106 protein-coding genes and 1 tRNA gene (2 of these 107 cut by a window edge) are annotated in these 115343 nt (G+C 63.8%); 69 read left to right on the top strand and 38 right to left on the bottom strand.

The window, feature by feature from the left end; all coding sequences use genetic code 11:
• A protein-coding gene (ctaD, locus tag H2O75_RS04350) for an aa3-type cytochrome oxidase subunit I (RefSeq protein WP_182174140.1) crosses the window boundary here: on the top strand, nucleotides 1-1379 show its 3' portion. 337 nt of this gene lie to the left of the window's left edge; only the last 1379 of its 1716 coding nucleotides appear in the window; its start codon lies off the left edge, out of view; it ends in the stop codon at nucleotides 1377-1379.
• Between the two features lie 8 nt (nucleotides 1380-1387).
• Nucleotides 1388-1816, top strand: a complete 429-nt coding sequence (ctaF, locus tag H2O75_RS04355) for an aa3-type cytochrome oxidase subunit IV (RefSeq protein WP_182174143.1) — start codon at nucleotides 1388-1390, stop codon at nucleotides 1814-1816.
• Nucleotides 1817-1856: 40 nt separating this feature from the next.
• On the opposite strand, the gene H2O75_RS04360 is transcribed toward ctaF, so the two are convergent.
• The 8 genes from H2O75_RS04360 to ctaE all read right to left on the bottom strand — a co-directional run bounded on the left by H2O75_RS04360 (nucleotide 1857) and on the right by ctaE (nucleotide 8465).
• Nucleotides 1857-2213 carry a hypothetical protein gene (locus H2O75_RS04360; protein ID WP_182174146.1) on the bottom strand — a complete coding sequence of 119 codons (357 nt, stop codon included), beginning with the start codon at nucleotides 2211-2213 and terminating at the stop codon, nucleotides 1857-1859.
• Between the two features lie 6 nt (nucleotides 2214-2219).
• Nucleotides 2220-2465 carry a hypothetical protein gene (locus H2O75_RS04365; protein WP_182174149.1) on the bottom strand — a complete coding sequence of 82 codons (246 nt, stop codon included), beginning with the start codon at nucleotides 2463-2465 and terminating at the stop codon, nucleotides 2220-2222.
• A 129-nt stretch (nucleotides 2466-2594) separates the two neighbouring features.
• Nucleotides 2595-3308 carry a flagellar basal body-associated FliL family protein gene (locus H2O75_RS04370; RefSeq protein WP_182174152.1) on the bottom strand — a complete coding sequence of 238 codons (714 nt, stop codon included), beginning with the start codon at nucleotides 3306-3308 and terminating at the stop codon, nucleotides 2595-2597.
• A gap of 244 nt (nucleotides 3309-3552) precedes the next feature.
• Nucleotides 3553-4167, bottom strand: a complete 615-nt coding sequence (locus H2O75_RS04375) for a superoxide dismutase (RefSeq protein ID WP_182174155.1) — start codon at nucleotides 4165-4167, stop codon at nucleotides 3553-3555.
• Nucleotides 4168-4266: 99 nt separating this feature from the next.
• The gene (qcrB, locus tag H2O75_RS04380) at nucleotides 4267-5964 is read right to left on the bottom strand and encodes a cytochrome bc1 complex cytochrome b subunit (RefSeq protein ID WP_182174158.1); all 1698 of its coding nucleotides are present in this window, start codon (nucleotides 5962-5964) and stop codon (nucleotides 4267-4269) included.
• Nucleotides 5961-6989, bottom strand: a complete 1029-nt coding sequence (gene qcrA / locus H2O75_RS04385; protein ID WP_204736292.1) for a cytochrome bc1 complex Rieske iron-sulfur subunit — start codon at nucleotides 6987-6989, stop codon at nucleotides 5961-5963. Before qcrA ends, qcrB begins: the two co-directional genes overlap by 4 nt.
• Entirely contained in the window at nucleotides 6986-7768 is a 783-nt protein-coding gene (gene qcrC / locus H2O75_RS04390; RefSeq protein ID WP_259365308.1) for a cytochrome bc1 complex diheme cytochrome c subunit, read from the bottom strand. The genes qcrA and qcrC overlap by 4 nt, the downstream gene beginning before the upstream one ends.
• 52 nt (nucleotides 7769-7820) lie before the next feature.
• Nucleotides 7821-8465, bottom strand: coding sequence for an aa3-type cytochrome oxidase subunit III (gene ctaE / locus H2O75_RS04395; RefSeq protein WP_182174164.1), 645 nt, complete (start codon nucleotides 8463-8465; stop codon nucleotides 7821-7823).
• 255 nt (nucleotides 8466-8720) lie between these two features.
• Between ctaE and H2O75_RS04400 the strand changes: the two genes are divergently transcribed.
• Entirely contained in the window at nucleotides 8721-9149 is a 429-nt protein-coding gene (locus H2O75_RS04400; RefSeq protein ID WP_182174167.1) for a hypothetical protein, read from the top strand.
• Entirely contained in the window at nucleotides 9146-10198 is a 1053-nt protein-coding gene (trpD, locus tag H2O75_RS04405; RefSeq protein ID WP_182174170.1) for an anthranilate phosphoribosyltransferase, read from the top strand. Before H2O75_RS04400 ends, trpD begins: the two co-directional genes overlap by 4 nt.
• A 56-nt stretch (nucleotides 10199-10254) precedes the next feature.
• Here trpD and H2O75_RS04410 read toward each other — a convergent pair whose 3' ends face one another.
• The 3 genes from H2O75_RS04410 to H2O75_RS04420 are packed head-to-tail and all read right to left on the bottom strand — an operon-like array spanning nucleotide 10255 to nucleotide 12735.
• Nucleotides 10255-10533, bottom strand: a complete 279-nt coding sequence (locus H2O75_RS04410; protein ID WP_182174173.1) for an Lrp/AsnC family transcriptional regulator — start codon at nucleotides 10531-10533, stop codon at nucleotides 10255-10257.
• 55 nt (nucleotides 10534-10588) lie between these two features.
• Complete coding sequence (locus H2O75_RS04415) at nucleotides 10589-12313, bottom strand: DEDD exonuclease domain-containing protein (protein WP_182174176.1); 1725 nt, start codon at nucleotides 12311-12313, stop codon at nucleotides 10589-10591.
• Nucleotides 12313-12735, bottom strand: a complete 423-nt coding sequence (locus tag H2O75_RS04420; RefSeq protein ID WP_182174179.1) for a hypothetical protein — start codon at nucleotides 12733-12735, stop codon at nucleotides 12313-12315. Before H2O75_RS04420 ends, H2O75_RS04415 begins: the two co-directional genes overlap by 1 nt.
• Nucleotides 12736-12794: 59 nt before the next feature.
• On the opposite strand from H2O75_RS04420, the gene H2O75_RS04425 reads away from it, so the two are divergent.
• Nucleotides 12795-14006, top strand: coding sequence for a pyrophosphate--fructose-6-phosphate 1-phosphotransferase (locus tag H2O75_RS04425; RefSeq protein ID WP_182174182.1), 1212 nt, complete (start codon nucleotides 12795-12797; stop codon nucleotides 14004-14006).
• Between the two features lie 92 nt (nucleotides 14007-14098).
• Entirely contained in the window at nucleotides 14099-15433 is a 1335-nt protein-coding gene (locus H2O75_RS04430; RefSeq protein WP_182174185.1) for a class II 3-deoxy-7-phosphoheptulonate synthase, read from the top strand.
• 100 nt (nucleotides 15434-15533) lie between these two features.
• On the opposite strand, the gene pknB is transcribed toward H2O75_RS04430, so the two are convergent.
• A complete protein-coding gene (pknB, locus tag H2O75_RS04435; protein WP_182174187.1) occupies nucleotides 15534-17477 on the bottom strand; it encodes a Stk1 family PASTA domain-containing Ser/Thr kinase in 1944 nt (647 codons plus the stop codon).
• A 65-nt stretch (nucleotides 17478-17542) separates the two neighbouring features.
• Complete coding sequence (locus tag H2O75_RS04440; protein ID WP_220462787.1) at nucleotides 17543-18961, bottom strand: LysM peptidoglycan-binding domain-containing protein; 1419 nt, start codon at nucleotides 18959-18961, stop codon at nucleotides 17543-17545.
• A 150-nt stretch (nucleotides 18962-19111) separates the two neighbouring features.
• On the opposite strand from H2O75_RS04440, the gene H2O75_RS04445 reads away from it, so the two are divergent.
• Nucleotides 19112-19462 (top strand): Rv2175c family DNA-binding protein, encoded by a 351-nt coding sequence (locus H2O75_RS04445; RefSeq protein WP_182174190.1) that lies wholly within the window; start codon nucleotides 19112-19114, stop codon nucleotides 19460-19462.
• A gap of 22 nt (nucleotides 19463-19484) precedes the next feature.
• Here the strand turns inward: H2O75_RS04445 and H2O75_RS04450 are convergent, their stop codons facing one another.
• Nucleotides 19485-20558, bottom strand: coding sequence for a polyprenyl synthetase family protein (locus tag H2O75_RS04450; protein ID WP_182174192.1), 1074 nt, complete (start codon nucleotides 20556-20558; stop codon nucleotides 19485-19487).
• 107 nt (nucleotides 20559-20665) lie between these two features.
• Here H2O75_RS04450 and H2O75_RS04455 point away from each other — a divergent pair, with 107 nt between their 5' ends.
• The 5 genes from H2O75_RS04455 (at nucleotide 20666) to H2O75_RS04475 (ending at nucleotide 27538) form a co-directional block, all read left to right on the top strand.
• Nucleotides 20666-21625 carry a hypothetical protein gene (locus H2O75_RS04455; RefSeq protein ID WP_182174195.1) on the top strand — a complete coding sequence of 320 codons (960 nt, stop codon included), beginning with the start codon at nucleotides 20666-20668 and terminating at the stop codon, nucleotides 21623-21625.
• A 7-nt stretch (nucleotides 21626-21632) separates the two neighbouring features.
• Entirely contained in the window at nucleotides 21633-22727 is a 1095-nt protein-coding gene (gcvT, locus tag H2O75_RS04460) for a glycine cleavage system aminomethyltransferase GcvT (protein WP_182174198.1), read from the top strand.
• A 13-nt stretch (nucleotides 22728-22740) separates the two neighbouring features.
• The gene (gene gcvH, locus H2O75_RS04465) at nucleotides 22741-23115 is read left to right on the top strand and encodes a glycine cleavage system protein GcvH (protein ID WP_182174201.1); all 375 of its coding nucleotides are present in this window, start codon (nucleotides 22741-22743) and stop codon (nucleotides 23113-23115) included.
• Nucleotides 23112-25991 (top strand): aminomethyl-transferring glycine dehydrogenase, encoded by a 2880-nt coding sequence (gene gcvP, locus H2O75_RS04470; protein WP_182174204.1) that lies wholly within the window; start codon nucleotides 23112-23114, stop codon nucleotides 25989-25991. Before gcvH ends, gcvP begins: the two co-directional genes overlap by 4 nt.
• 140 nt (nucleotides 25992-26131) lie before the next feature.
• Nucleotides 26132-27538, top strand: coding sequence for an RNA polymerase sigma factor (locus H2O75_RS04475; protein WP_182174207.1), 1407 nt, complete (start codon nucleotides 26132-26134; stop codon nucleotides 27536-27538).
• A 14-nt stretch (nucleotides 27539-27552) separates the two neighbouring features.
• On the opposite strand, the gene H2O75_RS04480 is transcribed toward H2O75_RS04475, so the two are convergent.
• Nucleotides 27553-28173 (bottom strand): 3'-5' exonuclease, encoded by a 621-nt coding sequence (locus tag H2O75_RS04480; protein ID WP_259365309.1) that lies wholly within the window; start codon nucleotides 28171-28173, stop codon nucleotides 27553-27555.
• A 153-nt stretch (nucleotides 28174-28326) separates the two neighbouring features.
• Here H2O75_RS04480 and H2O75_RS04485 point away from each other — a divergent pair, with 153 nt between their 5' ends.
• From H2O75_RS04485 to H2O75_RS04500, 4 genes are all read left to right on the top strand, one after another.
• Nucleotides 28327-28536, top strand: a complete 210-nt coding sequence (locus H2O75_RS04485) for a DUF7455 domain-containing protein (RefSeq protein ID WP_259365310.1) — start codon at nucleotides 28327-28329, stop codon at nucleotides 28534-28536.
• Between the two features lie 73 nt (nucleotides 28537-28609).
• The gene (locus H2O75_RS04490) at nucleotides 28610-30742 is read left to right on the top strand and encodes a DNA gyrase/topoisomerase IV subunit B (protein ID WP_182174213.1); all 2133 of its coding nucleotides are present in this window, start codon (nucleotides 28610-28612) and stop codon (nucleotides 30740-30742) included.
• 22 nt (nucleotides 30743-30764) lie between these two features.
• Nucleotides 30765-31814, top strand: a complete 1050-nt coding sequence (locus tag H2O75_RS04495; RefSeq protein WP_182174216.1) for a GNAT family N-acetyltransferase — start codon at nucleotides 30765-30767, stop codon at nucleotides 31812-31814.
• Nucleotides 31814-32728, top strand: a complete 915-nt coding sequence (locus H2O75_RS04500; protein ID WP_182174219.1) for a GNAT family N-acetyltransferase — start codon at nucleotides 31814-31816, stop codon at nucleotides 32726-32728. The genes H2O75_RS04495 and H2O75_RS04500 overlap by 1 nt, the downstream gene beginning before the upstream one ends.
• 56 nt (nucleotides 32729-32784) lie before the next feature.
• Here the strand turns inward: H2O75_RS04500 and H2O75_RS04505 are convergent, their stop codons facing one another.
• A complete protein-coding gene (locus tag H2O75_RS04505; protein WP_182174222.1) occupies nucleotides 32785-35193 on the bottom strand; it encodes a DNA gyrase/topoisomerase IV subunit A in 2409 nt (802 codons plus the stop codon).
• 88 nt (nucleotides 35194-35281) lie between these two features.
• Between H2O75_RS04505 and H2O75_RS04510 the strand changes: the two genes are divergently transcribed.
• A complete protein-coding gene (locus H2O75_RS04510) occupies nucleotides 35282-36394 on the top strand; it encodes an alkaline phosphatase family protein (RefSeq protein ID WP_182174225.1) in 1113 nt (370 codons plus the stop codon).
• Nucleotides 36391-37047, top strand: coding sequence for a thymidine kinase (locus H2O75_RS04515; RefSeq protein ID WP_182174229.1), 657 nt, complete (start codon nucleotides 36391-36393; stop codon nucleotides 37045-37047). Before H2O75_RS04510 ends, H2O75_RS04515 begins: the two co-directional genes overlap by 4 nt.
• A gap of 7 nt (nucleotides 37048-37054) precedes the next feature.
• Here H2O75_RS04515 and sepH read toward each other — a convergent pair whose 3' ends face one another.
• The gene (gene sepH, locus H2O75_RS04520; RefSeq protein ID WP_310650324.1) at nucleotides 37055-38107 is read right to left on the bottom strand and encodes a septation protein SepH; all 1053 of its coding nucleotides are present in this window, start codon (nucleotides 38105-38107) and stop codon (nucleotides 37055-37057) included.
• Nucleotides 38108-38283: 176 nt separating this feature from the next.
• Here sepH and H2O75_RS04525 point away from each other — a divergent pair, with 176 nt between their 5' ends.
• The gene (locus H2O75_RS04525; protein ID WP_182174236.1) at nucleotides 38284-38583 is read left to right on the top strand and encodes a DUF4193 domain-containing protein; all 300 of its coding nucleotides are present in this window, start codon (nucleotides 38284-38286) and stop codon (nucleotides 38581-38583) included.
• Here the strand turns inward: H2O75_RS04525 and H2O75_RS04530 are convergent.
• Nucleotides 38558-39019: a DUF3093 domain-containing protein gene (locus tag H2O75_RS04530; protein ID WP_240161748.1), complete on the bottom strand. Its 462-nt coding sequence runs from the start codon at nucleotides 39017-39019 to the stop codon at nucleotides 38558-38560. The genes H2O75_RS04525 and H2O75_RS04530 overlap by 26 nt on opposite strands.
• Nucleotides 39020-39110: 91 nt before the next feature.
• On the opposite strand from H2O75_RS04530, the gene H2O75_RS04535 reads away from it, so the two are divergent.
• Genes H2O75_RS04535 through H2O75_RS04545 form a run of 3 tightly spaced genes read left to right on the top strand, consistent with a single transcriptional unit; the run spans nucleotide 39111 to nucleotide 40725 of the window.
• Nucleotides 39111-39788 carry a DUF3710 domain-containing protein gene (locus H2O75_RS04535; protein ID WP_182174242.1) on the top strand — a complete coding sequence of 226 codons (678 nt, stop codon included), beginning with the start codon at nucleotides 39111-39113 and terminating at the stop codon, nucleotides 39786-39788.
• Complete coding sequence (locus tag H2O75_RS04540; RefSeq protein ID WP_182174245.1) at nucleotides 39785-40036, top strand: single stranded DNA-binding domain-containing protein; 252 nt, start codon at nucleotides 39785-39787, stop codon at nucleotides 40034-40036. The genes H2O75_RS04535 and H2O75_RS04540 overlap by 4 nt, the downstream gene beginning before the upstream one ends.
• On the top strand, nucleotides 40033-40725 hold the full coding sequence (locus H2O75_RS04545; RefSeq protein ID WP_182174248.1) for a DUF3159 domain-containing protein: 693 nt from the start codon (nucleotides 40033-40035) through the stop codon (nucleotides 40723-40725). The genes H2O75_RS04540 and H2O75_RS04545 overlap by 4 nt, the downstream gene beginning before the upstream one ends.
• A gap of 53 nt (nucleotides 40726-40778) precedes the next feature.
• Here H2O75_RS04545 and H2O75_RS04550 read toward each other — a convergent pair whose 3' ends face one another.
• Together H2O75_RS04550 and H2O75_RS04555 are read right to left on the bottom strand one after the other, a co-directional pair.
• Nucleotides 40779-41459, bottom strand: a complete 681-nt coding sequence (locus tag H2O75_RS04550; RefSeq protein WP_182174251.1) for a potassium channel family protein — start codon at nucleotides 41457-41459, stop codon at nucleotides 40779-40781.
• A complete protein-coding gene (locus H2O75_RS04555; RefSeq protein WP_182174254.1) occupies nucleotides 41456-42124 on the bottom strand; it encodes a potassium channel family protein in 669 nt (222 codons plus the stop codon). The genes H2O75_RS04550 and H2O75_RS04555 overlap by 4 nt, the downstream gene beginning before the upstream one ends.
• A gap of 49 nt (nucleotides 42125-42173) precedes the next feature.
• Here H2O75_RS04555 and H2O75_RS04560 point away from each other — a divergent pair, with 49 nt between their 5' ends.
• The 5 genes from H2O75_RS04560 to H2O75_RS04580 all read left to right on the top strand — a co-directional run bounded on the left by H2O75_RS04560 (nucleotide 42174) and on the right by H2O75_RS04580 (nucleotide 50646).
• The gene (locus tag H2O75_RS04560; RefSeq protein ID WP_182174257.1) at nucleotides 42174-43970 is read left to right on the top strand and encodes an APC family permease; all 1797 of its coding nucleotides are present in this window, start codon (nucleotides 42174-42176) and stop codon (nucleotides 43968-43970) included.
• On the top strand, nucleotides 43967-45130 hold the full coding sequence (locus H2O75_RS04565; RefSeq protein WP_182174260.1) for a class I SAM-dependent RNA methyltransferase: 1164 nt from the start codon (nucleotides 43967-43969) through the stop codon (nucleotides 45128-45130). Before H2O75_RS04560 ends, H2O75_RS04565 begins: the two co-directional genes overlap by 4 nt.
• 133 nt (nucleotides 45131-45263) lie before the next feature.
• Nucleotides 45264-48068 carry an aconitate hydratase AcnA gene (gene acnA / locus H2O75_RS04570; RefSeq protein ID WP_182174263.1) on the top strand — a complete coding sequence of 935 codons (2805 nt, stop codon included), beginning with the start codon at nucleotides 45264-45266 and terminating at the stop codon, nucleotides 48066-48068.
• 75 nt (nucleotides 48069-48143) lie between these two features.
• Complete coding sequence (locus H2O75_RS04575; protein WP_182174266.1) at nucleotides 48144-48953, top strand: TIM barrel protein; 810 nt, start codon at nucleotides 48144-48146, stop codon at nucleotides 48951-48953.
• 79 nt (nucleotides 48954-49032) lie between these two features.
• A complete protein-coding gene (locus H2O75_RS04580) occupies nucleotides 49033-50646 on the top strand; it encodes an ABC-F family ATP-binding cassette domain-containing protein (protein ID WP_310650325.1) in 1614 nt (537 codons plus the stop codon).
• Here H2O75_RS04580 and H2O75_RS04585 read toward each other — a convergent pair.
• Both H2O75_RS04585 and H2O75_RS04590 read right to left on the bottom strand, forming a co-directional pair.
• Nucleotides 50619-51524 carry an SURF1 family protein gene (locus H2O75_RS04585; RefSeq protein WP_182174269.1) on the bottom strand — a complete coding sequence of 302 codons (906 nt, stop codon included), beginning with the start codon at nucleotides 51522-51524 and terminating at the stop codon, nucleotides 50619-50621. The genes H2O75_RS04580 and H2O75_RS04585 overlap by 28 nt on opposite strands.
• Complete coding sequence (locus H2O75_RS04590; protein ID WP_182174272.1) at nucleotides 51524-51838, bottom strand: DUF3099 domain-containing protein; 315 nt, start codon at nucleotides 51836-51838, stop codon at nucleotides 51524-51526. The genes H2O75_RS04585 and H2O75_RS04590 overlap by 1 nt, the downstream gene beginning before the upstream one ends.
• Before the next feature lie 59 nt (nucleotides 51839-51897).
• On the opposite strand from H2O75_RS04590, the gene H2O75_RS04595 reads away from it, so the two are divergent.
• Nucleotides 51898-52350: a SixA phosphatase family protein gene (locus H2O75_RS04595; RefSeq protein ID WP_182174275.1), complete on the top strand. Its 453-nt coding sequence runs from the start codon at nucleotides 51898-51900 to the stop codon at nucleotides 52348-52350.
• 12 nt (nucleotides 52351-52362) lie between these two features.
• Here H2O75_RS04595 and serB read toward each other — a convergent pair whose 3' ends face one another.
• Nucleotides 52363-53259 carry a phosphoserine phosphatase SerB gene (serB, locus tag H2O75_RS04600; protein WP_182174278.1) on the bottom strand — a complete coding sequence of 299 codons (897 nt, stop codon included), beginning with the start codon at nucleotides 53257-53259 and terminating at the stop codon, nucleotides 52363-52365.
• Nucleotides 53259-54503, bottom strand: a complete 1245-nt coding sequence (glgC, locus tag H2O75_RS04605; RefSeq protein WP_182174281.1) for a glucose-1-phosphate adenylyltransferase — start codon at nucleotides 54501-54503, stop codon at nucleotides 53259-53261. Before glgC ends, serB begins: the two co-directional genes overlap by 1 nt.
• Nucleotides 54504-54612: 109 nt before the next feature.
• Between glgC and glgA the strand changes: the two genes are divergently transcribed.
• The 7 genes from glgA (at nucleotide 54613) to H2O75_RS04640 (ending at nucleotide 64031) form a co-directional block, all read left to right on the top strand.
• A complete protein-coding gene (gene glgA, locus H2O75_RS04610) occupies nucleotides 54613-55848 on the top strand; it encodes a glycogen synthase (protein ID WP_182174284.1) in 1236 nt (411 codons plus the stop codon).
• Nucleotides 55849-55850: 2 nt separating this feature from the next.
• Nucleotides 55851-56657: an ABC transporter ATP-binding protein gene (locus H2O75_RS04615; protein ID WP_182174287.1), complete on the top strand. Its 807-nt coding sequence runs from the start codon at nucleotides 55851-55853 to the stop codon at nucleotides 56655-56657.
• Nucleotides 56658-56698: 41 nt separating this feature from the next.
• Complete coding sequence (locus H2O75_RS04620) at nucleotides 56699-57121, top strand: NfeD family protein (protein ID WP_182174290.1); 423 nt, start codon at nucleotides 56699-56701, stop codon at nucleotides 57119-57121.
• Nucleotides 57122-57127: 6 nt separating this feature from the next.
• Complete coding sequence (locus H2O75_RS04625) at nucleotides 57128-58261, top strand: SPFH domain-containing protein (RefSeq protein WP_182174292.1); 1134 nt, start codon at nucleotides 57128-57130, stop codon at nucleotides 58259-58261.
• A 56-nt stretch (nucleotides 58262-58317) separates the two neighbouring features.
• A complete protein-coding gene (locus H2O75_RS04630; protein WP_182174295.1) occupies nucleotides 58318-59151 on the top strand; it encodes a TrmH family RNA methyltransferase in 834 nt (277 codons plus the stop codon).
• A gap of 65 nt (nucleotides 59152-59216) precedes the next feature.
• A complete protein-coding gene (locus H2O75_RS04635) occupies nucleotides 59217-59492 on the top strand; it encodes a helix-turn-helix domain-containing protein (RefSeq protein WP_182174298.1) in 276 nt (91 codons plus the stop codon).
• Nucleotides 59493-59753: 261 nt separating this feature from the next.
• Nucleotides 59754-64031: a DUF11 domain-containing protein gene (locus H2O75_RS04640; RefSeq protein WP_182174301.1), complete on the top strand. Its 4278-nt coding sequence runs from the start codon at nucleotides 59754-59756 to the stop codon at nucleotides 64029-64031.
• A 21-nt stretch (nucleotides 64032-64052) separates the two neighbouring features.
• Here H2O75_RS04640 and H2O75_RS04645 read toward each other — a convergent pair whose 3' ends face one another.
• Nucleotides 64053-64520: a tRNA (cytidine(34)-2'-O)-methyltransferase gene (locus H2O75_RS04645; protein WP_182174304.1), complete on the bottom strand. Its 468-nt coding sequence runs from the start codon at nucleotides 64518-64520 to the stop codon at nucleotides 64053-64055.
• A 13-nt stretch (nucleotides 64521-64533) separates the two neighbouring features.
• Nucleotides 64534-65064, bottom strand: coding sequence for a YbhB/YbcL family Raf kinase inhibitor-like protein (locus H2O75_RS04650; RefSeq protein ID WP_182174307.1), 531 nt, complete (start codon nucleotides 65062-65064; stop codon nucleotides 64534-64536).
• A gap of 106 nt (nucleotides 65065-65170) precedes the next feature.
• Between H2O75_RS04650 and imuA' the strand changes: the two genes are divergently transcribed.
• The 6 genes from imuA' (at nucleotide 65171) to H2O75_RS04680 (ending at nucleotide 73213) form a co-directional block, all read left to right on the top strand.
• Complete coding sequence (imuA', locus tag H2O75_RS04655; protein ID WP_182174310.1) at nucleotides 65171-65806, top strand: DnaE2-dependent mutagenesis accessory factor ImuA'; 636 nt, start codon at nucleotides 65171-65173, stop codon at nucleotides 65804-65806.
• Entirely contained in the window at nucleotides 65800-67416 is a 1617-nt protein-coding gene (locus tag H2O75_RS04660) for a DNA polymerase Y family protein (protein ID WP_182174313.1), read from the top strand. Before imuA' ends, H2O75_RS04660 begins: the two co-directional genes overlap by 7 nt.
• On the top strand, nucleotides 67416-70640 hold the full coding sequence (locus H2O75_RS04665; protein WP_182174316.1) for an error-prone DNA polymerase: 3225 nt from the start codon (nucleotides 67416-67418) through the stop codon (nucleotides 70638-70640). The genes H2O75_RS04660 and H2O75_RS04665 overlap by 1 nt, the downstream gene beginning before the upstream one ends.
• Before the next feature lie 76 nt (nucleotides 70641-70716).
• Nucleotides 70717-71172 carry a hypothetical protein gene (locus H2O75_RS04670; protein WP_182174319.1) on the top strand — a complete coding sequence of 152 codons (456 nt, stop codon included), beginning with the start codon at nucleotides 70717-70719 and terminating at the stop codon, nucleotides 71170-71172.
• Nucleotides 71169-71903: a hypothetical protein gene (locus H2O75_RS04675; RefSeq protein ID WP_182174322.1), complete on the top strand. Its 735-nt coding sequence runs from the start codon at nucleotides 71169-71171 to the stop codon at nucleotides 71901-71903. The genes H2O75_RS04670 and H2O75_RS04675 overlap by 4 nt, the downstream gene beginning before the upstream one ends.
• Nucleotides 71904-71932: 29 nt before the next feature.
• Entirely contained in the window at nucleotides 71933-73213 is a 1281-nt protein-coding gene (locus H2O75_RS04680; protein WP_220462828.1) for a UTP--glucose-1-phosphate uridylyltransferase, read from the top strand.
• 2 nt (nucleotides 73214-73215) lie between these two features.
• On the opposite strand, the gene H2O75_RS04685 is transcribed toward H2O75_RS04680, so the two are convergent.
• Nucleotides 73216-74256: a GNAT family N-acetyltransferase gene (locus H2O75_RS04685; protein ID WP_182174328.1), complete on the bottom strand. Its 1041-nt coding sequence runs from the start codon at nucleotides 74254-74256 to the stop codon at nucleotides 73216-73218.
• A 182-nt stretch (nucleotides 74257-74438) separates the two neighbouring features.
• Here H2O75_RS04685 and H2O75_RS04690 point away from each other — a divergent pair.
• Nucleotides 74439-74523, top strand: a tRNA-Leu gene (locus tag H2O75_RS04690).
• Between the two features lie 76 nt (nucleotides 74524-74599).
• Nucleotides 74600-75361, top strand: coding sequence for a sulfite exporter TauE/SafE family protein (locus H2O75_RS04695; RefSeq protein ID WP_182174331.1), 762 nt, complete (start codon nucleotides 74600-74602; stop codon nucleotides 75359-75361).
• 353 nt (nucleotides 75362-75714) lie between these two features.
• Here H2O75_RS04695 and H2O75_RS04700 read toward each other — a convergent pair whose 3' ends face one another.
• The gene (locus tag H2O75_RS04700; protein ID WP_182174334.1) at nucleotides 75715-79257 is read right to left on the bottom strand and encodes a S8 family serine peptidase; all 3543 of its coding nucleotides are present in this window, start codon (nucleotides 79255-79257) and stop codon (nucleotides 75715-75717) included.
• 235 nt (nucleotides 79258-79492) lie between these two features.
• On the opposite strand from H2O75_RS04700, the gene H2O75_RS04705 reads away from it, so the two are divergent.
• The 7 genes from H2O75_RS04705 (at nucleotide 79493) to H2O75_RS04735 (ending at nucleotide 86288) form a co-directional block, all read left to right on the top strand.
• Nucleotides 79493-80812: a M20/M25/M40 family metallo-hydrolase gene (locus H2O75_RS04705; RefSeq protein WP_182174337.1), complete on the top strand. Its 1320-nt coding sequence runs from the start codon at nucleotides 79493-79495 to the stop codon at nucleotides 80810-80812.
• A 201-nt stretch (nucleotides 80813-81013) separates the two neighbouring features.
• The gene (locus H2O75_RS04710; protein ID WP_220462788.1) at nucleotides 81014-81793 is read left to right on the top strand and encodes a class I fructose-bisphosphate aldolase; all 780 of its coding nucleotides are present in this window, start codon (nucleotides 81014-81016) and stop codon (nucleotides 81791-81793) included.
• Nucleotides 81786-82346, top strand: a complete 561-nt coding sequence (locus H2O75_RS04715) for a glycerol-3-phosphate responsive antiterminator (protein ID WP_182174343.1) — start codon at nucleotides 81786-81788, stop codon at nucleotides 82344-82346. The genes H2O75_RS04710 and H2O75_RS04715 overlap by 8 nt, the downstream gene beginning before the upstream one ends.
• 32 nt (nucleotides 82347-82378) lie before the next feature.
• Nucleotides 82379-83923 (top strand): FGGY-family carbohydrate kinase, encoded by a 1545-nt coding sequence (locus H2O75_RS04720; protein ID WP_182174346.1) that lies wholly within the window; start codon nucleotides 82379-82381, stop codon nucleotides 83921-83923.
• A complete protein-coding gene (locus tag H2O75_RS04725) occupies nucleotides 83901-84890 on the top strand; it encodes a 2-hydroxyacid dehydrogenase (RefSeq protein WP_182174350.1) in 990 nt (329 codons plus the stop codon). Before H2O75_RS04720 ends, H2O75_RS04725 begins: the two co-directional genes overlap by 23 nt.
• 19 nt (nucleotides 84891-84909) lie before the next feature.
• Nucleotides 84910-85659, top strand: coding sequence for an SDR family NAD(P)-dependent oxidoreductase (locus tag H2O75_RS04730; RefSeq protein ID WP_182174353.1), 750 nt, complete (start codon nucleotides 84910-84912; stop codon nucleotides 85657-85659).
• A 341-nt stretch (nucleotides 85660-86000) separates the two neighbouring features.
• Complete coding sequence (locus H2O75_RS04735; protein WP_182174356.1) at nucleotides 86001-86288, top strand: DNA primase; 288 nt, start codon at nucleotides 86001-86003, stop codon at nucleotides 86286-86288.
• Between the two features lie 71 nt (nucleotides 86289-86359).
• On the opposite strand, the gene H2O75_RS04740 is transcribed toward H2O75_RS04735, so the two are convergent.
• On the bottom strand, nucleotides 86360-87910 hold the full coding sequence (locus tag H2O75_RS04740) for an SLC13 family permease (protein ID WP_259365312.1): 1551 nt from the start codon (nucleotides 87908-87910) through the stop codon (nucleotides 86360-86362).
• Nucleotides 87911-88169: 259 nt separating this feature from the next.
• Entirely contained in the window at nucleotides 88170-89114 is a 945-nt protein-coding gene (locus H2O75_RS04745; RefSeq protein WP_259365313.1) for an aldo/keto reductase, read from the bottom strand.
• Between the two features lie 47 nt (nucleotides 89115-89161).
• Here H2O75_RS04745 and H2O75_RS04750 point away from each other — a divergent pair, with 47 nt between their 5' ends.
• Genes H2O75_RS04750 through H2O75_RS04760 form a run of 3 tightly spaced genes read left to right on the top strand, consistent with a single transcriptional unit; the run spans nucleotide 89162 to nucleotide 91703 of the window.
• Nucleotides 89162-90004 (top strand): undecaprenyl-diphosphate phosphatase, encoded by an 843-nt coding sequence (locus H2O75_RS04750; protein ID WP_182174362.1) that lies wholly within the window; start codon nucleotides 89162-89164, stop codon nucleotides 90002-90004.
• A gap of 17 nt (nucleotides 90005-90021) precedes the next feature.
• On the top strand, nucleotides 90022-91239 hold the full coding sequence (locus H2O75_RS04755; protein WP_182174365.1) for a cysteine--1-D-myo-inosityl 2-amino-2-deoxy-alpha-D-glucopyranoside ligase: 1218 nt from the start codon (nucleotides 90022-90024) through the stop codon (nucleotides 91237-91239).
• On the top strand, nucleotides 91239-91703 hold the full coding sequence (locus H2O75_RS04760; RefSeq protein WP_182174368.1) for a MauE/DoxX family redox-associated membrane protein: 465 nt from the start codon (nucleotides 91239-91241) through the stop codon (nucleotides 91701-91703). The genes H2O75_RS04755 and H2O75_RS04760 overlap by 1 nt, the downstream gene beginning before the upstream one ends.
• Here the strand turns inward: H2O75_RS04760 and H2O75_RS04765 are convergent.
• Entirely contained in the window at nucleotides 91684-92508 is an 825-nt protein-coding gene (locus H2O75_RS04765; RefSeq protein WP_182174371.1) for a RecB family exonuclease, read from the bottom strand. The genes H2O75_RS04760 and H2O75_RS04765 overlap by 20 nt on opposite strands.
• 53 nt (nucleotides 92509-92561) lie before the next feature.
• On the opposite strand from H2O75_RS04765, the gene H2O75_RS04770 reads away from it, so the two are divergent.
• The 6 genes from H2O75_RS04770 to H2O75_RS04795 all read left to right on the top strand — a co-directional run bounded on the left by H2O75_RS04770 (nucleotide 92562) and on the right by H2O75_RS04795 (nucleotide 99133).
• Nucleotides 92562-93590: a tRNA (adenine-N1)-methyltransferase gene (locus tag H2O75_RS04770; protein ID WP_259365314.1), complete on the top strand. Its 1029-nt coding sequence runs from the start codon at nucleotides 92562-92564 to the stop codon at nucleotides 93588-93590.
• Between the two features lie 81 nt (nucleotides 93591-93671).
• Nucleotides 93672-95258, top strand: a complete 1587-nt coding sequence (arc, locus tag H2O75_RS04775; RefSeq protein ID WP_182174374.1) for a proteasome ATPase — start codon at nucleotides 93672-93674, stop codon at nucleotides 95256-95258.
• Nucleotides 95255-96814 (top strand): depupylase/deamidase Dop, encoded by a 1560-nt coding sequence (gene dop / locus H2O75_RS04780; RefSeq protein WP_182174377.1) that lies wholly within the window; start codon nucleotides 95255-95257, stop codon nucleotides 96812-96814. The genes arc and dop overlap by 4 nt, the downstream gene beginning before the upstream one ends.
• A 2-nt stretch (nucleotides 96815-96816) precedes the next feature.
• Entirely contained in the window at nucleotides 96817-96990 is a 174-nt protein-coding gene (locus tag H2O75_RS04785; protein ID WP_182174380.1) for a ubiquitin-like protein Pup, read from the top strand.
• Nucleotides 96991-97004: 14 nt separating this feature from the next.
• Entirely contained in the window at nucleotides 97005-98369 is a 1365-nt protein-coding gene (gene pafA / locus H2O75_RS04790; RefSeq protein WP_220462789.1) for a Pup--protein ligase, read from the top strand.
• Nucleotides 98366-99133 carry an FKBP-type peptidyl-prolyl cis-trans isomerase gene (locus H2O75_RS04795; RefSeq protein ID WP_182174383.1) on the top strand — a complete coding sequence of 256 codons (768 nt, stop codon included), beginning with the start codon at nucleotides 98366-98368 and terminating at the stop codon, nucleotides 99131-99133. The genes pafA and H2O75_RS04795 overlap by 4 nt, the downstream gene beginning before the upstream one ends.
• Nucleotides 99134-99247: 114 nt before the next feature.
• On the opposite strand, the gene H2O75_RS04800 is transcribed toward H2O75_RS04795, so the two are convergent.
• From H2O75_RS04800 to H2O75_RS04810, 3 genes are read right to left on the bottom strand one after another with little or no spacing between them, the layout of a single operon-like run.
• Nucleotides 99248-100174, bottom strand: a complete 927-nt coding sequence (locus H2O75_RS04800) for a COX15/CtaA family protein (RefSeq protein ID WP_182174386.1) — start codon at nucleotides 100172-100174, stop codon at nucleotides 99248-99250.
• A gap of 6 nt (nucleotides 100175-100180) precedes the next feature.
• Nucleotides 100181-100900 carry an ABC transporter permease gene (locus tag H2O75_RS04805; protein WP_182174388.1) on the bottom strand — a complete coding sequence of 240 codons (720 nt, stop codon included), beginning with the start codon at nucleotides 100898-100900 and terminating at the stop codon, nucleotides 100181-100183.
• Nucleotides 100897-101805 (bottom strand): ABC transporter ATP-binding protein, encoded by a 909-nt coding sequence (locus H2O75_RS04810; protein ID WP_182174390.1) that lies wholly within the window; start codon nucleotides 101803-101805, stop codon nucleotides 100897-100899. Before H2O75_RS04810 ends, H2O75_RS04805 begins: the two co-directional genes overlap by 4 nt.
• A 182-nt stretch (nucleotides 101806-101987) precedes the next feature.
• On the opposite strand from H2O75_RS04810, the gene H2O75_RS04815 reads away from it, so the two are divergent.
• From H2O75_RS04815 to dxs, 9 genes are all read left to right on the top strand, one after another.
• Nucleotides 101988-102704 (top strand): helix-turn-helix transcriptional regulator, encoded by a 717-nt coding sequence (locus tag H2O75_RS04815; RefSeq protein WP_182174392.1) that lies wholly within the window; start codon nucleotides 101988-101990, stop codon nucleotides 102702-102704.
• Nucleotides 102701-104146, top strand: coding sequence for a Fe-S cluster assembly protein SufB (gene sufB, locus H2O75_RS04820; RefSeq protein WP_182174394.1), 1446 nt, complete (start codon nucleotides 102701-102703; stop codon nucleotides 104144-104146). Before H2O75_RS04815 ends, sufB begins: the two co-directional genes overlap by 4 nt.
• Before the next feature lies 1 nt (nucleotide 104147).
• The gene (gene sufD, locus H2O75_RS04825) at nucleotides 104148-105323 is read left to right on the top strand and encodes a Fe-S cluster assembly protein SufD (RefSeq protein WP_182174396.1); all 1176 of its coding nucleotides are present in this window, start codon (nucleotides 104148-104150) and stop codon (nucleotides 105321-105323) included.
• On the top strand, nucleotides 105320-105643 hold the full coding sequence (locus tag H2O75_RS04830; protein WP_182174398.1) for a non-heme iron oxygenase ferredoxin subunit: 324 nt from the start codon (nucleotides 105320-105322) through the stop codon (nucleotides 105641-105643). The genes sufD and H2O75_RS04830 overlap by 4 nt, the downstream gene beginning before the upstream one ends.
• A 29-nt stretch (nucleotides 105644-105672) precedes the next feature.
• Nucleotides 105673-106419 (top strand): Fe-S cluster assembly ATPase SufC, encoded by a 747-nt coding sequence (gene sufC / locus H2O75_RS04835; protein WP_182174401.1) that lies wholly within the window; start codon nucleotides 105673-105675, stop codon nucleotides 106417-106419.
• On the top strand, nucleotides 106416-107681 hold the full coding sequence (locus tag H2O75_RS04840) for a SufS family cysteine desulfurase (protein ID WP_182174404.1): 1266 nt from the start codon (nucleotides 106416-106418) through the stop codon (nucleotides 107679-107681). Before sufC ends, H2O75_RS04840 begins: the two co-directional genes overlap by 4 nt.
• On the top strand, nucleotides 107678-108139 hold the full coding sequence (gene sufU / locus H2O75_RS04845) for a Fe-S cluster assembly sulfur transfer protein SufU (RefSeq protein WP_182174407.1): 462 nt from the start codon (nucleotides 107678-107680) through the stop codon (nucleotides 108137-108139). Before H2O75_RS04840 ends, sufU begins: the two co-directional genes overlap by 4 nt.
• Nucleotides 108064-108447 carry a metal-sulfur cluster assembly factor gene (locus H2O75_RS04850; RefSeq protein WP_374971578.1) on the top strand — a complete coding sequence of 128 codons (384 nt, stop codon included), beginning with the start codon at nucleotides 108064-108066 and terminating at the stop codon, nucleotides 108445-108447. Before sufU ends, H2O75_RS04850 begins: the two co-directional genes overlap by 76 nt.
• Nucleotides 108448-108558: 111 nt before the next feature.
• Complete coding sequence (dxs, locus tag H2O75_RS04855) at nucleotides 108559-110460, top strand: 1-deoxy-D-xylulose-5-phosphate synthase (protein ID WP_182174411.1); 1902 nt, start codon at nucleotides 108559-108561, stop codon at nucleotides 110458-110460.
• 71 nt (nucleotides 110461-110531) lie between these two features.
• On the opposite strand, the gene H2O75_RS04860 is transcribed toward dxs, so the two are convergent.
• Entirely contained in the window at nucleotides 110532-111713 is a 1182-nt protein-coding gene (locus H2O75_RS04860; RefSeq protein WP_259365315.1) for an HRDC domain-containing protein, read from the bottom strand.
• Nucleotides 111710-112279, bottom strand: a complete 570-nt coding sequence (locus tag H2O75_RS04865; protein WP_182174415.1) for a DUF3000 domain-containing protein — start codon at nucleotides 112277-112279, stop codon at nucleotides 111710-111712. The genes H2O75_RS04860 and H2O75_RS04865 overlap by 4 nt, the downstream gene beginning before the upstream one ends.
• A gap of 86 nt (nucleotides 112280-112365) precedes the next feature.
• On the opposite strand from H2O75_RS04865, the gene H2O75_RS04870 reads away from it, so the two are divergent.
• Nucleotides 112366-113406, top strand: a complete 1041-nt coding sequence (locus tag H2O75_RS04870) for a lipid II:glycine glycyltransferase FemX (RefSeq protein ID WP_182174417.1) — start codon at nucleotides 112366-112368, stop codon at nucleotides 113404-113406.
• A 64-nt stretch (nucleotides 113407-113470) separates the two neighbouring features.
• On the opposite strand, the gene pyrG is transcribed toward H2O75_RS04870, so the two are convergent.
• Nucleotides 113471-115120, bottom strand: a complete 1650-nt coding sequence (pyrG, locus tag H2O75_RS04875; protein WP_182174419.1) for a CTP synthase — start codon at nucleotides 115118-115120, stop codon at nucleotides 113471-113473.
• 174 nt (nucleotides 115121-115294) lie between these two features.
• On the bottom strand, nucleotides 115295-115343 hold the 3' end of the coding sequence (treZ, locus tag H2O75_RS04880) for a malto-oligosyltrehalose trehalohydrolase (RefSeq protein ID WP_259365316.1). It continues 1664 nt past the right edge of the window; the window shows 49 of its 1713 coding nt (coding positions 1665-1713); its start codon lies beyond the right edge, outside the window; the stop codon is at nucleotides 115295-115297.

Genomic DNA, 115343 nt, shown 5'->3' on the forward strand with positions numbered 1-115343 from the left:
TCGGTGCCCCCGACGTTGCTTTCCCCAGGCTCAACATGTTCAGCTTCTGGCTGTTCTCCTTCGGCGGCCTCCTGACAATCGCTGGCTTCCTCACGCCGAAGGGCGCTGCGTCGTTCGGATGGACGGCATACGTGCCGCTGTCGACGAACGCGTTCTCACCGGGCCTCGGCGGCGACCTGTGGATCATGGGTCTGGCCATGACGGGCTTCGGCACCATCTTCGGCGCTGTCAACTTCATCGCCACGATTATCACGATGAGGGCGCCGGGCATGACGATGTTCCGGATGCCGCTGTTCACCTGGAACGTGCTCATCACCTCCCTGCTCGTCCTCATGGCCTTCCCGGTTCTCGCCGCGGCGCTGTTCGGGCTCGCATTCGATCGCGTGCTGGGCGGTCAGATCTACAATCCAGAGGCCGGGGGAGCGATGCTGTGGCAGCACCTGTTCTGGTTCTTCGGACACCCCGAGGTCTACGTGATCGCCCTGCCCTTCTTCGGCATCGTCTCCGAGATCATCCCGGTCTTCTCGCGCAAGCCGATCTTCGGGTACAAGGGCCTCGTCTATGCCACCATCGCCATCGCCGCTCTGTCCGTCACCGTGTGGGCTCACCACATGTTCACGACCGGCGGCGTCATGCTCGACTTCTTCTCACTCCTCACGATGGCGATCGCAGTGCCGACAGGCGTGAAGTTCTTCAACTGGATCGGCACGATGTGGCGAGGGAAGCTGAGCTTCGAAACCCCGATGCTCTGGGTGATCGGCTTCCTCCTCACGTTCGTCCTGGGCGGCGTCACGGGTGTCATCCTGTCGTCACCGGCCATGGACTTCCACGTCCACGACACGTACTTCGTTGTCGCGCACTTCCACTACGTCGTCTTCGGCACGGTTGTGTTCGCCATGTACGCGGGCTTCTACTTCTGGTGGCCCAAGTTCACCGGCCGTATGCTCAACGAACGGATCGGCAAGATTCACTTCTGGTTGACCTTCGTCGGATTCCACGTCACCTTCATGATCCAGCACTGGCTTGGCGTCCAGGGTATGCAGCGTCGTATCCCGGATTACATGCCGGAGGACGGTTTCCAGACGTACAACCAGATCTCGACGGTCGGCGCCTCTATTCTCGCCATCTCCACGCTCTTCTTCCTGTGGAACGTGCTGAAGACCCACACGGGTCCGAAGCCGGCGCAGCTTCCCGATGATCCGTGGGGCTTCGGCGGATCTCTCGAATGGGCTACCGCCTCGCCGATCCCGCCGCACAACTTCACCGAGCTGCCCCGCATCCGGTCCGTACGCCCCGCCTTCGACCTGCATCACCCAGAAGTCGCGGCCATGGATCGCGTCGATCCGACCGCCGAAACCGACCTCGAGATCAAGAACTAAGGAGAGTCATGGCCAAGAAAGAAAGAGAGCAGAAGGCTCTCGTCATTGAGACGGTGTTCTTTGCGACTCCCGGCACGTTCTTCGTCCTCGTGTCGATCGCTTACGCGTTCGTGACGGATGCCGAGCCTATCGGCACGATGGCTCTTGTCGGACTCGCCTTCATGTTCTTCTTCGTCACCGGATATCTCTGGCTCACCTCCCGCCGAGTCGACTTCAGAGCCTCGGACAACGAAGAGGGAGAGATCGCGGAAAGCGCCGGCGAAGTCGGCGAGTTCAACCCGCATTCCTGGTGGCCCCTCGTTGCCGGCATCGCAGCCACAGTCGTGGCCGGCGGTTTCGCAGTCGGATGGTGGCTTTTCGGAATCGGGATCGTCATCGGCATCATCGCCGTGGTCGGCTACGCCTTCGAGAACAACAGAGGCGTCTACGCCCACTGACGTCAGACGAGAATGCCCCGGCCGAACGGCCGGGGCATTCTCATATGCTGTCTCTGCACACCTTCGCTCGCTCAACGAGCTTGCCTAGGTCGTTCTTGTGCAGGGTCGAAAAATCACCGCGAGCGATGATGGTGCGGGCCTTGTCGGTCACCGACGAGTAGGTGCCGTCGGCTAAGCACGTGACATAGAGAGCCGTGGCCTCGTCGGAGAGGACCGGGGCGGTAAGACGCGAGTCCAGTTGCAGTCGCGCGCTCAGACCATCTCGATACTCCGAACGGCTCACCTCGTCGGAGGTGACACCCGACAGGAAGAAGCCGACCATTGCCGTGGTGACGGCAAGGGAGACCGCGGCAGTCGCAATGACGCCGCGGTCCCCCCTGAGTCGCTGGTTTGTCACGAACTCTCAGTGCTCGTCGGGCTGACGGTGCGCGCGCTTGTCGATGTACGGCTTCTGGTCGTACTCGCCGCCCTCTGGAGCCTCGTCAGATTCGCCCCGCTGGTCGATGTACGGCTTCTGGTCGTACTCGCCGCCATGGCCGTTGTGGTCTGACGGGGGAGCGGGCTCGTAGTCCGGATCGTCCGCGTGCGGTGAGAGGGGGTTGTACGGGGCGTAGTCCTTAGCGCCGTCCTTTTTCTCGTCGTGTGACATGCTGTACTCCTTGTGTCAGCTGGTTAATCTGTACTCTACGAATCTAGCTCACATGTGCCCCTCGTCACTAGTCGACACGTGAGGTGCCAACGGCCGGGACAGAGGGGAAACCCCTGAGGCGGGCTGGAGCTAGAGTGTTCCCACTTCGGTGCCGCATTGGATGGCGATGTCCTCAAGCTCCGAGACAGAGTAGCTGTCGTATACGTCGACCCCGCCGGAGATCGTCTCGATCACCTCTGGGGTGAGACGCTGGAGAGACTCGTCCGTGACACAGCTCAGGTACGCATCCCACTGCTCGGCTGTGATGCCCTGCTCGATGGCGGTGTCCTCGGTCAGGCCGGTGGCCTCGAGGATCTCTTCTAGGCCCTGTCGGAAGGCTGCGGGGTCCGCATTGGGATCACCATACTGGACGTCCTCAGAAGGTTCCTCAGAGGGCTCCTCCGACGCCTCATCAGTAGGCGTCTCTGATTCCGTCGTGGCAGGATCGGATGATGGTGGCTCGGTGGTCTCCGGCTCCGATGTGATGTCGTCCCGGTAGTCCGTGTTGTTGTCGTTCTCATCATCGCCCTGCGTGAGGAAGAAGATCACGGCACCGATGACCAGCAGGACGACGACTGCGATACCGATGATGATCGGGGGCTTCATGCCGCCGGACTTCTGCGGGGGAGCGGGATATCCGCCAGGGGGCTGCTGACCGTAACGATTCTGGGTGGAATCGGGATAGGGCTGTTGGTTGCCGGGTGGGAAGCCCTGCGGCTGATTGGAGGGTGGGAATCCCTGCGGCTGATTGGCGGGGTGTTGGGAATTGTGGGGATCCCATCCGTTGTTGTTGCCTGTCGTCATCGTCTCCACCTTCGTTCGAGTTGTCGGGTCCAAAGGCCCATGTCGTTCAGTTCAATGTGTGTTACTGAAACCTAACACTGGTGGGACAAACATCTGAAGGCCTCCCGCGGGGTCCTCCTACCCAGAGGCCGAAATCTTGTTGCCATGAACCGCTCCGAGTCCGGTAACAACGGCGGCGAGTCCTAGGTGGAGGGTACAGAAATGGGTGGCCGATATGATCGGCCACCCATTGCGTGTGTGTCAGCTACTTGACGATGACAGCCTTCTTGGCGTCGTCAAGACGTGCGGCAACGTCTTCCCAGTTGACGAGGTTCCAGAATGCCTTGACGTAATCGGCCTTGACGTTGAGGTAGTCGAGGTAGAATGCGTGCTCCCACATGTCCAGCATGAGAATGGGGAGAGTGCCGACGGGAACGTTGTTCGCCTGGTCGTACATCTGGAATGTCGTGAGCTTGCCCGCAACCGAGTCGTAGGCGAGGACGGACCAGCCGGAGCCCTGGATGCCGGTGGCAACCGCGGTGAACTGCTGCACGAACTTCTCGAACGAGCCGAAGGAATCCTTGATCGCTTCGAGGACCTCGCCCTCGGGCTCGCCGCCGCCGTTGGGGGAGAGGTTCTTCCAGAAGATCGAGTGGTTGATGTGACCGCCGAGGTTGAAGGTCAGGTCTCGCTGGAACTGGTTGATCGTGGCGAAATCGCCCGACTCCTGCGCCGCAGCAATGTTCTCAAGCGCCTTGTTCGCACCCGTCACGTAAGCGTTGTGGTGCTTGCTGTGGTGAAGCTCCATGATCTTGCCGGAAATGTGCGGCTCGAGCGCGGAGTAGTCGTAAGAAAGTTCGGGCAGAGTGTACTGTGCCATATCATCCTCCATGTATGCCCAATCACGTGATTGGGACCTTTGTCTATTCAGTCTGGCGCATGAGCGGGCTTGGTTCCACCAAACCCGCTCATGGCGAAATCAGGAATCGATCTGCTGCTGATCCGATGTGTCCAGGTGCGCAACAGAAACGGACTTGCGTCCTGATGCGTGATCGAGCTGATGATGTGACGCGTGAGCGGCAGCGAGCTCGCTCTTCGTCACCGGCTCAACGCGATCTTCGAAGAAGAAGCGAGAGACGGCCGAGCGGCGCTTGAGGCTCTTGTACTCGCGTCGCGGATGACCCTCGGGGGTCGTCTCCGGCCCTGCCTCAATCGGGCGGTGCACGTCGTGCTGGACGAGGGTCCACAGCTCGTAGTCGTCGAGGGGACGGTGGACGGAGTGGAACGCCCCATCCTCGGTCTGGACGACCTTGCCGGTGGCGCGCCCGTGCAGGGCGAGCTCGCGGTCCCGTCGCTGCAGGGAGAGACAGATCCGCTTGACGAGCCAGAACGTCACGAATGGTGCGATGAGGAATGCTATTCGAAGAGCCCACGTGATTCCGTTGAGAGACATCTCGAAGTGGGTGGCGATAATGTCGTTCGAGCCCGCGATCGCGAGGATGACGAACTCGACGACGATAATGCAGCCGATCGCTGTGCGCACGGGCACGTTCCGGGGACGATCGAGTACGTGATGCTCACGCTTGTCGCCCGTCGCATAGGCCTCGATGAACGGGTAGAGCGCGAGAGCCGTGAAGAGGATCCCGGGAATGACGACGCCCGGGATGAGGATCGACATCGAGAACGTGAATCCGAGCAGCTCGAACTCCCAGCCGGGCGTGAGCCTCAGCGCTCCCTCGAGGAACAGCATGTACCAGTCCGGCTGCGCGCCGGCCGACACGGGGGACGGGTCGTAGGCGCCGTAGCTCCACACATTGTTGATCGACAGTGTTGCTCCGAGGAGCGCGATGAAGCCGAACACGATGAAGAAGAACCCACCCGCCTTGGCCGCGTAGACCGGGAAGACGGGGAAGCCGACAACGTTCTCTTCCTTGCGTCCCGGGCCAGGGTACTGGGTGTGCTTGTGGATGACGACCATGAGGAGGTGCAGGCCGACGAGCGCGAGGATAAGACCGGGCACGACAAGGATGTGCATGGTGAACAGCCTCGGAATGATTTCCGTGCCCGGGAACTCGCCGCCGAAGAGGCCGAAGGACACCCAGGTACCGAGAAGCGGGATCGCCTTCGCAACGCCGTCTGCGATGCGGAGGCCGTTGCCGGAGAGCACGTCATCTGGCAGCGAGTAACCCGTGAAGCCAGCCAGGAGACCCAGGATGAGGAGCGTGAAGCCCACCAGCCAGTTGAGTTCGCGAGGCTTCCTGAACGCACCCGTGAAGAACACGCGCAGCATGTGGGCAACGATCGATGCCATGAACAGCAGCGCAGCCCAGTGGTGCATCTGCCGCATGAGAAGGCCGCCCTTGACCTCGAAGGAGATCTTCAGGGTTGAGGCGTATGCCTCGGACATGTGATTGCCCTGCTCTGTCACCGGCAGCGCATCCATCGGATATGTCACCGTGCCCATGGAGGGAACGAAGAACATCGCCAGGAAGATACCGGTGAGGATGAGGGTGATGAACGAGTAGAGAGCGATTTCGCCCAGCAGGAACGACCAGTGGTCGGGGAAGATCTTGCGAGCAAATCCCTTGATCACGCCAGACACGCCGACGCGTTCGTCGATGTAGTTGTAGGGGCCGCCAGCCTGCTTCGGCTGCTGCGAATACTTTGGTGTCGTCACTTCTTACGCTCCCAGTAGCTCGGGCCGACAGGCTCAGGGAAGTCGCCTTCCGCAATGATGTAGCCCTCGTCGTCGACGGTGATCGGTAGCTGCGGCAGGGGGCGCTTGGCCGGGCCGAAGACAACCTTCGCACCATCCGCCACGTCGAACGTGGACTGGTGGCAGGGGCACAGCAGGTGATGCGTCTGCTGCTCGTACAGAGCGACAGGGCAGCCCACGTGGGTGCAGATCTTGGAGAACGCGACGATCCCGTCGAGAGAGTTCTCCGGCTGCTTGAGGTCCTTCTCGTCCAGACGAATGAGGAGGACAACGGCCTTCGCCTTCTCCTCCGCATATCCCTCAGCATGCGAGAGGTCGTTGAGACCCTCGGGGATCACGTGGAAGACGGAGCCGATGGTGACGTCCTCCATCTTGATCGGACGCGACATGTCGTGCGGCCCGTCGGTCATGAGCCGCGTGCCCTTCGCCCACATCGTGTGCTTGAGCTTGCCGATATTCCAGCCGTCCTCCTGGCCAAGGTTGGCGATCAGCGGGACGATGAAGGGGAGTGGGACGAGCGCGAGCGCTCCGCCGAGTGCGGCGGTGATGAAGGGGCGGCGTGCGATGCCGGAGTCGGCAACGCCCTGGCGGAGAATCTCCATCGCCTCTGCCTGATCCTCGGGGGATGTGCGGGACGTGTGACGCTCCTCGACCTGCTCCTCATCGTTCATGAGTGCCTTCGCCCAGTAGATCGCAGCGAAGCCGATACCGCCGAAGCCGATGGCGAGTCCCAGTCCGAGAACGAGGTTTCCGAGCCGAATGTTGGCAAGGGTCGTGTAATCGGGGAGGACGAAATAGAGCACGACAGCCGTGAGAGAGGCAAGCGCGGACAGTGAGAATACTGCAGTCACGATCGCGGAGTCGAGCTTCTGCAGCCCGGGACGCGATTCGTTCTTCCGCGCGACGTGCGGAGGTAGGCCCGGGTTCTCGAACCGTTCCTCAGGAATGTTGCTCAGCGTTGATGCTGGCTGGATGTCCTTGCTCAAGACTTCTTCGCTCCAATCCATACAGCGACGAGGCACAGCCCGCCGATGCCGATGATCCAAATCCAGAGGCCTTCAACGACCGGGCCGATCGAGCCCAGATTGTTGCCGCCCACGGACTCCGCGTTCTGCTGATAGTCGATATAGGCGATGATGTCGCGCTTGCCCTGCGGGGTGATGTTCGCATCGTTGAACACCGGCATCGATTGCGGGCCGGTCACCATGGCCTCATAGATCTCGACAGGGGTCGAGTCCATGAGAGAGGGAGCGACCTTGCCTTCCGAGAGGGCTCCGCCGGCGCCGACGGCGTTGTGGCACATCGAGCAGTTCGTGCGGAACAGCTCCATACCCGACGCGGGATCGCCGAGCGCAGGATCGACCATGTCCGCTGACGGGATGGCGGGGCCGGGTCCGAGGGAGGCGACATAGGCCGCGACATCCTCGATCTGCTCCTCCGAGAACTGGGGCTCTTTCGCCTCGGCCTGGGGGGAGTTGTTCGCCATGGGCATGCGGCCTGTGATCATCTGGAAATGTACGGAAGCGGCACCGACACCTGTGAGTGAGGGTGCGATGTCGGTTCCTGCGGCGTCTGGGCCGTGACAGGAGGCGCAATTCGCCTCGAACAGGGCTTCGCCTTCCTGGACGTTCGCGGACGAGCTGCCAGACGTCGCGGTCGCACTGTCGGTGGCTACGACGGAATAGATTCCTGCCGTGCAGAGAAGAGCCAGCAGCAGGAGGACGAGCGGTGCATACCGGCTTCGTCGTGCTTGTGCGGTGATCACGATACTGTCCTCGCTTTATCGGTGATGGAAGAGATACGGGGTAGAAGAATCATCATTTGAGCACGTAGATAATGAAGAACAGGGCGATCCAGATGACGTCGACGAAATGCCAGTAGTAGGACGTGACGACAGCCGTGGAGGCTTCGCGGTGGCTGAACTTCTTCGTCAGCATCGTGCGGCCGACGATCAGGAGGAATGCGACGAGGCCGCCGGCCACGTGAATCGCGTGGAAGCCTGTCGTGATGTAGAAGACGGAGCCGTAGCTGCCCGAGCTGATCGTGACGCCGTGGGAGACGAGCTCCGCGTACTCGAAGATCTGCAGGCAGATGAAGATGGCGCCCAGGAAGAAGCTCAGCATGTACCACTCGGTCATGCCCCAGCGGCGAACATCGAGGATGCTTCCCTCGCGGCGGGGGATCAGCTTCTCAGCCTTCCACACGCCGAGCTGGCAGGTGATGGAAGAGATCATGAGGATCGTCGTGTTGACGGCTGCGAAAGGCACGTTGAGAACCTCCGCTGCTTCGCTCCACGCGGCCTGTCCAGCGACGGACCGGTGCGTGAAATACATGGCGAAGAGACCAGCGAAGAACATAAGCTCGCTGGACAGCCAAACGATGATACCCACCGAGAGGGTATTGGGACGCGTAATCTGTGGCGCACGATGGGCAGCCGAAGTTGCTGTACTCACATTGGACATTATGTCTTAAAAAACCCTGGAGTTCTGCATTTCGTAGGCTGAAAGTCCTACGTCGGGGTGAAATGTCCCATTAATAGAGGATTGTCGCGCTGTGATCTGGGACCTACGTGTCGCATCGTGGACGTCGCCCCCGCCTGTACGCGCCGCACATCCACCAGGAACACCGCCGCCGTCTGCGGTGGGCGAATCGCCACGTGGGCTGATCTTCAGGATAGGATAACACCCGTATATACCCAGTTCCGGATGGAGGACAGAATGTCGGATCTCGTACGATCCCAAGACGCCGCTGTCGCGCAGGTCAAGGACACCGCGAAGATCATGATCTACAGCGATGACAGGGCTACGCGCGCCGAGGTGCGGACGGCCGTCGGCCGGCGCCCCGGGAAGGGTGCCCCCACGATCGAGTGGTTCGAGGCCGCAACCGAGTTCGGAGTCACCGATCTCCTTGAGCAGGAGAACTTCGACCTTCTGATCTTCGACGGGGAGGCGGCCAAAGTCGGCGGCATGGGACTCGCGAAGCAGGTCAAGGACGAGGTCGAGGGATGCCCGCCCGTTCTGCTCCTCATCGCACGCCCTCAGGACGAGTGGCTGGGCCGCTGGTCGCTGGCCGAAGAGATGACGACCTTCCCCATCAACCCACGAGACATTCAGCAAAAGGTGACGAAGCTTCTCGGGGCGAAATGAGCGGCCGGACCTGGTCTGATCTCACGGCGCGTCTCATCGCGCGCGAAGACCTCGACCGTGCCGACACAGCGTGGGCGATGGACGAGGTGATGTCCGGGGCAACCTCCCCGGTCGTTCTCGCGGGCTTCCTCACCGCTCTTGCGACGAAGGGCGAGACAGTCGACGAGCTGCGCGGTCTCGCAGACGCCATGCTCTCTCACGCCACACCGATTGACATCGAGGGAGACACGGTCGACATCGTCGGCACCGGCGGGGATCGTCTCAAGACGGTGAACATTTCGACAATGTCATCCCTCGTCATCGCGGCGTCCGGAGTCAAGGTGGTCAAGCACGGCAACCGAGCCTCGTCCTCGGCCTCTGGCTCCGCCGACTGCCTTGAAGAGCTGGGCGTGGATCTCAACCTTCCGACGTCACGAGTGCTCGAGAACTTCCACGAGCTCGGTATCACCTTCCTCTTCGCCAATCTCTTCCATCCGTCGATGCGGCACGCGGCTGTCGCGCGACGCGAGCTGGCCGTAGGCACCGCATTCAACGTACTCGGGCCGTTGACGAACCCAGCGCGCCCACGCGCCGGGGCGATCGGCGTGTCCAGCGCCCACCATGCCCCGCTCGTGGCAGGCGTCCTCGCGGAGCGCGGACACAGTGCGCTTGTGTTCCGGGGCGAGAACGGCATGGATGAGCTGAGTGCGGTCACGCTGAACCACGTGTGGGAGGTGCGTCACCGTGCCGTCACGTACTGCGAGATCGATGCTGTAAGCGACCTCGGTTTGGCTCGCGCCACGGTCGATGATCTGCGCGGAGCGGATGCCGTCTACAACGCCCGCGTGGCCCGCGATGTCCTCAATGGTCGCGCCGGCGCTGCACGCGAAGCTGTGCTCCTCAACACGGCGGCCGCCCTCGTGGCAGATGGCAGCCTCACAGGAGTCGACCCGTCATCGGGAACCCTTGTCGAGCGTCTGCGCGCCGGCATCGGCATCGCAGCCGACACGATCGACTCCGGACGTGCGGCAGACCTCCTTGCGCGCTGGGTTGCTCTTTCCCGAGCGTAGAAGAAGGCGATTGCGCTGTGGTGGGTGGGGGCTGGTGATCGGCCCCCACCCACCACTCAGTCGAGGCCGATGTGGAAGGCCGCCTCGAGGTCGTGCTTCGAGTACGCACGGAACGCAATGTAGGTTGTCGTGTCGATCACACCCTCGACCTTGCCCATCTTGTCGGCGATGACATCGGCAAGCTTGTCGTGATCGGAGACGCGGACGATGGCGATGAGGTCCCGATCGCCAGTCGTCGAATAGACCTCGGAGATCCCGTCGATCTGGGTGATCTCTTCCGCCACCTCGGGAATGCGGCTGCTATCGGCGTCGATAAGCACAATTGCTGTCAGCATGAGACGTCCTTTCCTTATATGCCAATCCTACGCTGTGGCCGTTCTCGCGGGATCCTCAGCGCTCGACGTCGATAGAGAAGCGTTGAGGGGATCGGCGGGATACGGCGAAAGGCTCGGGAGGGGACGTGAGGAGGCGCGTGCCCGAGGAGCAGATCCAGTCGTAGAGGATCTCCATCTCCTCGATGGGGGCCGCGCCGCATGCCAGAACCGGCTGATCGACGGCCGGTGACGATGCGGCGAGAGTGTTGGCGGTTGACAAGACGTCGGCAATGGTCGGTGCGACAGCCGATCCGACGAGACGGCCCCAGCGGACGACGATGATCTCCCAGCCGTGGTCGACTGGGCGTGCCGCACGGAGCTCCGCATTGGTCGACAGGAGCGTGAGCTGTTCCTTCCGTCCCGCCGTCGTCACGAGCGCCGCAAGACGATCGCGCTCGTCAGCGGCACGCTCGAATTCTTCACGCTCAGCCATGAGGCGGAGGTTTGCCATCGTGTGCGAGACGGCGTCATCGACGAGGCCGGACAGGACGCGTCCAGCCCGATCGAGAGCCTCCTGCGGTTCCCCGGTGACACAGGGTGCGGAGCATCGTCCCATCTCGAGCAGGGAGCATGCTCGAGCGGATGGTGGCGGCAGGAGGGGGAGCCGTGGCGTGCACGTCCTCACATGAGTGACTCGTTCGAGGAGGTCTTTCGCTTTCTTCGCACTCTTCCACGTCGTGAAAGGTCCCAGTGCGTTCGGCAAGTCGTCCGCGGCGACTGATCGCACGATTGAGAGGCGCGGATGGGGCTCTTTCGTGAGGATGAGCCACGGGCGCTTATCGGGACGCTTCGAGCGCCTGTTGTAGGGCGGGTCAAAGGTCTGGATGTCGCGCAGTTCGAGGACTTGCGCTTCGAGCTTCGTCGCCGTCGACGTGGCATCTACCCGGACCGATAGATCCACCATCTCGCCGATACGAGTACGCTTCTCCGCTGCGGTGAAGTATTGCCGCACACGCTTGTAGACATTGACGGAGGTTCCCACGTAGAGCACCTCGCCGCTCGGCCCGATGAAGCGATAGACCCCGGGCGTTCTCGGCAGACCATCTGCCAGGTGTGCCTTCTTCCGCCTCCGGTAGGGCACAGCATCCGTGATCGTCTTGAGATCCTCGAGGTGACTGACCCCGAGGGGACCGAGGCGCCCGAGGATGAACTGCAGCAGCTCCTCGGTTGCCTTCGCATCGTCAAGTGCGCGGTGTGTCGGAGTGACCTCCGTTCCGATGACTCGGGAGAGGGTTCCGAGCTTATAGTTCGGTGTCTCGTCCTTGGAGATCGTGCGGCGGGCGAGCTGGACCGTGTCGAGCGACATGACTCTCGGGAAGGGAAGATCAAGCGCTGCCGCGGCCGCTTTGAGATGTCCGATGTCGAACCGAGCATTGTGGGCCACGAGCACCGTGTCTGGAGAATTGCCGACGAACTCGAAGAATGCGGGGAGGACACGAGAGATCCTCGGGGCCGCCATCACCATGGCGGTGGTGATGCCTGTAAGGACGGTGATGTAGGGCGGTATCGGCTGGTTGGGGTTGACGAGTGTGGCGAACTCGCCGACGATGGTCCCGCCGACGGACTTCACCGCCCCGATCTCGGTGATCTCTTCAGCTCCCGGTCGCCCGCCTGTCGTCTCGAGGTCGACGACGACAAACGTGACGTCACGCAGGTTCGTCCCCAGATCGTCGAACGACATCTGAACGTCGATCCCGTCCGGTGCTCTCCTCGCGTCCTCCAGGATCAGTCGTCCAGCCACTACACCCGCATCCCATCGTCGTCCTCGTGCCCAGTCGCGAACGATACGATCCACGCGACAGCCGCTCCCGCAGAAGCGATGACGACAACGATAAACAGGGTGGGTGACAGAGTGAGGACGGAAATCTCGGAAAGCACGATGAGGAGCAGGCCGAGCCCCGCGACTGCGAGGAGAACGTTCTCGAGGGTGGTGCGCTGGCTTTTTCCCTGGGCCTCGTACGTGGCGTCCAACACGTCGTCAGCGGACTCGGGGAGCTCGTCGTCGGCTGGTTCCGGCGCCCATGCCCGCGGGCGATAGGCCTCGGATTCGCGCGGTTCGAGGGAGATCGGCCAGTCTTCTCCGCCGCGTGCTTCCGACAGCTCGGCCGCATACTTCTCCCAGTCGGTCTCGTCGCCGTTTTCGTTCTTGCCCAGAGGAACCATGTTTCCGATGGTATGACAGATAGAATGGATTTCGTATTGTCCAGAATGGAAGGTTACTCATGGCCCTCAACCGTGTTGCTCTCTTGACCGCGGGTGGTTTCGCACCCTGTCTGTCATCCGCCGTCGGCGGTCTCATCGAGCGTTACACAGAACTCGACCCCGAAATTGAGATCATCGGATACCAGTACGGCTATCACGGCCTGCTGACCGGTAACAAGATCGTTTTCGATGAGGAGGCCCGCAAGAACGCTGGCCGCCTGCACGATTTCGGCGGTTCACCCATCGGTAACTCCCGTGTGAAGCTGACGAACGTCGATGACCTCGTCAAGCGCGGCCTCGTCAAGGAGGGCGAGAATCCTCTCGAGGTTGCCGCCGAGCGTCTCCGTCAGGACGGCGTCGACGTGCTCCACACGATCGGGGGCGACGATACGAATACGACCGCGGCGGATCTCGCAGCCTACCTCCACGAGCACCAGTACGAGCTGACCGTTGTCGGGCTGCCCAAGACGATCGACAACGACATCATTCCGATCGCGCAGTCTCTCGGCGCGCTGACTGCGGCCGAAGAGTCCGCGGAGTTCGCGATCAACGTGATCGGCGAGCACCGTTCCTCCCCACGGATGCTGATCATCCACGAGGTCATGGGACGCCACTGCGGCTACCTGACGGCACGTGCGGCCGCTGACTACCGCGCGTGGGTCGAGAAGCAGGAATGGGTTCCGTCGGCAGGCCTCATGAAGGAACGCTGGGACATCCACGCCGTCTACCTGCCGGAGATGGATATCAACCTCGAGACAGAGGCTGAGCGTCTTCGCGGCATCATGGACGAATACGGCAACGTCAACATCTTCCTCTCCGAGGGCGCCGGCATCGACGAGATCGTCGAAGAGCTCGAGAACGCCGGCGAGGAGGTGCCGCGCGATCCCTTCGGCCACGTCAAGCTGGACAAGATCAACCCCGGCCAGTGGTTTGCCGACAAGTTCGCCGAGCGTCTCGGTGCCGAGAAGGTCATGGTCCAGAAGTCCGGCTACTACTCCCGTGCGTCCCGTGCCCGGGCAGCCGACATCCGTCTCATCAAGGGCATGGTCGACTACGCGGTCGAGTCCGCTCTTCGCGGAGAGGCCGGCGTCATCGGCCACGACGAAGAGGACGGCAACAAGCTCAAGTCCATCGCCTTCTCCCGGATCGCCGGCGGCAAGGCCTTCAACATGTTCGTCCCGTGGTTCGAGGACGTCATGGACACCATCGGTCAGCCCCTCAAGGCCGACTAGTAGACAGTGTGAGTGACCACGTGGCGGACAGGATCCGCCACGTGGTCTTTGACGATTAGGATCGACCCGTGGACTCGCAACCTGAAAATGATATGTACCGCGCTCTCGAGAAGTGGCGCGAACTGCCGTCGAAGCATCAGCCTGCCTGGCCTGATACCGAAGAGGTGCGTCGAGTCGGGGAGTATCTGCGCTCGATGCCGCCTCTGGTCTTCGCCGGAGAGGCCGACACTCTCAAGACTGAAATCGCGAAGGCTGGACGGGGTGAAGCTTTTATCCTCCAGGGCGGGGACTGTGCGGAGACGTTCGCGGACTCCGTATCCGCCGCTCGCATCCGTGCCAAGATCCAGACGATTCTCCAGATGGCGATCGTCTTGACCTACGGCGCCGCTTTGCCCGTCATCAAGATCGGCCGCATGGCGGGTCAGTATGCGAAGCCGCGCTCGAATCCGCTCGAGGAGCGCGACGGGATCGAGCTGCCGTCGTACATGGGCGACGCTGTGAACGGCCACGACTTCACGCCGGAAGAGCGGATCCCGGATCCGCAGCGCATGATCGAGGCCTATCATCGCTCCGCGACGACGCTCAACCTCATCCGTGCGTTCACGGGCGGCGGATTCGCCGACATGTCCAAGGTCCACGAGTGGAACAAGGGATTCACGGAGAACCCGGCCTACAAGAAGTACGAGAAGATCGCGGCCGATATCGACTGGGCCCTGCGGTTCATGAAGGCGGCAGGAATCGATTCGCCCGCACTGCGCACGGTGGACATGTATTCCTCCCACGAGGCACTCCTCCTCGAATACGAGAATGCGATGACTCGCATCGACCAGCGCACCGCACACCCGTACAACACGTCGGCTCACTTCCTGTGGATTGGGGAGCGTACCCGTGACTGGGACGGTGCACACGTCGATCTGCTGTCTCGCGTGCGCAACCCCATCGGCGTGAAACTCGGACCGACAACCTCGGTCGATGACGCGGTCCGGCTCATGGACAAGCTCAACCCTGAGGGCGAGGAGGGCCGTATCACCTTCATCACTCGCATGGGTGCGACGAAGATCCGGGACATCCTGCCCGCTCTCGTCGAGGGCGTCACGAGGGACGGCCGTCCGGTGACGTGGATGACGGATCCGATGCACGGGAATACCATCACCGCATCAAACGGCTACAAGACCCGTCGGATGGAGGACGTGGTCGATGAGGTGCAGGGATTCTTCGAAGTCCACACGTCGCTGGGAACTGTACCGGGCGGTGTGCACATCGAACTGACAGGCGATTCCGTGACGGAGGTTCTCGGTGGATCGGAGGAACTCTCGGAAGAGATCCTGTCTCAGCGATACGAGACTCTCGTGGATCCTCGCCTGAATCACGGCCAATCGCTCGAGTTGGCGTTCCTCGTCTCGCAGATGCTGCGAGAGAACAGCTGACAACGATTGGGGCTGCCGGGCCGGGTCATCGACCTGTCCAGCAGCCTTTTTCGTGCCTTGACGCCACGACCGCTGTCTGATCCTCACGGTGGCGCGGCAATCACAGCACGGTGAGGACAATGACGGTGCCTTTCGGAGCGAGCTCGCCTGCCGGTACCGACTGGTCTCGAACAGTGCCGAACACCCCGCCGAGGAATGTCTCGATCTCGACGACGAACCCAGCATCGTCGAGCACTCTCGTGGCCTCGTCGCGCTGCCATCCGAAGACGTCGGGGACCTCGATGAGTTCGGGTCCGAGCGAGACGGTGAGCGTGACAGTATCGCCCCGATAGAGGGTTCCGGAGGCCGACTGGCTGACGATGTCCCCCTCTGGGACGGTATCCGAATAGGCGTCATCGCGTTCGACGGTCACACCTGCGTCCCGCAGGAGCTCTTCCGCCTCGGAGAATGCCAATCCCCGAACATCGATGACCTGGACGGGTTCCCTCCCGAGTGAGACCGTCACGACGACGACCGTCGAATGATCGGTCTCCGTATTGGGGGCAACCGACTGGCTGATGACGCTGCCCGGGGGGACGACGTCCGAGTAGGCTTCGGCGATCTCGGGCTCAAGCCGTGCCTCCCGCAATTGATACTCGGCCGTTTCCTGAGGAAGACCGACAACGGCGGGTACGATGACCTGCTCGATGCCCTGGGAGACTGTCAAGACCACGGTCTCGTCTCGGGACAGATCGGCTGGCACCGACGGATCCGTCGAGATGACGCGGCCTTCGGGCACATCGTCGGAATATTCGTAGCGTACATCGGGACTGAGACCCACACTGTCGATGATCGAGACGGCGGCTTCCGCGTCACGGCCCGTCACGTCGGGCAACGCTATCCGCATTCCCGGGCCAGCCGTGAAATACCAGAACGCTCCTGCGGCTGTGGCTGCGACAAGGATGATGGTGATGAGCAACCGCCATACCTTCGATGCCGTTGAGGACGGATTCTTGTTCGAGCCGGAGCGCAGTCTGGCCAGTTCGTGGCCCTTGCTCGACAGGCGCCGCTCCGGCGGGGCCGTGAGGCGCGCGGTCCGATGGGAGGGAGTGAACGCCCGGGTCGTCATACCATCGTCGGGACGCTTCTCGGCCGGATCGAATGCGGTTGGAGTGACAGCAATCCTGCGTTTGGCGACGATAGCGTCGAGATCCTTGAGCACTGTCTGCACCCGATCGCGCGCCTCGATACCGTCTGCGGGGCGATGCTCCGGATCTTTCGCCGTGAGGATTCCGATAAGGGAATCGACAGAGGAGGGGACCCACGGGGCGATCGTCGACAGTCTCGGCATGGGGTCGTTGACGTGCTTATAGGCAACGGCGATCGGCGTATCGGCAGTGAAGGGGACATCCCCGGCGATCAGCTCATACAGCATGATGCCGGCGGCGTAGATATCCGAGCGCGAGGTCGCCTCCTTCTCGAGGACCTCGGGTGCGAGATAGGCGACGGTGCCGAGAACGGTCCCCGCCGATGTTGAGCGTGCTGCCGCGACCGCGCGCGACAGGCCGAAATCCGTCACCTTGGCGGCGGGATTGTCCCCTCCCACCATCATGACGTTTTCCGGTTTGACGTCTCGGTGGATGAGGCCCGCGCGGTGGGCGGTGCCCAGGGCGGAAAGGACTTGGGCGACGATCTCGAGCGCGGTGCCGAGGGGAAGCGAGCCGCGCCGACCGAGTTCGGTGCGCAGATCCGGCCCGGCAATGTATTCCATGACGAGGTACGCGGTCGTCGGGGAGTTCTCCGTCTCGAAGGTTCCCTCGTCATAGACGGATACGACGTTCGGATGAGAGAGCTTCGCGGCGGCAAGGGCTTCACGATGGAAGCGCCGCACGAACTCGTCCTGGTCGGCGAGATGAGGGTGGATGATCTTGACGGCGACGTCGCGGTCGAGACGCTGATCCGTGCCCTTATAGACGGTTGCCATGCCCCCGCGCGCAAGACGCGCACGGATCAAGTATCGGCCGTCGATCAGCGTGCCGAGCATCGGATCAGGAACAGAATTCACGTCCTCAGCTTAGATGACTGTCCCCTGCCCCGCGTGGAAGCGGAGCAGGGGAGAAGAGTCACGACTCAGCGGAACTGAGCCATCGACGCCTTGACTCGCTGGACGTAGGTGACCGTGTCGGAGAACATGCCGTAGCGGCGCACGGATCCAAGGCCCTGATAGTAGGAGGCGATGCCCTCATCGATCGTGCTCGTCGATCGCTGCAGCTGTCTGATGATGACGACGCCGGCGATGATGTTGTCGCGGGGGTTGAGAAGATTGAGATCGCGGCCGATGAGATCGGATGCCCACTCTCCGGAGGTGGGGATGACCTGCATGGTGCCGATAGCATTTGCCGGTGACACGGCCCTCGCGTCGAAGCCGGACTCGCGGAACGCGTGTGCCTGAGCGAGTGCGGGATCGACGCCGTACTGGAGCGCAATCTCGCGCACCATCGCCTGGGTCTCTGCACGCGATGGGACCGAGATCGAGTTGAGGTATGCCTTGTTCTCGTTGGCTGACCGAACCGTCGCATCCGGGTATGTGTAGTGAAGGAAGGTGTTGGGGACGAGATTCTGGCTGCTCGACGTCGAGCCGGATGTCGAACCCGTCGAGGCCGTGCCCGACACCGTCAGCACCTGGCCGGGGTAGATGACCGTCGATGACAGGCCCGAGGCCTGCATGATTGCCGTGACGGATGTGCCGTACTTCGAGGCGATGCCGGACAGCGTGTCCCCGCGCACCACCGTGTGCTTCTTCGAAGCCGAAGTGCTCGTCGAGGGTTTCGCCGTTGATGAGGTGCCTGCTGACGATGTGCCCGTCGAGGGCTTCGCTGCCGACGTGGAGCCGGAGAGCTTCAGTACCTGACCGGGGTAGATGATGTTGGCGTTCTTCAGGCCCGAGGCCGAGACGATCGCCGATACGGTCGTGCCATGCTTGGCCGCGATCCCGGAGAGCGTATCGCCGCTCTTGACCGTGTAGGTCGAGGACGACGTCGCGGTCGACGATGTGGTCGAGCCGGTTGTCGTCGAGGACGGCTTTGCCGCAGCTGAGCCCGAGAGGGTCAGTTTCTGTCCTGGGAAGATGAGGTCGGATGAGAGTCCCGATGCTGACTTGATCGCCGCCACGGAGGTGCCGTGTCTGAGGGCGATGCCGGAAAGGGTGTCGCCCCTCGTGACTGTGTACGTCTGCGCGGACTGCGTCTGCACAGACTGCGGGGCAGTGGTGGCTGACGACGTCGTGGGGATGTTGAGACGCTGGCCGGGGTAGATGACGGCGTTGCTGCCGAGCTTGTTGGCGTCGATGATCGAGTTCATCGACACGCCGAATCTCTTGGCGATCTCCCAGACGGAATCGCCGTGGGTGACCTGATACGTCGCGGCAGGAAGTCGAAGGGCCGGATTATCCGCGGGCAGGTCCGCGGCTGTTGCTGGGATGGGAGCAAAGGCGCCAAGCGCTGCGGTGGCAGCGACGGTAGCACCGAGTGAGCGCCGCGAATACGACATTGATCCTCCGAGTAAACTCCATGTGATCCGTGTGCGTAATGTTTACGTTGCGCACCGTGATACGACTGTGACAGTTGTTTCAGATGTGACACTATCGCGTGCGGCGGCGTGTCGCCAACCGAATCCCATAATTGGTCTTAATATCCTTGTGTGAATTCACCTCTCCCAGACCACCTGTCCATTCCCGAAGCAGCGGAAGCCCTCGGCATTCGACTCCGTGACGTTCGCGCTCTGATCTCCGACCGGAGGCTTCTCGCGACACGTCGAACAGGCCCCCTGACAGTCTCGAGCGACCAGCTCATCGAGGTCGATGGCCGCTACGAGGTTCTCGGCAGCCTCCGAGGAACCCTCATCCTTCTCGAAGATTCAGGGTTCAGCGATAGCGAGGCCGAGGAATGGCTCCACCGCGAGAACCCCGAACTGGGGGAGGCGCCGATCGCCGCACTGCGCTCCGGCAAGCACCGCGCGGTCCGTCGCATCATCGCGAGTCTCGCGTTTTAGCGGGTCCCGGAGGGCCGGAGGCCTAGAACTGGCGGTTCGTCAGTGCCGACATGAGGCTGTCGAGCATGTCCTTCCCCGGGCCCTCCGGCAGCTTCTCCCATGACTGACGGGCACGAGACTCGCGTTCGTCAATGAGGTCCTCGTGCTCGGCCCACGCCCCGCTCTCGATGACGAGATCGGTGATGGTCCGCGCCTGCGCATCCGATACGTCCGTGCCGAGCGACTGGGCGATCATGTGCGCCTCAGGAGTGCCCGCGAGCCGGGCCAGGGCCGTCAGGATGAGAACGGTCCTCTTGCCCTCGCGTAGATCCCCTCCGGTTGGCTTCCCCGTCGCCGCCGGATCGCCGGCGAGGCCCAGAGCGTCGTCCCGCAACTGGAACGCCTCGCCGAGGGGCGCACCGATGCTGGTCAAAAGCGCGAGCAGGTCCTCGTCCGCACCGGCTGACTCGGCTCCGATGAGAAGCGGATCGCGCACCGAGTAGCGGGCCGACTTGTGCCGCAGCACAGCGAAGGCGTCGTCACGTGCGCGGAGCAGAGCCGACCTCGGGTCAGTGCTCTCGAGGAGTGCCATCAGGTCAATGTTCTCGGCGCGGATGTCGAGGAACTGACCGAAGGCGACCTCGGCGCACATGGTGTTGAAGCGGCGGGCCGACGGTGCGGAGCCGTGCATGACCATGTGAGAGCCGGCGAGTGCGAGAAGGAAGTCTCCCGAGCAGATCCCTGCATCGCGCCCGTAGTCGGCAGAGTCGCCGACAAGCGAGGACCGGTCGAAGTCGTGGGCGAATGCGACATGGACGGCGGGCTGCCCGCGTCGTGTCGGAGAGTCGTCCATGATGTCGTCGTGCACGAGCGCCGCACCCTGGAACAGCTCGATGGCGACAGCAACCTCAACATCGTCTCCGGTCGGCTGACTCCCGCGCGCGCACATCGCACCTGCGACCGAGAGCAGGCCTCGGATCCGTTTGCCCCCGGACAGAAGGCTGCGGGTCGGTGCGATGAAAGACTCGACGAGGGTGCGATCGGCGTCGGGGAAGGGCGGAGATTCAAGCGCTTCCAGCGTCTGCGCGGAGATGTGCTGGGCCAGGGACTCATGCATGGCCACAACTCTATCGCCAATGCTCAGCTTTGCCCCTACCGACTCTCGTCCACAGGCAGCGTTCCGCGCGGAAGACGGTGTCCCCTCACGGTGTTTGATCGTGAGCCATGAATACAACACAGCACAGCATCATTCCCCTTTCAGCCCTGGCCCACGCGGCGATGGAGGCGACAAACTATTCACCCGACGGGAAGACCGTCATTCTGTACTCCAACGGGGCCGGAATCGATGACATCACGATCCACGATCTCGCCTGGATCCACATGATCGGAGAACCCCGCCAGGCACGCACCGCGGTCGCACTCATCTTCCCGCCGCACCGCGACACCGAGGTCTGTCATGCTGCGCGCCAGCTCGATTCGCTCGGGGAGGCTCTACGTCGAGCGGGACGATCGTGGGACACCGTCGTCGCCCGGGGCGGGGTCCGGTTCCGGATCTACAGCGACCACGGCTGGTTGGACGAACCGGAGACAGACACGATGAACAACGATGACCTTGATCGTCTCATCGATGCTTTCGCCGGTTCGCCCGGGCGCTCCCGACAGTTCGACATCGCACGGGCGGTGGATGCTGGAGAGGCGTGGATCGAGGCCCTCCAGGGTCGCATGGCAGGTCGGCCGATCGTGTCGCCCCCGTCTGCCTCCCTCCAGGCTGGATCTGTGCGCGATGCCGTGATCGTGTGGGCGGTTGGCGAGACAGGCACGGACCGGCTCATGCCGGGGGAGCGGTTCGTGCCGCCGATTCAGGCGCCGAACCCCGAGCGCATCGACATCGCACTATCACTCCTGGCGGAGCGTATCGGCCAGCCGGACACGGTCCATGCTCTCGCCTGCGCCTCCTATCTCGCCTGGTGGAGCGGATATCGTCGGCTGGCGGCACACCTGTGCTATCGGGCCCGATCGACAGGACAGCGCAGCCGGCTCGCGTCGCTGGTGTGGACTGCCCTCGTGCGAGACATCGTCCCGCAGTGGATGCGCGAAACGGTGCGCCCAGCACAGGAGGATCGGGCGCGGCCCGGGAGGCCGTTCCCCGGTTCCGCCCACATGGGGGACGAAAAGCGGTCATAATGGCGCCATGAGCCTCAACGTGACAGCCCTCCATGACATCCACACCGGCCTCGGCGCGACGATGACCGATTTCGCCGGATGGAGCATGCCGCTGAGATATGCCTCCGACCGAGCCGAACATGCGGCAGTGCGAGAACGGGCGGGAATGTTCGACCTGTCCCACATGGGGCAGATCCGCGTCGAAGGCCCTGACGCCGGCAGGCTCCTCGACTATGCCCTCGTCAGCACACCCTCGACCATGCCGATCGGCAGGGCCAGGTATTCCCTCATGGTCAACGTGAACGGCGGGATCATCGACGACCTCATCGTCTATCGGACCGACGATATCGACTTCCTCATCATCGCGAACGGAGCGAACCGCCTTCGCGTCGGGGACGAACTGACCGCCCGCTCGGAGGGGATGAAGGTCGCGATCCAGGACAAGACGACGGCCCGCGCCCTGATCGCCGTCCAGGGTCCGGCCAGTCTCGACATTGTGTCATCGGTGATCGACGACGCTGACCGAGCGGCTTTCGTCGAGCTCGGTTACTACCGTCATGGGCTCTTCACCCTTCGCGGCATTCCCGTCCATATCGCCCGCACCGGTTACACGGGCGAACGAGGCTACGAGATCATGTCGGATGCGAACGTCGCCGTCGACCTGTGGAGGATCCTGTCCGAGGCGGGGGAGACATCCGGCGTCATCCCCTGTGGTCTCGCGGCGAGAGATTCCCTCCGTCTCGAGGCCGGCATGCCACTCTATGGACATGAACTGACCGAGGACCTGACACCGGCGGAAGCGGGCCAGGGGAGGGTCGTCAAACTCGACCACGACTTCGTGGGTTCCGCTGCCCTGCGTGGCCGCGGGGAGCCGGCGACGGCTCTCTACGGGCTGGCCGGTGAGGGCCGGAGGGCCGCCCGGGCCGGCGCGACAGTAAGCATCGACGGCAACGATGTCGGTACGATCACCTCCGGTATCCTGTCCCCAACCCTCGGTTATCCGATTGCTCTCGCGCTCCTCACCCCGGGGCTCGAGATCGGCCAGGTCGTCACCGCGAACGTACGCGGCAAGGAACAGCCCATGACGATCGTCCAGCTTCCCTTCTACTCCAGCACACACTAGGAAAGGCGCACCCGTGTACCCCAACGACCGTCAATACAGCCCAGACCACGAATGGCTCACCCAGGATGCGCCGGCCCGCGTCGGAATCACGCAGTTCGCAGCGACAGCCCTCGATGAGGCCGTCTATGTCGAACTCCCCGAGGTAGGATCCGAGGTCACGGCGGGAGAGGCCTGCGGCGAAATCGAATCCGTCAAGTCGGTATCGGACCTCGTGGCCCCCGCTTCCGGGACCGTCGTCGCCGTCAACGACGCCGTCATCGACGACCCGAAGCTGGCAACCGATGACCCTCACGGCGATGGCTGGCTCTACGAGCTCGAGGTCAGTGAACCGGACTCGAACCTCATGGACAGTGCCGCCTACGAGGCACTGACCGCGGAGACGCAATGACCAGTTTCGTTCCCCGCCACGTCGGTACGTGGGGTTCAGACCGGGAAGACATGTTAGCGGCCGTCGGTGTCGCCAGCCTCGACGAACTGACCGATGTTGCCCTCCCGGCGGGACTGTCCCGCCACGCCGTCGAGGGACTGCCGCAGGGACGATCAGAGCAGGAGGTGCTCGACCGTCTCTCCGAGCTGGCAAGCCGCAACACTGTCCGCACGTCCATGATCGGTCAGGGCTACTACGACACCGTCACCCCGTCCGTGATCCGACGCAACATCCTCGAGAACCCGTCCTGGTACACCGCCTACACGCCCTACCAACCGGAGATCAGCCAGGGCAGGCTCGAGGCACTGGTCACCTTCCAAACCGTCGTCTCCGATCTCACCGGGATGGATATCGCCAACGCGTCGATGCTCGATGAGGCGACAGCGGTCGCGGAAGCGGTGCTTCTTGCTACCCGGGTCACGAAGAAGCGCTCGACGGTCCTCGTGTCCCCTGACATCTTCGACGCCACTCGTGCCGTCCTCGACACGCGTGCGGACGCGCTGAAGATCACGCTTGAGGATCTGGACGCGGCCACGATCGACTCGGACGTCGCCGCAGTCGTCATCCAATACCCTGGTGCCTCCGGGCATGTGCCCGACCTGTCAGAGCTGACGGAGCTCGTCGATCGCGCTCACGAGGCGGGTGCTCTCGTCATCGTCGCAGCCGATCTCCTCGCTCTGACCCTGCTTGCCAGCCCTGGAAGCTGGGGTGCCGATATCGTTGCGGGAACGACTCAGCGCTTCGGCGTTCCCATGTCCGGGGGTGGCCCCCACGCCGGTTATCTCGCCGTCAAAGATATCCACAAGCGCCAGCTGCCCGGGCGCCTCGTCGGAGTATCGAAAGACCGTGACGGCGCTGTTGCCTACCGTCTCGCCCTGCAGACTCGTGAACAGCACATTCGCCGCGAAAAGGCGACGTCGAACATCTGCACGGCACAGGTCCTCCTTGCCGTCATGGCCGCGGCCTATGCCGTCTACCACGGGCCCGAGGGCCTGACGAGGATAGCTGAGCGGATCCACCGCCATGCTGTCGAACTCGCGACGAGGCTGAGCGCCCACGGCATCAGCCTCAGCTCGACCTCGTTCTTCGACACGGTGGAACTGACCGTGCCGGGTGGGGCGGATCGTGCACTGGCAGGGCTGCTGTCGCGCAACATCACGGCGTGGCGGGTCGACGATAAGCGGGTGCGGCTGTCGTGTGACGAGAGGACGACCGAGTCCATCATCGACGACATCGTCGACGCGCTCGTCGATACGAGTGTGTCGGGTTCCGAGATCGCGCCGGCCCTCCCACCATCGCTGGCGCGCGGCGACGAGTTCCTCACGCACCCGACCTTCCACCGCTATCGCACCGAGACCCTTCTCATGAGGTATCTGAAGTCCCTCGCGGACAAGGACTATGCGCTGGATCGGGGAATGATTCCGCTCGGCTCGTGCACGATGAAGCTCAATTCGGCAATTGAGATGGCGGCAATCACGTGGCCCGGGTTCGCATCGATCCATCCGTTCGCCCCCGCGCAGGACAGGGCCGGATACCGGGAACTCGTTGTCGAGCTCGAGTCGTGGCTGTCCGCAGCGACGGGCTACGACGGAGTGAGCCTGCAGCCGAACGCGGGCTCCCAGGGGGAGCTTGCCGGTCTGCTCGCGATCCGCGGATATCATCTCTCCCGTGGCGACACGGCCCGGCATGTGTGTCTCATACCGGCCTCCGCGCACGGCACGAACGCCGCGTCAGCCGTGCTGGCAGGCTTCACAGTCGTCGTCGTGGCAACAGCGGCCGATGGCTCCATCGATCTCAATGACTTGGATGCGAAGATCGCAGCCCATCGAGATCAGCTCGGCGCGATCATGATCACCTATCCATCCACCCACGGCATCTACGAGGATACCGTCGGCGATGTCTGTGCCCGAGTCCACGAGGCTGGCGGCCAGGTCTACATCGACGGCGCGAATCTCAACGCGCTCGTCGGCGTTGCCAGGCCTGGCGACTTCGGTGGAGATGTCTCGCATCTCAACCTGCACAAGACCTTCGCGATTCCTCACGGGGGCGGCGGTCCCGGAGTGGGACCGGTCGCGGCCAGAGCACATCTCGTGCCCTTCCTGCCCTCCCACCCGCTGAGCGACAACACGGTGACGGGATCCGCTTCACGCCATGCTCCCGGCTTCGGCGCCGTGTCGCAGTCACCGGATGGTTCCGCGGGAATCCTCCCGATCTCCTACGCGTACCTCCTTCTCATGGGTGGGGAGGGCCTCCGTGTCGCGACGCAGTCCGCGATCCTGGCCGCGAACTATGTGGCGGCGCGTCTCGACAAGTATCTGCCCGTGCTCTATCGGGGCCCAGGAGGACTGGTCGGCCACGAGTGCATCATCGACGTGCGTCCGCTGCGGGACGAGACGGGTATCACCGTCGATGACGTGGCGAAGCGGCTCGTCGACTATGGCTTCCACGCTCCCACCATGTCGTTCCCCGTTCCGGGGACGCTCATGATCGAACCGACGGAGTCGGAGGACCGCGGGGAGATCGACCGTCTCTGCGAGGCGCTGATCGGCATCCATGACGAGGCGCGCAGGGTTGCGGAAGGGGACTGGCCCGCGGACGACAATCCGCTTGTCAACGCTCCCCACACCGCCGCACACGCTCTCGTCGGTGAATGGACTCACCCCTATTCGAGAGAGCAGGCCGTCTATCCGTCGATCGGCTCCGATGTCCTGGCGGAGCCGGGCCTGGCAGCCGCCGCGGCGGCGGGCAAGTACTGGCCCCCGGTGCGTCGAATCGATGGACCGTACGGTGACCGGAACCTCGTCTGCTCGTGCCCGCCGATCGAGGATTACGTGTGACGGCATAGGGGTCGACGCAGAAAGTCACTGTTCCCATACCCGGAGTTTTCGGGTATGGGAACAAAACTGCGATGAATGGCGTTGTTCATTGACAGGTCCTCTAATAGTCGAAGACCGTCCTCTACTTTGGAAGGTAATCTGTGTCTGAAGCGACAACGGCAACCACCCCGTCCACCGACGATAAGGAGGATGTCGGCACCTCAGCGCGCCGTACCACCAGGAAGACCGCGAAAAAGCCTGCGACCGCAGCGACGAAGAAGACGGGCGCAGCGGCGAAGGCCGCAAAGCCCGCAGCGAAGCGGACAACCTCCAAGAAGGCGAAGCCGGCAGCGGAAGATATCGCCAAGCCGACGTCTTCCGACGAGATCGATTCCGCCGCAAGCCCCGATATCGAGGATGTCGACATCGTCGTGGAGGACGTTGTCGAGGTCGAACTCGTCGATGATGAGGACGTCGACGACGATATCGAGGTCGCCGATGCTGACGATGAGGACGAGGACGACGCCAAGTCGAAGGACGACGACGCCGCGACGCCTCGTAGCCTCCGTCACGCTGAGGAGCGTCCGGGCCAGTTCGTGGTGAAAGATTCCGACAGTGGGGATGAGCCGGCTCAGCGTATCCATGTTGCGGGTGCCACGGCGGACCCGGTCAAGGACTATCTCAAGCAGATCGGCAAGGTTGCTCTCCTCACGGCTGAGGAAGAGGTTGAGCTCGCTCGCCGCATCGAGACAGGCCTGTACGCGAACTATATCCTCACCGAGGTCCCTGAGAAGATCAAGGACAAGGCCTACGAGCGCAGGCTGAAATGGATGGTCCGCGACGGCCAGCTCGCCAAGAACCATCTCCTCGAGGCGAACCTTCGTCTCGTCGTGTCTCTCGCCAAGCGCTACACGGGTCGCGGCATGCTGTTCCTCGACCTGATCCAGGAGGGGAACCTGGGTCTTGTCCGTGCTGTCGAGAAGTTCGACTACACGAAGGGCTTCAAGTTCTCGACCTACGCGACGTGGTGGATTCGCCAGGCCATCACACGAGCGATGGCGGACCAGGCACGCACCATCCGCATCCCCGTCCATATGGTCGAGGTCATCAACAAGCTCGCCCGCGTCCAGCGTCAGATGCTCCAGGATCTCGGCCATGAGCCGACGACCGAGCAGCTCGCGAAAGAACTCGACATGACCGAGGAGAAGGTTATCGAGGTTCAGAAGTACGGCCGTGAGCCGATCTCCCTGCACACTCCGCTCGGAGAAGACGGAGACTCCGAGTTCGGCGATCTCATCGAAGACTCCGAAGCGGTCGTCCCGACTGACCGCGTCGCCCACATCCTGCTCCAGGAGCAGATCCACCAGGTCCTCGACACCCTCTCGGAGCGCGAGGCAGGCGTGATCACGATGCGCTTCGGCATCAACGATGGTCAGCCGAAGACACTCGACGAGATCGGCAAGAAATATGGCGTGACGCGTGAGCGGATTCGCCAGATCGAATCGAAGACCATGTCGAAGCTTCGCCACCCCTCCCGCTCCCAGGTCTTGCGGGACTACCTCGACTAGCGGGACTACCTCGACTAGAGGGAGGAGAGGTCAGCGACCTCGAGCCAATCCAGTGAACGCGCCGCACCTGCGGCGCGTTTCCATTCGGCAGGCAAGACCACTCGACCATCACGGTCCCTCGCCTCATCCGCGCACCGTCGGCCCGCTGTCTCCGCCTGGAGGTAGTGGGCGAGGAGGGCGGCCGAGCACCTCGCGTCGTCGATCGCGCGATGGGTGGGCGAGATCGTGATCCCGGCGCGGTCGACGCAGGCCGCCAGAGAGTGCCTGCCCGGAGGGAGATAGATCCGCGACTGGTCCATGGTGCACACCGCCGCGGATCGGGGAATGCCGACGGGGTAGAGGGAGCGTTTGAACTCGGCGTTGAGGAACTCCAGGTCGAAGGACACGTTGTGTCCGACAATGATCGTCCCTGCCAGGCGGTCGACGAGCGATGGAAGGGCTTCGGAGAACGTCGGCGCGTCCGCAACCGAGTCGTCGGTGATGCCGTGGATGAACGTCGCGCCGACGGGCCTTCCCGGATTGACGAGAGTCGACCACGTTCCGGTTGTCTCACCATCGGGGGTGAGCGTGAGGATAGCGATCTCGAGGATGCGCTCGGTCCACGGCGTCAGACCTGTCGTCTCAACGTCAATCACCGAATAGTCCACGCGCCCAGTCTCCTCCTGTCGGGTGCCGATCCTCAACTTGTAACCCCCAACCTAGGCCATCGCCCAGGCACAAGTTGGGCCACAAGCGAACTCTCGTGGACATGGGGAAGAAAACGGGTGCACCTGTGGTTGTATGGGAATGTGAGTACTACAGTCATTGATCCAGTCCAGCTGACCGCCAGCGATCGCTGCGACGCATGCGGGGCCAGGGCATACGTCCGGGTCGAGCTCGAGTCAGGCTCCCTGCTTTTCTGCGGGCACCACGCGAACCAGCATCTCGACAAGCTTTCATCGACCGCGAAGCACATTCACGATGAGAGGTCCCTCCTGTCCGAGGAGAGCGCGAGCTAACTCGCTCCACTAGCACGTCCACCGTACGGGCCGATCTTTCGATCGGTCCGTACTTTTTCACATTGGCGGGCCGATGAGCGGGTCGCGGCGAGTTCTCGCCTACTATCGAACGGTGCCTGAATATACAGCTCGACATCTCTCCGTCCTCGAAGGCCTCGAGGCGGTCCGCAAGCGACCCGGCATGTACATCGGGTCGACGGACTCTCGCGGCCTCATGCACTGCCTCTGGGAAATTATCGACAACGCCGTTGACGAGGCGCTCGATGGTCATGCCGACAGGATCGGAGTCACCCTCCTGCCCGACGGCTCTGTCGCCGTGGCCGATAACGGCCGCGGTATTCCCGTCGATGAGGTTCCCGGCGTGGGTCTCTCCGGCGTTGAGGTCGTCTATACGAAACTCCATGCTGGCGGCAAGTTCGGGGGCGGCTCCTACGCCGCCTCGGGCGGACTGCACGGCGTCGGCGCCTCCGTCGTCAACGCGCTCTCTCAGCGCCTCGACGTCGAGGTCGATCGTGATGGTCGTACGCACCGGATGACGTTCCGCCGGGGTGAGCCCGGCCGCTTCGCAGACGGCCGCACCCCGTCCCCAGAGAGCGAGTTCACGCCGTTCGTCACCGACTCCGAACTGGAGATTGCGGGCAAGGTGGCGAAGAAGAAGACGGGCACGAGGGTGCGGTTCTGGCCGGACCCGCAGATCTTCCCATCGACGACGGAGATGTCGATCGAGGCGATCCTCGGCCGCGCCAAGCAGACGGCGTTCCTCGTTCCCGGACTGACGATCGTCATCCGCGACGAGAGGACGTCCGACACGCTCGAGGAGACCTTCCATTACGACGGCGGTGTCGTCGATTTCGTCGATGACCTGGCTCCCGATGCTTCGATCACGCAGACCTTCCATATCGAGGGCTCGGGAACGTTCGTCGAGACAGTCCAGACCCTCGACAAGGACACCGGTCATCTCGTCCCAATCGAGACGGAGCGGACATGCCGCGTCGACGTGGCGCTCTCATGGGGCCAGGGATATGAGACGACGATGAAATCGTTCGTCAACATCATCGCGACACCGGTGGGCGGCACTCACGTGCAGGGCTTCGAAGCGGGCCTGTCCCGGGCGATGCGGAAGCTGATCGAGACGAACGCCCGCCGCCTGAAGATCACGGCGAAGGATCCGAAGATCGAGAAGGAGGACATCATGGCGGGACTGACCGCCGTTGTCACCGTCTCGCTCCCAGAGCCCCAGTTCGAGGGTCAGACGAAGGAGATTCTCGGTACCGGGCCCGTCCGCGGGATCGTCAACAAGGTGATCGGCGACGGTCTGCTCGAGGTTCTCAGTTCGACGAAGCGTTCCCAGCGGGACGAGACGAACCGTCTGCTCGAGAAGATCGTGGCGGAGATGAGGGCACGGGTCGCGGCCCGCATGCACAAGGAGATATCGCGCCGCAAGAATGCTCTCGAAACATCGACGATGCCGGCGAAACTCTCCGACTGCCGGTCGGAGGCCGTGGAGAACACGGAGCTTTTCATCGTCGAGGGCGACTCGGCTCTGGGCACCGCGAAGCTGGCACGGAACTCGGAGTTCCAGGCGCTGCTTCCGATCCGAGGCAAGATTCTCAACGTTCAGAAGGCCTCGCCTGCCGACATCCTCCGCAATCAGGAAGTGGCGGCGATCATCCAGGTGGTCGGTGCGGGCTCGGGACGAACCTTCGACGTCGATGCCGCGCGGTACGGCAAGGTCATCCTCATGACGGATGCTGACGTGGACGGCGCCCACATCCGCACCCTGCTCCTGACGCTCTTCTTCCGGTACATGCGCCCCCTCGTCGAAGCCGGCCGCGTCTATGCGGCCGTCCCCCCACTCCATCGCATCGATGTCATCGGCCGCGGCAAAGCCAAGAATGAAGTCCACTACACGTATTCGGAAGCGGAGCTGTCTGCCCTTCTCAAGAAGCTCGAGAAGCAGGGCAGGCGATACAAGGAGCCCATCCAGCGGTATAAGGGTCTGGGCGAGATGGATGCCGACCAGTTGGCCGAGACGACCATGGATCCGGAGTTCCGCACGCTCAGGCGAGTATCGATGGCCGATGAGGAGGCTATCAGGCAGGCCGAGACCGTCTTCGAACTGCTCATGGGCAACGATGTGGCCCCGCGCAAGGAGTTTATTGTTGAAGGTTCAGAAGAGGTCGACCGGGCTCGAATCGATGTCTGATTCCCCTGGTAGACTGGCGCCCATGGAATCGAACCGCGTCACCGCGCGCGCCGGATCGTTGAATGAGCGGCTACGCGTTCCAGAACAGCTAGATTTCCCGGGCTCCCACCTGGGCATGTCCTGGGCCCTGCTGACCGGGGACGATTTCGCGGACGTCGTCGCACTCGACGAACGGTGCCGCCCGCATGATCGCGGCTCAGAGCTGCGCCGGCCCGAAGTGATCGCCCCGATGCTGGGCCTGGCACCGACGGAGCACCGTTACGAGGTGCTGGGAGGACGCGACTCCCACGGGGAGCTACGTGCCGTGGGGAGTGTTGCGCTGCTTGCGGGCGTCGATTCTGAGCTGGTCACATACCTGGAAGCCTTCATCGATCCGACATGGCGCGGCCGCGGTATCGGCCGAGCCCTTATCGACTGGCAGGACGGTCGGGCCCGCCAGCTGATCTTCGACGATGGTCGCGACCTGCCCGTCTCGATCGAGTCCCGCGTCGTCGCTCATCTCACCGAGCGGCGTCGGCTCCTGGCGGCTGCGGGCTTCAGCCCCAGCCGCACGATCGACTATCTTGTTCGGACCGTGGAGGTCGCAGACACGTCGAAGGGTGTCATCGAGGCGAAGCTCTCCGCAGCCGATGTCGCTCTCATTCCCTACGACCGGGCCCTCAGCGAAGACATTCGGACCGTCTATAACCGTTCCCAGTCCCTAAGCCTGGGCGGGCGACTCATGCCGTCCAAAGATTTTGCCAGGATCGGTGACGAGATCGATCCCACGATCTCCTATGTGGCGGTCACGCGCGGCGAGAAGATCGTCGTCGGCTTTCTCCTCGCCCGGCGCGAGGAACGCGAGAGCGGCCTCGAATCGTGGATCGAGTTCCTGGCGATCGAGCGCGGCTGGCGCAATCAGGGCATTGCTGATGCTCTCATGGACCGCCACCTCACCGACTGCCACGCGCACGGCATCCGAGTGACGGGCACATCGATCGACACGCGTTTCAACGGCGCGTCGGGTTCGTGGCTGTCGCGGTGGGATTTCTTCCCACGATCGTCCGATATTGTCTACGCGATCGAGATGTGATGCGGATAGAGCTCACTCGCGACCGGCTGCCCGAACTGATCTCACTCGTCGAGGTCATCGAACGCCACGACCATGCACCCTTTCGGACGCTTCCATCCGAACTCGAGGACTATTTCGACTCGGGTATGGACACGGAGTCGATGGGACTGGTCGTCGACGGTGTCCTGGCCGGCTATGGGGTGCTCCGTGTACCGCGCGATGGGGGGCCGCTGCGGTGTTCCGGCGGAACGCATCCGGATTTCCGCGGGGCGGGCCTGGGCCGCCAGCTGATCGATTTCTTCAACGACGCATCTCAGCGCCTTGCGCAGGGCCGCCTCGACGCGATGATGGAGATCCATGTCGATGAGGGGCGGGACAGTCTCGTCGACCTGCTTCAGCGCGCGGGATTCACTCCCGGCGGGGGATATGTTCAACTCCGGCGGTCACTCTCAGACTCGCGGGTTGACGTGGAGCTGCCCTCCTTCTTCAAGCTTGTGCCGTGGAGCGACGTCCAGGACACCGAAGTGGGCAGGACATATCGTGACACGCTCAGCGGTTTGAGCGACGCCCTCGACAGCCAGTTCTTCGTTCCCGAATGGTCGTTCCTCATCGTCGACGGTCGGTCTGATCGTGCGAAGCTGGCCGCCTACCTTCTGTCCCACCGGTATGAGCAGGACTGGTCGGCATTCGGCTGGTCCGAAGGCTACACGGAAGAGCTTGTCGTCCTGCCCGACTACCGGGGCCTGCACTTGGCGACGAGCCTGCTCAATGCAGCCGCGGACGCCTACCAAGAAGCCGGAATGGAGTTCGCTGGCCTCGACATCAGTGTCGACAGCGAGGGGCAGTCCTCCATGCTCGATCTGTTCACCCATTTCGGCTATGAGCCGGTGCGCAACACGACGCTCTACACGAAGCGGGTCTACCCCGAAGCCTGAGTACCACCCGAGGACGGGGCAGCGGACCGCTCGATGGCGAGCAGCCCGCTCTCGTATCAGCCGATCCCGCCGACGATGTGCGTGAGGGGCGTCCCCGAGGCATCCCTGCGCTCGTTCGTATCCGGCAGGTCGATGGGCTGCCCGCCCGCTCCGACCGCGCGCGGTTCGAGACCGACCCAGGCGTGGGCAAGCATGTCCTCCCCGCGGAGGAACCGATGGCATCTCACACCGAGCGTAGCCCTGCCCTTGACAGGGAAACGATCGAGGGGGGTCACCTTCGCGGATCCTGTCTCCGTTCCTGGGAGAGCATCGAAGGAGCCCGTGATGGTGACGACCTGTGCTTCCGCCACCAGATCCTCCGCCACCACGCCGAGGGCACGCACGACAGCGTTCTCGGCGAGTTTGATGCCGGCCACGCCCTGCCCGGTGCGGCCCTGCGGGCGCACATGGGATGCGTTGAAACGGAGCAGGTATGCATCCGAGGTGACGATGATGAGCTGATTGTCATCACCTGCATGACCGACACCGACGACCGAGTCCCCATCGGCGAGAGAAACGATCGCCCACGATTCACTCTTCGGATGTGAGGGGATGACGCGCTTGATCTTGCCCTGGGCCGTGACGAGAACGATCGGATCAGCGTCCTCGTCGAGCGAGATCAGGCCGACAGGATCAGTGCCGGGTGGCATGAGCTCCCGCAGCGGCACGCCTCCCGCGAGGGAGGAGGAGCCGAGCGGCAGAGCAGGCGTGTCGACCACGTCTAGCCGGTGGACCTCGCCGGTCGCCGTGACGACGCCGATCTGGGAGCGTGTCGTCGCTGGGACAGTGGAGAGCGTCGCATCGTGCGATTGTCTCGTGCCGCGCGGGGGAAGCTCGGCTGCACGGGCGATGAGACCCGTGACAGAGAGGAGGACGTGGCAGGGATCGTCGGTGACCTCGACGTTCTGGATCGGGGCCTGTTCCTTCCCATCGGACTCGAGGAGGATTGTGCGCCTCGGGGTAGCGAACTGCGCCGAGACGTCGGCAAGCTCAGACGAGACAAGCTCCTGGAGCCGCGTCTCGGACCCCAGAATGTCTTCAAGGTCAGCGATCGTCGAGGCGAGCTCGTCCCGTTCGCTCTCGAGTTCGATCCGGGAGAACTTCGTGAGGCGGCGCAGACGCAGCTCGAGAATGTAGTCAGCCTGGAGCTCGGACAGATCGAAGACCGTCATGAGGCGATCACGCGCCGCCGCGGTGTCGTCCGATGTGCGGATCACGGAGATGACTTCGTCGATGTCGAGGATGGCGATGAGGAGGCCCTCGACCAGGTGCAGACGGTCCTTTGCCTTTGCCAGGCGGAAGGCGCTCCGCCGGCGCGTGACGGCGACGCGATGATCGACGAAGACTCGCAGGAGCGGCAGGAGGCCAAGCGTTTGAGGCTTGCCGTCGACAAGTGCCACGTTGTTGATGCCGAACGAATCCTCCATCGGTGTCAGCTTGAACAGTTGGGCGAGTATCGCGTCTGGGTTGACCGTGTTTTTGACCTCGATGACGAGCCGCAGGCCGTGATGACGGTCGGTCAGGTTCTGGACGGTCGTGATGCCCTGGATCTTCTTCGACTGCACGGCGGTCTTGATCTTCTCGATGACCTTCTCCGCACCGACCTGGTAGGGCAGCTCGGTGACGACGATGGCCTTCTTGCGGGCCGTCACGTTCTCGATTCTCGTCGTCGCCCGTGTCTTGAAGATTCCACGGCCCGTCTCGTAGGCCTCTCTGATCCCTGTCAGTCCGACGATCTTGCCGCCCTCGGGAAGGTCGGGGCCGGGAATGTACCGCATGATGTCATCGAGCGTGGCGTCCGGGTGTGCAAGGAGGTAGCGGGCTCCCGCGATGACTTCGCCAAGGTTGTGGGGCGGCATGTTCGTCGCCATGCCGACAGCGATACCAGCGGCGCCGTTGACGAGCAGGTTCGGGATCGCGGCCGGCAGTACATCCGGCTGCATATACGAATTGTCATAGTTGGGAACCATGTCGACGGTGTCCTCGTCGAGGTCCTTGACCATGGCCAGCGCGGCGGGAGTGAGGCGCACCTCCGTATAGCGGGAGGCCGCGGGGCCGTCGTCGAGGGACCCGAAGTTGCCGTGCCCGTCGACGAGCGGCAGGCGCTGCGTGAACGGCTGCGCGAGACGCACCATCGTCTCGTAGATCGCGAGATCGCCGTGGGGATGGAGCTTGCCCATGACATCGCCGACGACGCGCGATGACTTCACGTGGCCGCGGTCCGGACGCAGACCCATCTGGTCCATCTGGAAGAGAATGCGCCGCTGGACGGGCTTCATTCCATCCCGAGCGTCGGGTAGGGCCCGAGAATAGATGACAGAGTAGGCATATTCGAGGAAGGAGCCCTTCATCTCCTCCGATACGTCGATATCGACAATGTTCTCGACGATGTCGTTCTTCGGAGTGGTGCTCGTAGTTCTTGCCATGTCGCTATTGTCCCACGGACGGCCCGGCTCACGTCGCCTGCGGCACGCGGGATCAACGTGGAGACGATCACCCGCTAAGCTGGAACCCATGACCATCCCACCGAGATTGACGGACGTTCTTGCCGGAGCCGCAGGCGTCCTCGGATATGACCTCGATGGGTTGGACCCCGTCGCATCCCGGGCCAGGCTCGCGCTTCCAGGCGCCTCGAAAGCCATCGTCGTCCTCGTCGACGGCCTCGGATTCCATAACCTTTCCGCCAGGTCCGGCCACGCTCCCTTCCTGCGCCGACGCATGGCAGAACGCCCCGACCCTATCCGCACAGTCTCCCCGTCGACGACCGCGGCGGCAGTGACGGCGCTCGGAACGGGACTTCCGCCGGGCCAGACCGCCATGGCGGGCTACTCGCTCCGCGACCCGGGCACGGGGGAGCCGTTCAACCTCATCTCCTGGAATACGTCGCTTCGGGCCGAGGACTGGCAGCGGCAGCGCACCATCTGTGAACTGCTCGCGATGAGCGGTCGGGATATGGCGGTGGTGCAGCCCGCCAAGTTCCTCGGTTCGGGACTGACGAATGCTGCCTGGCGCGGCGGTATACCCGTTGTGGGGGAGTCCCTCGAGGATCGTGTGGACGGCGCGCTGCGCGCGCTGACACGCTCAGACCTCGTCTACCTGTATTGGGGCGAGCTCGATCACGTCGGCCACAGCAGGGGCTGGCAGTCAGAGTCGTGGACGGCGGAACTCGAGCTTCTCGACGCTCAGCTTGCCGACTTGGCGCGCCGCGCGCCCGCGGATACCCTCCTCGTCATCACAGCCGATCACGGCATGATCGACGTCGAGGAACGGATCGATGTTGCGGCTATCCCCGCCCTCTCCGAGGGCGTCGTGCTCGTCGCGGGGGAGGAGCGGGCCGCACAGGTGTACACGGATGAGCCGGAAGCGCTTGCGGGACGGTGGCGCGACTACCTCGGCGATCGTGCCCTCGTTCTGACGAAGAGCGAATGGATCGCCTCGGGGATGCTTGGCGATGTCACCGAGCAGACAGCCTCCGCGATCGGAGACGTTGTGGCTTTCGCCTCCGGCCGCCTCGGCATCGGAGATTCCCGATTCATGAGCTCCGGTGCTCTCAGCATTAGGGGCCTGCATGGCTCTCTCACGGAGGAAGAGATGGCGGTACCCTGCCTTGTGGAGGTGACGTCATGAGCGAACTCGTGTTCTTCTCGGGGACGATGGACTGCGGCAAGTCGACCCTGGCCCTGCAGCTTGCCTACAACCGGCAGGCGCGCGGCCTCGTGGGACTCATCTTCTCCCGCAATGATCGTGCAGGGGAGGGGCGTCTGTCGTCTCGCCTCGGGCTGGATGTGCCCGCGATCGAGGTTGATGCCGACACCAACATTTGGAAGCTCATCACCTCGCGGCGCATGAGCGGGGACCGGGTAGATTTCGTCGTCTGCGACGAAGTGCAGTTCTATTCGATCGAACAGGTCGAACAGCTGGCGCGAGTCGTCGACGAGATCAATATCGACGTCTTCGGGTTCGGCATCACGACCGATTTCCGCACAGCACTCTTCCCGGGATCGGCGCGGATGATGGAATTGGCCGACAGGGTGGAGCGTCTCCAGGTCGAGGCGCTCTGCTGGTGCGGGGCCAGAGCCACCCACAACGCGAGAACCGTCAACGGCCTCATGGTGACTGAGGGTGAACAGATCGTCGTCGGGGATACCGGGGTGACGGACACGGTCGGCTACGAGGTGCTCTGTCGCAAGCATCACATGAGGTCGATGACTGCCATGTCGGAGCATGCCGTGCAGCTGGCGGAGGATGCTCTGCCTCTCGGGCAGGGAGACGGGGAATAGGCTCCGGCTAGTCTTTCGGCTGCCCGAAGACGATCTCGTCCCATGAAGGCATGGCGGGACGGTTCCCGGACCGGCGGCGCTTGACAGGCTTCGGCACCGGCTGAGCGATCAGCGCATCGTCCGCCTCCCCCTCAGGCGAGTCTGTTTCCGAAACCTTTTCCGGATCTGTTTCGGCGACGGGTGAGGGCGCGGAGGGGGCGCTCTGGGAGGATTCTTCGCTCCGGCGTGCCCTGTCGGGGCGCGGCGGCAATGACAGGACTGTCGCATCGGTCGCTTCGTCGGGCTGGGATGCTGGGGGATGAGCGGCGGGCGGGTAGTCCTCGTCGTCCTCGAATGTCATCGGCTGTTTCGTGCCACGGCGGGCCGACAGGGAATCGAGCATGGATACGATGCGATCCGCATCCGGTTCTTCCGAGGCCGTCGCCTTCTCGTCGCTTGACGGCGCCGCGGCGGCAAGCGGCCGCCACGGGGAATCTTTGACGGGGATCTCTGTCTCCGACAGCCACCGTGCCTCATCGTTCTCGGCAAAGAGCGAATGCGTCTCCTGGTTGATCGTCCAGACCGCAGAGGTGTCGCGGCCTGCCACCGTATAGCTGGCTGTCAGCATCCAGGGCTTGCCGGGTTGGCGGGCTGCCGACCATTCGATGTGCCTCGGGTCGACATCGCGGGAAGCCAGTCGGGACGTGACGAGCTCCTCGACGGTGAGAGAACCGATTTCGTGACCGATCCTGTAGGCGCGTGCCTGACTCGCCGTGTATTCGCGCTCGGCAAGGATCGGGTATTCGTACGGGGAGAGCTGGGAGGCCGGCATGAGCGTCATGTCGGACAGTTCCTCGAGGGAGCGGCCGGCGCGGAAGTGTGCCTGGATATCTTTAGGGGACATCGGTTTCGGATCGTCTGCCGGGCTCACAGCGCGGTCACGGCGCAGGGAAGCGCGCAGCTCATCCGTAATGGGCAGCGAGTAGCGGTTTCCGTCTGAGTCGTTCAGCGTCATGTGGTTTCCATCGGGCTGTATCCCGAGGAACTCAAGCTCGAGCATGGGTGTCCTCCTAGATGACATCTTCTCCAAGCGTGCCAGCTGGTAGCGGTGAAGCGTGCCAACAACCTCGGAGTGTTGACCATTCTATACATCTGGCGTGACGGCTTTGAACCGGGACTTGCGCGAGGGCACCTTTTGTGGCAATAATGTCCCCGCAACCACACAGGTAGCGACCCGACTTTTATGGAAGCGTAGATATGGCGACTGATTACGATGCACCTCGCAAGCGCGATGAAGACATCGAGGAGGATTCCCTCGAACAGCTGAAGACCCGGCGCTCGGACCATCAGTCCGGCTCGGTGGATGTTGACGAGGCCGAAGCCGCCGATTCCTATGAACTCCCGGGTGCTGACCTCTCGAACGTCGAGCTCACAGTCTCCGTCCTGCCGGCCCAGGCTGACGAGTTCACATGCTCAGAATGCTTCCTCGTCCATCACCGCAGCCAGCTCGCCTACGAGAAGGACGGAATGCTTATCTGCTCGGAGTGTGCGTCGTAAGCACGTCGGCCAGGCGGCCGGGATGACGGGTGCAGACCACCCACGTCGATATGGGATCCGTCTCATCGACGTTGTCGATTGCGAGAGCCGTCTTCACCCACGGTGAGTAGCAGACGAAATCCCGGCCGGAGGCTTTGATCCCCATCCTGTCGTGAAGCTCAGCTTCCGACAGGATTTTCGCATCCCCCAGATAGGCCAGGTCGATGTGGGCGCGCCCGCATCGGAGCTCGATCCCTGAGGGTCCGTCACCGGCCGCGACGACGCGGACGGTGGGGGACATGCCCCAGAGGAGGGCGGGAAGGCCGAGGGCGAGAATGATCATCGCGATCAGGGTGGCCTCGAGAGAAAAGGCAATTCCGAGGAGGCTGATCGTCGCACCGAAGATGCCGGCAGAGACGATGACGGATGCTTTGGGGGTGAGCTTCTCTGAATACATAGTCACGCTCTCAGCATCCCATCTCCAGGCTTCTCCAACAAACGCCGCCGCTTGGTAGGGTGGTAGCGATCATTATCGAAAGGCTCGACCATTGGCTTTATTCTCGCGCAAGACGAAACCCGCCGCCTCGGAGCCCGAGGATGTGCAGGAGGTCGTCGAGACTGTTCCCGCACCCGAGGGTCCGTTCGATATCACGAGCGTCGACAGCGTGGACGACATGCATGATTTCGGTGTCCTCTACCTGCCCAAGGAGAGCGGCGTCCGCGTCCAGTTCACCATCAATAAGATCACGCGAGGTGCGATGGGGGCGCTCGTCCAGTTCGCCGGATCCGCACTGACCTTCAACGTCTATGCGGCGCCGAAGACGGCTGCCCTGTGGCCGGATGTTCGCGATGAGCTGGCGGAATCGATCACGTCAGGCGGCGGCACGGCCACGTTCCGGGAGGGACCCTTCGGGCCCGAAGTTGAAGCTGTCATCCCGAAGAAGGATGTCAACGAGCTCCGCCACGTGCGCTACGTCGGCGTCGATGGGCCGCGCTGGTTCCTGCGGGTCACGATCGAAGGGGAAGCTGTCACGAACCAGGCTGCCCGTGATGCTGCCTACGCCTACATGAAGCAGGCGGTGGTGGATCGGGGCTCCGAACCCCACCCCGTCAGAGACCTGCTCGAACTGACCATGCCGGAGGCCGCGAAGACGCGTGTCGAGGAGAAGCTCGGCAAGCCTGCCGAGCGCAAGCCCCGAGGCCCGGAACTGCCGGAGCTCGTGTGACCCGTTCCGGCGAAGTCGAGTTCACCGGCCGTATCGAGGCCATCACGCTTCCCTCCGTGGGTGGGCATCCCACATTCAAAGCCCAGGTGGGGACCGAGGATGGTCCTGTTGAGCTCGTATTCGTCGGCTACCGGACGCTCCCAGGATTTCGGGTGGGGCGCACGTTGACGGCGCGCGGCACGATCGTGTCGGAACCCCGCCCCATGATGTACAACCCCATCTACTGGTTGAAAGCAGAGACAGTATGAGCGAGAACGATCGCCCCGCCGAGAAGAAGGGCCTGGCCGCCGTTGTCGCGGACGATTTCTCTGTCTGGCAGGCGGTCGGGGGACTGCGCGGTCTCACGGAAACAGTCCTGCCATCGATTCTCTTCGTCATCGTCTTCACCGTGACCGGCGAGACCGTGCCCTCGGTCGCGACAGCTGTTGTGGTCGTGGCCGCCTGCCTCATCGTGCGCGTCATCCAGCGCATCGATCTCACTCCTGCGCTTGGTGGGGCCATGGGTGTGGCGATCTCCGCCCTGTGGGCGTGGCGCAGCGGAGAGGCAAGCAACTATTTCGCTATCGGACTGTGGACCAATGGCGCTTATCTCGCCGTTCTGCTGCTCTCCATCATCGTCACCTGGCCGCTGATCGGCGTCGGGGTGGCACTGTTACGCGGAGAGGACCAATCCTGGCGGACCGATCCTCTCCAGGTATCGCGTAAACGCCGCTACTATGCCGCAACGTGGCTGTGGGTGGGGCTGTTCGCGGTTCGCCTCGCTGTCCAGCTCCCGCTCTATCTCGCGGACGACCGCGTCGGAGCTCTCGGCATCGCCCGCATCATCATGGGCCCGTTCCTGTTCGGCCTCGTCGCCTGGCTGACATGGATGCTCTGCCGAGAACCGGCCAACCGCATCGTGCTCGGCGACGCCGAGAACAGCAAGGGCCGAGACTAGCAAACCGGCAAACATGGTCAGCCGGCAGGGGGACCAGCGTCGTCCGTGTTTCCCTAGTCCGAGGTTTCTCCCGCACCCATGAGGGCGCCGATAAGGTCGAGGTCCCGCTCCGCCTCATCCGAGACGATGATGATGACCTGGTCTCCCGTTTCGAGCGTGAGGTCTCGTTCGGCATGAAGGGGGACGCCGTCCCGCACGATGGTCGTCAGGACCGCCCCTGCAGGGAGCACGACCTCTCCGACCGAGAGCCCGACGGCTGGCGCCGATTCGGGCAGGTGCGTCTGGAACATCGACGTGCCGGAGCGATGGAAGCGTGCCATCCGGACAAGGTCTCCCTCCGCGAGCGCCTCCTCGACAAGCGCGGTCATGATCCGCGGCGTGGAGACGGGGACATCGACGCCCCAGTTCTCGTCGAACAGCCATTCGTTGCGAGGGTTGTTGACGCGCGCAATGACGCGGGGCACCCCGTAGACGAGCTTCGACAGCATCGAGACGACGAGGTTGGACTTGTCGTCTCCCGTCGCGGCGACGACGATGTCGCATTCGTCGATGCCGGCCTCGAGGAGGGCCTTCGGATCGCATGCGTCTGCGAGAAGCCAGTCCACGTTGGGGACGGAGGCCACTCTCATCGCGGCCGTCTCCTTGTCCAGGATCGTGACTTCGTGGTCGAGACTCGACAGCTCTCGTGCGATCGAGCGTCCGACCGAGCCGGCGCCCGCAATGACAACCTTCATTCTGTCTCCTCCTGGGGGCCCTCTGCGAGTACCGCCTCGATGAGGCTGAGGTCTTTGGGGCTGGCAATGATCCGTACCTCGTCGCCTCTCTGGAGGACGGTGCTGTCGCGGGGCAGGACGCCCTCGCCGCCCCGGACGAGGAAGGCGACGCGGAGGGGGAGATAGCTCTCCAGCTCCCGCACGGATCGCCCGAGCCACGGCACGCCCACCTGGACGTGATAGACGCAGAGGTCGGCGGTCGAATGCCGGAGCTCGACCTTGGCGGGAAGCGGGATGAGCCGCCGCAGCACCTGGTCTGTCGTCCACGACACGGTCGGTACCGTGGGGACGCCGAAACGTTCATAGATCGCTGCTCGTTGGGGGTCGTAGATGCGGGCGACAACGTTGGACACGCCGAATGTTTCGCGCACGACGCGTGCCGCGATGATGTTCGAGTTGTCTCCCGAGGACACTGCCGCGAAGCCCGCGGCCTCGGTGATGCCCGCCTGTTCGAGCGCTTCTCGGTCGAAGCCGACGCCGGTGACCTGCTGGCCCTCGAACGAATCGGGCAGGCGCATGAAGGCCGCCGGATCCTGGTCGATGATGGCGACTGAATGTCCGCGTTCGCTGAGGTCGGTCGCGAGCGAAGCGCCGACCCTCCCGCATCCCATAATGACGTAGTGCACGGTACGTTACGCTACCGTACCCGGCGCCGTGGCGTAGCCTGAATCCATCATGACCGCTACACGTACACCCGGCGACTACCGCAACCTGCGAGTAGCCGCGACAGCAGGCCTCGCACTGCTCCTCCTCGTCCAGACGCCGCAGTCCATCATCCAGGCGGGCGGCGGCGCGAGCCTGGACAGGGAATACGGTGCCTCCCTGCTCATCGGGGCGACCGTTCTTCTTGCCGTTGCACTCGGCTACAGGCTCCTCACGCGCATGGTGCCCCGCACGGCCGACCACCAGCTTGTCGCGCGATACATCTCCGAGCCGTTCTCGGTCGTCGCCGCCGCCGCGAAACTCATGTCGTATGCCCTCATCGTCGCCATCGCGGCCGGTTTCGCGGTGCGTTCGCTCTCACCGCTTATCGACCTCGGCAGCCTCGACCTGCCGTTTGTCCAATCGATCGCCATTGTCGTCCTTGCCGTGCCGACCCTGCTGGAGTGGCAGCCCGGGCCGCGCACTCTCATCGCCACCATCGCACCCGCCGCCGCCAGCATCGGCGTCATCATCGTCGGCGGTCTCATCATCGAGCTTGCGAGCGGGCTCAAGACTCTTCCCGAGGCGGGAGCGATCGACAGCCCGGTGGGGGTGACGTGGCTCCTCGGGGGCGGCGTACTCGGCGCCTGCCTGCCGGCCGCGGTTCTCGGGCTCATGACGGAACGCTCGTTCGGGGAGGAGACATCCCGCAGGATCGAGCCCCGGTCCCTCCTCACCGTCATGATCCCCACGATCCTGGGGATCGCCGCCCTCCTCTATCTCAGCGATGTCGTCTCGCTCCCGCCGAGCACGAAGGCACCATCGGTGATTGCACTCGCGGAGGTGTTCTTCCCCGACGCGGTCGTCGCGATCATTGCCGTGTCTTTCAGTCTTGCCGGTCTCGGGATCGCTCTCGCGGCCTACTGCCAGCTGATCCTCCTGCTGAGACTTCTCGCGACCGATGGCATCCTGCCGCGCCATGTCGCGGCCGCTGACGCCCACGGCTCCCGCAGGGCTGTTTTCGGCGTGATTGCACTCACGTGCGCTGTCGCCGTCTATCTCATCGCCAGCCCGCTCGGCGGGTCGACGATGGTCGTGACGATCATGTTCGTGGGATTCCTGCTGACGATGGTCGCGCTGCTCGCGCGGGCGAGAAAGCTGCGACGAACGTCGACGGACCTGCGGGAGCGCCAGAATGCCAGCCGTTCGACCCGCACCGCTCTCGTACTGGGCCTTTTCGTGCTGAGCATCCTGGCGATCAGCACATTCGTCCAACCGGTCTTCACGGTTGCCGGACTGACGATCCTTGCCATACCGAGTGTGGCGCTGCTCGCCCTGCGGCGCGGCATGGGGAAGATCGGTGCCACGCTGGCGGCAAGCGACCTATCGGCCGGGAGGTCCCTTCCGACCAGGGTTCATGCGATCGTGCTTGTCGAGAAGCTCGACCGCCCCACGCTGCAGGCAATCTCGTATGTTCGTGCGACCCGGCCGTCGACCATGACGGGCCTCGTCGTCGACGTCGATCCACAGGTGACGGAGGCTCTGACACGGGACTGGATGGCGGCGGAGCTGCCGGTCGAGCTCCGTATCCTCGGCACTCCGCGGGGCGCTGCCCGCCGTCCCGTCATCGAGCACGTGCGCTCCCTGCGCCGCGCGTCGGCACGCGACATCGTCATCATCTATGCCCCCCGGGTGGTCTCGCCGTCGGCGACATGGCAGAGGTTCTTTGTCAGACACTCCACTCCGGCACTACTGTCAGAGCTTAAGCTTGAGCCCGGTGTGATCGTGGCTGAGGTTCCCTACCAGATCGAGGACGTCGAAGAGCAGTGAAAATACAACTAGAGGCAGGCAGCCCGGTTCACGGAGGCTACACGCTGGGGCGGGTCGACGGTCGCGTCATTCTCGTCGACGGTGCGATCCCGGGGGAGACCGTCGAGATCGAGGTCGATGACTCCGAGAAGCTGTGGAAGGGTACTGTGACGCAGGTTGTCACGCCGTCGCCCGATCGTGTCGAGCACGTGTGGGACAGGGCAGGGGGCGCCGAACTCGGCTACATGAAGCGTTCAGCCCAGCTCGAGTGGAAGACCGCCGTCATCGAGGATGCGATCTCGCACCTCGGCGGATCGCTCAAAGCACACCTCAAGGACGCCGGCCTCAACATACGCGTTCGTGAAGTCGGCCCCGGGCTCGGCACGAGGACCCGTCTCGATGTCGACGTCGACGACGAGGGCCGGTTGGCAATGCACGAGAGGGGATCGGACGCCCTCGTACCGATCGACTCCATGCCTCTCGCGGCCCCTGCCATCAACGACATCCTGGCCAACCAGGATGCGTGGGCGGGGACCTGGAAGCCGGGCGATCGTGTCCGTCTCATCGCACCGACAGGGCAGGGCCCCGTCGTCGCCATCGACAAGGACGTCTATCGGGCGCCCGGGGAGAAGACCGGCAGCCGCGTCCTCGAACGCGCCGCTGGCTATTCGTGGGAGGTGACGGCCAGCGGTTTCTGGCAGACCCACGAAAAGGCTCCCGTGACCCTGCTCGATGCGGTGCTCAAGGGCGCCCGTATCCGGCCCGGTGACAGGGTTGCCGAATTCTATGGGGGATCCGGTCTCTTCACGCTCCCGATCTCCGAGAAGGCGCGTGCCATCCGCATGTTCGAGGGCAGTGCGGGCGCTGTGCGCGATGCTCGGCGCAACGCCCCGAAGGCCGAGATCGCACAGGCGGCCATCAACCCCCACCTGCTCGCGACAGGCTCCGAGGGCGCGGATGTCGTCATCGCCGATCCGTCGCGGGCCGGGCTGGGCGTCAAGGGCGCACTGGCGCTCGCGGCCTCGGGCGCCCAGGCGATCGCCCTTGTCTCGTGCGACCCTGCTGCGATGGCACGTGACGTGTCGACGATGGTGGAGAACGGCAGGTCTGTCATGTCCCTCGCGGCTTTCGACCTATTTCCGCACACGATCCATACCGAAATCGTCACGATTCTCAGCTGAGAAAGCACACCCCGCTGCCCTGCCTCAGCCTAGAATGGTGAGGTAGGCAACGAGGTTGATAGACTTGTGCCAGTGAGATATCTTGAAATCGAGATATTTGCGGTCCCTGGCCGCACGAATTGAGGAGTACAACGTGAGCGTTGATAGTTTTGGAGCCCGATCTGCACTCGAGGTTGGGGATAAGACCTACGACATCTACCGTTTGGATGCGGTTCCCGGGCTCGAGAAGCTGCCCTACAGCCTGAAGGTGCTGGCCGAGAATCTGCTGCGCACCGAGGACGGCGCAAACGTCACGGCCGAGCACATCAACGCTCTCGCGACATGGGATGCGAACGCTGAACCGGACAAAGAAATCCAGTTCACTCCCGCACGCGTCGTCATGCAGGACTTCACCGGCGTGCCCTGCGTCGTGGACCTGGCCACCATGCGCGAGGCTGTGGCAGAGCTCGGCGGCAACCCCGAGTCCATCAACCCCCTCAATCCCGCAGAGCTGGTCATCGACCACTCGGTCCAGATCGATGCCTTCGGCTCGAGCCAGGCTCTCGAGATCAACATGGAGCGCGAGTATGAGCGCAACGGGGAACGCTACCAGTTCCTGCGGTGGGGCCAGGGCGCCTTCAAGAACTTCAAGGTGGTCCCCCCGGGCACCGGCATCGTCCACCAGGTCAACATCGAATACCTCGCACGGGTGACGATGGCGGCGCAGGACAACGGCGCCATCGTTGCCTACCCCGACACGTGCGTGGGAACAGACTCCCATACGACGATGGTCAACGGTCTCGGCGTTCTCGGCTGGGGCGTCGGCGGCATCGAGGCTGAGGCCGCCATGCTCGGACAGCCCATCTCCATGCTGATTCCCCGCGTCGTCGGCTTCAAGCTCAAGGGTGAAATCCCGGCAGGCACCACGGCGACAGACGTGGTTCTCACGATCACGGAGAAGCTCCGCAACCACGGCGTCGTCGGCAAGTTCGTCGAGTTCTACGGTGAAGGTGTGGCCGAGGTGCCACTCGCCAACAGGGCCACGATCGGCAACATGTCACCCGAGTTCGGGTGCACCGCAGCGATCTTCCCCGTCGACGACGTCACCCTCGACTACATGCGCCTCACGGGACGCAGCGCAGACCAGGTCGCACTCGTCGAGGCCTACTCCAAGGCACAGGGAATGTGGCACGATCCCCAGGCTGAACCCCTGTTCTCCGAATACCTCGAGCTCGATCTCTCGACCGTCGTCCCCTCCATCGCCGGCCCGAAGCGCCCCCAGGACCGCGTCGCGCTGACCGAATCGAAGGCCTCCTTCGCGGGCACCCTGCCCGACTACATCTCCGGTAAGGGTGTTGAACCCACGGAGCTGGACACCGAGGTCGAGATGACGATGGACGCATCAGACCCGATTGTTCCCACGGGCCACGAGGCCGAAGACGACCAGCGCGCCGTCGCGCCCAAGGCATCCTCGCGCCCGCACCGCACCGTGCCGATTACGATGCCGGACTGGACGAAGACGACGCTCGACCACGGCGATGTCGTCATCGCCTCGATCACCTCGTGCACGAACACGTCCAACCCGTCGGTCATGATGGCGGCGGCCCTGCTCGCGAAGAAGGCCGCCGATCTGGGCTTGACGTCGAAGCCGTGGGTGAAGACGTCGATGGCGCCGGGCTCGAAGGTCGTCACGGACTACTACGAGAAGGCGGGCCTGTGGCCGGCTCTCCAGGCGCTCGGCTTCGACCTGGTCGGCTACGGCTGCACGACCTGTATCGGCAACTCGGGCCCCCTCCCGGAGGACATCTCCCGCGTCGTCAGCGAGGAGGACCTGACCGTCGTCTCGGTCCTCTCGGGCAACCGCAACTTCGAGGGCCGCATCAATCCCGACGTGAAGATGAACTACCTGGCGTCCCCGCCCCTCGTCATCGCCTACGCTCTCGCGGGCACGATGGACTTCGACTTCGAGACTGAGTCCCTCGGCAAGGACCACCTCGGCAACGATGTCTATCTCGCCGACATCTGGCCGTCCCAGCACGAGGTGGAAGCAACGATCGATGCCACGATCGACTCCGACATGTTCACACGCAGCTACGCGTCCGTGTTCGACGGCGACGACCGGTGGAAGGCGCTGTCCACACCCGAGGGCAACACGTTCGAGTGGGAAGAGGACTCCACCTATGTTCGCAAGGCCCCGTTCTTCGACGGCATGACGGCTGAGCCGCAGCCCGTCGAGGACATCACCGGCGCCCGCGTTCTCGCGAAGCTCGGCGACTCGGTCACGACCGACCACATCTCTCCGGCCGGTGCGATCAAGGCAGACTCCCCGGCGGGACGCTACCTGAGCGAGCACGGTATCGACCGCAAGGACTTCAACTCGTACGGTTCGCGTCGCGGCAACCACGAGGTCATGATTCGTGGAACGTTTGCGAACATTCGCCTGCGCAACCAGCTCCTCGACAACGTTGAGGGCGGGTACACGAAGAATCTTCTGACGGGCGAGCAGCAGGCCATCTTCGATGCGTCGGAGGCCTACCAGGAGGCAGGCATTCCCCTCGTCGTCCTCGGCGGCAAGGAATATGGTTCGGGATCGTCGCGCGACTGGGCTGCGAAGGGCACTGCCCTACTCGGCGTGAAAGCTGTCATCACCGAGTCCTTCGAGCGCATCCACCGCTCGAACCTGATCGGGATGGGAGTCCTTCCCCTCGAGTACCCTGCCGGTCAGACGGCCGACACACTTGGCCTCGACGGAACCGAGACGTTCTCCATCTCCGGCATCACCGCTCTCAATGAGGGCACCACGCCGAAGACGGTCGAGGTTGTCGCCACGAAGGAGAACGGCGAGGAGATCACCTTCGACGCGAACGTCCGCATCGACACGCCCGGCGAAGCGGATTACTTCCGCCACGGCGGAATCCTCCAGTACGTGCTCCGTTCGCTGGTAAAGGCCAACGCATAGCCGACATTGACGGTCAGGGGCGGGATCACCCGCCCCTGACCTCTACCCGCCCCAAACCTGTCGAATCGAGAACCCATGGCATCACCATTCACGTTGGCCGTCTGCGCTCACATGCAGTTCGTGGACCTACCCTTCCTTGACCGCATCACGACCATCGGCAGCTACGGCGTGGCGGTCGAGCTGTGGGATTGGACGACGCTCGATCTCGACGCGATCGCGGCGACGGGCGTCCCGGTCGAGTCGATGACGGGGTACATCAGGGGGAACCTCACCGACGACGACGGTATCGAGGAGTTCCTGGCGACAGCCGAGGAGTCGGCTCGAGCATCGACGATTCTCGGCAAACCCAGGCTCAACATCCACGGGACGGGATTGGGGGAGGGCGGCCTACCCGTGCGCCCCGTGGGCACCGTGACGGGCCCCATGTGGGCCCGTGCCGCTCTCACTCTTCATCGTCTCGCGGAAATAGCTGAGAAGTACGACGTCGTGTACGAGATGGAGAACCTCAATCTCGCCGTCGACCATCCCGGTACTCCGTTCGCTGGTCCTGACGATATTCTCGCGCTCATCGAGGCTGTGGACTCGCCCCGGCTCAAGCTCAACCTCGACCTCTATCATGCTCAGATCGATCAGGGGGACCTGACGGAGACGTGCCGACGGGCCCTTCCCCATCTCGGTGAGATCCAGGTGGCTGACGTGCCTGGACGATGCGAGCCGGGTACCGGAGAAATCAACTACCATCACATCGCCCGTGCTCTCGACCAGATGGGATATCGCGGCACGATTGCCCTCGAGGGCTGGGCCCGCACCGATTCCCATACCGCGATCACCACCTTCATCGAGACGTTCTCAAACCTCGAACGGACCGATGGAGTGCTGCGGTAGCGCTTCTGGGGAGGGATCTCACGTCCATGTCCGCTATGTCGTGCGTGTTTGCCCGGCGGGCGACAGATAGACTGTCCCGGTGATTATCGGCCAGAACGTGTCCATGCGCATCGGAACCCGCGAGCTTCTTCGAGATGCGAGCTTCCGCATCGACAAGGGCATGAGGATCGGTCTCGTCGGCCGCAACGGTGCAGGCAAGACCACGCTGACGCGGCTTCTCGCCGGTCAGGGCGTCACCTCCGACGTCATCGAACATTCCGGTCAGATCACGAGGAGCGGCGAGGTGGGTTACCTCCCGCAGGATCCCCGCACCGGTGACCTCACGGTCCTGGCCCGTGACCGCGTGCTCTCCGCCCGCGGCATCGACGACACGCTCCGCCGGATCGCCAAGGCCGAGGTGGAGATGGGGACCGCGACCGGGGTGAAGCAGCAGAAGGCCATGGAACGGTATGTGCGTCTCGATGCCGAGTTCACGGCGGCGGGCGGATGGGCGGCGAGCTCAGAGGCCGCCACGATCATGGATGCTCTGGGATTGCCGTCACGAGTGATCAACCAGCCGCTCTCGACGCTCTCGGGCGGTCAGCGCCGACGCGTCGAGCTTGCCCGCATTCTCTTCTCCCAAGCAGACACGCTCCTTCTCGATGAGCCCACGAACCACCTCGATCACGATTCGATCGTCTGGCTGCGCGACTACCTGCGAACCTATGCGGGTGGTTTCGTCGTCATCTCCCACTCCGTTGATCTGCTTGAGGACACCGTCAACACCGTGTGGAACCTCGACGCGAACCGTGCCGTCCTCGACGTGTACTCGATGGGGTGGAAGCTCTATCTCAAACAGCGCGAGACGGATGAGACGCGCCGGAAGCGTGAGCGCGCCAATGCGGAGAAGAAGGCTTCGACGCTGATCGCGCAGGCGGACAAGATGAAGGCGAAGGCGACGAAGGCCGTCGCGGCCCAGAACATGGCTCGCCGCGCACATCGCATGCTCGAAGGCCTTGAGGATGTTCGTGCGGCGGATCGGGTGGCCAACCTCCGCTTTCCCGAGCCTGCGCCCTGCGGCAAGACTCCGCTCACGGGCCACGACCTGTCGAAAACCTACGGGTCCCTCGAAGTGTTCACGGGGGTCGATCTCGCTATCGACAGGGGATCCAAGGTTGTCATCCTCGGACTCAACGGTGCGGGCAAGACCACGCTGCTGCGGATCATGGCAGGGATCGAACAGGCTGACACGGGCGTCGTCCAGCCAGGCCACGGCCTGAAGATCGGTTACTACGCCCAGGAACACGAGACGATCAACACGAACGAGACCGTCTACCAGAACATGAGGCGGGCAGCGCCAGACCTGGACGACACGCACGTCCGGAACGTCCTCGGTTCCTTCCTGTTCTCGGGCGATGACGCCGACAAGCCTGCAGGCGTCCTCTCCGGCGGCGAGAAGACGCGCCTGGCCCTGGCGACTCTCGTCGTATCCGCCGCGAATGTCCTCCTGCTCGACGAGCCGACGAACAACCTCGATCCGGCGTCGCGCGAGGAGATCCTGCGGGCCCTGCGAACGTACGAGGGCGCGGTCGTCCTTGTCAGCCACGATGAAGGGGCCGTCGAGGCGCTCAATCCGGAACGCGTCCTCCTGCTCCCCGACGGGGACGAAGACCTGTGGTCGGAAGACTACTTGGAGCTGATCGCGCTCGCCTGATCGAGGATGTCGTCCTCGATGTCCTCATCGCTCGGTGTGCGCCTCTCGGGCGCACGCTTGGGTGCGAGGCCGAGGTCGCGCTTCTCCTCGTCCGTCAGATCCAGCTCCCGCAGATCCACCCCGTCGATAATCCACGCATTGTCCTGCGCTTCCCTCCGCGCGAGTATGGGGACGACCGCGAGCGCGGCGAGTGCGAAGAATCGCCACTCCCACGAGTAGGCGAGATGGCTGCCGAGAGTCGTGGACGGCTTGGGGTAGGGCTGGGGTGCGCCTGTCTCGTCACTGTGCTCAGTCATGGTGAAACGACCGTCGAACACGGGCGGCAGTCCCTCGGTCACGTCCTGCGGGATACCTGCGAGAACCTGATCGGGGTTGAGGGTGTAGATGTAGCCCTCGGGCGGGGTGCGGTCGAATGCGTCCTCGGAGGGCCTCATGCGGGCCTCGATCGTCATCCTCCCGGTGGGCGGCGGCTGGACGAAGCCGTCGGTCTGTCCGTCACCCTCGGCCTGCTCCTGATAGACCCAGCCGCGGTCGACGACCACGGTCAGCGGCTCGCCGCCGCGCTCCGTCACGAAGAGAGCGATGACGTGCACGGCGGGGAGTGAGTTCACTGATCTGCCGCGCAGGAGCACCTGGGAATCGGGAACGAATTCACCCGTGAGGGACGTCAGCTGCCATTCGTTCTCATCGCCCGTGATGTCCTCGAGGGGCACGATCTCCCGGTCCCATGTCTGCGTGAGCTGCGTCGCGGCCGCGACCTTCTCCTGATATCGCCCGTACTGCCATTCGCCGAGGAAGAGACAGGCGATCGAGGCGATGAGCATGAGGACGATGAGGCCGATCCATCGGGGTGTGGCCAGGAAAGAATACTGAGCCATTACCGTAGGAACTCTCCGTGTCCGAGTGACGTGGGGCGGTAGATCTCGAGCTGCCCGGATTCTTCGACCACTGTCGGCGCCTCGCCTTTCTCTCGCCCCGCGTTGGCAACGAGGACAGCGACGGCTGGGATGATGACAGCGCCGATTGCGAGGGCGATGCGGATGGGCCATGAGGGGATGATGAGCATGAGGACGAAGCAGATGATGCGGACGATCATGGAGAACATGTAGCGGCGGCTGCGTCCCTCGATGTCCTCCGTGAGGGCACGGCGCACCGACGTCACGGAGACGATATTCGCTGCCTTTTTCCTCATGCGACCAGATTACGCCACCCGCTCGTGAACGCCAGCTCCCGGCACGTAGACTGATCGGCATGAGACTTGTCCTGATGCGCCACGCGCAGGCCGCCGATGGTTCCCCCGATCATTCCCGCAGGCTCTCGCAGCGGGGCCGCGACCAGGCGAAGGAACGGGGCCGTCAACTGGCCCAAGCACAGTTCGATCTCGCCCTCGTCTCGGATGCTGCCCGGACCATGGAGACGTTCCTGACTCTCGGCCTCGACGTTCCCGAGGTCAGGTATGAGGCGGAGCTCTATTTCGGCTCACACCACACCATTGTGGACCTGGTGCGAACCATGCCGGCAGAGCTTTCGACCGTTCTCATCATCGGCCACGAGCCGACCGTGTCCCACGCGGCCTCGATTCTCGCCGCACAATCACAAAGGGTGGTCGAGGTGCGCCCGGGAGTATCGACATCGACCGCGATCGTCATCGACTTCGATCGGTGGGACGGTCCCGGGCAGATCACCGACATCTACCGGTCGTAGCCCGGCGCGCTCTCACCAGCCGACGAGCGTTGCCGCGGCATCCAAGCGCGGGAATGACAGCGTGACATCAGCCTGTTCGCGCACGATCGGCTTCGCCTGGAAAGCAATACCCGCCCCGGCGATGTGGAGCATGCCGAGATCGTTCGCGCCGTCTCCGATGCAGACGGTTCGATCCAGGCTCACGCCGAACTCACGTGCCCACGCCTTCACCTGTGCTGCTTTCGCCTCACGGTCGACGATGGGACCGATGGTGCGGCCCGTGAGGACACCATTGTCGATCTCGAGTTCGTTCGCGATCCAGCGATCGATGCGGGTGCGGCGTGCGAGGGGATCGAGGACTGTCGTGAAGCCTCCCGACACGAGACAGAAACGTGCCCCGTGAGCGTGCGCGATCTCCACGAGCCGCTCCGCCCCGGGCGTCGTCTCGATGTCTGCTGCGACATCGTGGATGACGGTCTCGGGCAGTCCTGCGAGGGTGGACACCCTCTCCCTGAGTGACTCGGCGAAATCCAACTCGCCCCGCATGGCCCGATCCGTGACCGCGGCGACCTCCTCTTCTCGGCCTGCTCGGCGGGCGAGAAGCTCGATCACTTCGGCGGTGATGAACGTCGAGTCGACATCGGTGACGACGAGCTCGGGCCCGTGCTCGGCGAGTGCACCCCATGTGAGTGCGGCATCGATGAGGAGGGCGGTCGCGGGTGACACGAGTTCGTCGCGCCATCCCTCGAAGGATCCGGTCGCGGTGCCCGTGAGCGAAACCGCGAAATAGCCCTCGACCGGATGCTCAACGGTCTCCAGGCTCGACGTCCGCGCGGACAGGTAGGCGTGTGCGTGGCGCAGGTAGGCGGGGGACAGCGGTCGGGGGGACACGAGTCCGAGACGAACCGTGCCCCCCTGGATCGGATTCATCACTTCGTGACGACCGCGTTCTTCGGTACGACGACGATGCCGGACTCGGTCACGTGGAAGCCGCGGGCGCGATCATGGTCGGCGTCGATGCCGAGCTGTGCACCTTCTTCGACGCGCACGTTCTTGTCGAGGATTGCCCGTGACACGGTCGCGTTGCGGCCGATCGTGACGTTGTCGAACAGGATCGAGTTGCGCACGGATGACCACGAGTTGATGCGGACGTGCGGGGACAGGACGGATCCGATGACTTCGCCGCCGGAGATGATGACGCCGGGGGAGATGAGGGAGTCGAGGGCGTGGCCGAGGCGTTCGTGATGTCCGTAGACGAACTTGGCGGGCGGCAGGCCCGTATATCCCGTATAGAGGGGCCACTTGTCGTTGTAGAGGTTGAAGACGGGGGACACGGAGATCAGATCCATGTTCGAGTCATAGAAGGCGTCGATGGAGCCCACATCGCGCCAGTAGTTGCGGTCCTTATCGGTTGCCCCCGGGACTTCGTTGTAGGTGAAGTCGTACAGTCCGGCCTGTCCGGCATCTACGAAGAGCGGCACGATCGATCCGCCCATGTCGTGCGACGAATCATCGTCCTTAGCGTCCTGCTTGATGATCTTGAGCAGAGCGTCCGTGTTGAAGACGTAGTTGCCCATCGAGGCGAGAACCTCGTTCGGCGAATCCTTGAGGCCCACCGCATTGGTGGGCTTCTCGAGGAAGGCCTTCATCTTCACCGGGTTATCCGGATCCGCTTCGATGACGCCGAACTGGTCGGCCAGCTCGAGCGGCTGGCGAATGCCGGCGATCGTCATCGGCAGGCCGGAGTCGATGTGCGACTCGACCATCTGGGAGATATCCATGCGGAAGATGTTGTCCGCTCCGAGAATGACGACGATGTCCGGCTTCTCATCCTCGATCGTGTTGAGCGACTGGTAGACGGCGTCTGCGGAACCCAGATACCAGTTCTTGCCCATGCGCTGCTGTGCAGGCACCGGGGCCACATAGTTGCCGAGCAGGTTCGACATCCGCCAGGTCTTCGTGATGTGGCGGTCGAGAGAGTGGGACTTGTACTGCGTCAACACGACGATCTTGAGATAGCCGGAGTTGACGAGATTCGACAGGGAGAAGTCGATCAGGCGGTAGATGCCGCCAAAGGGGACGGCGGGCTTTGCTCGCTCGGCGGTGAGCGGCATGAGGCGTTTGCCTTCCCCTCCGGCGAGCACAATGGCGAGGACACGGGGATTAGATCTCATAGTGGTGACTATACCCAATAGCGTGATCGCGGACACCGGGACTCGGGAAAAGTTCACGGTCCACAGGTACGATGATGGTAGTCCTAGATGCTTTTGAAAGGTGCCTCCCATGAGGGTTGATCTGCTGACACGTGAATACCCGCCGCACATCTACGGCGGTGCCGGGGTTCATGTCGACGAACTGTCGCGCGTTCTCGCGGCGCATGCGGATGTCCACGTCCATGCGTTTGATGGTCCAAGGTCCGCGGAGGAGAGCGTGGAGAACGTCACCGTCAACGGCTACGACTATCTCGACGGCCTGGACGGCAACGACGCTCTTCGCACGTTCGGGGTCGACCTGCAGATGGTGTCGGGCACCGAAGGCGCCGATATTGTGCACTCCCACACGTGGTATGCGAATCTCGCGGGGCACCTGTCCGGGCTGCTCCATGGCATCCCGCACGTCGTCTCCGCCCACTCTCTCGAACCGCTCCGTCCATGGAAGCGCGAGCAGCTCGGTGGCGGATATGAGCTGTCGTCCTTCGCGGAGAGGACAGCCTATGAAGGTGCCGCTGGTATCGTCGCCGTCTCGGAGGCGATGCGGGACGACATTCTGCGCAGCTACCCGAACGTCGACGAGGCGAAGGTCGAGGTCATCCACAACGGGATCGACCTCGCCGCGTGGAAGCGACCAGCCTCCCTCGACGCAGCTGAGGAGTACTTCCGTTCCTACGGACTCGACCCTGCTCGCCCGACCGTCATCTTCGTCGGCCGCATCACCCGCCAGAAGGGCCTGCCGCACTTCCTGCGCGCAGTGGGTCAGCTTCCGCCCGAGATCCAGGTCATCCTCTGTGCGGGCCGCCCGGATACTCAGGAGATCGCGGACGAGGTCAAGGGCCTCGTGACTGCCCTGCAGGAGGAGCGTGACGGGATCGTATGGATTGATGAGCATCTCTCGCGCGAGAACATGATCAGCCTCCAGGCGATGTCGACGACGTTCGTCACCCCCTCCGTGTACGAGCCCCTCGGCATCGTCAACCTCGAGGCGATGGCGTGCGGTCTGCCCGTCGTCGGCTCGGATACCGGAGGCATCCCCGACTGCATCGTGCATGGCGAGACGGGTCTCCTCGTCCCCATCGATCAGCTGGATGACGGGACGGGGACCCCGAAGGACCCTGAGCGCTTCGAGGCCGACCTTGCGGCGGCCCTGACCGAGATCTGTGCGGACCCGGAGCGGGCGAAGGCGATGGGAGAGGCTGGGCGTACCCGAGTGGAGGAGCATTTCTCCTGGGAGTCCATCGCCGAGAAGACCATGGACTTCTACAGTCGGGTACTCGACCGTTTTGATGGTGGACTAAGGTCATAGACATGGGAGATGTACTCGAACTTCAGCACGTGACAGTGCGGCGTGGGGGCCGCAATATCGTCGACCGGATCGACTGGTCGGTCGACGAGGGCGAGAGGTGGGTGATTCTCGGCTCGAACGGCGCAGGCAAAACCTCTCTCATCCAGCTCGCGGGAGCGCGGCTCTTCCCCACGACGGGCCAGGTCACGATCCTCGGGCACACGATGGGGAGGACGAACGCCGCCGACCTGCATCCCCTTATCGGCCTGACCTCCTCCGCTCTTGACGCGCGGATCCCCTCCGTCGAGAAGGTTCACGACGTGGTCCGCACCGGTGCGTATGGTGTCACCGCGCACTGGCGGGAGGCCTATGACGAGGAGGACGACTCGAGGGCGCGCGGTCTTCTCGATGCTCTCGGCGTCGGATCTCTCGCTGACCGCACGTTCGGGTCGATCTCCTCGGGTGAGCGCAAGCGTGTGGGCGTTGCCCGCGCTCTCATGCCAGATCCGGAGCTTCTTCTTCTCGACGAGCCGGCATCAGGCCTCGACCTCGGCGGACGGGAGGAACTCCTGTCGTCGTTGACGGCTCTCGCCCGTGACATCTATGCTCCCGCCATGGTGCTCGTCACGCATCACGTCGAGGAGATCCCGGAGGGCTTCACGCACGGCCTCGTGCTGCGAGGCGGCGGCGTGCTCGCCTCGGGCCTGCTCGATGACGTTCTGACGGACGAGATCCTCAGCGAGTGCTTCGGCCTTGCCCTCGAGGTGGAGAAGACTGGGGAGCGCTACACGGCAAGGGCGAGCAGGTCCTCGCTCGACCGGAGTGCCTAACCCCATATACTGGATTAGCCCGATCAACGGTAGGAGAAATCATGACCTGGATGGCGTGGCTGATCATTGCGATCGTTCTCGGCATTATCGAAATGCTGACGGTCGAATTCACGTTCCTCATGCTCGCCGGAGGGGCCCTGGCGGCCGCGGCTGTCGGAGGATTGACTGACAATGTCGCCATACAGATTCTCGTGTTCTGTGTCGTGTCGGTCGTCCTGCTGTTCACGGTTCGCCCGTGGGCACGTCGACTCGTCGACTCGTCGACTCCGGAGTCGAAGACGAACGTGAACTCTCTGCCGGGCCAGATCGCGGAGGCTCTCACCGATGTGACGGCCCGTGGCGGCCGCATCAAACTCGATGGCGAAGTGTGGTCCGCGCGCACCTATGACGCCCCGATCCCTGAAGGCTCGATTGTCATCGTGTCAAGAATCGATGGCGCGCACGCCATCGTCGAACTGAGGTAAGGAACCATGACAGATCTCGAACCCGGCCAGCTCATCCTATGGATTCTCCTGCTCGTCGTCATTCTCTTCATCGGTGCGGCGCTCTTCCGCTCCGTCCGTATCGTCTCGCAGGGCGAGGCGCAGATCGTCGAACGCCTCGGCAAATACCATCGCACCCTCAGCCCCGGCATGCACTTCCTCGTGCCCTTCATCGACCAGGTCCGCCAGCGCGTGGACCTGCGCGAGCAGGTTGTGCCATTCCCTCCCCAGCCCGTCATCACGTCCGACAACATCGTCGTCAACATCGACACCGTCATCTACTACCAGGTGACCGGCCCGGAGGCTGCCACGTACGAGATCGCCAACCCTATGGCCGGTATCGAGCAGCTTGCCGTCACGACGCTGCGTAACATCATCGGTTCGATGGATATGGAGCAGGCGCTCACGGGACGCGACCAGATCAACGGCCAGCTCCGCGGTGTCCTCGACGAGGCCACGGGACGGTGGGGGATCCGCGTCAATCGCGTCGAGCTCAAGGCGATCGACCCGCCGGCAACCGTCCAGTCCGCGATGGAGCAGCAGATGAAGGCGGAGCGTGACCGCCGTGCCGCGATCCTCACGGCTGAAGGCATCAAGCAGTCCGCGATCCTCACGGCCGAGGGCGATAAACAGTCCGCGATCCTCCGCGCAGAGGGTGACGCGCAGTCCACCATCCTCAAGGCGCAGGGCGACTCTCGAGCGATCCTTCAGGTTTTCGACGCGATTCACCGCGGCAACGCGGACCCGAAGCTCCTCGCCTACGAGTACATCCAGATGCTTCCCAAGATTGCAGACTCGCAGTCGTCGAAGATGTGGATCATCCCGACCGAGCTCACGGAGGCGCTCAACTCTGTGACGAAAGGCTTCGGGGGAGTTCCCTCGGGTCCGACGGTCGAGACGGAGGACCGTCCCGAAGTCGATTTCGGCGACGGTGTCGATGGTGTAGCCGCCGCCCTGAGGGAGACCTCTCTCCCGGATATTGATGATGCGCTGGCTGCCGCGAAGGGCGAGGCCGCTCGTGCCACCGACGAGGCGTCGGAAGCAGGAGAGCAGTCCGGCCGTCCCGCGCGGCGCACCGATCTTTCGGGCCAGGGGCCGAACGCCCCCCACCGAGAAGACTGACCTATGGAGGGAGCGGCGGGTGCCTGCACCCGCCGCTCTCGCGTCGAAAGAACACAATGTACGTAGAACTTGACCGAACCGACGATAGGCTCGCGGACTATACTTCGTTGACTGATGTGAGGCTTCGCAAGACCCTCGAGGCTGACCGTGGCCTCTACATGGCGGAGTCGACGAATGTCATCATGAGAGCGGTCCAGGCGGGCCACAGGCCGCGATCCTTCCTCACGGCCAGGAAATGGCTGGACTCGCTGACGCCGTGGATCATCGAGTCGTGCGGTTCTCCAGATGGCGGGGAGACTCCCGTGTACGTGGCGGACGAAGACGTCCTCGAGTCGATCACGGGTTTCCACATGCATCGGGGAGCCCTGGCCGCCATGCATCGGCCCGCGCTGGCGGATCCGACTGAACTCGTCAAGGACTCCAGGCTCATCGCAATCGTCGAAGACGTCGTCGACCATACGAACATCGGCGCCATCTTCCGATCCTGCGCGGCACTGGGTGTCGATGCCGTGCTCGTCACGCCCTCGTGTGCTGACCCTCTCTACCGGCGTTCGGTTCGCGTCTCGATGGGCACGGTCTTCCAGGTCCCGTGGACTCGTCTCAGCCGTTGGCCCGGGAGCATCACTGATCTGAAAGAGCGTGGATGGCAGGTTGCCGCGATGGCGCTCTCCGAGGACTCGGTCAGCCTTCCCGAGTTCTGCGCCGCCCTGGCGGAGGACTCCAAGGTCGCGCTGCTCTTCGGCACCGAGGGTGACGGTCTGACGCGGCGCGCGATCAGCGAATCAAGCGTCACAGTGCGTATTCCGATGGCGGGCGGCGTCGACTCTTTGAACGTGGCCGCGGCGTCGGCCGTGGCCGCGTATGCGGTTTCGCAGGCCCTCTCTAGGTAGAAGGTCACACGGAATACCGGTTATAACCTGTTGATGGTGGATTGGCGGCATGGTGGGTTAGAGGAATGAAGAATTCCTCTGTTCCCGACAACGTCTACGTCCAGGCGCTGGGGCAGGTCTGCATCCGTCATCGCAAGGATCGAGGATTCAGCCAGCAGGCTTTCGCCCTCGAGATCGGTGTCGACACGAGCAATTATCAGTGCATCGAGTCGGGGCACAACTCCAGGGGCGAGATGACCAATCCGCAGACGAAAACGCTCCTGGCGATCTCGCGAGGCTTCGGTATCAGCATCGCCGACCTCATGTCGGAAGCCTGGGATCTCGCACTCACGATGAACTGAGTACACGTTCTCTCTCACGCCCCCTGTTTCACAGGGGGCGTTCTGCATGTCCTGTGCGCGCCGGTCAATCGGCAGATTGTTCTCGATAAGCGGGCCGAGCCCGAAATCTGAGAGAGGACAAACATGTCGACCGTGACCACAACCCCGGACCAGCCGATCATCCCGAAGGTGAGGGCTCACCGTGGATAGCTACTGGATTCCCATTATTCTCCTTGTTGTCTGTGCAGCTTCCGTGACGCTCCTGATCGTCAGGAGGCGCAGATGAAGGCGGCACTGGCTGCACTCGGAGCCGTTGCCCTGCTCTCTGGGGGTGTTGCTCCTGTCGCCCAGGCGGAGCTCATGGCTACCCTCGCCGCCTCCTGGGACAGCCCTCCGGAGGCGGTCGAATCCGGTATGGAGGTCGCTGCGAGAATCGATTGGGATGCGAACTATGCCCACGGATTCATCGATGACGTCGAGGAATCATCTGCGGTCTTCGATCTGACAGTCGAGAACGGGCGTTTCCTGGCTCTCCCGGATCAGTGCGCTGACGGTTCCGAGTGGGCGCCGACATCGATCCGCTGCGTGTTGGACACCCCGGATGACAACGGTATAGCGGGTCACCTTTCGGTGCCGGTGCGGGCGTGGGGATCATCGGGAGATGAGGTCAGCGTGACCGCTGTCGATGCTCACAGAAACACTGCCGCAACACCGAAGCTGGCGATAACGGCCACCGCGGGGATCGATGTGGCGCTCAATGCGTCGGGTGTCAATGCGGCCAGCTACCGGTTCGACCCCGAGCTACTCGCCGAGACGACGATCCCCATCATGGTGTCCGTCCCGCATGGCGGGGAACCGCTGACGGATACGGTGACGATCGATCTGGAGTTCTCGACAACCGTCGGTCCGTCCATCGTCGACAACTATGAAGAGCTCGAGGTCGTCGCTGTTCCAGCGAGCCGCAGCATTATCGGCGTGGCGGCCAACGGGCCCAACTTCGAGGTGCCCATGGTGGAGACGGAACGTCTCGACGAGAAGACATTGCGTGTCGTCGCCCAGGTTCCCGACAAGGCCGTCGGTCCCGCGGTCGACGCCGCCGGAAATATCCTCGACACGATACCCGTCATGTCTTTCGGTCTGGAGCTCCGGTATCCGGTGCATTCTCCCAGTCTCAACAACCAGGTCATGTCATGGACTGCGCGAGTGTCGGGAGTGGCTGCGTCGACAGTATCGGGGCCGTTGACCGAACAGATCCGGACGACGAACGACATCATTCAGACGTCGCTGATCGACGAAGGGTCGGTGAGCGCGAAATTCGTCAACGGTCACGCGCCCGCCGAAGGCGGAATACTCGCCGTGCCCGGTGATGACCCCGCACAGCTGCCGCGCGTCCACCGCGAGGTGTGGAATCCCGACCTCGGGACGGGAGTGCTCTCGGCAGGTGCGTCCAACTGGTTGGGGCGCGGCCCCATCCTTCCCGAGGACCAGATGGTCGGCACGGTCGACGCCGCCCACTATGTGGGGATGGAGCCGAGTGACTACGTGCCCGGCACAACACACGGATACTGTCTGATCTTCGACACGGAACGAGGCTCGACATCGTACAACGGCCGATATTCCGTCACACAGCTCACCGACTATCGGCTCGAATATTTGACGGGCCCGATTCCCGGCGGCTTCATGTCGCCCGACTGCGGGGCTGGCACGTGGACGACAGAGCAGCCGGCTGACGTGACGGCCATGAGAATCCTCTTCGACCCGGCAGAGCAGGATGAGATGTTCACGAGCCGACCCATCTTCGGTGCAGGCTATCTCGCGTCCGCGGACTTGAGCGAGGGCGCCCGTGCGTGGATGGCGGGAGGACATTCAACCGACATCGGGTCTGGCTGGAACATGGACGGGACCGTGGTGATAGGGCCACAGCCGATCCTCGACCAGGTGACACCCCTCTACGACAGTACGACCACCTTCAGAGATGCCGTCGAAGTCGTTCCCTATCGCACCTCGGTAGGCCTCGAAGCCTCGGCCGACGCTGTGAAGCCGGGGGAGTCCGTGACATGGGATGTCACCACTATGGTGTCATCGGCACCGTTCGCGAATCGTGGCATCCATGCCGTCGAGCATCTGCTCATCCTCCCCCTGGGGGTCGAGTACGTGGATGCCAGCGTCGACGCGACCGTCAGCCGTGAGTCCGGCCGCGACATTGTGTCGTGGATATCGGATGTGACCGTGGGTGAGCCGCGCACGGAAACCATCGAGACGGTCTACCGATCGGGCACAGGGACACTCCTCGCGCAGGTCGCCGTCGATAATACGATGACTGAAAGGCTCCGCACCGACTCCGACACCGCTGAGATCGTGGCCTTGGCCAGCGCAGGCACATCGCTGCAGAAGTCCGCCGCATCTGACGAGTTCGCCCTCGACGGATCAAACCAGTGGACCGTCACCCTCGCGAACCGCGACGTGTGGCCCGTGAGGCTTGCCGACACGATTGACATCCTGCCGTTCGACGGTGATGATCGATCGACACTCACATCAGCCCGCGTGACGATCGCCGACGTGACGGGGGCAGAGGTCTGGGTGTCGACGGCTGATCCTGCCACGATCGATCCCGATCCCCTTGCCGCGTCGAATGGTGCTGTCGGGGCGCCGTCGTCCGTGTGGCAGGTCTGGGACGGACAGGACGATGTGACTGCTATCCGATGGATCACTCGCGATCTCGGGCCCGGCATGACAGTCGACTACACAATCGACTACACGGTCGAGGGTGCAACCAACGGCGATGTGCTCGTCAACTCGGCGCAGACTCGGACGACCGGTGCGATGACGACGATGATCAACTCCAGTGCGGCGACAGCCATCGGCGAACCCGCGGACCTCCAGGTCGACAAGCGACTGATGGGATCCGATGCTGTTCTCGCCGACGGTGAAGAGCTCCTCTTCGAGATCACCGCCAGGGGGAGCCGCCCCGGTGTTGTCCGCGATGCTGTCGTGGCCGACATCCCCGTTGCAGGTCTTCGGGACGTGACATTTGTCGACGCGACCCACGGAACAGTCGACGCCACCATGTGGCGTATCGGAGACCTTCCCGAAGGTGAGATTGCCACCGCAACCGTGCGTGCGATCGCGACCGGCGGCACCGTGGAGAATGCTGTCGTGGGTGAGACGTGCATCGACTGCGTCCCGGTGATCCCGCCGGAGTGCGTGCCCAATGTCGACGTCTTCGCCGATACGGACCGGTGTGATGTCGTCACCATTGACGAGCAGCCGATCCTCCAGGTCGACAAGGCGCTCCCTGAGGCGATGCCGGCTGAGGGCGGCGTGACCTATAGCATCACCGTCCGGAACGGCGCCACCCCAGAGGATGGGACGGTCACGTCCGCGACACTCGTGCAGGCTATCGACCTGCCGGGCATCGGACTGGAGACAGTTGCCTTCGAGAACGTTTCGCAGGGCGCCGCGGAGGGAGAGACCTGGGCCATCGGAACGCTGCGAGCCGGAGAGGAGGCAACCGCCACGGTCACGGCCACACTGCAGCCTGATGCGCAACGGATCGTCAACGCAGTGTCGGTGAGCAATCCGGTTCGGCCGCGCGAGCTGACCGATCCGAGTGATGCGATACCGAACGACGACGTGTACTCGGACACCGACCAAGCCGACGTTGTCGATGTCAGCAGGGATGGCAGACTCGCTGTCAACAAGGAGCTCGATACCGTCGACGGAGACACCATTCGGTACACGATCGAGGTCGGCAACCTTGGCGGCAAGCCGATATCGGGAGCAGCCGTGACCGATATCCCCGGGGATACCCTCTCCGATGTCGTGCTGAGCGATGCGAGTGCGGGCACGGTCGATGGGCTGACCTGGAGCGTGGGGGATCTTCAACCAGGGCAGGTCGAGACCATCGTCGTGACAGGGAGAATCTCTCCGACAGCCAACCGCGTAGTCAACGAGGTCTTCGCGGAGGCGGATGGATTCCCCCACGGCGGCACCTTCATCCCCAATCCGACCCTCGAACTGGACACCGATCAGGGGGACATCGTCGATGTCGACGTGCCAATCGCCGACCTTCGTCTCAACAAGACGGTCATCGACGTCACCGACCGTCATGCCATCTTCGAGATCGAGGTGTGCAACGTCGGGCTTGCGCCCGCCACGGCCGTGACGGTGACCGATCCAGGAGGGGCGAACATCGTGTCCCTGTCATCTGATGACGAGAGGTTCGCCGATGGAGTGTTTGCCATCGGTACGCTCGACCCTGGGGCCTGCGAGATACTGAACGTGGTCGCAGACATCACGGGTTCCGGTGACAACGTCGCCTTCGTCGATTCTCCCAACGATCCCCTCGAAGACGGTGCAGACCAGCCCAACGACACCATCGAGGATGACATCGATGGGTGGGATATCGTCCGCTTCGAGAAGGCAGACGCCGGCGCGCCTCCCTCCACCGGCAGGCTTCCCTCAACGGGGGCCTCCACCGGGATGCTGGCGCTTGGCGCGCTGCTGCTCCTCGGCCTAGGATCCGGCGCTGCCCTCGCGGCGCACAGGAGACGACACTAGAAACAGGATGGGTTTGTCGGGCTAGACAGCTCCGGCAAACCCATTCTGGCGCCATGCCTCATAGACGGCGATCGATGCGGAGTTCGCCAGGTTGAGGGAGCGGATGTGAGGCTGCATGGGAATGCGAACAGCATGTGTGATAGCGGCATGGCCGAGAATATGGTCGGGCAGTCCAGTGGGCTCGGGCCCGAACAGCAGAACATCCCCCGGCTCATAGGCCACATCAGCGAACGAATGCGTGGAATGTCCGGTAAAGGCAAAGATGCGGCGACCCTCCCCGAGGGTCGAGAGGAGAGCATCAAAATTCGGGTGCACGATCATCGAGGCAAGATCGTGATAATCCAATCCCGCACGACGCAGATTCGCATCGCTGAAATTGAACCCAAGCGGCTCGACAAGGTGAAGCGTGACCCCGGTACAGGCAGATAGCCGGATCGCGTTGCCCGTATTAGACGGGATGCAGGGCTCAAAAAAGACGACATCAAACACGAGGCAAGACTACCTACTGTTGATAGGTCACTTCCAATGTGGCGCGGGCAAGCGTGTGGAAGAGAGTCATGAACGAGACGGCGGCCGCCGACACTTCTTCGGGATCCAACTCCAGCGTCGGAACGTCGATCGCATGGACGGCGAAGATGTAGCGATGGGCACGGTCACCAGGGGGAGGGGCCGCACCTTCCCAGCCGTACAGCCCGCCGTCTGTTCGGACATGGGATGCTGCGCCGGGTAGGAACAGGTCGGACTCGCCCTGGCCACGATCCAAGAACGTGACATTCGAATCAAGATCGACGATCGTCCAATGCCAATAGCCCGAAGGCGTCGGCGCATCCGGATCGAAACAGTTGAGGACGAAACCTTTCGTAGCCTCGGGGAAACCCCGCCAAGACAGGTGCGGAGACACATTGTCATGGGCTTTCGCGTGCAGTGCTGGCATCATCTGGCCGGCGACAAGATCATCCGACTCCAGAATAAACGACGGAACGGCGGGCAGAAGCTCGTACGGGTCTGGCGCTGCAGGGCGATCAAGGTTCATACCAGCATCCTAGACACAAGCGGCCACCAGAAGAATAGCGGGTCGATTTTTGTCGAACACGGACCTACACTGAATATCGAACAAACGTTCTAAGAATGGAGGGGTCGTGAACCACGCACAGCGGCTCGCACACGCACGCGACGTGCTCCATCGAGCCGAAACGGCAAGCGGACTGAGCAAGACGGAAGACAAGGAAGGGTGGCAGACCCCAGAGGTTCTCTCCACCGTCCTCCCGGCACTCACGCCCGGAGTGCTCGCTGTCGTCGGCTCATCAACAATCCTCCTCGCACTCGCGGGACACGCCTCCTCACAGGGCGCCTGGGTCGCCCTCGTGGGACTGCCGCTGATCGGTTGGGGAGCGGCAGTCGACCACGGACTGGACCTGACGCGCACCGCACACATCCCTGCACCGGGAGCGCGAGCCGCGGAGGTTCTCACCGCGCTCGCGGATGGCTTTGACATTCTTGTCGTCGGGGATCTTGCCTTGACGGCTCGGGACCAGAGGGCGCTTGCTCAGAGAGTGCGAACACGGGACACGACTATTCTCGCAGCCGAATGGTCTACCGGAGCGTCCGTTCTCCGCGTCGAATCGGCAGGATCGAGCGGATACGATGCGGGCGTGGGACATCTCGCCTCAACGCGTTTCACCGTGTCCTCCGGATCCCGTCACGCAACATGTCTGTGGACTGCGCACGGACTCACGTCCGCACCTCGCCTCCTGCGGGCGGTGGCTTCATGCTAGGCACGCTCAGGGGAGCCCTCTGGGTGCCCGACTGGCCGGTTGCGGCGGCAATAACAGCATCTTTAGCCACTCCCGATGCGGCGGTTGCCGTGTGCGACAGCCGGGTGCAGGCTGCTAGTCCCAGTGCGCGGCGTCAAGGCGTTCGGCGTGGGGACACCCGCCGTAAGGCACTCTCTCTCGTGCCGGATCTCGTTGTCGTCCCGCGTGATACTGATCGCGACCATCGTGTTTTTGCGACCGTGTTGGATGCGCTCGATGATTACGTTGCCTCGACGGTGATCCTTCGTCCGGGCCTCGTCACCTTTGCGGCCACGGCGCCCGCACGGCTCGCGGGAGGCCTTGATGCCTTGGCGGCCGGACTTATCTCCGCCGTAGCCCGACAGGCGGAGGAATCCCAGGTTGGTTATGGGTGTGGGCTCCTCGCGAGTGTGCTCGCCGCTCGCCAGGGACGTCACATTCCCGCGGAGGAGACCTCCGTCTTTCTTGCTCCGTTCCCGCTCACGGCAACACTGACGGTTGCCCCGACCGATGGGGTGCGGCGCGAATGGGAGGAGACGATCGACGTTCTGTCCTCTCTGGGAATCCGGACGATCGGCGACTTCGTTACCCTCGAACACGCTCAGATAGCGTCCCGTTTCGGACTGGTCGGCACGATCCTGTGGCGGCTCTGCCAGGGGGCCGACCATGCGGTTGCGCACACGACCGCACCCGCCGGCGAGATCGCGGTCAGACGGCATATTGATGGGATCGGCAACGAAGAACAGGCGGCCTTCCTCGCGAAAGAACTGGCTGATGAGCTGGCGGCCAAGCTTGGGGATCGCATGCAGGTTTGCGGCCAGCTCACCGTTCAAGCAACCTTCTCCGATGCCGGGCATCGCAGCCGAACATGGTCAGTCGACGGCGTGAATCGGGCGCGTGACATGACGGACCGGGTGCGGTGGCAGATCTCTGGCTGGCTCGATCAGCGCCACGAGCATCCGTTGGGTGAACTGACCTATCTTGAGCTTGCCGCCACCGATCTGGCGCCAGCGGGTACTCGACAGGCCACGCTGTGGGGCGACAGACGTCGTGGAAAGGAGCAGGCTCAGCGCAGTGTTCTTCGTGTCCAGGGTATGCTCGGCGATGCTGCGGTGCAGTCGGTCCGGCTTGTGGGAGGACGTAGTCCAGATGCTGCTGCAGAGTTAGAGAACTGGCAGGTTGGCGCCGTCAAAGAGGATGTCGATAGGCCCTGGGTGGGTGCCGTTCCCAAACCGTGGCCGTCGATCGTCTTCCCTTCCCCGCCTCGCGTGACCCTCCGCTGTGACTGTGGCGAATTCCTCTACGTGGACAGCGGCATCCAGCTTGCCTGCGTCGGATGTGACGCGCCCCGGCCGGTCTCCCTCTCCTTGGTGAAAGGTGCAGGCCGTCCAGACTCGAGCTATGCGCATGCGTCCTGCTACTACTCGCGGGGTGTGCGCGTGTGGAATCATGCCGGCCCGTGGAACGTGTCGGGACGATGGTGGGCCCAGGACGCCTATCGTCGCGCCTATCTGCAGCTGGGCGTGGAGGGGCCTGCGGCCCTCATCTACCGAAGCGGAGCGAACTGGTTCCTTGAGGGGATCTACAGCTGATGGGTCACCGCTACGCTGAACTCCACGTCCACTCGGCGTTTTCGTTCCTCGACGGTGCATCGCTCCCAGAGGATCTTGTCTCTCGTGCGGTCGAGCTTGACCTGTCCGCGCTGGCTCTCACCGATCATGATGGTCTTCCCGGTGTTGTCCAGCTGGCGACTGCCGCACGTTCGGTAGGCCTGCCGACGGTGATCGGGGCAGAGCTGTCGCTCCCGCTTGATGGACAGGTGTATGCCCCGCGGCGGGCCGGCGATCGTGACCCGGACGCGAACCATCTCCTTGTTCTCGCCCGCGGCGTCGATGGTTATCGCAGGCTCTCTTCAGCGATCGGCCGCGCTCAGCTTTCTACCGGGATGAAGGGATGTGCGGACTATAGCTTGGAGAGTCTCGCCGAGGCCGCTGACGGGCAGTGGGCCATTCTCACAGGCTGTCGGAAGGGTCACCTCCGCCGGGCTCTCGCCTCCGGGGGAGAGGCCGCGGCTCGTAGCGAGCTGGATAGGCTCGGCGCCTTGTTTGGTCGGGAGAACATCGTTGTTGAACTCACCGACCTGGGGAGTCCCCTCGATCGTGAACGCAACAGCATTCTCGCGGGCTTGGCTCGCGAGGCGGGTCTGCGTGCGGCCGCGACTGGCCAAGTCCACTACGCGACGGCACGGGAACGGCCGCTTGCAGATACGCTCGCTGCGATTCGCAGTCGAACAACTCTTGAGGACCTTGATCCATGGCTCCCTGCGTCCGGGGCATTTCTGCGGTCCGATGAGGAGATGAGGGCGATTCATGCCAGACACGAGTACGCGGTGGATGCTGCGGGTGAACTCGGTGCCGAGCTTGCCTTCGACCTCGACCTCGTTGCGCCCCGACTGCCGCCTTTCCCGGTGCCCGATGGATACACGGAAGCGACCTGGCTCCGTGAACTGACCTATCGCGGGGCGGAGCGACGCTACGGAGTCCGTGGTTCAACGGCTGGCGCATGGGAGCAGATCGACCATGAGCTGTCCACGATCGAGGACCTGGGGTTCCCCGGATATTTCCTCATCGTGCACGAGATCGTGGACTTCTGTCGAAGCCGCGGTATTTTCTGTCAGGGTCGGGGCTCTGCCGCGAACTCCGCTGTCTGCTATGCCCTCGGCATTACCGCCGTTGATGCGATCCGACACCGGATGCTCTTCGAGAGGTTCTTGTCGCCGGGCAGGAGCGGTCCGCCAGACATCGACATCGACATCGAGTCGGGCCGCCGTGAGGAGGTTATCCAACACGTCTATTCTCGCCACGGTCGAGAGCATGCCGCCCAGGTTGCGAACGTCATCAGCTATCGGCCGAAGATGGCCGTGCGGGAGGCTGGTCGGGCTCTCGGTTTCGAGCTGGGCCAGGTTGATGCGTGGGCCGCGTCAGTCGAACGATGGGGCTCTCTTACGGGAGAAGAATCGGACATCGATCCCACGGTCCTCACGATTGCGGAACAGATGCTCCGCCTGCCCCGCCACTTGGGGATCCATTCCGGCGGCATGGTGATGTGTGAGGGGCCCGTGATAGACGTCTGCCCGGTGGGTTGGGCCACAGCCCCCGGTCGGACTGTCCTCCAGTGGGATAAGGATGATTGCGCGGAGGCGGGGCTGGTGAAGTTCGATCTGCTCGGTCTCGGCATGCTGACAGCACTGCGACTCGCCTTCACCGAGATCGCGCGCTACGGGGCGGTGGATGAGAACGGTCAACCCTACGAGCTTCACACGGTCCCCGAGGAAGACCCGCTCGTCTACGATCTGCTCTGCGCCGCCGACACGGTCGGTGTCTTTCAGGTCGAATCCCGCGCCCAGATGTCGACGCTGCCGCGTCTGAGGCCGCGCGTGTTCTACGACATCGTTGTCGAAGTCGCTCTCATCCGGCCAGGCCCGATCCAGGGCAACGCAGTCAACCCCTATATCGCCCGCCGTCGCGGACGCGAACCGGTCACCTATCTTCATCCGCTCCTCAAGCCGGCGCTGGAGAAGACGTTAGGTGTCCCGCTGTTCCAGGAGCAGCTCATGCAGATCGCGGTTGATGCGGCGGGTTTCAGCCCCGCGCAGGCGGATCAGCTGCGCAAGGCCATGGGCTCGAAACGTTCGAAGCAGCGCATGGAGGCCCTCCATGTCCTCCTCGTGGCTGGAATGATGGAGCGCGGGATCGACGAGAGCGTTGCGGAACAGATCTATGACAGTCTCAAAGCCTTCGCTGACTTCGGCTTCCCCGAATCGCATTCGTTCTCTTTCGCCTACCTTGTCTATGCGAGTGCATGGCTGAAGGTCCATCACCCCGAGGCGTTCTATATGGGGCTTCTCGGTGCGCAGCCGATGGGCTTCTATTCTCCCCAATCACTTGTCGCGGACGCTCGACGCCACGGTGTGCGGACTGCTCGGGCCGATATCAACTATTCCGACGTCGAGGCCAGCCTGGAGCAGAGTGTGGACCGCGTCCCGGGGGAAGATGCCCCGCCCCCGCGGGCACCGGTCGCGCACGTCCGGCCGCGCAGCGATCGCGTGCTGCGTCTCGGTCTATCCGCCATTAAAGGTCTCGGCGAGGGGGCGAGTCGTATCGTTGCCGCACGCCGCGAGCGGCCTTTTGTGTCGATGGCGGATGCTGCTCGACGGTGTCGGCTCAACGAGCGAGACCTGAGGATCCTGTCCGAGGCGGGTGCCTTGACGTCCCTCGGGGTGGGACGCCGTCAGGGCATGTGGGCCGCCGGCCCGCTGGGGAGTGAAGAGACGGTGGACAATGGCTGGATCCAGCCCACGATTCCCGGCACCGAAGTGGGTATCGTTGCTCCCGACCTGCCGGACATGACCCAGGCTGAGGTGATCGTTGCCGACGTGACGCGCACGGGTGTCTCAAGCACGTATCCCACCGTTTTGGTGAGAGACAGGCTCAGCCAGCGGGGAGTGCTCTCGGTGGCAGACATTCTCACCGCTCCGATCGGCACCAGGCTCTCCGTGGGAGGTATCGTCACCCACCGGCAGCGTCCGCACACGGCCCGAGGGACACTCTTCTTGTCGATCGAGGATGAGACGGGATTGCTCAACGTTGTCTGTTCGGCGGGGCTGTGGGCGCGTCACCGCGATATTGCGCGACGTTCTCGTGCTCTTATCGTTCGAGGCATGGTCGAACGGGCGGATGGGACCGTCAATTTCGTTGCGGATGGTTTCGAACAGCTCCCGCTCTCCCTGCCTGTTTCTTCCCGAGATTTTCGGTGATGTTCGCCCTTGGCATCTCATCCAGCGAAAACACGTCGGCAACGATAGAGTTGGTGCGACATGAGGAGGACAAGACATGGCTAAATTCATCACTCTGATCCGATGGGCCGTTCTATCGGGACCTGTCGTCGTGCAGACCGTCCAACGCTACGGGCCGATGATCAAGAAGCTCGTCGACTCGAATCCCGATGCGATCTCGAACTTGACCGGCAAGCTGAAGTCCTATCAGAACGCGAAGGCGAAGAAGGGTCTCCCGGGTGCGTCGGATCGTCTTGGGGTCCTCCGCGATCAGGTCGCCTACCTCTATGCGTCGGCCAACAGTCCCGAGATTGCCGAGCAGGCTGTCGCCTGGAAGTCCCAGTTGGCGAAGATCGAGGCGAGCCTGCCCCTGATCGAGGTGATGACTCCGAAAGAGCAGCGGCGGAAGCTCAAGGCTATCAACGCAAAAATCGACAGCATTTCCAGCGATATCTTGGCGGCCGTTGTCGAGGACGATATCCAAGATGCTGAGGTTCTCGACGACGACCGGTGAATACGAAGCAGCCCGATGATGGTTCAGAGGACAGGACGATCCTGCCGTCTGCAGCGACCCCGGAGCCCGAGGTCGAGCCGGCGGATCTCCCTGCCAGCCCGCAGCCGATTCCGCCGCTGCCCGGATGCTCTCGGGTCAATCCGCACGGGGTGCGACGCTCTGCCAACGGCGGTGCTGCCTGGCATCGCAGGGGACAAGGTTCTGCACGTCCACCGCAGGTGATGCCGATGCGGGGGCCGCAGGGCCTCCCATATGCCATGCCGACTCCCTCGCTTCCGAGCCCTCGGGTGACGCAGCAGCCGACAGTGGGTCTCGTCGGGGGAGGGCTCTCCCTTTTCGGTGTTGTGCTCGCTGCTGCTGCGCCTTTCGCAACGTTCCTCTCGGTGGGCGGAGAGATCAGGCTGTGGGGTGCCGCCTCCGGAGAGGGCAACGCCTACGTCATCCTGGCGGCCGCAGCTCTGGGTTTCGTCGGCGGGATGATGATGGTGGCCCTCGCGGGAGCAAAGAGCGCCCTTCGCGGCGCAATCATGAGTATGGTTGCGGGTGGAACGGTGGGCGCCATGACAGCCTATCTTCTGACGAATTCCGATCATCACGAGATCATCGCCCAGGGCGGGTCTTTCGGTGCCGCGGCCTATCTCCTGATCGGTGCCACGGGAGCTCTGCTCATCGGCGGCATTTTGGGTCTGGTCCAGGGCCTCCACACGGAGGGCCGGAAGGGAAAGTCGTGAAGGACATCGCCGCTCCTGCTGTGAAGAAGATGCGGGAGGCTGGTGCGGGCGATCTTGCGACGCGAGTCTTTCGCCATCATCTCGAGACTGTTGCGCGTGGCGATGCAGGTTTCATCCGCGAGACCGAGATCCGTCCCCTGGAGAACCTGCCCCGCTTCGGTGGGGGAAACGCGGGGGACGCAATCGCACGTACGGCGGTGATCAAGCTCAACGGCGGGCTCGGCACATCTATGGGCTTGGCGCAAGCGAAATCACTCCTCCATGTCACGCCCGAGAAGACCTTCCTCGACATTATCGTCGCGCAGGTCATGTCGGTGCGCAAAAGTTTTGGTGCGACGCTTCCCGCCGTGTTCATGAACTCGTTCCATACCGAACGCGATACGGCGCACTACCTGGACAGGTTCGAGGATCTTGCTGTCCCTCGCATTCCTCTCAGCTTCCTCCAGAACCGTGTACCGAAAGTCCTGCGCGACGACCTGACGCCCGTCTCATATCCCGCCAACCCTGATCTTGAATGGTGCCCGCCAGGACACGGAGACCTGTTCACCGCTCTGCCCGAATCCGGCGTTCTAGGGGCGCTTCTCGAACAGGGCTACCGCTACGCGATGGTGTCGAACTCGGATAATCTCGGTGCTTTCCCTGATCCTGGCCTCGCCCAGTGGTTCGCCGATAGCGGCGCGCCGTTCGCGATGGAGGTGTGCAGGCGGCAGTCGAGCGACCGGAAGGGCGGCCACCTGGCGGTACGAGCCAGCGACGGCACGATCATTCTTCGTGAAGTTGCGCAGACAGCGGTGGAGGATCTGGCCGATTTCCAGAACATCGAGCGGCATTCGTACTTCAACACGAACACGCTCTGGCTCGACCTGCGCGCCCTGTCTGATGAGCTGGACAGGCGCGGCGGGTTCCTCGGCCTGCCCGTGATCCGCAATGCGAAGACCGTGGATCCGACCGATCCGACGTCCGCGGAGGTCTACCAGTTGGAGACGGGGATGGGATCCGGGATCGAGATCTTCGAGGGTGCTCTCGCGATCGAGGTCGATCGTTCTCGATTCCTCCCCGTGAAGACGACAAACGATCTGTTCCTCCTCCGCTCGGACGCCTTCGATGTCGACGAGACCGGTGTCATCGAGCAGACCGTCGGCACGCTGCCGCGCATCGATCTCGACCCATCATATTTCGGTCACATGCGTGGTTTTGAGGCTCGATGCCACCACATTCCCTCGCTTCGGGCAGCGCGCAGCCTGACGGTCGTCGGAGACTACACGTTCCGTGAGGGCCTCGTCGTCGAGGGGGACCTTACGCTCGGTTGAGGCTATTCGGATGCGAGTCCGAGAACCCTGTCCACACGGGGTCTGAAGTAGTCGGGTCCTTTGAGAACCTTGCCGTCTTCGCGGTAGATGGGTCGACCATCGGCGCCGAGCTTGGACAGGTTTGCGGCCTGGACTTCACGCAAAACCCGGTCGAGCGGTATCCCGGTCTCCAACGCCATGCCGTAGATGACATAGACGAGGTCGGCCAGCGCGTCCGCGGCCTCGACGGTGTCTCGCGATCCGTCATCTGCTTCGAGGGCATCCTCGTAGGCCTGTGCAACGATCTTCCCTGCGGCAGGGCCGTAGACGGCGGTCACGAGCTCGTGGAACTCTTCGGCGATAAGCGCCATGCGCATCCCTGTCCGGTCCCGATCGACCTCTGGCCCGTCCTGCGCGATGGGCATGCCGTACGTCTCATGGAACTCGCGGACGAGGGCCTCGGGATCCCTCGGATTCCATACGGCGCGCCGTCCCTGCGATGGGCCGAACCAGTCGACTGCGGGCTCCATGGGGTCGCCCGCGACGAGTGTCGCCACGAGGTGATCGTGGACGCGGCCGTTGTCGAACGCGGCGGCGCGCCGGATGCCATCCACGATGAAACCGTTGCGCCATGCCACACGCGCACTGGCCCAGTTCGCTTCCTTCCCCGCGACGAGGCAGGACCACCCGATCGCATAGCAGCCTTGGTCGAAGGCGAACTGGCACACGGCCCGCACGGCCTCTGTCATGTAGCCGTTTCCGCGGGCATCGGGGTGCGCCCAGAAGCCGATCTCGGTCCGCTTGTTCTCGCCGACGGGGAGGAAGAGGTCGACGATGCCGACGAACATCTCTCCCGCATAGATCGCCCAGATGGGGCAGTCCTTCTCCCACTTCTCCGCCGCCATCCCCAAGAACTCCTCGGCTTCTGCCGGTCCGTAGGCTCGCGGCACCGTCGTCCATCGTTGAGTCTCGGGATCAGTGCAGGCGCGTACAACATCGTCGACGAGGTCGAGTGTCGGCATGGTGAGCCGCAGTCGGGCAGTGGTGAGGGGAACTGGCTTCATGACGTCCAGGGTACTCGGTTCGGCAGGCTGGCTTCTCGTCCATTCCCGTCGTCTCGACGCGTTTCGCTCGCATCGGATGTTCAGCGATAGACGTCACACTCGAAAAGGGCGGCGCAATTGGCCACGCTCCGGTTCGGCGTGATAAATTCTTATCTGTTGCTTCGGCCTCGGTCGAGTCACCTGCGCGGGTGGCGGAATAGGCAGACGCGCTAGCTTGAGGTGCTAGTCCACGTATAGTGGGTGGGGGTTCAAGTCCCCCTCCGCGCACAGAACCCCCTGTCCAATCGGACAGGGGGATTTTGTTGTCCACCGGCCGGCCTGCCCGGCGCTATCCCCGGAGGTGATGATGCTTGCTCTTGGCGTGGGCCTTCTGATCGGCATTGTCGTCGGCCTCTTGGGAGCTGGCGGCGGGATCCTGTCCGTTCCAGCCCTCATGTATCTTCTCGACCAGACACCCTACTCGGCGGCATTGGGTTCCCTGATCGGGGTCGCACTGACATCGCTCGGTTCCCTCATCGTGCACGCGAGGGCGCACAATGTGCGTGGTCGAGCCGCCCTGCTGTTCGGTTCCCTCTCCATCGCAGGAGCCGTCGCGGGTGCCCGCGTGTCGCTTCTTCTCGATGATGAGCTGCTCGCCCGAGTCTTCGCGATCTTCCTCATCGTCGTCGGTCTCGGCTTCGTCGTCCGCACGGTGACGATGGGAGGGGACCGCGAGGGGCCGGTCGAGGCCATGACGCGGCGCGACCTCGTGGTGCTGTGCGCGGCGGCCACCGCGACGGGTCTTCTGACCGGAGTCTTCGGTGTCGGCGGAGGCTTCATGATCGTGCCCGTTCTCGTGTTCGTCATGAAGGTCCCGATGAGGCAGGCGGTGGGAACGTCTCTCCTCGTCATGGTCGTGACCTCTGCGGCGGGGATCCTCGGCAGGGCACCTTTTCACGGGGATATCGATGTTCCCCTGCTCGCTCTCTTCGTGACCGGTTCGATAGCGGGCGGCCTGTGCGGATCAGTCGTCTCGAAGAGGATCCCGCCGCGCGTCCTGACCGGTATCTTCGCCCTCCTCGTCCTCGTCGTCGGCACCTATTCGGCAGCCATCAGCTGGGGGTGACCCGCGACCTCTGACGCGAGCAGCCGATCGTGCTGTCGGTGTCGAGCCCCGGGAGGCCGATCGTCGGAGCGGGCGTCATTGGGCCCGAGCTCTTCCCGGCATGTTCCCTCCAAGCCGCAGTCCGGTGCCTGCTCGGAGCCGCCTGCTGGGGATGAGGTCTCTCGCTGCTTTCTCGCCGCCGGGGAGATCCTGGGGCGGCACCGATCATTGTGGACTGCCTGCCCAACGGATGTGCGAAGGGGCCGGATATCCGTGTTGGAGCGGCAGACGACGTTGTCGACACGGTCGCGTACTGGGTACGTCGGTGGGCATGGAGATGCCCCCGGCAGCGTGGCTGCCGGGGGCATCATCTGTTAGCGGCGCAGGCCGATCGAGTCGATCCCGTCACCGTTCCAGTCACCGACGAGGACCTCATCGGTGTCCCGGCCCAGGGTGTGAGCGGCTTGAGCCGCGCCCGAGACGAGGGAGTTGGAGACGAAGAAGACGTTGCCGCGGCGGACCGTGATCGTGTCCTTCAGGTCACCATCCCAGTCACCGACCAGAACATCGTCATTCTTGCGACCATAGTTGAACGTCGTGTCTGCAGCGCCGCCCGAGAGCGTGTTGCGGACGAAGAAGGCGTTGCCGCGGCGCACGGCGAACGTGTCGCGCGTGTCGCCGTTCCAGTCGCCCGCGAACACTTCGTCACCGGCGCGTCCGTAGTTGAACTGGTTCTCAGCATTGCCGCCCTTGAGCTCGTTCTGTGCATAGAACGTCGTGCCGCGGCGAACCGCGAACGTGTCGACGCCGTCACCATCCCAGTCTCCGACGAAGACCTCGTCGCCGAGGCGTCCGTAGTTGAACTGGACTTCGGCGTTTCCGCCGAGAAGCTGGTTCTGGACGAAGAACGTCTTGCCGCGGCGGACCGCGATCGTGTCGATGCCGTCACCATCCCAGTCTCCGACGAAGACCTCGTCGTTCACTCGACCGAACCGGAAGGAATGGTCGGCTGCGGAGGTGAAGTCGTTGTAGAGCAGGAATCCGCGGTCGATCTCTTCATCGATCGAACCGTCGCCGGGGCCCGTGCCGGGAGCATCGTCACGGTCGATGGTGAACGCCGGTGACGTCCACACCTCGACGTCGTCCGGGTTGTCGATCGAACCGACGCCCTTCACTGCCGTGACCTCGATGATGTAGTCACCATCGAGTGCGGTGAGGAACTGGTCGGATTCTGCGGAGCGGCGGAAGGTGCCGTCCCACTGGAAGACCTGGATGCCGGGGGCGGCGCCCTCGCCGTACGACTCGTAGACGAGGTTGTAGTCGGGGCTGACGGGAGCGCCCTTCGTTCCATCCGCTGTGGCGTGGAACGCCTCGATCTTCATGTACGACACGGGGTTCTGGATGTGGAGGATCGCGTACGGGGTGTCCCCGTCCTCCATCGTGTAGAGGTACTCGTCGAGGCCCCACGAGTAGTAGCCCTCGGAGACGCATTCACCCTCGAGGAGGACGCCGCAGTCTTCGAGAACACCGAGTCCGGGCGTGGAGTAGATCGGCTGGTTGGGATCCTCGCCGCCGAGATCCTCCGCGGTGAAGCCGTAATCGGCGTACGTCCACTGTTCGATGAAGGCGACATCGGATTCGTAGTTGCCTGCCATGCCCGCGTAGGGAACGACGTTGACGACGTATTCGCCCGCCTCATCCAGCATATACACGTGGCCCGAGTAGATCGCGCCGGGGAAGTCCGGCTCGGTGATCGAGACGTTGATCGTCGCGGATCCGCCTGCGGGGACCGTCACGGACTCGGCCGAGAACGTCACTGTCGCGAAAGCGCCGTAGAAGCCGGGGATCTCGTTGATTCCCCATGATGCGGGGGCGGGGTCGTGGACGGGGACGAGAGTCATCGGCTCCGTTCCGCGGTTCGTGATCGAGAGGGTTGTGGTCTCAGTCGGCCCGTTGTCCGCGTCGCGCAGGTTGATCTCCGAGGGAGAGATCTGGGTGCCCTCCCAGGCGTTGATGACGGAGCGCAGGATGTTGATCATGCCGGCACCCTGACGGTGGACAGGCTCGGAGAAGGACTCCGCCAGTGTCCACGGGATCGGATCAGCGTTGTTCTGGAGATTCGTCAGAACCTGGGCGGGAGTCAGCTGAGGGCTCGCCTCGAGCAGCAGAGCGGCAGCTCCGGCCACATGCGGGGCGGCCATCGACGTTCCCGACAGGGTTGCGTATCCGGAGCCGTCGTCATCGACCGCGTCGAGCGGGTATGCCGAGTTGATGAGGCCGCCGGGGGCCGTCACCTGCGGCTTGATCGACAGATCAGCGGCAAGGCCGAAGGACGAGAAGTCCGAGATCAGGCCGCCGGTCGCGATGAGGGACACCGTCGTCTGGTCGGTCCACGTGATCGTGGGTGCTTCAGCGTCAGCGATTGCGGCGCGTATCGCGTCGCCGTCGTCCATGGAGATCGTCACCGTCGGGATCGTGATTGACGGATCGCCCTCAACGGTTGCGCTGATCGCTCCGGCCACGTTGTTGTCGATGATGACACCGGCAGCGCCGGAGTCCTGGGCGGCCTTTGCCTTGTCGTAGAAGGACGTGACGCCGCGGCGGACGAGAACGACCTTGCCCTCGGCTCCCTCGATGGGCACGGCGCCCGTCTCGGAGCCTGCAGGGTAGGCGATGATCTCGAGCTCGGTGTTGTCAGTCGGGGGCTGCGGTGCACCCGTTGCGGGGGAGTAGCCGATGAGGCGATCATCGAGAGCGGACACGGAGAGTGCCTTCGCCTCGGACGCCACATTGTCGGCGGAGGCGACCGAGATCACCTTCGAGGCGACGGCAGGAGCGCCGCCCGAGAAGATGCCGGAGTCGCCGGAGTTGCCCTGCGAGACCGTCACGACGACGCCCTTGTCGACCAGGTTGTCGGCGGCGACAGCCGTCGGATAGTTCGGCCACGTCATGAAGGATGCGCCGATCGACATGTTGACGATGTCGGCGCCGTCAGCGGCGGCCCGCTCCATCGCCTCGATCATGATCTCGGAGTCAGTCGACCCGTCGCAGCCGAAGACGCGGTAGGCGAGAATGTTGGCCTCGGGCGCGACACCGGCGAAGCCGGCTCCTTCATCGTTGCCTGCGGCAATGCCGGCAACGTGGGTGCCGTGTCCGCCGCAGTCGTCCGGATTCTCATCCGGTTCGGGGATCGGGTTGTAGTTCGGCGAGCTCGGGTCAGCATCGTATGCATCGCCCACGAGGTCCCAGCCGCCGATGATGCGGCTGCCGTTGCCGGTGACGGGCGACCAGGGTGTCGTGTCTGATACTCCGGTTCCGCCGAAGGCGGGATGGTCGATGTCGACGCCGGTGTCGATGATGGCGATGGTCTGACCGGCGCCCTTGTATCCGACCTCCTGGAGGAAGCCTGCCCCTGTCATGCCGTTCGCGAACGCCATGTCGGGTTCAGCGCCCTGGTCGAATGTCTCGGGGGCGTCGACGATGAGGACGGGGAAGACTGCGGCGACATCGACGCTTTCGCGCAGCTGGGCGAGTTCGGCATCATCGGCGCTGACGACTGCGCCAGCCCACAGCTGGCTGTAGGACGAGGAGACCTCGATATCGAGGTCGTCGGCTGCGGCCTGCAGGTCTTGCAGTTCTGCGTTGAGGCGGCTTTGGGTGCCTCCCTGCGAGATGGGGAGGCTACGGAATTCCACGAACCATTCGCCGGTTGCGCGGGATCCGAAGGCGGATCCTGCAACTGACGCCTGGGACGTGGACGTGCCTACGAGGACGGATGGGTCGGGATCGTTCAGGGGTTCGATGCTCGGTGCGGCGGCTGCGGGGACAACAAGTGCCCCAAAGCTGACCGCACCTGCGCCGAGCATGGCGATACAGGTGCGGAATGTTCTCCTGCGGCCCGTAACATGGCTCGTCATGTGCTCTCCTCTTGTTGACAACATCGCCGCAACATCGCGACGAAGGTTACTAAAGTATGCTCTATATCACCTGGCGTGTCATTCGTTCTCACGAATTTGAGATCACGGTGCCTGTGGACGCACGGCCGCAAGCACAGGCGGTGAGTCCGTCCGACTGGCACGATTGTCGACCCATCCCCGATTTCCCATGCTGGTCACCGTGGACCGCTTTCGGGCTTCACGATAGGGTTTCGCTATGACTATCGACCCTGCCGCCCTAGATACGTCCGCTGTTGCCGAGCTGTGCGCCGCGCTCATCCGCATCGACACGTCGAACTTCGGCGATGATCCGCGGACGAAGCCGGAGCGTCCAGCGGCCGATTTCGTCGTCGACTACCTGCGCGGATACGGCTATGACCCGATCATCATCGAGTCCAAGCCCGGACGGGCCAACGTGATCCTTCGAGTGCCGGGATCGAATCCGGACCTGCCAGCCCTTGTCGTGCACGGGCATCTCGACGTCGTTCCGGCGATACGCGAGGACTGGACCGTCGATCCGTTCGCCGGGATCATCAAGGACGGTTACGTGTGGGGCCGCGGCGCGGTCGACATGAAGAACATGGACGCGATGATGCTGACCGTCCTTGGGGATATGAGTGTGCGCGGGTGGCAGCCGGAGCGTGAGCTTATCGTGGCATTCTTCGCCGACGAGGAGGCCGGTGGCGTGTGGGGTGCCCAGTGGCTCGTCGACCATCATCCCGAGCTGTTCGAGGGAGCAACGGAGGCGATCTCCGAGGTCGGCGGTTATTCCGTGACAGTGGGGGAGCAGACCGTCTACATGCTTCAGTCGGGGGAGAAGGGCATGAACTGGTTGACCCTGTCGGCCAGCGGCAGGGCCGGCCACGGCTCCCAGGTCAACAACGATAATGCGATCACGAAGCTGGCGTCTGCGATCTCCCGCATCGGCGCGAAGGAGTGGCCGCTCCACCTCACCGACACGGTGACTGCCCTCCTCACGCAGGTGTCCGAACTGACGGGCCTGCCGTTCACGGAAGATCCAGACGATCTTGCCGCTCTGGTGGCGGCCCTGGGGCCGGCTGCGCCGTTCGTGGGCGCCACCTTGCGAACCCAGGCCAATCCGACACAGCTGTCGGGAGGATACAAGGCGAATGTCATCCCGGGCGTTGCGAGCGCCGTGGTCGACATGAGGCCTATTCCCGGGACGGAGGCAGAGGCTCACCAGACGATCGTGGATCTTGCCGGGGAGGGGATCGAGGTCTCTTCTCTCGTGATGACGACGGGCTATGAGGTGCCGTTCGATGCGCCGATCGTGGGCCGCATGGCGGATGCTCTCCTCGCGGACGACCCGACCGGCATCATCGCTCCCTACCTCCTGTCGGGGGGAACGGACAACAAGTCCCTCATGTCTCTCGGCATCACCGGTTACGGCTTCGTGCCGCTGGCACTGCCCGCGGACTACAACTTCTCCGCCATGTTCCACGGCAACGACGAACGCGTTCCCGTCTCGGCATTGGAGTTCGGGACGCGCGTCCTGGCTCGTTTCCTCGCCAGCTGAGGAGAAAACCTCGCAGATATTCATCCTATGTGTGCGAGGTGCTTCACGGCCCGGATATTGTGATGCTATGCTGGCACAAACAAAATATTCCATCGGGATGGTCATGAAGGCTCGTTGCAACAGTGTTGCGCGGGCCTTCTTGTCGTTTCACCAATAATTTTCGGCATATCGCTTCAAGGGAGAAGAATGAAGACACGTAGGATGAACAGAATTTTTGCTGCGGACGGGAAGTCCGTGTCACTCGCTCTGGATGGTTTCGGCTTCAGCGAGAAGACCGCCGGGGTCGATGCTGCGGCGCGGAAGGTTCCCGAGATGGTCGAGCACGGCCTCGACAACGTTCTCGTCACCTACGGCCAGGCCCGAAACTTCGCACAGTATTTCACGGGCGCCGGTCTCACTCTCCGGGTGGATACGACGACCGCCGTCTACGACGGCTCGGTCCCGGACAACATGCCGGCCTTCGACATCCTGGACGCCGTGAAGCTCGGTGCCGACGGAGTCGTCATCATGAACTTCCCCGGGGCCCACAATGAGCGGGCAACCAACGAGTTCGCGGCCCGCCTCACACGCCAGTCGGCCGAGTGGAACGTTCCGTTCATGTGCGAAGCCCTGCCCTACGGGTATGCGGTCACCACACCCGAATCTGCCGACCCGGAGAAGATTGCCACGGCGGCCCGATTCTCGGAGGAGCTCGGCGCCGACATCATCAAGACACGCTTCTCGGGGACCGACAGGGACAGACTGATCGTCGAGAACTGCACCGTGCCCGTCCTGGCTCTCGGCGGGCCCAAGTCCGATCACGAAACCTATTTCGGATTCGTCGCGCACGTCATGGCGTGCGGAGCGAAGGGTGTCGCCGTGGGGCGCAACGTCACGCAGGATCCGAAGCCGCTGGCGATGGTGTCCGCCCTCGGTGCGCTCGTCCACGAGGATGCGACGGCAGCGCAGGCCATGGCGCTCTACACGCAGATCGATGATTGAGATCCCCGAGCGGACCGTCATCCCCTCCGTCCGCCATCTGAAAGAACTCGAGACCGCACTCGACAGCACGTCACCCTACGTGCTTCTCACGAACGTGCACATCGGCAACCTCGAGGCTCTCGCGGCCAAGTGCATCGAAGCCGATCATCGCGTGCTCGTGCACTGTGATCTGATCGGCGGCTTCAAGCCGGACAGGGAGGGCATCCGACTCCTCAAGAACATGTTCGGCGTCAGCGGCGTCTTCACCCAGAGCGCCCAGGTTGTCAGCTATGCCCAGAAGGCCGGCATGCTCGGCATCCTCCGCGTCTTCATCATGGACTCCCGATCCCTCGAGAAGGGCATCCAGATCCTCACCGAGGTCCGGCCCGACGGCATCGAAGTCCTTCCCGGCGCCCTCGCCCACCGCTACTGGGACGAGTTCGAACCGTTCCGCGAAAGCACCACCCTCATAGCCGGCGGCATGATCGTCACCGGCAAAGAGCGAGACATGCTCTTCGACCGCGGATACCGCGCCCTCACCGCCAGCAGTCCCGGCCTGTGGGACATGGCCTAAGCCTCTCTTCCAACGACTTAAAGGAGTCAACGTTGACGCCTCACTACGTTCTCGGCATCGATAACGGCGGGACGGTCACCAAGGCCGCCCTGTACGATATGGCCGGCAATGTCTACGCCATCGCCCAATCCCACCTCGCCACACAGGTCCCACGGCCGTTCTTCACCGAGCGAGACATCGACCAGTTCTGGCAGGCCAACGTCACCGCCATCAGACGCGTCCTCGAAACCTCCGGCATCGACCCCACCACCATCGCAGCCCTAGCAGTCACCGGCCACGGCAACGGCATCTACCTCGCACGGAAAGACGGCAGCGCGCCCCGCCCCGGCGTCGTATCGACCGATACTCGTGCACAGAGCATCGTCGACCAGTGGCTTGCCCACCCGGACTACGACAGGCGTGTCAGGGCGAAGACAGGATCGACCGTGTGGGCGGGACAACCGCCCGCCCTGCTCGCCTGGTTCGACCAGCACGAACCGCACCTGTTCGACGACACGGACTACGTCCTTTCCGCGAAAGACTACATCCGGTTCCGTCTCACCGGACGAGCAGCCATGGAGATCACCGACTCCTGCGCCGTCGGCATGGCCAACGTCGTCACGAAAGAGCCAGACGCAGACCTGCTCGACTTCTACGGCATCTCACGATGGCAGGAGAAGATCCCCGAGTTCTGCCGCTCCACCGAGATCGCCGGCCACATCACGGCCGACGCGGCGGCCGAGACAGGACTCGCCGTCGGAACGCCCGTCGCGGGAGGTGTCATGGACGTCGTCGCGGGCGCCCTCGCGGCTGGCCTGGTCGAAGAGAACGAACTGACCGTCATCACAGGCACCTGGTCGATCAACGAAGTCCTATCCCGGACCGTCACCGACGAGGGAAAGGTGTGGCTGACCGTGCCCTACCCGATCGAGGACACCTACCTGTTCCTCGACGCCAGCCCGAACGGCGTCGCCAACCTCGACTGGTACATCAACTCCGTCATCCGCCCCGCGCTCGCGGCCTTCGGGCAGGAACGGTCGGATGCCGATGTCTTCGCAGCATGCGAGACCATGATCCGGGACGTCACCCCCGACGTGGAGGACCCCTTCTTCCTTCCCTACATCAACGGCACCGACATCATCCCCGACGGACGCGCAGGTTTCGTCGGCCTCACGTCCTACCATGACATCCGCCACCAGGTGCGTGCCGTCTACGAGGGCGTCATCTTCTCCCACCTCTACCACATCGACCAGCTTCGAACCCACGGGGACTTCGCCGGCCACGCCCGATTCACGGGAGGGGCAGCAAACTCGACGATCTGGCTGCAAATGTTCGCCGATGCCATCGGCATGCCACTCGATATCGTCGACGCGACAGAGTCCGGCACACTCGGCACCGCCATCTGTTCCGCCGTCGCAGCAGGCCTCTATCCCGACGTCCGCGCCGCGGTGTCCGCCATGACATCCGCCCCGCGCACCACAATCCACCCCGATCCCGAGTTCACCGCGCTCTTCCGGGCACGCTACGCGCGCTTCATCGCGCACATCGACTCGCTCCGCACACACGAAGGACACCATGCGAATCCTTGCCATCGCTGACGCCTACATTCCCCTCGACATGCTGAAGGAGGGCACGGCCGCTCTCGCCGAGCACGACATCACCTATGTCGAGTGGGAAACCGAATCCATCGAACAGCTCCAAGAAGTCAACCTCCTCGTCGAACAGAACGGCCCCAACGGTGTTCCGCTGCCCGACGACATCGCCGAACTCGCCGCACAGTCGGACATCATCATCACCCAATTCGCGCCGATCGGTGCGGAGCTCATAGCCGCCAGCCCCCACCTCTCGATCATCGGCGTCCTTCGAGGAGGCACCGAGAATGTCGACGCCGAGGCCGCCGAACGCGCCGGCATCACCGTCCTCAACACGGCCGGACGCAACGCCCGAGCCGTCGCTGAGTTCACGGTGGGCCTCATCCTCGCAGAGACGCGCAACATCGCCCGCACACATGCGGCGATGCGGAACCACGTCTGGCTCAAAGACTTCCCGAATGGGGACGCGATCGGGGAGATGGAGGGCCGGACGGTCGGACTCGTCGGAGCCGGCGCCATCGGACAACTCGTCATGAGGTTCCTTCGCGGGATGGACGTCAACTGCCAGTTCTACGACCCCTACCAGGACAGCGACTACGGGACGAGAGTCGACTCCCTCGAACAGCTCATGGCGACATCCGATATCGTCAGCCTCCACTCGCGCCTCACGAAAGACACCCACCACCTCATCGACCGCCCCATGCTCGAACTCATGAAACCGAATGCGGTGCTCATCAACACGGCACGGTCCGGACTTGTCGACGAGGCGGCACTCCTCGACGCACTCCGCACCCGCAGCATCCAGGGCGCCGCAATCGACACCTTCGACGAAGAACCACTTCCCGAAGGCTCGGAATGGATGACGCTCGACAACGTCACCATCACCTCTCACCTCGCAGGATCGACCCGCGACGCCTTCGCCAAGACACCCATCATGCTGAGCCAGCGAATCCTCGCACACCTCGCGCACTGACAGACAAGGACACACACAAGTGGATCTCAAACTCACGGGAAAACGGGTACTCGTCACCGGCGGGGCGTCTGGAATGGGGGCGGCCCTCGTCAAGACGCTCGTCGACGAAGGGGCCCGAGTCGCCCTCAACTACCGGAGCCGCGCGGAGGACGCACAGGCGCTCGCGGACTCCCTCGATGGGGATGTCGTTCCCATCCATGCCGATCTCGCTGACCGGGCCCAGGTGATGAACCTGTTCCACGAGTCTGTCGCCGCACTGGGCGGGCTCGACATTCTCGTCAACAATGCCGGGCTGTGGTTGACGACGGGAATCGGGGAGGTGACGGAGGACGTGTGGGATCGATCGATCGACGTCAACCTGACCGCCCCCATGTTCCTCTCCCAGGAGCTCATCAAGCACTGCACGGGGGAGGGCCGTCCCGGCCGGATCCTCAACATCACGTCCCAGGCAGCATTCAGGGGATCCTCCACCGGTCACGTTCCCTACGCGACAGCGAAGGGTGGTCTCGTGACGATGACGCGATCTTTGGCTCGGGAGATGGGAGGCAACGGGATCACCGTCAACTGCCTCGCGGTCGGCACGATGGAATCGCCCATGATCGCCCAGGCATTGGAGGAGAAGCGAGAGTTCTACGAGTCCCGCATCCCCATCGGATATGTCGCGACCGCAGACCAGATCGCGGCAGTCGCGGCGTTCCTTGTCTCCGATCAAGCCTCATACATGACGGGCGCCACGGTCGACGTCAGCGGCGGTCAGCTTCTGCACTAGGAAGCGAGATCTGCGCCGGGCAGGGCTAGGGGCCACACCTGCCCCGCCCGACGCAGACTCCTCCTCACCGAGGAGACCTGGTACGAATCCATACTGATCGCGGCAAGCCAGTGTGCCAGTCGCGTCAGCCACGAAGCGTTCTGTATCCAGATGTGAACAGTGTAGATCAAATGAGTGACAGAATATCCGGGATTCTACCGTTACAGCTCACATGACCATAGGTGACCCTAAATTTCGTTGACCTGCAACGATGCTGGGGGTTTCCAGCTCGGGGAAAACGTCTCGCCCGTTGACGTCGCGCGTGGTGTGCCTCCGCCCCCTTTTCACGATAGGCTCTAGACATGGAAACTGATCCGCGCACTGCGCTTGACCGCCTGATTGGGGCCTTCGAGGCTTTTCACGACACCGCCTCGCTGACCCGTGATCCCGATGCCGACTCGGTGCTCGAGGCGACGGATCACCTGCTCGACGCGTACACGATCTATGACGACGCGGTGTTCACGAGCTACGGCATCGAGCTTCCCTTCGACATTTTCGTCGATGACGATGACGACGATGATGACGATGATGACGACATTGAGGTTATCGACGAGGACGACGACTACGTCTTCGACGAGGATGACGACTGAGCGGACCACGCCAGTACTGAAGGCATAGAAAAGCGGTGGACGGGTTATTCCCGCCCACCGCTTTCATCACATCACGTGCCGTAGCCGAGGATGGCGGGGCCGATGAACATCGTGAAGAGGGTGATGAGGACTATTCCGATGAGGTTGAGCCAGATACCGACCTTGATCATCTGTCCGATCTTGATGTAGCCGGAGCCGTAGGCGATGGCGTTCGGCGGGGTTGCGACCGGCAGCATGAAGGCACAGGTCGCTGCGAGCGCCACGGGGATGACCAGGAGTTCGACATCGACTCCCATGCCGATCGCGACGCCTCCGATAATCGGGAGGAATGCGGCCGCGGTGGCCGTATTGGATGTCATCTCCGTGAGGAAGATGACGAGCGTCGTGATCGCGAGGACGATGACGATCGTCGGCAGTCCGGCCAGTCCGCTAGCCTGATCGCCGATCCACAGGGACAGGCCCGAATAGCCGAAGGCCGCCGAGAGCGCGAGACCGCCGCCGAAGAGCAGCAGCACGTCCCACGGCACGTTCTTCGCCGTCTCCCAGTTGAGCAGCCCGATGCCTTCCTTCGGCTTCGCGGGGACGAGGAAGAGCACGAGAGCGAGAATCATGGCGATCATCTCGTCCGTGATCGGCAGGTCCTTGAAGAGTGTCGGGACGAGAATCCAGGAGAGCGCCGCGGCGATGAAGATGATCATGGTCATCTTCTCCTGCAGGGACATGGGGCCGAGCTTCTCGTGGTGTTCGGTGATGAGCTCCTTGCCTCCAGGGATCTCATCGATCTCCGGCATGTAGATCTTTGTCAGCAGCCACCAGGCGATGAGGAGGAATCCCCAGGCCAGCGGGGTGGCGAACAGCATCCACGTGCCGAAGCTCAGCGTGATGTCGTGATTGTCCTGCAGGTAGCCGCGCAGGAGCGTGTTGGGGGGAGTGCCGATCAGGGTCGACAGGGAGGCGATCGAGGCCGCATAGGCGATGCCGAGCATGAGGGCAGTGCCGAACTTCGAGTCCTTGCCCACGCGCGAATCGAGGGTGCCGACGAGAGCGAGGACGGAGATGCCGATGGGGAGCATCATGACCGCGGTCGCCGTGTTCGAGATCCACATCGACAAGAAACCGGTCGCGACCATGAACCCGAGGATCAGGCGTTTTGGCTTCGTGCCGATCAGGAGCACGGTGCGCAGCGCGATACGGACGTGCAGGTTCCATCTCTGCATCGTCAGCGCGAGGAAGAATCCGCCCATGAAGAGGAAGATGGTGGGGGAGCCGTAGGATGCGCCGACGGTTCCCATCGGAGCGATCTCCATGAAGGGGAACGCGACAAGGGGGATAAGAGCGGTTGCGGCGAGAGGGATGGCCTCCGTCATCCACCACACGCCCATGAGGACCGCGATTGCGGCCACGAATGCGATCGTGTCGCGATCCGTCTCGATCTCGGCGTCTGTCAGAGAGGATAGGAAGTCGGCGGACAGCTCCGCCGGGAAGATGTTGTACATGATGACTGCGCCGACGACGCCAGCCACCATGCCGATGAGTCGAATATTTCTGATCCGGGCGGGTACGGGAGCATCGGATGCTCCTTCCGCTTCCGGAGTCACCTTGTGGATTTCAGGGGTACTCACGCGAACTCCAATCATCGTCACAGCTCAGGGCCGTGACTTGGTCCATGAACAGCTCTGTTCACTGGGAGCCTAACGACTCACAAGCGGTATGTCTCGAAATTGAGATATTTGTTTAGGGGCATTTTCATGCCCACAGTGACGTCTGATGACTGATGGGAAAATTCTGTCGAGCCAGCTTCTGAGAGAAATGCCCGCCGTTCAACGATTTCGGCCCGGCCACTCCACCATGGATGCTCGGGCCGCGAGCCTTCTCGTAGACTCAGAAACGTTCGGGATATCCCCACGACGGGGCGGTGACCTCGGTCAACGCACCCAGGACAGCATCTGGAATGTCCTCGGCGAGATCGTTGAGGATCACTCCCAGCTGGGCTGAGGTCCGTGGACCGACGAGAGCACATGACACGTGCGGCCGGGACAGCACCCAGGCGAGGGACACGGTGGCGATATCAACCCCGAGACCGTCTGCGGCGGTGGCGATGGCCTCGACGACCTGGCGCGATTGCGGATCGAGATAGGGCTCGACGAAGCCGCCGAGATGTGGGGAGGCGGCCCGAGAATCGGGCGGGATCGAGTGGCGGTAGCGGCCCGCGAGGACTCCGCGTCCGAGAGCCGACCAGGCGATGATCGCGGCCCCCTCATAGTCGGCGAAGGGGACGATCTCGCGCTCGATGCCGCGCTGGAGAAGGTTGTATTCGACGTGGAGGGCGGACAGTCTGATCCCGCGCTCCGCCAGGTGCCTGCTCATCACCCCCGCATACCAGCCCGGGCAGTTGCCGAGCCCGACAGCGTGGACGAGGCCCCGGTGCACGAGAGCCGCGAGAGCGTCCGCCGTCTCCTCCATCGCCGTATCGCGATCCGGACCCGCGAGGACGAGCGTGTCGATCCACTCCGTTCCGAGGGTGGCAAGCGATGATCGCACGCTCCGTTCGAGAGAGGAGCGCGAGGCGTCTGCACCCTCGTCTCCCAGTCCCGCTCGTGACACGAGGTGGAGGGAGTCGCGATCGACTGCGGCCCGCAGGAGCTCTCCGAGGACCTCTTCGCCGGTGCCGCCTCCGAAGTAGGGGGAGGTGTCGACGATCATGCCGCCGGCGTCCAGGAACAGGCCCAGCTGCTTCTCTGCTTCGTCGGCCGGAGTGTCGCGGCCCCACGTCAGCGTCCCCAGCCCAACCCGGGAGATCGCTGTGCCAATCTTGCGTTTTCTCACACTGTGAGCCTACTGCATGCCCCCGGAGGTGGCCCTATGGTTGCCCTATGGGATTTTTAGAAGCGATCATCCTCGGCCTGGTCCAGGGCCTGACGGAGTTCCTGCCGATTTCGTCGTCCGCTCACCTGCGGATCGTCGGGGAACTGTTCCCGTCCCTCGGGGATCCGGGGGTGACGTTCACCGCGGTCGTCCAGATCGGCACCGAGCTCGCCGTCGTCTGGTATTTCCGTGAGGACATCTGGCGCATCATCAAAGCCTGGTTCAACTCGTTGCCGTTCGGACCGTGGCGCGATCGCACCCCGGGGGACATGCACGACGCGAAGCTCGGCTGGATCGTGATTATCGGCACAATCCCGATTGTTCTTCTCGGACTCCTCCTCGAGGACGCGATCGATTCCGTGTTCCGCAACCTTTACCTCACGGCTCTCATGCTTGCCGTCTTCGCCGTCTTCCTCGGCCTCGCGGACCGCTTCTCGAAGAAGACCCTCGCCGTATCCGACCTGTCGCTGCGCGACGGACTCATCCTGGGTTTTGCCCAGTCTATGGCGCTCGTTCCGGGCGTTTCCCGATCGGGCGGCACGATCACGATCGGACTGCTGCTCGGGTACACGAGGGAGGCCGCCGCCCGCGTCTCGTTCCTTCTCGCGATCCCTGCCGTACTCGGTTCGGGACTGTATCGACTCGTCTCGGACGATGGCACGGGACCCCAGGCGGGGGCGCTTCCCACGCTCGTCGCGACTGTGGTGTCCTTCATTGTCGGTTACATCGTCATCGTCTGGTTCCTTAAGCTGATCTCGACGAAGTCCTATCTTCCATTCGTCATCTATCGGTTGCTGCTCGCCGGCGTCGTCGTCGCCCTCCTGGGTGCGGGCGTTCTGGCCGCCCAGTGACACACGGAGAGGTTTCTATGCGTTCTTGGCCGTTGCCGCACCTGCCTGCATTGCCGGGCCAGGCACCAGCCCTGCGGGTCCGAGACACTCGCACGGGCGAGTTCGTGACCGCGCCCGGCCCGAAGGCCGCGCTGTACGTCTGTGGCATCACGCCCTACGACGCCACACATCTCGGCCATGCCTTCACGTATGTCGCGTTCGATATGCTCGTGCGCGTATGGCGGGATTCCGGCCTTCTCGTCGAGTACGCGCAGAACATCACCGACATCGACGATCCGCTGTTCGAGCGGGCCGAGCAGACGGACGTGGACTGGCGCGAGCTTGCCGACTCCCAGATCGAGCTGTTCCGTTCCGATATGGAGACGCTCCGCGTGATCCCGCCCACGGACTGGGTCGCGGTATCCGACTTCCTCGATCCTCTCGAGACAGCCGTGCGCGATCTTATCGCGAGCGGCCGAGCCTATGGTGTGACCGGCGATGATGGCAGGACTGACTACTATCACGCCACGTCTGATGCGGACTACGCCTCCGAGCACCTGGCCGGAATCGATCTCATCAAGGTCTTCGGCGAGAACGGCGGCGATCCGGAGCGCCCCGGCAAGCGTCATCCGCTCGACCCGATCGTGTGGAAGGGCGTTCTCGGGGATGATTTCCGCGCCGAGGGTGCCAAGCCCGGCGTGTGGCGTCCCGGCTGGCATATTGAATGTGCGCTGATCAGCCGCGACTATCTCGGCACGACGATCGATATCCAGGGCGGGGGTTCCGACCTTGTCTTCCCCCACCAGGAGATGACATCCACCCATCACCACGAGCTGGACGTGACCGTCCGGGGGCAGATGAACACCGGCATCGTCTCCTACGAGGGCCACAAGATGAGCAAATCCCTCGGGAACCTCGTCCTCGTGTCGAAGCTCGTCCAGCGGGGCTTCGAGCCCATGGTTGTCCGACTCGCACTGCTCAACCACCGCTGGGACAGCGATTGGGAGTACACGGATGATGAGCTGAACCTGGCGGAGCGCCGCGTGACGCGCTGGCGTCGCACCCGGCACACCGGCGGAGCGGGAGCATCCGAACTCCTCGAGACCGTGCGCCGTCATCTCGCCGACAATCTCGACACGCCGAAGGCCCTCGAGGCGATCGATGCGTGGGCGGAGGCGAACGAGCATGCCGATGATCGCGAGGGTGCACTGCTCTTCGACGACATGTGTAAGACGCTTCTCGGCCTCTATCTCTGATGAATCTGGCGGCGCTGCTGTGGGCGGGCCTGCTCGCCTACTCCGCGGCGACGAAAGTGCGCGGCATGCCGCACAGCATGCTCCGCGCCATGAGAGACCTGGCATTGCCAGCCCCCCTCATGCGTCCCGCCGTCGCCTACGCCCACCTTGCCGCCCAGATCATTGTGGCGCTCGGTCTCACGCTCGCACCGCAACCGTTCCAGGGTGTGTGCGCGACCGGAGGGGTGCTCCTCGCCCTCGCCTATCTCGCTGTCATCTGGCGGGCACGGGGACGATCCTGCCAGTGCTTCGGCACGACTGCCCGCCCGATCACGTCTTGGACTCTCGTCCGCTCGATCCTTGTCGTCGCTCTCGCCTGCTGGGCCGCCGCGTGGGGCTCCGTCGCCCAGTGGCCCACCATCCCACTCTTCCTCAGCATCCTCGCCATCGAGCTCGCCTCGGCGGCTAGGACTGGACGCGCCTGAGCTTGGCGGCGCCCTCCTCGACCATCGGCGGCTCCTCCCCGCCGAAGGCGGGGCAGATGCTCGTGAAGGAGCACCAGTCGCACAGGCGGGATGTGCGGGGCTCGAACGTGCCGGCCTCGAGCCGGTCAAGGATCTGTGACCAGATGGTTGCGACTGTTTCCTCGATGATCGCGTTATCAGCCGCGTCGGCCCAGTACGTGAGGGTCGAGTCTGATCCCAGGTAGATGAGCTGGGATTGGACCGGCAGCTTCCCGTCGGCTCGGGCGAGCAGCAGGCCGTAGGCCCTGACCTGGAAGAGCGCCTCGTTCTGATAGTTGGGGTTGGGCATCTTCCCCGTCTTGTAGTCCACGACTCGCAGATCGCCTTGAGGTGACACGTCGATCCGGTCGATGACGCCGCGGAATCGAATCCCCGAATCGAGTTCGACGGTGATCATGCGTTCCCGGTTGGCGCGTGCGGGATGGAGCTTGACGGGGTTCTCCCGGCGGAAATACGTGTGCACGAGTGTGCGTGCGGACTCCAGCCACGCCTCGAACGGCTCGTCCTCGAACAGGTTCTGGACAGCAGGATCCCGCTCCACCATGGCAGCCCACTGCGGTTCGAGAAGGTTCGTGGCCGCACTGACCGTGCGCTGTTCTGCCGGGAGGTCGTAGAGGTGCTCGAGGACGGCATGGACGAGGGTGCCTTTCGTCGCCGCAGACGAGGGCGGCTCGGGGATGCGATCGATGACGCGATAGCGGAACTTCAACGGGCACTGCTTGAAGTCGTTGATCCGGGATACCGACAGGGCTGGCTGGTAACGCATGCGACAACCCTACCCAACGGGACGGGCAGGCTTTGCCGGTAGGATGGGGGACTGTGACTCAACATCCCGCAGGACCAGACCGGCGACGCGGCCCCTTCCGGGCCGGTGAACGCGTGCAGCTCACGGACGTCAAGGGCCGTAAATATACGACGATGCTGACTGTCGATGGCTATTTCCAGTCGGCACGCGGCAGGCTCCGCCACACCGATATCATCGGCCGCGACGAAGGCTCGGTTATCGATACTGATGATGGCCACCGCCTCCTGGCCCTCCGCCCACTGATCTCGGACTACGTCCTCTCGATGCCCCGCGGGGCGACACCGATCTACCCGAAAGACGCCGCGCAGATCGTCTCGATCGCCGATATCTTCCCCGGTGCCCGCGTCGTCGAGGCAGGACTTGGCTCCGGTGCCCTGGCACTGTCCCTCCTCGCCGCGATCGGACCGAGCGGGCACCTGACGTCCGTCGAGCGCCGCGAGGACTTCGCGACGATCGCGATGGCGAACGTGGAAAGCTGGTACGGGGATGACATCCCGCCGTGGACGGTTCACGTCGGCGATCTCAACGACGTCATGGAGGACATGGAGGACGGCAGCGTCGACCACGTCCTGCTCGACATGCTCGCGCCCTGGGAGAACCTCGACGGTGCGATGAGGGTGCTGCGTCCGGGCGGGGTGATCCTCGCCTATGTGGCGACGACGACTCAGATGTCCCGCTTCGTCGAGGAGCTCCGAACGACCTACACGTTCACCGAGGTGGAAGCCTCCGAGACGGTCGTCCGCACCTGGCATCTCGAAGGCCTCGCGGTCCGCCCCGATCACCGGATGGTGGCACATACCGGTTTCCTCGTCGTCGCACGCCGCCTCGCGCCCCTGAGCGAGCCGCTTCTGGAGAAGCGCCGCCCCGCGAAACTCGCCTATTCGGACACGATGCCGTGGAATGACGAGACCCTCGCTCCTATCCAGGAGCACGAGATCTCACCCAAGAAGCTCCGGAAGGTGCTTCGCGACGTCAAGCAGCGCACCCACATGGAACAGACCGGATCCTCCCACGTCAGCACGGAGGGGACGCCCGGATCCTGACGGTGCGGCCGCGATGTGCGGGAGAGTACTTCGACAGGTCGGGATGCCTGCGGGATACTGGGAGGAGAGGAGAGGAAGCGAATGGGCTCTGTAAGCAGCGTGACCGAGCAGATAACGATACTGGCCAGGCAGAACGAGAGACTGTCGGCGGCTCTCGCGAAGGCTCGCGATGAACTGGCGGCGATGGACGAACGGCTGGAGGCTCTCGCCTCCCCGCCGAGCCCGTACGGGATCTTCGTGCAGCCGGGACACGACGGCACGGCCGATATTCTTCTCTCCGGCCGGTACATGAACGTCACGGTCGACCGCGGGGCGGGAGCATTGAAGCCCGGCCAGCTGGTCCGCATGACGGAACAGCTCGTCCTCCTCGAGGGCCTCGGCTTCCCCAAGACCGGTGACGTCGTCACCGCGAAGCTTGTCATCGGCGATGATCGCGTCCTCGTGAGCGCCAACCAGTCCGAGCAGATCCTCCGGATCGCGGACCCGCTTCTCGCCTCGGGAGTCCGCCCCGGCGATTCGCTCCGTGCCGAGCTGTCTTTCGGTTTCGCCTACGAGCTGCTCGAACGTCCCGATGTCGAGGAGCTCCTCCTCGAAGAGATCCCCGACGTCTCCTATGCAGACATCGGCGGCCTTGGCTCGCAGATCGAACACATCAAGGACACGCTCGAGCTCCCGTTCGAACATCCGGGACTCTACCGGGACCACGGGCTGAAGCCGCCGAAGGGTGTCCTTCTCTACGGCCCTCCCGGGTGCGGCAAGACGCTGATCGCGAAAGCGGTTGCCACGTCCCTCGCCGCGACGTCCGGGGACGACCGCGCCTACTTCCTCAACGTCAAGGGACCCGAGCTCCTCAACAAGTACGTGGGGGAGACCGAGCGGCAGATCCGAGAGATCTTCGAGCGTGCCAGGGAGCGCGCAGCCTCCGGCCATCCCGTCGTCGTCTTCTTCGACGAGATGGAGGCGCTGTTCCGCACTCGAGGCTCGGGAGTGTCCTCCGATACGGAGACGACGATCGTGCCCCAGCTTCTCGCCGAGATCGACGGCGTCGAGACTCTCGACAATGTCATCGTCATCGGCGCCTCCAACAGGGAGGACATGATCGACCCGGCCATCCTCCGCCCGGGACGTCTCGACGTGAAGATCCGTATCGAACGCCCGGACCATGCAGGCGCTCTCGATATCATCCGGAAGTACCTCACTCCGGCCTTGCCGATCCACGAGGACGAAATCGCGGCACACGGCAGCGCCGAGGCGGCGGTGGAGGCGATGGCGCACGCGACGATCGACGCACTGTTCGCACGGAAAGACAGCACAGCCTATGCGGAGATCACCTTCGCGGACGGTGGGAGAGAGATCCTCTACCTGTCCGACTTCGCATCGGGGGCCATGATCGCGGGCCTGGTCGACCGAGCGAAGACCTACGCCATCAAGGATCTCATCGCGACCGGGGTTCGCGGCCTGTCGACCGATCACCTCCTCGAGGCACTCGACCAGGAGATCAGACAGAACGAGGACATCGCCGGCGTGACGAATCCTGACGAGTGGGCACGGATCAACGGCCAATCCACCACCCAGCGGGTCGTGTTCGTCCGCTCCCTTTCAGGCAAGCAGCCTGCACCCCGGACGATCGATACTGCTCCAGTCACGGACTTCGGGGGGAAGCTGTGAGCGTCAAGCGTGTCATCGGGACAGAAACAGAGTTCGGGATCCTCTCGGCGACACAGTCCAATCCGATCCATCTATCGGCCGCCCTCGTCGACGCATATGCCTCCGCTGGGGCGGGCAGCCCCTCCGGCCCGATCCGCTGGGACTATCGGGGCGAAGATCCGCTCAACGATGCTCGCGGCTTCCGCCTCGAACGAGCCTCCGCCGATCCTTCCCAGCTGACGGACAACCCGGAGGCGATGGCACCGTCCGGTCCCGTCGCGGTGCGGCGGCCGAGCGAGGCCGAGATGAGCATGCCGCGCGCGTCCAACACCGTGCTGTCCAACGGTGCCCGCTTCTATGTCGACCACGCTCACCCCGAATACTCGGGGCCAGAGACACTCGGACCCCTTGACGCCGTGCTCTACGACAGGGCCGGGGAGCATATCGCGCGCGATGCGATGGAGATCGCCGGCCGCGCGGGCACCGAGTACATCGTCTACAAGAACAACGTTGACGGGAAGGGTGCGACCTACGGTTCGCACGAGAACTATCTCGTCGATCGTTCCGTCGATTTCGACGATCTTGTCGGAGCCCTGATCCCGTTCTTCGTGACCCGGCCCGTCCTGTGCGGGGCTGGCCGCGTCGGTCGCGGGCAGCGTTCGGAGGAGCCGGGCTTCCAGATCTCCCAGCGGGCCGACTATGTCGAGAACGATATCGGCCTCGAGACGACGTTCAACCGTCCCATCATCAATACACGCGACGAGCCTCATGCGGGGACCCGGTGGCGGCGCCTCCACGTCATCGGGGGAGACGCGAACCTGTTCGACATCTCGAACTTCCTCAAATTCGGCACGACCGCAGCGGTCCTGTGGGTGCTCGAGAACAGCGGGGTCGGCCTGGAGCTCGACTCGCTGGCGATCGCGGATCCCGTGTGGGAGACGCAGGAGGTCTCCTACGACCTGTCGTTGACGCACCGGATCGCGCTGCGGGACGGATCCTCCGCGACAGCGCTCGACATCCAGGCCTCCTACGCCAGGCTCTGCCGGGACGCGATGACGGCGGCAGGGCCCCTCGATGACGAGACCCGTCTCCTCCTCGACACGTGGGACGAGGTGATCGAGATGCTCCGCACTGACATGTTCGCGGCCGCACGGAAAGTGGAGTGGGTGGCCAAGTATCAGATGCTCGAGGCCATGAGGGCGCGCGGCAGTATGACATGGCGCGACCCCAAGCTTGCCGCATTCGACCTGCAGTGGCATGACCTGCGTGCGGGACGATCGATCGTCGACAGGCTCGACCGGGCCGGGCGTATCGACCGCCTGTTTTCACTGTCCGAGGTCGTGCAGGCCGCCACCGTCCCTCCCGAGAACACGCGCGCCTTCGTACGGGGCTCCCTCATCACCGCCTTCCCTGGCGATGTCTATGCGGCGGCCTGGGACTCCGTCACGGTTGATGCCGGTGGGGAGTCGCTGCTGCGGATCCCCACCCTGAACCCGCTCGCGGGCACGCGAGATCTCGTCGGGGACGCGCTCGAGGCGCCCGACATCTCGACTTTTCTTCACCGATTGAGAGGATGATCATGCAGGAACGCATATCGAAGCAGGCTCAGAAGCAGACGTCAGCCCCGCAGGACCTGGCCGTTGGACAGCACGAGCATGAGGGTATCGATTCTCTCCTCGACGAGATCGATTCGGTGCTGGAGACGAACGCGGAAGCCTTCGTCCAGGGCTTCGTCCAGAAGGGCGGCCAGTGATACCTCGGCGGGTCATGGGAGTCGAGACCGAATACGGGTTGACGACCGCGACGATCACGGGACAGCCCTCGACTCTCACACCGGAGGACGCCGCGCAGCGGCTCTTCCGACGGGTGGTCGAATGGGGCAGGTCGACGAACACGTTCCTGACGAATGGTTCGCGCCTCTACCTCGACGTGGGAGCACATCCCGAATATGCGTCCGCGGAATGCGACTCGATCGTGGATCTGGTGGCGATGGACAAGGCGGGCGATCGCATCTTCCAGTCCATGGCGGACGAGGCGAACGAGGGCCTGATCGCGGAGGGCATGCCCGAGCGGATCCACCTCATCAAGAACAATGTGGACACGTCCGGGAACTCGTATGGCTGCCACGAGAACTATCTCATCCGCAGGCGCCGCGACTTCCGGGCGCGGGTCGATTCGCTCGTGCCGTTCTTCATCTCCCGTCAGGTTCTCACGGGCGCCGGCCACATCCGCAACCAGCCCATGGGAGCATCGTTCGAGATCTCTCAGCGTGCCGACCAGATGTGGGACGCGATCTCGTCAGCCTCGACACGGTCGAGGCCGATCGTCAACACTCGGGACGAACCGCACGGCGACATCGAGAAGTATCGCCGCATGCATGTCATCGTGGGGGACACGAACATGTCGGAGGTATCGACCGCGCTCAAGTTCGCCACGACAGAGATGCTTCTCGTGCTCCTCGACGACGGCGTTGTTCTCCCGAAGCTCAAGCTGGTCGATCCGATGCGGGCGATCCGGGACATCTCCCACGATATCGATCTGCGCGAGACCGTCGAGCTGGAGGATGGTCGTCGGTTGACCGCGCTCCAGATCCAACGCGAATATGCGCAGGCCGCGCACAGCCACTACGAGTCACGCGGCTACATGGCGGAGATGGATCCGACGAGGCGGCGGCTGGCCGCGCTCTGGATGTCCGCGATCGACGATCTCGAGGCAGGCGATCTCGACAAGCTCGATACCACCCTCGACTGGGTGGTCAAGCGGAAGCTCCTCGACAGGTATCGGACGAAATCGGGTGCCGGGTGGGATGATCCCCGCCTGCGCAGGCTCGAACTCGCCTACCACGATATCTCTCCGACCTCTGGCCTCTATCGGACCATGACATCGCAGGGTCTCCTCGACTCGCTCGTCACGGACGAACAGATCGACCATGCCGTCGCCTCCCCGCCGGCGACGACGCGTGCCGCTCTGCGCGGACGCTTCGTCAAGGCCGCGAGCGAGGCCCGCCGGGACTTCATGGTGGATTGGATGAACCTGAGGCTTCTCGAAGCGGATGGAGCGCGGAGCGTCATCCTCAAGGATCCGTTCGCTGCCGTCGACGAGAGAGTCGATGCTCTCCTGGAGCACGTGTGAAGCCCTACCTTCTCGCCCTCGTCCTCGTCCTGTCCGCCTGCCAGTCGCAGCCGGAAGAGCCGGCACCCGTGCCGTTGACCGTCGAGGTCGATGGTGATCTCGGCAGCCCCCGCCTGTCGACCGTGGGAGGGGACCTCCCCGATGGTCAGACGACCCTGACCGACGTGGAGGGTCTGGGACGCGAGCTGACAGCAGAGTCACCGATTCTCTATACCGTGTCCTCGTTCAACGATGACGGCGAGCTCCTCGCCGGCGGGGAGGCTCCCATCCTCGCGTCCGTCGGGGATGCACCGATCGAGGCTGAGGGAATGCGCGAGGGTTCGAGGGTTCTCACGATCAATCCGCAGGAGGGCGGGGCCGAGATCATCGTCGTCGATATCCTCCACACGTCGGTTCAGGGCCAGGCGAGAGAGCTCTCCGGCCCGCTGACGGTGACGGTCGGTGACGACGGTACACCACTCGTCACCGGAACGGTCGAGATCTCGAGGCTGTCCACCCAGGTCGTCGTCCGAGGGGATGGTCCCCAAGTGGGGGACGATGACGATGTGTATGTCCAGTACTCCGTCTACCGCGATGGTGAGCTCGTCGACAGCACGTGGGGGCAGGGGCCGATCCTCCTCGACCTCAACGACACGTTCGAGGGCGTCCGGACGAGCGTCACCGAATCCTTCATCGGATCGAGGCTCCTCATCCAGGTGCCGGCCGCGCAGGCGCAGGGCACGGCCGACCTGGTCGTCCTCATCGACCTTCTCGCCATCGGCTGACGCGACTTCTCGCCATCGGCTGACCCGAGCGAGTCGGCGCTTCAGGCGATCCTCGTACGATCAGGGTTCTCCACCCGCATCGTACGAGGACAGCGGCCGTCTCGACCGCTCCCGCTACCTGCTGGCGGTGGGGGAGCGATCGAGGGCGTGGCTGCGGGGATGGAGGGAGGCGGCTGCCCGAGTGACGGCCGTGACGAGCAGGGCTGCGAGGAGCATGTGGATGATGACGAGGGCCTCGGGAAGGTTCGTTGCGTGCTGGATGTAGCCGACGAGACCTTCGAGGAGAGTCACCGCGAGAACGGCCGCGAAGGCTGACATCGCGGCCTTCTTCTCGCCGGTCTCGTCCTGGAGCCGGTTGAGGAGCACGAGCCCGGTGATGGTGATCGCGGTGAACAGCCACGCCGCGGCGGAATGGACGCGGGTGATCATCACCGTGTCCATCGCCCACCGGTAGGGCTCCTCCACATCGCCCGAATGAGGGCCGGCACCCGTGACGATGACACCGAGGACGACGAGCAGCGTGGCAGACAGCGCGAGTGCGATCGTCAACGGACGTGCGAAGGACGCGAGGGGACGGGGCGGAGTATCGGGCCTCACGATCCGCCACAGCAGGTAGGCCGAGACGGCGACGAGGGCGAGAGAGATCAGCATGTGGCTTCCCACGACGGCCGGATGGAGATCGACCCAGACGGTGATGCCGCCGACGAGAGCCTGGATGATGATCCCGATAAGGGGGAACCAGGCAAGCTTCTTGATCTCGGGGCGAGACGCGGTGGGTTCGCGGCGATAGACCGACCAGATGAGTGCGATGGCGATGATGCCGAGCACGCCCGTCAGCGTGCGGTTGCCGAACTCGATGTAGGGATGGAGGGAGGACTCTTCCGTGAACTGGGGAGTGAACTGCCCCGGTTCGCAGAGCGGCCACTGGGAACAGCCCAGCCCTGAGCCGGTCAGGCGGACGAGGCCGCCCGTGACGATGATGCCGATCTGCGCGATGAGGTTGGCGATGGCGAGTGTGCGGGTTCTACGGTCGACGTACATGAGTTCCTATTTCGAGTCCCAACGGAAACGTGATGCGGCCAGAAGACCAACACCCACAGCCCATCCTCCCAGAACAAGCAGGCTGATGGCGACACTGTGGCCCGTGGCCAGCGCCCGCAGGCCCTCCCCGAGTGCGCCTGGAGGGGTGAATCGGACGAGCGCGGCCCACCAGTCCGGATAGGCGGAGGCTTCGACGAGGATTCCGCCCAGCCCCGCCATGACGATCCACAGCAGGTTGGCGACAGCCAGCACGGCCTCGGGCCGCAGCGTCCCGCCGATGAGGAGGGCGAGAGCCAGGAAAGCCGCAAGCCCGAGAACGAGGAAGGCAAGCCCCGGCAGGATAACGGCGGCAGACACGCTGAGTCCGAGGGGGAGTGCGACGAGCGTGAGAATGATGGTCTGGACGAGGGCGACAAGACCGACAGCGCCGAACTTGCCGGCGAACAGGCCGCGCGGGCCGAGCGGGGTCGTGGCAAGCATGCGGAGCACGCCCCACCGCCGATCGAAGGCGACGGCGATCGCCTGGGAGGTGAAGGCGGTCGACGCCCAGGAGAGGGCAAGCGCCGAGGCATAGGCAAGGCCGACCGGCATCGGATCCGAACCGCCGATCGGCACCTTCGCAAGCGCGACGAGAGCAGCGACGGGGAGCAGGATGTTGAGGGTGGTCTGTTCGCCGTTCCGAAGGATCGTGACAGTTTCGAAACGGGTCTGGGCGAGAGCGGTCACCGTGCCTCCACGAGATCGAAGTAGAGATCCTCGAGGGATCTCGGGCGGAGCGAAACACTGACCGAGTCGATGTCGAGCCGAGTCAGCGCATGTGCGAGGAGGGCAAGATCTGCCGGGGTGGCATCCGTGCCCGTGCGCACCTCCAGCTGGTCCGGCTGTGCCCGATAGGTGAAGCCGGGGAGCTCAGCCGCCAGGCGCTCCTCGAGAGAACCCGCCCCTGGGCCCTCGAGCCACATGGAGCGGCCCCCGAGGAGGCTCGCGGCCGGGCCGTCCGCGAGGATCGTGCCGGAGCGCAGGACGACGACCTGGTCGGCCAAGGCCTCTGCCTCCGTCATGAGATGGGTGGTCAGGACGACGGTGGTGCCGTGACTGGCAAGGTCCCGGATCAGCTCGTGCATATCACGCCGGGATGCTGGGTCGAGGCCGGCCGATGGTTCATCGAGGAAGACCAGCTCGGGATTTCCCACGAGAGCGCAAGCGAGTGCGAGGCGTTGGCGCTGGCCTCCCGACATGTGTCGGACACGGGTGCGCCCGTGCGGAGTGAGTCCGAGGATGTCCATGAGCTCCCCCACATCGCGCGGCCTCTCGTGCAGGCGGGAGACGTGCGTGAGAACCGCTGAAGCCGTCGGTGATTGGGATAGTCCGCCGTCCTGCAGCATGACGCCGACGCGCCTTCGCAGCTCAGCATCATCTGACTGCCGGTCGAGGCCGAGCAGTCGAATCGTGCCGCTGTCGGGGGCACGCAGGCCTTCGCAGCATTCGACCGTCGTGGTCTTGCCGGCGCCGTTGGGCCCGAGGATCGCGGCGACGGTGCCGGGGGCGACAGCGAAGGACACGTGATCGACGACCCTGCGGCCCGCATAGGACATGACGAGGCGATCGACCTCGAGCGCGTGGGGGATCATGCAACCAGTGTAGTGTGCACGGGCGCCCTGTCGGGGAACCCCTGCTGGGAATACGTCCGGAACGTCCCAGATCGGTGCGATACCGGTATTGAGGAGACTTGGGCCACCCTGTCGATACTTGCAGAACACCAAATAAGAAAGGACAATGTTGTGTAAAGGTGTGAGCGGGAAAGGAGGAGGTCATGGCGGAAGCAAGGGAACCAGAATCCGGTACCCGAGAAACCATTCTCCAGCTCATTATTGAACGAGGGCCGGTCACGGCCGCTAACTTGGCAAAGATCCTCTATCTCACCCCGGCAGCGGTGCGGCGTCACATCGGCGTCCTCGAAGAGGACGGCCTCATCGACGTGCACGAGACGCTCCCGGCGACGCAGGCGAGGCGGGGCAGGCCGGCACGCCACTATGTGGCGACTCTCGAGGGCCAGTCTGTTCTCAAGAACCAGTATTCTGCGATCGCCAACGACGCTCTCGGCTTTATCCGCGACGAGCTCGGCTCGGAGAAGATCGAAGCGTTCGCGAACCGTCGCGTCGAGGCCTTCGAGCAGCGCTACGCGGCCGAGCTCGATCGTGCCGGCGACGATCCGACGACCCGGGCCCAGGTACTCGTGAAGAAGCTCTCAGACGACGGCTATGCGGCCTCGCTTCGAGCCGTGGGGCCGCGCGGCTTCGCGCTTCAGCTCTGCCAGGGGCACTGTCCCGTCCAGCAGGTGGCGGGAGAGTTCCCGGAACTGTGCGAGGCGGAGACGCAGGCCTTCTCGAGGCTGCTTGGCGTTCACGTCCAGCGACTCGCTACCCTTGCGAGCGGGGACCACGTCTGCACCACCCACATACCACTACTGATCCCATCCCGCCCCGCGGGTACACCATCGCGTGAGAACGCTACGGAAGGAAATCAATGACACAGACACGGCCAGACGCCGGTGTCGGCGAGCCGATGACTCAGGATGAGACGATCGCGTCGATCGGTCATTACAAGTTCGGCTGGCACGACTCCGATGAGGCGGGCGAGAAGGCCCGTCGCGGACTGAGCGAGGATGTCGTACGCAACATCTCGGCGATGAAGGACGAGCCGGAGTGGATGCTGGAGCGTCGACTCAAGGGCCTGTCGCTCTTCGACAAGAAGCCGCTGCCGATGTGGGGCGCGGACCTGACCGATATCGACTTCGATCGGATCAAGTACTTCGTGCGCTCGACGGAGAAGCAGGCGACCTCGTGGGAGGATCTGCCCGATGACATCAAGGAGACGTACGACCGTCTCGGCATCCCCGAGGCTGAGAAGCAGCGTCTCGTCGCAGGTGTGGCCGCCCAGTACGAGTCCGAGGTGGTCTACCACCAGATCCGCGAGGACCTCGAGGAGCAGGGCGTCATCTTCCTCGACACGGACACCGCGCTCAAGGAGCACCCGGAGCTGTTCCAGGAGTACTTCGGCACCGTGATCCCGGCCGGCGACAACAAGTTCGCCGCGCTCAACACGGCCGTCTGGTCGGGCGGCTCCTTCGTCTACGTCCCGCCGGGCGTGCACGTCGAGATCCCCCTCCAGGCCTACTTCCGTATCAACACGGAGAACATGGGCCAGTTCGAGCGCACGCTGATTATCGCCGACGAGGGCTCGTACGTCCACTACGTCGAGGGCTGCACCGCGCCGATCTACCAGTCCGATTCGCTGCACTCCGCCGTGGTCGAGATCATCGTGAAGAAGGACGCCCGCGTCCGCTACACGACGATCCAGAACTGGTCGAACAACGTCTACAACCTCGTGACGAAGCGTACCGTCGTCGAAGAGGGCGGCGTCATGGAGTGGATCGATGGCAACATCGGTTCCAAGGTGACGATGAAGTACCCGGCCGTCTACCTCATGGGTGAGCACGCTCGCGGCGAGACGCTGTCGATCGCTTTCGCCGGCGCAGGCCAGCATCAGGACACCGGGTCGAAGATGGTGCACATGGCACCCCACACGTCGTCCTCGATCGTGTCGAAGTCCGTTGCCCGCGGCGGAGGCCGCGCCTCCTACCGCGGCCTCGTCCAGGTCATGCCGGAAGCCGTGCACTCGAAGTCCACCGTGCTGTGCGATGCGCTGCTCGTCGACACCGAGTCCCGCTCCGACACCTACCCGTATGTCGATGTGCGCGTCGACGACGTGGAGATGGGCCACGAGGCCACCGTCTCCAAGGTGAGCGAAGACCAGCTGTTCTACCTCATGTCGAGGGGCATGGAGGAGGCTGAGGCCATGGCGATGATCGTCCGCGGCTTCGTCGAGCCCATCGCACGCGAACTCCCCATGGAGTACGCCCTCGAACTCAACCGCCTCATCGAGCTTCAAATGGAAGGAGCCGTCGGCTGATATGACGACGAATCTGTCTACCGATCATTCACAGGCCACGCTGGCCACAGACGACCCGTCGTTCACGCCCGTCGTCGGTACCTCCCGAGGTGACCGTTCCTCCTCGTTCAACCTGTCAGACTTCCCCGTGCCCACCGGCACCGAGGAGGACTGGCGCTTCACCCCCGTCCGCGACCTGGCGGGCTTCTTCACGGAGCTGACCGGCACGCAGCCGCTCGTCTCCGCCCAGGGAGTGGAACTGGAAGTCGTCGGCCGCGACGACAGCCGTCTCGGCACCGTGCAGGCCCCAGGCGACCGGTCTTCGGCCGTTGCCTGGAACTCGTTCGAGAAGGCTTACGTCGCCACGCTCACGGGTGTCGGCACGGAGGGTCTCATCACGGTCACGGGGCAGGGCGGAGAGCCCGCACCCCTGCACCTGCTCATCGTTGCCGAGGAGAACTCGGAATCGACCGTCGTCCTCTCGCACGGTGGCTCCGGCCAGGTGTCGGAGACGATCGAGATCGATGTCAAGGATGGTGCGCAGCTGACCTTCGTCACGATCCAGGAGTGGGAGGACGAGGCGATCCACCTCTCGAACAACCGCCTCCGCCTCGGCAAGGACTCCTCGATCCGCCACATCGTCGTCACACTCGGCGGCAAGATCGTCCGCATCACGACCGACGGCGAGTACGCCGGAACGGGCGGGGACATGGAGCTGCTCGGCGCGTACTACACGGATGCTGGACAGCACCAGGAGCACCGCCTGTTCGTCAACCATGCAACCCCGAACTGCCGCTCGAACGCCACCTACAAGGGTGCCCTCCAGGGCACGGACGCGCACGCGGTGTGGATCGGCGATGTCCTCATCACGCCGGACGCGACGGGAACCGACACGTACGAACTGAACCGCAACCTCGTCCTCACTCAGGGAGCGAAGGCCGATTCCGTGCCGAACCTTGAGATCAAGACCGGCGAGATCGAGGGCGCGGGCCACGCGTCCGCGACGGGCCGCTTCGACGACGAGCAGCTGTTCTACCTGCGTGCCCGCGGCATCCCCGAGGATGTTGCGCGTCGCCTCGTCGTGCGCGGCTTCTTCGCCTCCCTCATCAACCAGATCGGTGTGCCCATGGTGCAGGACAAGCTCATGGAAGCGATCGAGCTCGAGCTGGACCAGACGATGGCCAGCGTTCAGGCATGACCTACCAGGTGGCGTGCCTCGAGTCCGATCTCGAGCCGGCGGACGTCATGCAGGTGACCCTCAACGGGGTCGACCTCGCCATCGCCCGCGACTCGGACGGCTCGTGGCACGCGATCGATGATCTGTGCACCCACGGCAACGTGTCCCTCTCCGACGGCGACGTCGAGGATGGTGGGATCGAATGCTGGAAGCACGGCTCGGTCTTCGACCTGAAGACGGGCAGGCCCCGTCAGCTCCCCGCGATCCACCCCGTCGCCGTGTACCCCACTAAGCTGGAGAGCGGCTCCGTGTGGGTCGACGTCGACAGCCCGATTCACTGACAACTTTTAGAACGAAGAAAGGGACCCCCGTGTCCAAGCTGGAAATCAAGAACCTCCACGTCTCCGTCGAGACGAACGAAGGCGCGAAGCCGATCCTCCACGGCGTCAACCTCACGATCAACGCCGGCGAGATCCACGCCATCATGGGCCCGAACGGCTCCGGCAAGTCCACCCTGGCCTACGCCCTCGCAGGCCACCCGAAGTACACGATCACCGAGGGTGAAGCGTTCCTCGACGGCGAGAACATCGTCGAGATGTCGACGGATGAGCGTGCTCGCGCGGGCCTGTTCCTTGCCATGCAGTACCCGGTCGAGGTTCCCGGCGTGACCGTCTCGAACTTCCTCCGCACGGCGAAGACCGCTGTCGACGGCGAGGCGCCCGCACTCCGCACGTGGGTGGGAGAGCTCAAGGAGTCGATGAAGAAGCTCCGCATGGACGACGATTTCGCCCAGCGCGACCTCAACACCGGTTTCTCCGGCGGCGAGAAGAAGCGCAACGAGATTCTGCAGATGGAGCTTTTGAAGCCGAAGTTCGCGATCCTCGACGAGACGGACTCCGGTCTTGACGTCGACGCGCTCCGCATCGTCTCCGAGGGCGTCAACCGCGTCCACGGCGAAACGAACGTCGGCATCGCACTCATCACCCACTACACTCGTATCCTCCAGTACATCACCCCCGACTTCGTGCACGTGTTCGCGAACGGCCGTGTCGTCGAGTCCGGTGGGCCGGAGCTCGCTACGCAGCTCGAAAACGAGGGTTACGACCGCTTCCTGTGAAAGACAACGCCCACACCCCAGTACCGGTGACGGACTTCCCGATCCTGGCTCGCCAGGGTCGGGAGGGCCATCGGCTCGTCTATCTCGATTCCGCTGCGACGTCGCAGCGGCCCGTCCAGGTTCTTGACGCGGAACGACAGTTCCTCGTCTCCTCGAACGGGGCGGTCAAGCGGGGGAGCCACATGCTGGCGGAGGAGGCGACGGAAGCGTACGAGAACGCTCGAGAGACTGTCGCCGAATTCATCGGCGCCCAGGCGAACGACGTGGTCTGGACAAAGAACTCGACAGAGGCTCTCAACCTCGTCGCGTATTCGCTCGGCAACGCGTCGGATGGTCCGTACGCCATCGGCCCCGGGGACGAGATCGTCGTCACGAGGGCCGAGCATCATTCGAACCTTGTTCCCTGGCAGCAGCTGTGCGCACGCACGGGTGCTCGTCTGCGCTGGCTCGATGTCGTTCCCATGGGTGGCGATGATCAGGGCCGCATCGATCTCGCGACGCTCGATGTGATCAACGCGAAGACGAAGGTCGTGGCCTTTGCCCACGTCTCGAACGTGACTGGCGCGATCGCTCCCGTCGACGAGATCGTCGCGGCGGCACGCTCCGTGGGGGCTCTTGTCGTGCTCGACGCCTGCCAGTCCGTTCCGCACCTGCCGGTCTCGATGACGGATCTGGGTGTGGATCTGGCGGTGTTCTCCGGACACAAGATGCTCGGACCGACAGGGATCGGTGCGCTGTGGGGCAGGTCCGAGGTGTTGGACGGCCTGCCGCCCTTCCTCACGGGCGGCTCCATGGTCGAGGTCGTGACGATGGAGGAGACGACGTTCCTCAAGGCACCCGCGAAGTTCGAGGCCGGCACCCCCATGGTGTCCCAGGCCATCGGCCTGGCCGCCGCCGCGGACTACCTGACGAAGGCCGGGATGGTGGAGATCCACCGCCACGAGGTCGAGCTGACCGACCATCTCCTCACCGGCATCGCCAACATCCCGGGTGTGCGCGTGGTCGGTCCGACGAGCAGGGAGAACCGTCTCGGCTCGGTCGCGTTCGTCGTCGAGGACGTTCATCCCCATGACGTGGGGCAGGTCCTCGACTCGCGCGGGGTCGAGATCCGTGTCGGCCATCACTGCGCCCAGCCGATCCACCAGGTGTTCGACACCTTCGCGTCGTCACGGGCGTCGATCGGGCCCTACAATACGGGTGCGGACATCGACGCGTTCCTCGACGCGCTGTCCGGCGTCCGTTCCTACTTTGGAGTGTCATGAGCAATCTCGACTCGATGTATCAAGAGATCATTCTCGACCACGCGAAGACTCGCCACGGCCAGGGAATCATGGCGGACCCGGATGGGGAATCGTTCCAGGTCAACCCGACGTGCGGGGACCAGGTCACGGTCCAGGTGAAGATGGTCGGGGATGTCATCTCCGAGCTCGTCTGGGACGGTAAAGGATGCTCGATCTCGCAGGCGTCGATCTCGGTCATGACCTACCTCGTCGAGGGCAAGACTCTCACCGAGGCGGAGGACCTTCTCGGCCTCTTCCAGGAGCTCATGAATTCTCGCGGCAAGGGCTTGGACGATGAGAAGCTGGATCGTCTCGAAGACGCATCCGCCTTCGTCGGCGTCGCCCAGTTCCCGGCACGTATCAAATGCGCACTGCTCGGCTGGATGGCGATGCGCGACGCAACTATCAAGGCCAGCTCAACGGAAGGAGAAGGCCAATGAGTGACATCACTGTCGCCGAAGTCGAAGAGGCGCTGCGCGACGTCATCGACCCGGAACTCGGTATCAACATCGTTGATCTCGGCCTGCTGTACGGCATCACCCTCGAGGGGAACGCCGCGATCATCGACATGACGCTGACGTCGGCGGCATGCCCGCTGACGGACGTCATCGAGGACCAGGCGGTCCAGGCGCTCGAGGGCCTCGTGACAGAGGTCCGTATCAACTGGGTGTGGCTGCCGCCGTGGGGTCCGGACAAGATCACGGTCGAGGGCCGCGAACAGCTTCGCGCACTCGGTTTCAACGTCTGACAGGTGTGGGGCGGAGCGGCATACGCTGCTCCGCCCCATTCTTTTCTGCGGGACTATTGCCGGAGTCGCGGGCACTGACGATGGTAGGCTCGTAACCCAGGGAGGCGAGCAGTGAACATTCTGTCAACAATCCATTCTCCGGCCGACGTGAGTCGTCTCGACGAGAAGCAGCGGGCCGCGCTTGCGCAGGAGATCCGGACATTCCTTGTTGAATCCGTCTCCCAGACCGGCGGTCATCTCGGTCCCAACCTGGGAGTGGTCGAGCTGACGATCGCCCTTCACCGGATCTTCGATTCCCCGCGGGACACGATCGTGTTCGACACGGGACACCAATCCTATGTGCACAAGATCCTCACCGGCCGCCAGAATTTCGCGGGTCTGCGATCCGAGGGCGGTCTGTCGGGTTATCCGTCCCGCACCGAGTCCCCTCACGATGTGGTCGAGAATTCTCATGCCTCCACGGCTCTCTCCTGGGCGGCCGGAATCGCGCGCGGCTATCGGCTTTCGGGCGATGATCGGTGCGTCGTCGCTGTCATCGGCGATGGTGCGCTGACGGGCGGCATGGCCTGGGAGGCGCTCAACAATATCGCTGAGGACGACTCCCTCCCGATCGTCATCGTCGTCAACGACAACGATCGCTCGTACGAGCCCACGATCGGCGGCATGGCGCGCAAGCTCGACGTCACGGGTATGACCCGCCGGCTCGACCAGGTGCGCGTCTCGAAGGACTACGAGAACCTGCTCAGCTGGGGCAAGAGAACACTGCGCCGCTCCGGCCCGCCGGGACGCCTCGCCTATGATGCGATCCACGGCTTCAAGAAGGGCGTCAAGGATATTTTCGTCAATGCTGGGATCTTCGACGCCCTCGGACTGAAATATGTCGGCCCGGTCGACGGCCACGATATCGACGACCTCGAGAGCGCTCTCCAGCTTGCTCGTGACTATGGCGGTCCCGTCGTCGTCCATGCGATCACCGAGAAGGGCAGGGGCTACCAGCCGGCCCTCGACGATGTGGCGGACCGCTTCCATGCCGTCGGCCAGATCCATCCCGAGACGGGACTCCCGATCGTCCAATCGGGATTCGGGTGGACGTCAGTGTTCGCGGATGAGATTCTCGCGGCGGCGGAGAAAGACCCGAGCATCGTCGCCCTGACGGCGGCGATGCTCCGCCCCGTCGGACTGGGCCCCATGAGGGACCGTTTCCCCGACCGTGTCATCGACATCGGCATTGCGGAGCAGCATGCGCTCACCACGGCGGCAGGCTTGGCCTATGCGGGGTATCATCCCGTTGTCGCGCTGTACGCAACCTTCCTCAACCGCGCCTACGACCAGCTGCTCATGGATGTCGCCCTTCATCGGGCGCCCGTCACCGTCGTGCTCGATCGCGCCGGGATCACAGGCAACGACGGTGCCTCCCACAACGGCATGTGGGATCTTGCACTGGCCGCGATGATTCCGGGGCTTCGAGTGGCGGCTCCCCGAGACGAGAAGACGCTCCGCACCGAACTGAACGAGGCCCTCGCGGTCGATGACGGTCCGACGATGATCCGCTACCCGAAGGGCACGGTTGCTGATTCGATTCCTGCGATCGACCGTGTCGGGGACATCGATGTTCTCGGCCGCAACGAGGGTGACGGTCATCGTATCCTCGTCGTCGGGGTGGGAGCGATGGCACCGGCGGCCCTGGATGCGCTATCCGTCGAGACAGCGGATGTGACCGTTGTCGATCCCCGGTGGGTTCTGCCCGTCAGCCAGGAGCTTGTCGACTTCGCCGAGGGCTTCGATGCGATTGTCACGATCGAGGATGGTCTGCGGGAGGGCGGGGTTGGCCAGCAGATCGCTGGGCTCGTCGACTGCCCGGTCACGGTCCTCGGTGTCTCACGGCACTTCATCGACCATGCCAGCCGTTCCGATATCCTCGTGCGCGAGAACATGACCGGCCACGATGTCATCACGGCCGTCCGCGCCGCGGCAGGGCAGGGACCAGCTCTCTCAGTCGCCCAGAACGCGTGAGGGGCCCCGGCCGGCATACCTGACCAGCATCTGTCGGCGCTTTGGGATGGAGGCGCCGGAACTGCTCTTCGCTAGGCGTCGTCCGCGCTGCGGGGCAGTGCGAGAGCGACCTCTTCGATCTGCCAGGGGCGTGCCCCTGCCCGGTAGAGCACATCGACCATGCTCGTGATCGATGACCATCCTTCCCACGCGAGCTGACGCTGCACGGTGGGCTTGAGCAGGATGTCCTGACGGATTCCGAGGACATCGGCACGCTTGAGGATCGCGGGACGGACGAGATCCCAGCGGGCGGCCGCCCCGGGATTGCGGTTCTTCCAGTTGCGCACGTCGGGCAGACCATCTTTCGAGGGAGCCTGACGGGAGGGCAGATCTGTCGTGTCCCAGCCGCGTTCGATCGCGGACCACCAGTTCGTCGAGAGATCCTTGCGGGAGCGAGAGCGCAGCGAGGATGAACCGCGGGTCTCGTCGAGCGAACCCGGGAGGGAGGCGGCCAGAGCGCCCAGTGCCTTCCCGGGAAGGACCTTCTCCGGCCCGACATCGCGTGCGCGGGCGATCTCGTCGCGCTCGAGCCAGAGCTCGCGCACGATCGCGAGGGTGCGGGGGTCTCGTATCCGGAGGGAGGTGGCGATCTTCCGCCACGGTTCCGGCTTGGGATCCTTCGGGGGAGCGGCGAGAACGTGCTCACATTCCTGGATCATCCAGTCGAGCCTGCCCGCCTCCTCGAGGCGTTCGCGCTGGACCTCCCTCAGTTCGATGAGGAGTTCGACATCGAGAGCCGCGTAGGACAGGAGCGCCGGGGCGAGCGGACGGGCCGACCAGTCCGAGTTCGAATGCTCTTTCGCGAGCTGCACATCGAGGTCATCGTTGATCACTGCCTGGAGGGAGACGCGCTCGTTGCCGAGCAGGAGGGCCGCGATCTCCGTGTCCCACAGGGACGGGGGGAGGAGGCCTTCGCCTCGCAGGCACGGCAGGTCCTGATCCGCTGCGTGCAGGATCCACTCATCGCCCCGAAGGACTTCCGCGAGCTCACCCATGTGATCCGCAAGCGGGGGCGGGTCGAGAAGGAACAGGCCCGATCCTTCTCTCTTGATCTGGATGAGGTAAGCACGGCCCGAGTAGCGGATGCCCTGGGCGCGTTCCGTGTCGATTGCGAATGGCCCGGTCCCTCCTCGGAGTGCGGCGACAGCGCCTGCCAGGTCGGAGGGCGTCGAAAGGAGGGGTGGGATGCCACCCTTTGGTTCATCGAGATTCACAGGCGATCCAGGGGAGTGATGGAGGGAGCATGGGGGTCGAGCCCGGCCGTTGTGCAAGCGAACTCAGCCCACGCATCCAAATGATCGGACACGTCCTCGGAGGAGGGGGACCAGGAGGCCCGCACCTCGACCGTGACGCGGCTACCGTCCAAGTCTAGACCACGGAACGTCTCATCGATCTGTCGGGTCACCGTGCCGTTGAGGCTGTGATATGCGGCATTGTGTCCGGAGAGAGCCTCTGTCAGCCACGACCAGGCGACCTCACCGAGGAAAGGATCCCCACCCAGGTCGGATTCGATCGGTGCAGAAATGTGGCAGACGATCCGAAACGTCGAATTCCATGCCGGTTGGCCGTCAGGGTCGTGCAGGAGGACGAAGCGCGCTTCACCGCGATAACCATCGGGGTCCATGTCCGCACCGGTCGTGTTGATCTCCGCCGCGAGAGCCGCCGCCCAGGGCGCGATCTTCTTGGGCGCGGGAATCTCCTGGAGACGAAACTCCTTGCGGAACCGGTGGTTGCGCAACGAGTCCAGACTCGCGAGGAACAGCGGCGGTACTTCTGGCACACGATCACACTAACGACTCGTAAACTACGGGGATAGCAGGCGCGCCGTTAGACTGAGCCTGTCCCGTCCCCAACCCGTGAGGAACCATGCCTACCTCCCGCCTCGTATCCCGACAGTCCGATGACTTCGTCCGTCGTGCGGGCGCCGCAGGTCTCGACCTGCCGCTCGAACAGTCCCCGCATTGGGATCGCTACGATGAGGCCGTTCCCGGCCGACAGCCCTACGGCCGATACGTGTGGCAGGTCGATGGGGAGGACCGTGCCTTCATCTCCCTCACGGCCTTCGAAGGCCGAGGATTCCACTACCTGTGGGCGAAGGAGGGACCCGTCTGGGTCGAGGCGCCGAGCCCCCGGGAAGAGGAACAGTTCCTGTCCGATCTTGCCAGGGCGCTCACGGTGGACCGCCGCTATGCGTTCGTCCGCCTCCACGCACACCATCCGTCGGATGCTCTGCACGACCTGCTCCAGTCCATCCCCGTCGACCGCACCGTCATCCTCGATCTGAGCCGCGACGAGGATGAGATCCTTGCCGGAATGAAGAAGCGCGGACGCCGCGACGTCCGCAAGTCCCTGCGCAGCGAACATCTCGAAGCAGCCGAGGAGACTGACCGGGCGGCCGATGTCTTCGACGAGCTGTATGCCCTGCTGCAGGAGACAGGGGATCGGGACGGTTTCGGCATCGCCCCCAAGTCCGCCTACACGACGATGCTCGAATCGCTCGGTGCCGAGCATGCGAGACTGTTCACGGTCCGCAGCGAAGGAGAGGTCTACTGCTGGGGCATCGTCACCGTCAACGGGCCCCTCGCAACCTACTATTATGCTGCCTCCTCGGCCGCTGGTAGGAAGGCGGGGGCCCCCGACCTGCTCGTCTGGCACATGGTGCGCGAGCTCCGCGCCTGCGGCGTCACGACCTTCGATCTCATGGGCATCGATTCCGACCGCGCACCCCAGCTCGCCGGAGTGCGCGGGTTCAAGACGAAGTTCTCCGAAGAGATCACGGACGTGGCGGGGGCCTGGGACCTGCCCCTTCACCCACTCCGTTATCGGGCGCTCACGCTTGCCCTGCGGGCCAAGCGCTATGCCGCCTCAACGCTCCGGGGGATGTCCCGGTCTGATAGCGCAGGCTGATCGGGGCGGATGGTCCGATGGGGTGGGGACACGCCCCACCCCATCCATGTTCCTGCTGCGTGTGTCAGCTCGTCCGACGTTCGATCGCAGCCCCGATAAGGGCGGCGAAGAGCGGGTGCGGGCGGGTGGGCCTGCTCCGGAACTCGGGATGTGCCTGAGTCGCGACATAGTAGGGGTGCTGTTCCCTGGGCAGTTCGACGAACTCGATGAGCGACCCATCGGGGGACGTTCCCGAGAACACGAGGCCGGCCTGCGTCAAGCGGTCCCGGTAGGCGGCGTTGACCTCGTACCGGTGACGGTGCCGTTCCACAGCCTCGGTCGTGCCATAGGTCTGGGCGACAACGCTTCCAGGTTCGAGGACGGCAGGATAGGAGCCGAGTCTCATCGTGCCGCCGAGATCTCCCTCGCCCGCCACGATTCCGCGTTGCTCGGCGAGAGTCGAGATGACGGGATGTGGGGTTGCGGGATCGAACTCTGTCGAGTTCGCCTCCGGCAGCCCGCCCCTGCTGCGGGCGAATTCGATCACCATGCACTGCATGCCCAGGCACAGCCCGAGGGTCGGAATGCCATGGGTTCGGGCGTAGCCGAGTGCCGCGATCTTGCCGTCGATGCCGCGCACCCCGAACCCTCCGGGGACGCAGATCGCGTCGAAGCCCGACAGCGCCTCCTCGGCGTCCTTCTCGCAGTCATCGGCAGCGACCCAGTGGACGGCAACTTTTGTCCGATGAGCGTATCCACCGTGGCGCAGGGCCTCCCGAACAGACAGGTAGGCGTCGGGAAGGTCGATGTACTTGCCGACAACAGCGACCTTGAGGAACTGGGTGGGATTGTGGACGCGGTCGAGGAGATCGTCCCACGTCGACCAGTCGACCTCCCCGTACTCGAGCCTGAACCGGTCGAGGACGTAGCGGTCGAGATTCCCTGCATGGAGGACCTTGGGCAGCTCGTACAGGGTGGGAGCATCGACGCAGGAGATGACGGCCTCGAGGTCGACGTCGCAGGCCGCGGAGATCTTTTCCCGAATCGACTCGGGCAGCACTCGGTCGGATCTGAGGACGATCGCATCGGGCTGGATGCCGAGCTGGCGCAGCGCCGCAACGGAGTGCTGCGTGGGTTTCGTCTTGAGTTCTTTCGAGGGGCCGAGGAAGGGAATGAGAGACACGTGGATGAAGAGCACGTTATCGCGCCCGATATCGTGCCTCATCTGGCGTGCCGCCTCGAGGAACGGCAGGGATTCGATGTCTCCCACCGTGCCGCCGATCTCCGTGATGATCACGTCCGGAGGCTCCGGGAGTGCGGCCTTCAGCCTCATCCTGGCCTTGATCTCGTCGGTGATGTGGGGGATCACCTGAACGGTATCGCCCAGGTAGTCGCCCCGGCGTTCCCTCGCGATGACGGAGGAATAGACCTGCCCGGTCGTCACGTTCGCCGACTCATCGAGGAATGTGTCGAGGAAGCGCTCGTAGTGGCCGATATCGAGGTCGGTTTCCGTGCCGTCCTCCGTGACGAAGACCTCGCCATGCTGGAACGGGTTCATCGTGCCCGGGTCGACGTTGAGGTAGGGATCGAGCTTCTGCATCGACACCGTCAGACCTCGTGCTTTGATGAGGTGTCCGAGTGAGGACGCCGTCAGGCCCTTGCCGAGGGAGGAGACGACGCCGCCGGTGATGAAGATGTGCTTGGTTTGTCCCGCAACCGGGTTATTTTCTTCCACGGAGCTTCACCCTACCAACGGGTAGCCCGGTCAGTAAACACTGCGGCCCTGTTGTCTCAAGAACAGGCGGTGATGTCGTGTGCGTTCGGTCAACGACGCGCACGTCGAGGCCAGTCGATGTTGGCTATAGAATTCCCCGGTGACCTGTCACCGGGGAATCCAGGATCTGTGCTCCTAGCGGATCACAGCGAGGGAGCCTGGACCCACCGTGATGTCGGAGGAT

The organism is Flaviflexus equikiangi (assembly GCF_014069875.1).
GTDB lineage: Bacteria > Actinomycetota > Actinomycetes > Actinomycetales > Actinomycetaceae > Flaviflexus > Flaviflexus equikiangi.

What these genes read in the sequence shown, in the direction of transcription:
- H2O75_RS04755 (WP_182174365.1), top strand. Translation starts at nt 90,022, where the DNA reads ATGCGTTCTTGGCCGTTGCCGCACCTGCCTGCATTGCCGGGCCAGGCA.
- H2O75_RS04420 (WP_182174179.1), bottom strand. Translation starts at nt 12,735, where the DNA reads ATGGTTCCTCTGGGCAAGAACGAAAACGGCGACGAGACCGACTGGGAG.
- H2O75_RS04430 (WP_182174185.1), top strand. Translation starts at nt 14,099, where the DNA reads ATGTACCGCGCTCTCGAGAAGTGGCGCGAACTGCCGTCGAAGCATCAG.
- H2O75_RS04815 (WP_182174392.1), top strand. Translation starts at nt 101,988, where the DNA reads ATGGCGGAAGCAAGGGAACCAGAATCCGGTACCCGAGAAACCATTCTC.
- H2O75_RS04705 (WP_182174337.1), top strand. Translation starts at nt 79,493, where the DNA reads ATGACTATCGACCCTGCCGCCCTAGATACGTCCGCTGTTGCCGAGCTG.
- sepH (WP_310650324.1), bottom strand. Translation starts at nt 38,107, where the DNA reads ATGTCATCTAGGAGGACACCCATGCTCGAGCTTGAGTTCCTCGGGATA.
- H2O75_RS04375 (WP_182174155.1), bottom strand. Translation starts at nt 4,167, where the DNA reads ATGGCACAGTACACTCTGCCCGAACTTTCTTACGACTACTCCGCGCTC.
- H2O75_RS04495 (WP_182174216.1), top strand. Translation starts at nt 30,765, where the DNA reads ATGGAATCGAACCGCGTCACCGCGCGCGCCGGATCGTTGAATGAGCGG.
- H2O75_RS04530 (WP_240161748.1), bottom strand. Translation starts at nt 39,019, where the DNA reads ATGTATTCAGAGAAGCTCACCCCCAAAGCATCCGTCATCGTCTCTGCC.
- H2O75_RS04635 (WP_182174298.1), top strand. Translation starts at nt 59,217, where the DNA reads ATGAAGAATTCCTCTGTTCCCGACAACGTCTACGTCCAGGCGCTGGGG.
- H2O75_RS04525 (WP_182174236.1), top strand. Translation starts at nt 38,284, where the DNA reads ATGGCGACTGATTACGATGCACCTCGCAAGCGCGATGAAGACATCGAG.
- H2O75_RS04370 (WP_182174152.1), bottom strand. Translation starts at nt 3,308, where the DNA reads ATGACGACAGGCAACAACAACGGATGGGATCCCCACAATTCCCAACAC.
- H2O75_RS04515 (WP_182174229.1), top strand. Translation starts at nt 36,391, where the DNA reads ATGAGCGAACTCGTGTTCTTCTCGGGGACGATGGACTGCGGCAAGTCG.
- H2O75_RS04630 (WP_182174295.1), top strand. Translation starts at nt 58,318, where the DNA reads ATGTACGTAGAACTTGACCGAACCGACGATAGGCTCGCGGACTATACT.
- pafA (WP_220462789.1), top strand. Translation starts at nt 97,005, where the DNA reads ATGGGAGTCGAGACCGAATACGGGTTGACGACCGCGACGATCACGGGA.
- H2O75_RS04785 (WP_182174380.1), top strand. Translation starts at nt 96,817, where the DNA reads ATGCAGGAACGCATATCGAAGCAGGCTCAGAAGCAGACGTCAGCCCCG.
- trpD (WP_182174170.1), top strand. Translation starts at nt 9,146, where the DNA reads ATGAGCGGCCGGACCTGGTCTGATCTCACGGCGCGTCTCATCGCGCGC.
- H2O75_RS04870 (WP_182174417.1), top strand. Translation starts at nt 112,366, where the DNA reads ATGCCTACCTCCCGCCTCGTATCCCGACAGTCCGATGACTTCGTCCGT.
- H2O75_RS04700 (WP_182174334.1), bottom strand. Translation starts at nt 79,257, where the DNA reads ATGACGAGCCATGTTACGGGCCGCAGGAGAACATTCCGCACCTGTATC.
- gcvP (WP_182174204.1), top strand. Translation starts at nt 23,112, where the DNA reads ATGACCAGTTTCGTTCCCCGCCACGTCGGTACGTGGGGTTCAGACCGG.
- H2O75_RS04510 (WP_182174225.1), top strand. Translation starts at nt 35,282, where the DNA reads ATGACCATCCCACCGAGATTGACGGACGTTCTTGCCGGAGCCGCAGGC.
- H2O75_RS04750 (WP_182174362.1), top strand. Translation starts at nt 89,162, where the DNA reads ATGGGATTTTTAGAAGCGATCATCCTCGGCCTGGTCCAGGGCCTGACG.
- H2O75_RS04490 (WP_182174213.1), top strand. Translation starts at nt 28,610, where the DNA reads ATGAGCGGGTCGCGGCGAGTTCTCGCCTACTATCGAACGGTGCCTGAA.
- glgC (WP_182174281.1), bottom strand. Translation starts at nt 54,503, where the DNA reads ATGAGATCTAATCCCCGTGTCCTCGCCATTGTGCTCGCCGGAGGGGAA.
- H2O75_RS04505 (WP_182174222.1), bottom strand. Translation starts at nt 35,193, where the DNA reads ATGGCAAGAACTACGAGCACCACTCCGAAGAACGACATCGTCGAGAAC.
- H2O75_RS04560 (WP_182174257.1), top strand. Translation starts at nt 42,174, where the DNA reads ATGACCGCTACACGTACACCCGGCGACTACCGCAACCTGCGAGTAGCC.
- gcvT (WP_182174198.1), top strand. Translation starts at nt 21,633, where the DNA reads ATGAGCCTCAACGTGACAGCCCTCCATGACATCCACACCGGCCTCGGC.
- H2O75_RS04735 (WP_182174356.1), top strand. Translation starts at nt 86,001, where the DNA reads ATGGAAACTGATCCGCGCACTGCGCTTGACCGCCTGATTGGGGCCTTC.
- H2O75_RS04545 (WP_182174248.1), top strand. Translation starts at nt 40,033, where the DNA reads ATGAGCGAGAACGATCGCCCCGCCGAGAAGAAGGGCCTGGCCGCCGTT.
- H2O75_RS04765 (WP_182174371.1), bottom strand. Translation starts at nt 92,508, where the DNA reads ATGCGTTACCAGCCAGCCCTGTCGGTATCCCGGATCAACGACTTCAAG.
- ctaE (WP_182174164.1), bottom strand. Translation starts at nt 8,465, where the DNA reads ATGTCCAATGTGAGTACAGCAACTTCGGCTGCCCATCGTGCGCCACAG.
- H2O75_RS04500 (WP_182174219.1), top strand. Translation starts at nt 31,814, where the DNA reads ATGCGGATAGAGCTCACTCGCGACCGGCTGCCCGAACTGATCTCACTC.
- H2O75_RS04680 (WP_220462828.1), top strand. Translation starts at nt 71,933, where the DNA reads ATGCGGGAGGCTGGTGCGGGCGATCTTGCGACGCGAGTCTTTCGCCAT.
- H2O75_RS04585 (WP_182174269.1), bottom strand. Translation starts at nt 51,524, where the DNA reads ATGGCTCAGTATTCTTTCCTGGCCACACCCCGATGGATCGGCCTCATC.
- H2O75_RS04365 (WP_182174149.1), bottom strand. Translation starts at nt 2,465, where the DNA reads ATGTCACACGACGAGAAAAAGGACGGCGCTAAGGACTACGCCCCGTAC.
- sufD (WP_182174396.1), top strand. Translation starts at nt 104,148, where the DNA reads ATGACGACGAATCTGTCTACCGATCATTCACAGGCCACGCTGGCCACA.
- H2O75_RS04810 (WP_182174390.1), bottom strand. Translation starts at nt 101,805, where the DNA reads ATGATCCCCCACGCGCTCGAGGTCGATCGCCTCGTCATGTCCTATGCG.
- H2O75_RS04685 (WP_182174328.1), bottom strand. Translation starts at nt 74,256, where the DNA reads ATGAAGCCAGTTCCCCTCACCACTGCCCGACTGCGGCTCACCATGCCG.
- arc (WP_182174374.1), top strand. Translation starts at nt 93,672, where the DNA reads ATGGGCTCTGTAAGCAGCGTGACCGAGCAGATAACGATACTGGCCAGG.
- H2O75_RS04760 (WP_182174368.1), top strand. Translation starts at nt 91,239, where the DNA reads ATGAATCTGGCGGCGCTGCTGTGGGCGGGCCTGCTCGCCTACTCCGCG.
- H2O75_RS04670 (WP_182174319.1), top strand. Translation starts at nt 70,717, where the DNA reads ATGGCTAAATTCATCACTCTGATCCGATGGGCCGTTCTATCGGGACCT.
- H2O75_RS04715 (WP_182174343.1), top strand. Translation starts at nt 81,786, where the DNA reads ATGATTGAGATCCCCGAGCGGACCGTCATCCCCTCCGTCCGCCATCTG.
- H2O75_RS04725 (WP_182174350.1), top strand. Translation starts at nt 83,901, where the DNA reads ATGCGAATCCTTGCCATCGCTGACGCCTACATTCCCCTCGACATGCTG.
- H2O75_RS04710 (WP_220462788.1), top strand. Translation starts at nt 81,014, where the DNA reads ATGAACAGAATTTTTGCTGCGGACGGGAAGTCCGTGTCACTCGCTCTG.
- ctaF (WP_182174143.1), top strand. Translation starts at nt 1,388, where the DNA reads ATGGCCAAGAAAGAAAGAGAGCAGAAGGCTCTCGTCATTGAGACGGTG.
- sufB (WP_182174394.1), top strand. Translation starts at nt 102,701, where the DNA reads ATGACACAGACACGGCCAGACGCCGGTGTCGGCGAGCCGATGACTCAG.
- glgA (WP_182174284.1), top strand. Translation starts at nt 54,613, where the DNA reads ATGAGGGTTGATCTGCTGACACGTGAATACCCGCCGCACATCTACGGC.
- H2O75_RS04590 (WP_182174272.1), bottom strand. Translation starts at nt 51,838, where the DNA reads ATGAGGAAAAAGGCAGCGAATATCGTCTCCGTGACGTCGGTGCGCCGT.
- H2O75_RS04625 (WP_182174292.1), top strand. Translation starts at nt 57,128, where the DNA reads ATGACAGATCTCGAACCCGGCCAGCTCATCCTATGGATTCTCCTGCTC.
- H2O75_RS04665 (WP_182174316.1), top strand. Translation starts at nt 67,416, where the DNA reads ATGGGTCACCGCTACGCTGAACTCCACGTCCACTCGGCGTTTTCGTTC.
- H2O75_RS04650 (WP_182174307.1), bottom strand. Translation starts at nt 65,064, where the DNA reads ATGAACCTTGATCGCCCTGCAGCGCCAGACCCGTACGAGCTTCTGCCC.
- H2O75_RS04440 (WP_220462787.1), bottom strand. Translation starts at nt 18,961, where the DNA reads ATGTCGTATTCGCGGCGCTCACTCGGTGCTACCGTCGCTGCCACCGCA.
- H2O75_RS04575 (WP_182174266.1), top strand. Translation starts at nt 48,144, where the DNA reads ATGGCATCACCATTCACGTTGGCCGTCTGCGCTCACATGCAGTTCGTG.
- H2O75_RS04400 (WP_182174167.1), top strand. Translation starts at nt 8,721, where the DNA reads ATGTCGGATCTCGTACGATCCCAAGACGCCGCTGTCGCGCAGGTCAAG.
- sufU (WP_182174407.1), top strand. Translation starts at nt 107,678, where the DNA reads ATGAGCAATCTCGACTCGATGTATCAAGAGATCATTCTCGACCACGCG.
- H2O75_RS04660 (WP_182174313.1), top strand. Translation starts at nt 65,800, where the DNA reads ATGCTAGGCACGCTCAGGGGAGCCCTCTGGGTGCCCGACTGGCCGGTT.
- H2O75_RS04640 (WP_182174301.1), top strand. Translation starts at nt 59,754, where the DNA reads ATGAAGGCGGCACTGGCTGCACTCGGAGCCGTTGCCCTGCTCTCTGGG.
- H2O75_RS04410 (WP_182174173.1), bottom strand. Translation starts at nt 10,533, where the DNA reads ATGCTGACAGCAATTGTGCTTATCGACGCCGATAGCAGCCGCATTCCC.
- H2O75_RS04450 (WP_182174192.1), bottom strand. Translation starts at nt 20,558, where the DNA reads ATGCATGAGTCCCTGGCCCAGCACATCTCCGCGCAGACGCTGGAAGCG.
- H2O75_RS04800 (WP_182174386.1), bottom strand. Translation starts at nt 100,174, where the DNA reads ATGTACGTCGACCGTAGAACCCGCACACTCGCCATCGCCAACCTCATC.
- H2O75_RS04830 (WP_182174398.1), top strand. Translation starts at nt 105,320, where the DNA reads ATGACCTACCAGGTGGCGTGCCTCGAGTCCGATCTCGAGCCGGCGGAC.
- serB (WP_182174278.1), bottom strand. Translation starts at nt 53,259, where the DNA reads ATGAATCCGATCCAGGGGGGCACGGTTCGTCTCGGACTCGTGTCCCCC.
- H2O75_RS04695 (WP_182174331.1), top strand. Translation starts at nt 74,600, where the DNA reads ATGATGCTTGCTCTTGGCGTGGGCCTTCTGATCGGCATTGTCGTCGGC.
- H2O75_RS04550 (WP_182174251.1), bottom strand. Translation starts at nt 41,459, where the DNA reads ATGAAGGTTGTCATTGCGGGCGCCGGCTCGGTCGGACGCTCGATCGCA.
- H2O75_RS04455 (WP_182174195.1), top strand. Translation starts at nt 20,666, where the DNA reads ATGAATACAACACAGCACAGCATCATTCCCCTTTCAGCCCTGGCCCAC.
- H2O75_RS04595 (WP_182174275.1), top strand. Translation starts at nt 51,898, where the DNA reads ATGAGACTTGTCCTGATGCGCCACGCGCAGGCCGCCGATGGTTCCCCC.
- H2O75_RS04620 (WP_182174290.1), top strand. Translation starts at nt 56,699, where the DNA reads ATGACCTGGATGGCGTGGCTGATCATTGCGATCGTTCTCGGCATTATC.
- H2O75_RS04425 (WP_182174182.1), top strand. Translation starts at nt 12,795, where the DNA reads ATGGCCCTCAACCGTGTTGCTCTCTTGACCGCGGGTGGTTTCGCACCC.
- H2O75_RS04850 (WP_374971578.1), top strand. Translation starts at nt 108,064, where the DNA reads ATGCGCACTGCTCGGCTGGATGGCGATGCGCGACGCAACTATCAAGGC.
- H2O75_RS04615 (WP_182174287.1), top strand. Translation starts at nt 55,851, where the DNA reads ATGGGAGATGTACTCGAACTTCAGCACGTGACAGTGCGGCGTGGGGGC.